Raw genomic sequence first — 115,343 nt, forward strand, 5'->3', positions numbered from 1 at the left:
GCGGCGTTGAGGCCGTAGAAAAACTCCAAAAATAAGGCACTTTTTGCTAAAATTCAGGCATCGTTTAAAGGATGCGACGCCATGCCAAACTTCAAGAAATACGACTACAGCCAGAGCGCCATGGTCGTCATCGATTTTGAGGAACAGTTGCAGCCGGGAACCTTCGAGTTCACGCTGCACAGGCTGATCGATGACCATATTGACCTGTCGGCATTCCACGAAAAGTACAAGAACGACGCTGGCGGCCGCTCGGCCTACGACCCAGCGATCCTCCTAAAGATCATTCTTTATGCCTACGCCAAAGGCATTACCTCCAGCCGTGAAATCCAGTGGCAGTGCGAACACAACATCATCTTCAAGGCCCTCTCCTGCGACTCGGTTCCCCACTTCACCAGTATCGCCAGCTTTGTCAGTAGCTACCCAGACGCCATTGAATCGGTATTTGAGCAAGTGCTTCTGGTCTGTGACCAACAGGGCTTGCTCGGCAATGAGTTGTTTGCCATTGATGGCTGCAAGATGTCCTCCAATGCCGCCAAAGAGCACTCCGGCACATTAGAAGAGTTGAGTCAGAAACGCGATAAAATCAAACGGAAGATCCGCTCGTGTCTCAAGGAGCACAGGAACCTTGACGGTCGCAAACCCACTGAGCGGGATCGCAAGCGTCAGTTGCAGAAGGCCTCGGATACCCTGAGTAAAGAATTTGATCGGATCGACCAGTTCCTAAAGACGGCAACCCCACGGATGGGGCAGGGTAAGCGACCCAAAGAGGTTAAAAGCAACATTACCGATAACGAGTCGGCGAAAATGACCACCAGCAAAGGCACCATCCAGGGTTATAACGGTGTCGCAACGGTGGATAAGAAACATCAGATTATCGTGGATGCCCAAGCCTTCGGTGAAGGCCAGGAGCACCATACGTTGAAGCCGGTGCTGACCAGTATCGAAAATCGTTACCGGAAAGTCGGCATTCACCCTGGCATTCTAAAGTCCGGCGTGATTGTTACAGCTGACACTGGTTTTTCCAACGGCGCCAATGACGCGTATCTAAAAGACGAAGGTATCAATGCCTACATTCCGGACAACCGGTTTCGGTCCAGGGACAAGATATTCGGTCATCAGAAAGAAAAGTATGGCAAGCGTCATCAAGATACCGTAAAAGGGATCAAGCCTGTCATTCCCTCCTCAGAGTTTACCTTTAACCTTAAAAGGAAGACGTGCAAGTGCCCTGAAGGAAAAAGGATGTGGCTCAAGCATGAGTACCGACAAGGGCCCGGTCGAATCCAGCTGCACTTCGAAGGAAAGCTAACCGACTGCCGCCGCTGTCCTCGCAAGAACGAATGCATGCGCAACCCATCCTCCGCCGATACCCGAGAGGGTCATGGTCGTCAGGTATCAAAAACCTTCTCAATACACGCCAATGCAACAGATTGGATGAAGTGTCGAGTGGATAGCAAGCAAGGCAAAGCGATTTACGGTCACCGCATGTCGGTGGTGGAGCCGGTATTCGGCAATATCGGTACCAATAAAGGTCTCAATCGATTCTCCTTGCGAGGAAAGCACAAGGTGCAAGGCCAATGGCAGTTGTACTGTTTAGTGCATAACATCGAGAAGTTAGCCAATTATGGCGCTGTGGCGTGATCCACAGGCTTATCCACACTCGGATGGACTCAACTGTCTATAATGGATGATTATGTTAACCGAATCTGGTTAAATGTTAGCCAGGCACAAATTGAGAAGAGGCGTAAGGGCGACGATTTTAGCGAATCGTTTTTCTACAGCCTCGTTAGCCACAGAAGGAGAGTCGAGAATGCTGGAAGTTCAAGAAGGTGGCGAGTCGGATCGGACCGACTGCGCTTGTTGTGGCAATCCGAGCCGATGCGTGAATGGTTATGTCTTCGACGATGGGGGCGCGATAGCAGCTTATTTTGTTCATTGGACGTAGGGGCACTCAATCACGATCCCAATTTTGACATCATCGTCGGCCGCTGGGGCGAGTGTTCCAATCCTAACGCAAAGTGCGGCGTCTCGATTCAGTACCGCCTGGGCTCGGAATTTATGATCATCGACGCAGACTCCCGTCCTTTTGCGACCGGCCAAACCCTCTTTGCTAACGCCCTTCCAAGAGCGGAAGTCGTAGGAACCGAACTTGCTTCGCAAGCCTTTTCCGTGTTGGATGCAGTTTGGCTTCAGGATTCAAGGCTTGAGGAGCTGCGCGTAGCGGCTAACCAAGCCAATCACGGCGAGCGCTGACGCGCCGCGTGTTGGCGGTGTTATGGCTTCTGGTCGTAATGCCCCCCAATGGCAAAAATATAGACATAGTGATCGTCAAACTTGTAAATCACACGATCCTTTTGGGAGATTCGCCGGGACCAGAAACCTGAAAGGCTATGCTTGAGTTGCTCGGGCTTTCCCATACCTGTCGCCGGGTCGGCGCGGAGCATCTCTGTTAGCAGCTTGCAAAGAGCTTTATGCAGCTTCTTGTCCTTTTCGCGGAGCTGCTCATAGGTAGCCCAGGTGCTGCCCTCAAAGACGAGTGATCTCATGGATTTCCTCTTCCTTGGGGGTATATCCTGTGCCCTGGGTGTGGGTGGCTGCAGACTCTGCCAACTGGCGCATCAGGCTGCTACTCTGGAGCACATACAAAGTTTCCTGCTCGCGCTCCCAGTCGTCGGCGCTCATTACCACGAACGCTTCGCCGGAGCGGCGAGTCACTTTCAGGGGGGTGTGGTTGCTAACTGCCTGTTCTACAAAGGCCTTTAGATTGTCTCTGAACCGGTTTACGCTGACAGAGTCCATTAGGCTTACCTCAGATGTACGGTGTTTCAGTACATTCTAGCTGGCGGGCCATAACAAATCAATAATGTTCGCCACAGCACGCTGTGGCCGGACAGGCCCTCCGTCGCAGGCTCCTCGAGGGCTGCCGCATATTGAGGGCGTTGAGTCTGTGGAAAAACTCGAGCGATTCGTTGGGAAGAAAAAATCTCGCACGGAGAGCGCCATGGAATGCCTTTCGAGATGCGAAGTACACCCAGAATTCAAGAAGAAGTATGATTTTCTGGATAAATCACAACCAGATATAAGAGGCCAGAGTTTTTCTGCAGCCTCGTTATGCGGCTTGACACCGTTGCGCAACGCGCTAAACTATACCCATGATCAAGTCTTTCAAGCACAAGGGACTAAAGCGCTTCTTCGAAAGCGGGAGCGTTCGGGGCATCCAGGCCAAGCATGAAAAGCGACTTCGCATGCAATTGGCAGCACTGGATACCGCTAAGGAAATCAATGACTTAGATATCCCTGGGTATAAGCTTCACCCTCTCAAGGGTGAAAGAAAGGGTATCTGGGCTGTTATCGTGAATGGGAACTGGAGGCTGACGTTTGAATTCTCCGACGGTAATGCCTATGTGCTCAATTATGAGGATTACCACTGATGAAGATGTATAACCCCCCTCATCCCGGCGAGTTCATCCTGGCTACTTATATGGAGCCTTTTGGCCTTAGCTGTCGCTACCTGGCAGGGCGGTTGGATGTGTCGCCTTCCACGTTGAACCGCCTGCTTAAACAGCAGAGCGGTATTAGCCCGGAGATGGCACTCCGTCTTTCCAAGGCATTGGGCCGGACGCCTGAAAGCTGGCTTGCGATGCAAGACATGTATGACCTTTGGGTAGCGGGCAAGAGCGTTAAGCTTGACAAGGTGCAAAGAATTGAACTGGATGCCGCATAACCAGGCCATTAAATACGCTCCCTGCGGTCGCCGGACCTCGTTTCACTCGGCCGTTTATGGCGAGCGTTAAGTTTCTATGAGTATACGAAAAGCAATTTACGTAACCGTAATAGCTTTGCTTCTGGGATTTGGGGCTGCATTATTAAACCAACATTCCCGCTGGCTCATTTTTTATGGTGCTTCTGCCGCTAAATTTGCAAATCGGCTTTTGCTTCAAGAGATCGGCAATACTCCTGAATGGGCCATCGATTGGGTTATAAACTCAGATCCTAAAGAGCAAATTGTCTTGTTCAGCGTTCATGATTCAGAGCTTACGTACGCTTACAGCCCAAATGAGCCGCCCTCAATAAACGGCTATTTTTGGCAACATTTGGTAGGACCTTGGTATGCAGGAAAAGTCAAAATTTAACCAAACGTGCCATTACACCGCCGCAAGCGGCGGTGGGACACGCTCGTAAACTCGCCTCCTTGTACGCGGCGTTGCAACGTCATTTCTTACGCTTAATATCGCGGTAGAAATTTTTCGTGTGAGCCCAGGGCCATCAACTCAAGGACAAGAGCGCCATTGTTGCGGCGCGAGATGGGTGACGTTGTGCAATCAGCGCCACGACGAAACTGGGCGGTATGTGCTTAAGAGTGTTCGTATTTCTCAATTGCCCAGCGGGACCCATCCATAGATACTCCCCTTGTTTTATATTTCATTTGTCCATTTTATGGGTTAGAATCGCCTACATATGATCAAATAAGACGTAATTTGAGCGTTATGGCGCATAAAGCATCTTAGTCGCTCAATTTCTCTCAGTGGTAGGAGAATAATAATGACGGCTCACTCCAAACGGCCTTTGTCGCTTAAGGCGCTTTGCCTCGGCGCCGTCATTATTGCGGCGTTTGTGGCCATTGCCTATGCGGCCGTGGTGGCCAGTACGTCCCGTGGGACGACGCTTTTTGTCGCCTATGCCCAGAACAGCAAGCCTGTTATCGAAGCGCTCCATCTGCTGGGCCGGCGCATCGAGGAGAAAACCGACGGCGAGGTGACCGTGCGCTTCTTCCCGGATAGCCAGTTGGGCGGTGAGCGTGAGCTGGTGGAACTGCTGCAGGTGGGCGCGGTGGACATTACCAAGGTCTCCGCCGGCCTGATGGAGAGCTTCTCGCCAATCTACGGCGTTTTCTCCATGCCCTTCCTGTTTGACGATACCGATCACTTCTATCGCGTGATGGATAGCGCCGCCCTCATGGCTCCCATTTATGACTCCACCCAGAAGAACGGCTTTGTGGGCATGGGTTACTACGATTCGGGCTCTCGGAGCTTTTATGTGAAAGATGACCCCATTCGCTCGGTGGAGGACCTGCAGGGCAAAAAGATTCGGGTCATGCAGAGTGAGGCGGCGATCGACATGATGCGGCTTCTGGGTGGTATTCCGGTGGCGATGGGCCAGGCGGAGGTGTACACCGCCATGCAGCAGGGCATTCTGGATGGGGCCGAAAACAACGAGTTCGCACTGACCATCGCCCGGCACGCCGAAATTGCCAAGCACTACAGCTATACCATGCATACCCGTATCCCGGACATTGTGTTGATCAGTAATAAAACCCTGGAGAAGCTGACCGACGAGCAGGTTGCCGCCGTTCGCGAGGCGGTGGCGGAGTCGATCGAGTTTCAAAAGCAGGCATGGAGCGAGGCGATCGAAGCGACCCGTCAGAAGGCCATTGACGAGTTCGGAGTCAACTTTTACACCGTTGATCGTAAGCCTTTCGTGGAGGCGGTTGAGCCCATTTATGAAGGTCTCAAACCCTACCCTAACCAACATCAACTCTACCTCGACATCCGGGCGATGGGCGATTGAGCCCTCGCTCCAGCCTCAGCCTATTGGGTTTATCGGTTAATGGATCGGAGCAACGTATGATTAAACGGGTTCGTAAGGTGCTGGACCGTACAGTCGTGGCGGTGTGCAGCATCTGGCTGCTGGCGATGGTGGCCATGACCTGCTGGCAGATTGTCAGCCGGTACCTATTGGGTGCGCCCAGCACCTATTCCGAAGAGTTTCTGCGTTTCTCTCTGGTGTGGGTTTCCATGCTGACAATGGCGTATGTGGCGGGCTTGCGCAAACATGTCCGGTTTACACTTTTCTCCGATAAGGCTTCCGAGCATTTACAGTGCTACTGGCAGGTGTTTATTGAGCTCGCTTTTTTGGCGTTTGCCGTTTTCGTTCTGATTCAGGGCGGCTTCAATGCCAGCAGCATTACCATGAACCAGATTTCACCGTCGCTGCGCTTGCCGATGGGGTATGTTTACTTCGCCCTCCCCGTGGCGGGTACCATTCTGGCGGTCTACAGCGTGTTGAACTGCATCGAGTTGCTGACCGGGGCCATTGATCCGGACGAGGAGAAAACGCAAAATGCTTGATGCCGCCTTTATTTTGATGGCGTCCTTCGCCCTGCTGCTCGTGCTGGGAATTCCCATCGGCATTTGTATTGCTGCCTCCTCGGTGATCACCATCGCCCTGGTTCTGCCGATGGATGTTGCCCTGTTTACCACCGCGCAAAAGATTTTTTCCAGTCTCGACAGCTTTTCTCTGCTGGCGGTGCCGTTTTTCATTCTCTCTGGTGTGATCATGAACTCCGGAGGCATAGCCGCCCGTCTGGTCAACTTTGCCAAGTTGTTCAGCGGGCGTATTCCCGGCTCGCTCTCGCACACCAATATTGCGGGCAACATGATGTTCGGCGCGATCTCGGGCTCCGCCATCGCGGCGTCCACCTCCATTGGTGGCGTGTTGGTGCCGATGAGTAAAAAGGAGGGCTACCGCAACTCTTTTGCCGCCGCTGTCAATATCGCCTCGGCGCCCACCGGTATGCTGATTCCGCCCACCACAGCCTTCATTCTGTACGCGCTGGCCAGCGGTGGCACGTCCATTGCCGCGTTGTTTGCGGGTGGGCTTGTAGCCGGGGTGTTGTGGGGGGCGGGCTGTATGCTCGTCACTTTTTTCATCGCTCGCCGCCACGGTTATCACTCCAAAATCCTCACGGAGAAGGGTACCGCCTGGAGGGTTACGTGGGAGGCGCTGCCGAGCCTGCTACTGATTATTGTCGTGGTGGTGGGCATCGTTGCCGGGGTGTTTACGGCGATTGAGGCTTCGGCCGTCGCGGTGGTTTACACCGCCTTTCTGACGATGGTGGTGTATCGCTCGGTGTCCTTTGGGGACCTGCGGGGTATTCTTATTCAATCGCTGGTGATGACCGGCATCATCATGTTCCTTCTCGGAACTTCTTCGGTGATGTCCTTCGCGATGGCGATTACGGGGCTGCCGGATGTGATCAGTAGTTTCATCCTCGGGGTGTCTGAAAACCCCGTGATGATCCTGCTGATCATCACGGTTTTTCTGTTGATCATCGGCACCTTTATGGATATTGGGCCGGCCATTCTGATTTTTACCCCGATTCTTCTGCCGATTGCGTTGAAAATCGGGGTGGACCCGGTGCATTTTGGCATCTTCATGGTCTACAACCTGAGCATGGGTACCATTACTCCGCCGGTTGGCAGTGGGCTTTACGTCGGGGCCAGTGTTGCCAACGAGAAAGTGGAGCGGATACTGCCCTCCCTGCTTCCCTTCTACGGGATCATTGTCCTGGTTTTGCTCCTGATTACGTTGGTGCCGGAGGTGACGCTGTTTCTGCCGAGAATGCTGGGGCTGTAGGGAGCTGCCGCTACAGCATCCGCACCTTGTACTTCCGGCCTTTGATTTTACCGCTGCCCAGGCGGCTCAGGGCCTTGTCGGCGTGCTCGAGCTCCAGCGTGACATAGGCGCTGAAATCCGCGATGTCGATCTTGCCCACGGCCTTGCCGGGAATACCGGCATCCCCGGTTAGGGCCCCAAGGACATCACCGGGTCGAATCTTGTCTTTACGGCCGCCGGCGATGACCAGGGTCTTCCAGCCGGGGAGCATGGAAAAGCCGGGGTCGACGTTGAGTTCGCTCGGGTGTTCCAGGGTAGGCGCCTGTTCCGCTTGCTCGCCTCCCATCTTCGCCAGTTTGTAGCGCTCTTTGTCTTCGAGTAGACTCACGGCCAACCCTTCTTTGCCGGCCCTGGCGGTCCGACCAATACGGTGAATGTATATCTCAGGGTCCCGCGGTAGATCGTAGTTCACCACCGCTGGCAGGTCTTCCACATCCAGCCCTCGGGCGGCCACATCGGTCGCGACCAGAATGCTGCAGCTCTGGTGTTTGAATTGGGTCAGCACCTGGTCGCGATCTCGTTGTTCGAGGTCCCCGTGCAGTGCCAGGGCGTTGAATCGGCGGCTATCCAGGTACTGCGCCACTTCTTGTGTTGTCTTTTTCATGTTGCAGAAGATGACGGCCGAAGGCACCCGGATATGCTGAAGCACCCGGATCAGCTCATCGAGCTTGGCCTCATGGCTGACGAGGAAGAACCGCTCGGTAATGGCACTCGCGGCTAACTGGGATTCCACGATCACCTCTTCCGGCTCGCGCTGAAATTGGCTGCTCAGGGCCTTGATGTTGTCGGGGTAGGTGGCCGAGAAGAGCAAGGTTTGCCGAGTGCCGGGAGTGTGGGAGATGATGGTCTCCATATCCTCCATAAAGCCCATTTCCAGCATACGATCCGCTTCGTCCAGGACCAGCATTTTAACGCCCGACAAGTCCAGGGTCTGCTTGCGCAAGTGATCATTAATCCGCCCCGGCGTGCCCACGACGATGTGGGCCCCGTGCTCAAGGGACCCGATCTGCGGTCCGATCGACTGGCCGCCGCTCAAGGTGACAACCTTGATATTCTCTTGGTAGCGTGCGAGACGACGGATTTCGGCGGCCACCTGGGAGGCGAGCTCGCGCGTCGGACAGAGAACCAGCCCCTGCACCCCAAAGTGACGTGGGTTCAGTTGCAGCAGCAGGGGGAGGGCAAATGCGGTGGTTTTGCCGCTGCCGGTTTTCGCCTGGGCGATCAGGTCCCGCCCCGCGATGGCCCGGGGCAGGGCCCTGGCTTGAATCGGGGTCATCGAGTGGTAGCCCAGGTCCCCAAGGTTGGCGAGTAGGGCGGCTGGGAGCGATAGATCGGCGAATGAGGGGTTGGTCACGGTTCTCTCGAGCGGTTGAGAATGAGGAGCGCAGTATACAGAGGTTGAACCCTGTGTGCTGGCGCGTGATACGGCGCCGACAACGGTTCGATAACCATTGAAGAAGCCGTCATTGGAGGGGCATTTGCGGGCCTATTTCGATATAGTGCGCCTAGCCACCCTGTGCGCACTTAAGGATTCCACACACCCAGTACTTGAAAGACATTATGAAGATACCGAAGAGATTACAACCCCTGGTCGATGATGGCATGGTCGACGAGGTGATCACCCAGCTGATGAGCGGCAAGGAGGCTCAGGTGTTTGTCGTGCGCTGCGGAGAGCACGTGCGCTGCGCCAAAGTGTTTAAAGAGGCGAAACAACGCAGCTTCAAGCAGGCCGTTCAGTATCAGGAGGGGCGTAAAGTGCGCAACAGCCGCCGGGCCCGGGCCATGTCCAAGAAGACACGCTATGGCCAAAAGGAGCAGGAACAAGCCTGGCTGAGTGCGGAAGTGGATGCGCTCTACCAGCTCTCGGCCGCGGGCGTGCGGGTGCCTCAACCCCACGGCTTTGTGGATGGCGTGCTCCTGATGGACCTGATACAGGACGCCGAGGGAGACGTGGCACCAAGGCTCGACGAGGTCGCCCTGACGCCTGAGCAGGCCCGGGCGTATTACGCCCAGGTGATCGCCGATGTGGTGCGCATGTTGTGTGCCGGCCTGATCCACGGGGATCTCTCGCCCTTCAACGTGCTTGTGGATGACCAGGGGCCGGTCATTATCGACCTGCCCCAAGCGGTCAACGCCGCCAGCAACAACAGCGCTCAAAGCATGCTCCAGCGGGATGTGGACAACATGCGTCGTTATTTTGGCCAGTATGCGCCCGAGCTACTCAAGGTCGATTACGGCAAGGAAATCTGGCACCTCTACGAAGAGGGGGAGCTGCATCCGGAAGCCCGCCTGACCGGCACGTTTGAGCCGGATATAACCGATGCCGACGTCTCTGACCTGATGGCGGTGATCGAGGCGACGAAGGAAGAAGAGGAAGAGCGCCTGGCGCGGGAGCGCGCCGACCGGGAAGAGGACTGACCCTCCCTCGGGTAGAGCCCGCTGCGGGCCGGTGGCGCGTGGCGGGTTATTCCACCTTAAACAGGATAGGACTATGGCTTTAAGGCCGACGATTTACAAGCTGCAGATTGCCGTCTCGGACCTGGATCGGCAGTACTACGACTCGCTCAACCTGACTCTGGCGCAACATCCCTCCGAAAAAATCGAACGCATGATGGCCCGGGTATTGGCGTATTGTCTGAACGCCGAAGAGGGGCTGGCCTTTTCAAAAGGGGGGCTGAGCACCCCCGATGAACCGGATCTCTGGACCCACGCCCTGGACGGCCAGCTGTCGCGCTGGATCGACGTGGGCGAGCCCGCCGTTGATCGTCTGAAGAAGGCCTGCCGGCTGACCTCCCAGGTGAGCGTGTACAGCTTCAATTCGAAGTCCGATGTCTGGTGGGCCCAGAGCCGAGAAAAGCTCGCCTCGCTGCCAGTGTCGGTCAATCAGTTTTCCTGGTCTGATATTCAGGCCGTCGCGGCCATGGTGGCCCGTGTGATGGAGATGTCGGTCACCATCAGCGGTGATTCGGTCCATGTTGCCACGGACAACGGTGAGTGTGAGCTTCTGGTACAGAAACTTCAGTAGCCGCCGGCCTCATCGCTTCAGGTCTGATGTCCAGATGAGGGGGCTGAATCAGAAGGCGTCGTCTCCTCATTTAACCAGGTGCCGCAGTATTTACAGTACTTTGCATCGTGCTCATGCTGACTTTTCCCGCAACCGGGGCAGGATTCGTCGGAGTAGCGTTCCTCTCGCAGAGAGCGAATGACTTCCGCAGAAAACACCCCGGCGGGTAGGGCGATAATGGAGTAGCCGGAGAGCATGATCATGACTGAGATAAACTGCCCCAGGGGCGTGACCGGGGCAATGTCGCCATAACCGACAGTGGTCAGGGTGACAATGCCCCAGTAAATGGATGTGGGAATGCTCGTAAAACCGGCTTCATGGGGTTCGATCAGGTAGAGTAAAGACGAGAAAATCGTCACCAGCATCAAAATCGTGAACAGGAACAGCAGGATCTGCCCACGGCTGCGTTTCAGTGCCTCCAGCAACAGGCGCCCCTGACCGACCAGCGCCATCATTTCCAGCACTCTGAACAGACGCAAGGTGCGCAGCAGGCGTATCACCACCAACGTTTGTGCTCCGGGTAGAATCAGCACGAGCCAGGTCGGCAGCACCGCCAATACGTCGATGACCCCATAAAAGCTTTTCAGGTAGAGCCAGGGCTTTTTTAGGCAGTAAATGCGCAGCGCCAGTTCCAGAGTGAACAGCAGGGTGATGACCCACTCGGTGTAGTAAAAAAAGGTACCAAAGCGCTCGTGGTAAGCCTGCACGCTGTCAAGCAATACGACGCCCACACTCAGAAAAATCAGTATCGCCAGCAGAATGTCGAACCCTTTGGCAACGGGGGTGTCAGACTCAAAGATGATCTGAAAAAGGCGGGTTTTAAGCCCGAGGTCAGCCGGCTTTAGTGACGACATGTTGTGGTTTCCCCTAGAGTCTGAATCATGGTGCTCAGGTGCTGGAGGGGAAGTTATAGAATGACCAATCAGAAAGCAACAATGAATGGCGCCCACGCTCACGCGCTTTAACCTGCCGCCGCTGCCTCCATGCTGTAGTGGTTCGATTCGCTTAGTGTTTTGATAAACCGAAAGAAACGCCGCTCATACCAGTGGCTGTCGTCGTTCTTGGCTTTGACAAATCCGGTATGCCCGCCGTGGCGGGCAATTTCCAGATAGATTCGCTCTGATGATTCGGCCAACTGGTAGGGCAGGTGGCGAGCTTCGATAAACGGATCGTCCAGAGCGCTGAGAATATACGTGGGAACGGGCGTATTCCCCAGGTGTGGTAGCGCCGCCGCGTGACGGCGATAGTCCACCGAGCTCGTGTAACCGTGCATGGGTGCAAACAGATGGTGTTCGATCTCGTCCACGGTTTGTGATTGCAGGACTTTCTCGGCGTCTACTTCTGGCCCGAAATCGATGAAGGCCCGCTTCTTTTCAAACTTGCCCAGTAGGGATTTCACGAACCGGCGTTGGTACAGGTTGTGATTCAGGGAGGCGCGCATGGAGGCGTGGAAAGAGTCCAGTTCCAGCGGGGGTGATATCAGAAAGGCTCCCTTTACCACCGGGTGGCAAGCGGCGCCCTCCCTTCCCAGATAGTTGGCGGTAATTGACCCGCCCAAGCTGAAACCCACCAGATAAATGGCATCGTATTCGGGGGCGTACGTATCGATCAGGTGGCTAAGGTCCCGGTAGTCGCAGCCGTTGTAAAACCACTTGGTGCGATTGACCTGTTTTCCGCACGAGCGCATGCTCCAGGTCATGGCGTCGTACCCTGCCTCAGAAACGCTCTTTGCAAACGTCAACAACGCCGCTTCTTTGCCATGGCTTTCGAGCCCGTGAGAAATAATAACCAGCGCTCTCTGGGTGCCTTTGTAAAAAAACAGTTCGAGGAAGTCGTCATCCGGCGTGTTCAGCGTAATCTCTCTGGGCCGGACGGCGGGGCGCTCCCGTATTAATCGGGGATAAAGCGTCTGCACGTGGCCGTTTCTGAACCACCAGGGGCATTGATAGTCGGACTGGATGATCGGCATTGAGCGGTCCTCTTTGCGAGTGTTATTCGGTGGCGTTCGTTGAAAAATGAGAGCGGCGCTGCGGACGGATTTTTTTCAGTGCCTGTTCCGCTCGGTCGATCCAGTAATACACCGCAACCGTCTGGGTATAACAGTGGGCGGGAATATAGGGTGCGAGCTCCCTGTGCAGCGCTGGCAGCTTTGACCAGTGCAGGCCGCACTTATGATGGTGCGCGGTGTGGTAACCGATATTGCCAGCGAGAATATTGAGCCATTTGGAATCCACCACGTTGCGACTGGCTGCCATGGGATCCTCCAGCGACAGCTCCAGGTGGTGGTAGTAGGTCGCTCGCATGGTCACAATCAACGAGGCCACCATGGGTAACCAGAAAACGAACAGGGCTGGCAAAGGTCGGTAAAGGGTGAGTGCTATCAGCAGCGCCAGGCTGACGGCCAGCTCGGCGCAATAGCGGCGCAGCAACTTCGGCTTGCGTAGCCCCTGGCGAATAGCGCGGGGGTAGGTGAGGAACAGGCCCTCGGCGATGTAACGCCACACGCTGATGGTGTGCCCTTCGGCCTGCCAGCGGGAGGTGTCTTGGTCTTGCTCCAGGTAGTGGCGGTGGTGTCCGTTGACGTGATGCAGCACCCACGTGGTTGCCAGCATGCCGGTCTGAAAGCCGTAGGGAATTTCCAGCAGCCGGTTTAGCCAACGGTTATGAAAGGTTCGGCAATGGTGATGGTGATGATTCCAGACGCAGACATTGGTTTTGGGAAAAATCCCGAGCACAAACCAAAGGCCGAGAATCGCGAGGCTGTCCACCGCGAGGTACACCCACACATCCAACATGAAATAGACGGTGATAATCGCAACGGGCCAACGGTCTTCCTTGAAGCGAAATGCGCTCACGCCTGCACCTCCGTCAAGGACGGAGCTGTGTGCTCAACGTTTGAATGAAAAATGGCGTTTTTAACGACAAAATGCGGAGGGGTCATGCATCGCTCCCTGATACCAGTGTCTTTAAAAGCTGTGCTTTTTTAAACGGCGGTGAATCCATCCACGTCGAGCTGATGCCCAACGTATTTCAATACCAAAGGGATGCTAGAACAGATCCAAAACCAATGCAAGCGCACCACTTTTTGTTAAAAATGACTCATGTGCCAAACAGGAAGTAGTTATGTGTCGGTTTTGGCCTGTTGTGAGCTGTCCGGTTCGAATTCCGGAGTGCGCGGATCCATATCGGCCAGGCCCAGTGTGGCTTCGGGAATGGTACTGACGAAAGCTTCCTGTTCTTCCGGAGAGCCGGGTACTCGCGCTGGTTTTCCTCCCACTATGAGGTAGGCCGTCAAAGCGCCCAAGACCAGCGTGCCCGTCAGGAACAGCCCACGAGGGCCCGTTAGCTCCATAATCAGTGCCGTGGCCACCGGCCCAATGCAGCTTCCGATGCCATAACTGAGCAGTAGAGTGGTACTCGCCGCGGTTATTTGTCGGCTGTCCATCAGGTCGTTGGTGATCGCCACCGCTATCGGGTATAACGCTGCGCCAATGCCCATGTAAACCCCGGTGAAGAGAATCAGTACCATCGGATGAAAAGGCCCGAGAAAGGCGGCGCCCAGGCTGGCGGCCCCTGCCACCAGCGCGGCAATCCGCATCACATCGTAGCGGTCAAACCGATCGCACAGCCGGCCCATGGGCCAGGCAAGAATCATGGCCGCGACAATGGCGGAAGCCATAAAATTCGAGACCTGTCCGACGTTCAAACCCAGGCGATCGGCCAGTACCGGCCCCATGTTGTAAAAGCCGCTGATAAGGGTACCCGCCACCACAGCGCCCGTGAGTCCGACCGGCGAAATCCGGAACAAACGTTTCAGAGACATGCGGTCGCTCGCCTCAATGGTGGGGGAGCTTTGCCGGGTGAGTGATAGGGGAATCAGCGCCATGACCACCAGAATGGCCGCGAGAGAGAAGGGGATGAAAGTGGCGGGGTCCGCCACGCGTATCAGTATCTGCCCGCCCGCCGTGGAGAGGAAGAACACCACCTGGTACACCGCGAACAGACTGGCGCGGTTCTGGTTGGTGGCCCGGCTGCTGAACCAGCTTTCCACGACGATCATAAGGCCGGCGACGGCAAAGCCGGCCAGTGCGCGCAGCAGGCCCCAGAGGACGGTGTTGACAGAGAATGCGTGAAGTAAAATAACGATAGCCAGCATAGCGGCGAACACCGCGAACGCCCGAATATGGCCCACGCGCTCGATAACTTTCACCGCGTACAGGGACCCGGCCACAAAGCCAAACGAGTAAAACACCAGAATCCAGCCGATCAGTGCCGGTGTGAACGCCTCAATGCTTAAACGCAGGCCAAGCAGCGTTGTCAGAAAGGCGTTGCCGCTGACCAGCAGAATAATACTCACGATAAGCGATGAAAGACTGAGCGCGGTTCTTGACATGCTTCCTCCCGCCAAAGACTTACAGTCGTAGAACCATAGCAACCCTGGCGCTACGACTCAAATTGAGAGTATGTGGTAGTCTGTTTGGCCGAAGTGTGCGTAAGCCACCTCTGAATTTCTGAAAAGGATGCCGTTATGAGCGCTGAGGCCGCGAAGAAGAGGGTGGGGTCCACGGTCCTCATTCCCGTTTTTATTCCTGCTGTTGTTGTCATCTTGCTGTTAGTCGTCGGCACTATCAGTAACCCTGAGCTGGCGGGTAATGCTTTTTCCTCCGTACTGACTTATATCACCGAAACCTTTGGTTGGTTCTACATGCTCTCGGTGGCATTTTTCCTGGTCTTTATCGTCGGCATTGCCATGACCAAATGGGGCAACATCAAGCTGGGGCCCGACCACGCCGATCCCCAATACAGCTTTCCCGCCTGGTTTGCCATGCTCTTCTCCGCCGGCTACGGCATTGCGCTGTTGTTTTTTGGGGTGGCTGAGCCGGTGCTGCATTACGCTTCGCCGCCGGCTGGCGCCGGGGGCACGGTGGATGCCGCCAAGCAGGCCATGCAGATCGCGTTTTTCCATTGGGGGTTTCATATCTGGGCCATTTACGGCCTGGTAGGGCTGGTGTTGGCCTACTTCGCGTTCCGGCATGGCCTGCCGCTGTCGATTCGCTCTGCGCTCTATCCGCTCATCGGGGATAAGATCTACGGCCCGGCGGGGCACGTGGTGGATGTGTTCGCCATTCTCGGCACCATGTTTGGGATCGCGACCACCTTAGGGTTGTCGGTGGCGCAGATTAACGCAGGCATCAATTATCTCTGGCCCTCGATCCCGGTGAACGTCACCGTCCAGATTATCGCAATTGCCGTGATTACCGGGCTGGCGATTTTCTCGGTAGTGGCGGGCATGGACAAAGGGGTTAAGCGTTTGTCCATTCTCAATATGGCGCTCGCCATATCCCTGATGCTTTTTGTTTTTATTGTCGGCCCGTCGGTACACATTCTGGAAAGCTTCCTGCAGAACACCGGTAGCTATCTGAACAACATCATTGAACGCACTTTCAACCTCCAGGCCTACTCCCGAAGTGATTGGATCGGGAACTGGACGCTGTTCATCTTCGGCTGGACGATCGCCTGGGCACCATTCGTTGGCTTGTTTATTGCGAAAATCAGCCGCGGCCGTACCATTCGCCAGTTCGTGGTGGGTGTCATGTTTGTTCCCTCTATCTTCACCTTCCTGTGGTTTTCGGTGTTTGGCACAACGGCGCTGCATGAAATCATGAATGAGGGTTACGTTACCTTGATTGGCGATGTGCAGGCGGACCACGCGATTGCCCTGTTTCAGCTGTACGAAATTTTACCACTAAGCTCGATCGTGTCGTTCATTACGGTGTTGTTGATCATTACGTTTTTTGTGACCTCTTCGGATTCCGGCTCCCTGGTCATTGATTCGCTGGCCTCGGGCGGCGCCACTCACACGCCCGCATGGCAGCGTGTGTTCTGGGCGTCCGCTGAGGGGCTGGTGGCCTCGGCGTTGCTGTTAGCCGGTGGCTTGAGCGCGCTGCAGACCATGACCATTGCCAGCGCCTTGCCGTTCTCCCTCATCATGATCATCTCCGCGGTGGGGATGTGGCGTGCGCTGGTCATCGAGGGGCACCACCACCGCAGTCTGCAGACCGAAGTGCAGCAGCGCCTCTCGGGCACTTCCGGTCGCGGCCTCTGGCGCCGGCGCCTGACCGGGCTGATCAATTTCCCCGATCGTTCGAAAGTCTGGGACTTCATGCTGAGCACCGTCAGTAAGGCCATGCACCGGGTTGAACGGGAGCTGAAAAAACAGGACTGGGAAGCGCAAGTGACCGTGGATGAGGAGCATGACCGAATCTACCTGGAAGTCATCAAGGAGGACCAGGTCGACTTCATTTACGAAATTCGCCTGCTGCACCATGCGCTGCCGGATTATGCTTACCCGGAAATTGCCCGAGGCGATGAGTCGGAGTCGCTATACTATCGAGCGGAAGTGTTTCTGCGTCGCGGTGGGCAGTCCTATGATATCTACGGGTTTGATCAGCAGGACATCATTACCGACATTCTCGATCAATTCGAAAAACACCTGCACTTTCTGCACATTTCCCCGGGCAGTTTGCCGTGGAAAATGGAAGCTCATGATGACATGCTGGCGACACCACCGGAGCCTCCGAAAGAAGAGCCCGGTGTCACGCCGCCTGAACACAATGGTAAAACCGGGGAGAAAGATCGGGAGGGGCAATGAACGGTTCGAGTGAACGTCGAGTGGGGCGCTTTTCATTCGGTTTTCTCCGTTGTTCACCGCTGATCATCAGCGGTTTGTTGAGCCCGTTGCTCTGTGCCGCGGATGATACCGAGGCGCTGCGGGAGCAGGTGCAGCGTCTGCAGGAGCGTGTCGAAGCACTGGAAGAAGAAACAGTCACTGCCGAGCGACGTGGTGACCTGGGCGCCTCCGTCAGTGAGGCCGATGTGACCGCAGCGGAAGAAACCGATGGCGTTCATGTCGGTGGCGCCGTGCGCTTCAACCTGGTTCACCGGGACTTTGTGCAAGCCTCGCAAGACAAGTACGGCGAAAGCGGCCTGGATGTCTTCCGCCTGAATGTGGATGGCGAGGTAGACAATATTCTGGTCTCTGCCGAGTACCGCTTCTATTCTTACATGCACACGCTGCACCACGGCTGGATCGGTTATGAGTTCGATGACCAGAGCCAGGTTCAGTTTGGCATTCACCGGGTGCCGTTCGGGCTCCTGCCGTACCCTGCCCACAACGCCTGGTTCGGTGTGCCCTATTACGTGGGTCTGGGCGATGACTACGACATGGGTCTGAAGTATGAGCGCACCGATGGAGCCTGGAACACACAGCTCGCCTTCTACAAGAATGAGGAACTGAACGATGCCACCGATCCCGAGCGCTATTCATTTGATCTGATTCGCGGTGGTGACCAGCAGAACGAAGAGGTGAACCAATTGAACGCCCGGGTGGCCTATACCTTCGGGCTGGGCACCAACTGCGAAACCGAAGTGGGGGCATCGGCGCAGGCGGGCGAGGTTTATAACACCACGACCGGTCGTCGCGGCGATCACTCGGCCGGTGCCGCCCACCTGGACAGTCGCTGCGGCCGCTGGAACCTGCAACTCAAAGGGGCGAGCTACGAGTACGACCCGGCCAACCCGCAAGGGGTAGACCCCCGCACCGTCCAGGTGGGCGCCTTTGCGGGTACCTACGACATTGCGGGCGAGGCGGACATCCTGGTCGCCAATCTCGCCTACAACCTGCCGTCCCCCTGGGAGAGCGTTGACTCCATTACCTGTTACAACGACTACTCCCGGCTGTACAAAGCGGATCGGGCGCTGGATTCGCGAATCAACACGCTGGGGTGTGCCATCGGCAGCGGCCCGCTGTTCACCTATGTGGACTATATAATGGCCAACAATATGCCGTACTTCGGCAGCGGGTCCCTCGCCGGCGGCGGTGAGGATGAATGGCACAGTCGCTTAAACATCAATATCGGCTTCTACTGGTGATTGCTATGTGGCAGAGAGTACTTGTCTTTATGGTCCTGGCTCTAGCCTGCGTCGGTGCGCAGGCAGATGACCGGGAACTGACCGTGGTCTCCTGGGACGGCGCTTACGTCAAAAGTCAGATTCTCGGCTTCATCCGGCCTTATGAAAACAAAACCGGTGTGCGCGTTAACGTGCTGCAATATTCCGGGGGGATCGATGAAATCCGCCGGCAGGTGCGCGCCTGGAACGTTCACTGGGATCTGGTGGACCTCGAACTTTTTGACGCGATCCGCGCCTGCGAAGAGGGGCTGCTGGTGCGCCTGAATCACGACTCCCTGCCGGCGGCGCCCGATGGCACACCCGCCAGTGAAGACTTTATCAACAGCAGCCTGATGCCCTGCGGCGTCGGTAATGTGGTGGGCTCCACTGTGATCAGCTATAGCCAGGCGCGCTGGGAGAAAGAGAAGCCCGACCGTCTTGAGGACTTCTTTGATCTTCAACAGTTTCCCGGTCCGCGTGGTCTGCGCCGCACCCCTCAGGGCAATCTCGAGTGGGCCCTGATCGCCGACGGCGTCGCGCCGGAGAAAGTCTACGAGGTGTTATCCACCGAGGCCGGGCTCGATCGTGCCTTCGAAGTGTTGAACCGGATCAAACCCCATATCGTCTGGTGGCGCACCGGTGAAGAAGCCATTCGGCTGTTGGAAACCGATCGTGTGGCGATGTCTTCCGTCTACAGTGGCCGGGTAGATGATGCCGTGGAGCGGGGCGAGCCTCTTGAGATTATTTGGGATCACCAGATCTGGTTTTATGACGTCTGGGGCATCCCCAAGCACGGGCGTAATGTCGAGTTGGCGAAAGACTTTCTTCGCTTTGCCACCTCCACCGAAAGCCTGGCGGCCCAGGCCAAGTACATTCCCTACGGGCCGGTTCGCCAATCCTCCATGGCACTGCTCGAGCCCGAGCGCCGCCAGCGGATGCCGACGTCCGAAGCGCATCTGAAAACCGCCGTCGAACTCAATGCGGCCTGGTGGTCGGAAAACCTGGACCGGATTGCACCACGCTTCGAGCGCTGGGTGGATCGGCCGGTCATGGTTCCGAAAACGCTACCGCGTTAAATCAAAAGTGAATAATAGCTATCGCTTGAAATAACTTTTAAGCGATAGTCTTTTTAGCATTGATCGCTTTCAGACCTTCCTTGTGTGGCATTTTCTTCGGAAGTGGCGCATTAATTTTCTTTAAAGGTGATTTTCCAAAAATTCCGTTGCTCTTTCTTTCTCCGTGTGATCCTCCCCTGAAATCGACCCGTATAGCGCTTACGTGGTTCAACGACTAAGACTAATCAGGAGCTCACACCATGAACATGTTATTGAGATCAATTGGTATATTGTGGCTAGCCGCCGGCCTGGCCGCTTGCGGTAGCGACAATGACGATAATCCACCCCCCACACCCGAACCCGAAGTCAATACGGTGGTTGATGTCGCCATCGATAATGGTAACTTCACCACGTTGGTGACGGCACTGGAAGCGACCGGTCTGGATGAAACCCTTGATGATCCAGACGGCACCTTTACTGTGTTTGCCCCCACCGACGATGCTTTCGCCCTGTTGGGAGAAGAAACCATTGCCGCGCTTCTGGAAGACACCGACACACTCTCCGATATTCTTCTCTATCATGTGGTTTCGGGAACAGAAATCGGTTCTGCTGCAGCGATTGATGCGGCCGGTACCACCATCGAAATGGCCAACGACGACGAAGCCGGTGTTTCGCTCTCTGGTGAGAATCTGTTGATCAACCTGTCCATGGTCACCATCACTGATGTTGAAGCGGATAACGGTGTGATCCATGTGATCGACGCCGTCATGATGCCGCCCGCGGAGCGGGGTGAACCGGATCAGACCATCGCGGAAATCGCGCAGGACACAGAGAGCCTGTCCACCCTGGTGACTGCGCTGGATACAGCGGATCTGGTGACAACCCTGGATAATTCCGAGGGCCGCTTCACCGTATTCGCACCGACCAATGCCGCGTTTGAAATGCTCGGAGCGGAAAACGTCCAAGCACTATTGAACGATCAGGAAGCGCTGCAAAGCGTTCTTCTTCAGCACGTGGTATCCGGCGCTGAAGTGAATTCTGTCAACGCTTACGCTGCCAATGGCACCAGCGTTACGACAGCCGCTGAAACGGACATCGAAGTCATGATTACCGAAGAGCGCGAGCTGACGGTTGGTGGTGCCACTGTGACCATGACCGATATCTACGCGACCAACGGTGTCATTCATGTGATCGACGCGGTGATTGTTGGCGACCTCTCTCTGCCCATGCCGTCCATTATGGATGTGGCACGGTCAAACGACGACTTTGAGACGCTCGTTACGTTGCTGGAAGCGACTGATCTGGATATGACCCTCGCGGATATGGAAAGCAACTTTACCGTGTTCGCACCGACCGACGCCGCGTTCGACGCCGTGGATCCAGATGTACTTGCCGCTCTGGAAAATGATTCGGACCTGCTTTCAGATGTCCTCCTCTATCACGTTATTCCGGGTGATCCGATCATGGCAAGCGCAGCCATCTCCGTCGCGCAGAGCGATATGTCCACGGTTGAAATGGCCAATGAAGATATGGCGGGCCTGTCTTACGTCGGTGAGCAGCTTTACATCAATACGTCCAGCGTGGTCACCGCCAACGTCGGCGCGGGCAACGGTGTAATCCATGCGATTGATCAAGTAATGATGCCCCCTGCGGTGACCAACAGCGAGTTGACCATCGCCGGCTTTGCAGCAGGCAATGAGAATTTCTCAACACTGGTTTCTTTGCTGCAACAGGAAAACCTGGTTGCCACCCTGGACGACGCTGAAGGCTCTTTCACCGTGTTTGCGCCGACCAATGCCGCTTTCGACAAGATTCCCGAGGAGGATTTGAGCGCGTTGCAGGCCAACAGCGAAGCGTTGACAGAAGTGTTGCTGTCGCACGTAGTCAGCGGCGCGGAAGTGGATTCGGTGACTGCGTTCACTCTTAACGGTACGGACGTTGAAACCGTCTCTGGAAACATGGTCGGTATCGACATTGTCGATGGCATGCTGCAAGTCGGGGGCGCTACCGTCACCATGTACGACGTGCAGACCACCAATGGCATCATTCACGTGATCGATACCGTCATCATGCCCTAGTGCTGGGTGATGCCCGTCCTAACGCGGGCATCGTGACGTGCTTGACCCCGGGCTCCCTGGAGCACCGGGGCCTTTTTATTTAAGGGGGCAGCCCCTATAATGTCGTACAAAATAAGAACCTTACTGTTTTTAATGATGTTGGGAGAATGAGTGAAATGAAAATTGCATTGATGAATGAGTTCAGCCAGGCCGGGAAGAACCCGATTGTGCTGGAACAGCTGAACGCCGTGGCGGAAGAGCAGGGCCACCAGGTTTTTAACGTCGGCATGAACGGCGACAACGACCATCGCCTGACCTACATCCACCTGGGCATCATGGCCGGCCTGCTGCTCAATTCCAAAGCCGTGGACTTTGTGATCAGCGGCTGCGGCACCGGCCAGGGCGCGCTGATGTCCCTGAACGCCCATCCCGGCGTGGTCTGCGGCTACTGCATTGACCCCTCCGATGCCTACCTGTTTGCCCAGATCAACAACGGCAACGCGCTGGCACTGCCGTTCGCCAAAGGCTTTGGCTGGGGCGCGGAGCTCAACTGCCGCTACATTTTCGAGAAGGCGTTTGCCGGTGAGAAAGGCCAGGGCTATCCCCCGGAGCGCAAGGCGAGCCAGGTGGAAAACGCCGGTATTCTGGATGGCGTGAAAAATGCCATGTGCAAAGACTATCTGGAAGGCCTCAAGGCCCTGGACCAGTCTCTGGTGAAAACCGCCGTGACCGGTGAACGCTTCCAGGCCGCTTTCTTTGAGTACGGTAAGGACAAGGCGCTCGAAGAGTACGTGCGCAGCGTTCTGGACAGCTGATAGCGCCGTCTTAGCGTTGAACCACGAGAAACCCCGCTCCGGCGGGGTTTTTTGTGCCCAGCTGTCATTGGGTTGTCACACAAGTGCGGTTGCATAGGCGCCATGCAAATACTCATGGCCTGGTTAACTTTGGGTGCGCAACTCGCGCGTTCCCTCCCCGACGCCGGTTGGCGCCCCGTGTGGTGGCGTTTGCCGTTGTTCACGCTCGCCTGGCTGGGGTTTGGCCTGCTGGCGCTCAGCCACGGCCTGGGCTTTCTCATTGACGACCTACTGTTTCGCGGCTATCGGCAGGTGGCGGTGCGCGCGCCGGTGTTTATTGTCGGGGTGCCCCGCAGCGGTACGACGCATCTGCAGAGGATGTTGGCGGAGGACCCGGCCTTCACCAGCCTGACGCTCTGGGAGTGCCTGTTGGCACCTTCCATTTCAGAGCGTTACGTCTGGTCTTTTATGGGTCGACTGGTTCGGCCTTTCAGGCGTCTTGGCCGTCGTTGGCGCTGGGCGGCCATGGACCGGGTGCATACCCTGGGCTGGCGCGAGCCGGAAGAAGATTTTCTCTTACTGCTCTGGCGCGGGGCCTGCTTCCTGCCTGCATTGATCTGTCCGAAAGCACAGGGCTACTGGCGCCTGGCCTTCTTTGACCAGTCCGTGGCCGAGGGTGAGCGCCGGGCGCTGACCGCCTATTACCACGCCTGCCTGCAGCGCCACCTGTACTTCCACGGTAGGCACAGGCGGGTGCTGAGTAAAAACCCCTCGTTTACGCCCTGGGTCGACAGCCTGCGCGAACGCTTCCCCGGTGCCCGTTTTATCGCCTGCGTGCGTCGGCCCGAGGAGGCGGTACCGTCTCAGTTGAGCGCGTTGCGACCGGCACTGAAGCTACTCGGCCACCGCCAGGTGGATCCGCAACTGAGCGAGCGCATGCTGAGTATTCTTCACAATTACTATCGCCGGGTGCGCGGCTGGCGCGCAGACGACGATGTTCTGTGTTTGCCGCTGCCGTACCTGGCCAAAATGCAGGCTCCGGACTGGCAGCGGCTCTACGCCTTCGCGGAGCAGCCTCTGCCGCCCGCCGACGCCCTGATGACCGTCAGCGGCGCCCGTCGGGACGCTCGACCCGGACACCGATACTCGCTGGAAGAGTACGGGTTGAGCCGGGCTCGTGTCAGGTACCTTTTTGCCGATGTCTGGCCGGACGCGGGGGCTTGCTCATGACTCAACAATCGCAGGCGCTTCTGGCGCCACTGACAGAGGGAGTGGAGGCGGGGTTGAGAGTCGCGGTCATTTCCGATGCCGCCCCGGGACGAAACGGCGTGGGCGCTTACTATCAGGACTTACTCGAGCAACTGGGCCCGCAGATGTCCGAGGTTCAGTTGTTCTCCCCGACGGTGGAAAATGGCCGCTGGCGAACCGGGCTGGCCCTGCCGCTGCCCGGAGACCGTACCCAGAAGCTCTGTGTTCCCAATCCCTGGGCGCTCAAGCGGGCGTTACGCCGGCTTCGACCCCAGGTGGTGGTGGTTGCAACCCCCGGCCCCTACGGCCTGCTGGGCGTGCGCCTGGCGCGGCGCGCGGGTATCCCGGTATTGGCCGGTTTTCATACCTCGTTTGAACAACTGACCCAGCTCTATTGGCAGGGCTCCTGGCGGGGCCGGTTGGTGCATTCGCTGTTCGAGCGCTCCCACCGCTACCTGTTTGCCGGGGCCCGCTCGGTGCTGGGCAACTCCCGGGATATGCTCGAGTTGGCCGAGCGCATGGGCGCGCCCGCCACCGGCCTGATCGGTACCCCCATTTCCGCCGAATTCGCCCTGACCGAGCGCCGCCCCTACGGCGGCGAGCTCGAGCGGGTGTTGTTCGCCGGGCGACTGGCGGCGGAGAAAAATCTCGAGGCGGTGGTGGACGCCGCCTCCGCCCACCCGTCGGTGCAGTTCAGTATTGCGGGCGACGGGCCGCTGAGGGCCCGGATGGCCGCCGCGGCCGAAGCCCTGCCGAACCTTAAGTTGCTGGGCTGGTTGGACCGCGCCGCCCTGAGGGCGGAGGTAGACCACCACGATCTATTGTTACTGCCGTCGCACTTCGAGTCTTTCGGTACCATCGCCCTGGAAGCCATGGCCCGGGAGCGGTTGGTGCTGGTCTCCTCCGGTTGTGGCATTGTGCAGTGGCCCAGCCTGCGATCGGGGCTGAGTATCATTCATCCGGAAGAAAGTGCCGCCTCGGCGTTGCAACGTCTGCGTGAGAAAACCGCGCCCCAGCGACGCGAGTTGGCCCAGACGGCGGCGGGGCTGGCGCTATCGCTGAATGAGCGCTGCCTGGCGCACTGGTGCGAACTGTTACGCCACACGGTCGACTCCCGCTCGCCTTTGCCCTCGACATCTCTGGACGGGGTGGGGTCGGCGTTGGAGCAGGCTTGATGATGCCAGCGCTGGTGTCGATTCACGATGTGATGCCGGAGACCCTTGAACGGGTGGAGCGACTGTTGGCACTCATGTCCGCTCCGGTACGTCGCGGGACAGTGTTGCTGGTGGTGCCCGGTCGCGACTGGCAGCCCGATCAGGTGGCACAGTTGGCGCGCTGGCAGGGTGAAGGCCTCGAGTTGGCCGGCCACGGCTGGACGCACCGCGCCGAGCGTATTCAGGGCTGGTACCACCGTTGTCACTCCCGCTGGGTCTCGCGCCACGCCGCGGAACATCTCAGCCAGCCCCGAGGCGCGTTGTGCGAACTGCTGGAGCGGAACTATCGCTGGTTTATTGGCCGCCAGCTTAGGCCACCCTCGCTCTACGTGCCTCCGGCCTGGGCGTTGGGGGCTCTGACCGCCGATGACCTGAAGGCTTCTCCCTTCTCCTATCTCGAAACCACTCGCGGTCTGTGGCATTTGCCCAGTGGCCGGCGACGCGCCTTGCCTCTGGTCGGATTCGAGGCCGATACCTCCGCCGGGGCGGTGCTGCTGCGAACCTGGAATCGGGTCAATGCGGCTTGGGCCAGCCCCAAGCGGCCGTTGCGCCTGGCCATTCACCCCTACGACGACGAGCTACTCCTGGCCGGGTCGCTGCGCGAGTGGTTGGCCCGGATAAGCGACCCGGTGGATTATTGGACGCTATTTGACGCGACATCAGCCCGTTTCACAGAGTCGTAACATTCCCCGCCTAAGCTGCGCGCCTGCATTGGCTCTCCGGTCTGCTCGACCGGGTGGCATGAATGAGGAGCAAGCTATGGGTCTGCGTTGTTTGACGCTTGTCGTGTCAGCCTGGCTGTCGCTATCTACCGCCTCGGCAGCGGTCTCTCCCTTTGCCCCGGGGCAATCGGGCCATCTGTTCACCCTGCACGGATCAAATACCGTCGGGGCCCGGTTGGCGCCGGAACTGGCTCGGGATTATCTCCTCGCCAAGGGGGCCGAGTCGGTCAGTATTCGGGCGGGCCAGAAGGAAAACGAATACCGGATTGAAGGCCGAGGGCCCGCCGGTCCCGTGTACATTGATGTGGCGGCCCACGGCTCGGGCACGGGTATGAGCGGGTTGGCCTCGGGCGAGGCTCAGGTCGCCATGGCGTCCCGGCCTATCAAAGCCTCGGAGGAAGCCCTGTTGGCCGACTACGGCCCCATGCGCACTTTCGAGGCGGAGCACGTTGTCGCGATTGACGGGCTGGCGGTGATTGTCCACCGCTCGAACCCGGTCGAGGCGCTGACGGTGGACCAGATCGCCCGGCTTTTCTCCGGTGAAGTGCGCAACTGGTCGCAGGTAGGAGGCCCCGATCGGGCGGTCAGCCTTTACGCCCGGGATAACAAGTCCGGTACCTGGGACAGTTTCAAAAGCATGGTATTGAACGGTCGCTTTGCCCTCAGCCGTGACGCCCGTCGGTTTGAATCCAATGACCGGTTGTCCGACTCGGTGGCGGCCGACCCGGGTGCGATCGGCTTTGTGGGGCTCGCGTCGGTGCGCCAGGCCAAGGCTTTGAGCGTTTCCCAGGATGGTACCCAACCATTGCGGCCCGAGCCCCTGTACGTGGCCACTGAAGATTACGCTCTGTCCCGGCGCCTGTTCATGTACACCCTGCCGGGGCGCACGCCGCCGCTGGTGCGCGAATATATTGAGTATGTCCACAGCCGTGCGGGTCAGGAACGGGTAGCTGAGGTCGGCTTTGTCTCCCAGAACCCCGTGAGCCTTAAGCCGGAGCTGACCGCCCAAGCCCCGGTGTCCTACAAAGCGTTGGTCGGACACGCCGAGCGGTTGTCGATCAACTTCCGCTTTGACGAGGGAAGTTCCCGCCTGGACAACAAAGCCCGATGGGATATCGAGCGGCTGGCCCGTTTTATGACGGCGCCGGAAAATCGGGAGCGGCAACTGCAGTTGATCGGTTTTGGCGACGCCGAGCAGACCGAGCACCGGGCGCTGGTGTTGTCTCAGATGCGGGCTCTTCGGGTTAAGGCGGCGTTGCGGGACCGGGGCATCGATGCCGCCTCGGTGGTTGGCTTTGGCAGTGACCTCCCCGTGGCGGCCAATAAGGAGGGTGTGCGCCTGAAAAACCAGCGTGTGGAGGTCTGGGTTTTTGACGGCAGTGCCTCACAACGTGTCAATGACGCCAAGGATGACATGGAGTTGCGCCGTGCGGCGGAGCGGGATTCCGTGTCCAGCCGGTTGTAACCCAATCGATAGGGGCGCTGGCTAACTGACTTTGTTCCTGCCGGATTGCTTGGAACGGTAGAGCAGCTCGTCCGCCTGCTCTACGGACGAGGCCAGGGCGTCGGCGGTCTCACAGACCGTGACACCGAAGCTGGCGGTGATCGGGTGCTCCTTTTCCTTGATAATAAACGGTTGGCGCGCCAACTGGTCGCGCACCTTTTCCGCCACCAGGCGGGCGTCGTTCAGATCGGTTTTAGGTAACAGCAGAAGAAACTCTTCGCCTCCGGTCCGACAGGCAATGTCCTGGCGACGCAGGGCCTTGCGGAAGTGCTCTGCCACCTGCTTGAGCACCAGGTCCCCGGTATGATGTCCGAATTGGTCGTTCAGTCGTTTGAAGTGATCAATGTCACACATCACCACGCCCATCGGCAAAAACTCCTCGGGTCGATGGGCCAGGTCCCGCCCCAGGTGGGAGTCAATAAAGCGCCGGTTCGGGAGCAGCGTCAAGGGGTCGGTGTTTGCCTGTTTCTCCCGGGTGGCCTGTAACACATCCATTTTTTGGTGGCTGCGTTCGCGGAAATAATCATTGATCCAGGAGACCATTACGACAATCACGACCGAGGCAAAGAACCGGCTGGTTTCCTCCGGGCGGTACTGCGCCGGAATCAGCCCGTCGACAAAGAGCATAATGGCAAGCAGCACCAGTATCAGGGTGTTGCCGATCGCGGCGTTGCGCACACCCAACAACCCGAACAGAATGGCGGGAAAGGGAAACACCCAGTAGAGCGCTGTGTTGGCGTAGCCGCCATGGAAGACCAGCGCCAACACAAACAGCGCGACCAGCAGAGCCTCTATCAGGCAGGCGCGCTCGATGTTTTTCGACCAGCGGTAATAGCCGACGGTGAGCAAAAACGCCGTGGAGGCGCTGAGCAGAATAAGAGCGAGACTGGTGTTTTTGAGCATCAGGTGGCGCAGCCCGTAAAACAGGATGATCGCTCCGGAGATGTAGCTGACGAACGACAGTATGTACTCGCGCCGGTCGTTATCGATTTTGTGTCCCTGACTGTCGCTTTCAAATAAGATCATGTCGCCAACTCGAAATATAGGAGCAACTGCGGAGCCCCGTTCGTGGAAGAGTCCTTGTTGTTCAACGACCACCTGGTCTTCTTTCTAATCCTAGCTCAGGTTGGTTTTTGTGCCACTATTTCGGTGTGCCTTGTTGTCCTTGTTCCCCGGGCGCTCGTGCTACAGTAGCGCCATTATTCGTTGGGAATGTCGTACTCCATGATTCAACCGGCCGACTGGGTAGCACTCGGGATCACACTCAAGCTGGCGGCCCTCACGACACTGATTCTGCTGCTGCTGGGCACCCCCCTGGCGTGGTGGCTGGCGCGCAGCCGCTGGCGCTTTCGTTTTCTGGTGGAAGCACTGGTGGCTCTGCCTCTGGTCCTGCCGCCCACGGTGCTCGGGTTCTACTTACTGCTGGCCCTGGGGCCTCGCGGGCCCCTGGGGGCGGCCTCCCAATGGCTCTGGGGCGAGCCGCTCGCCTTCAGTTTTACCGGCCTGGTTATCGGTTCTGTGGTCTACTCCCTGCCGTTTGTGGTCCAACCGCTGACCAGTGCATTCAACAGTCTGGGTTCTCGCCCTCTGGAAGTGGCGGCCACCCTGCGCGCCGGCACCTGGGACCGGTTTGTTTCGGTGGTGTTGCCCCTGGCGCGCCCGGGGTTTCTTACGGCGGCGGTGCTCGGGTTTGCCCATACGCTGGGAGAGTTCGGCGTGGTGCTGATGATTGGCGGCAACATTCCCGGTGAAACCCAAGTGCTGTCGATCGCCATCTACGACCATGTGGAGAGCCTCGACTACTCGCGTGCCCACTGGCTCTCCGGCGGACTGTTGTTGTTCTCCTTTGTGCTGTTGCTGGCCGTCTACGGCTTCAACCGCCGCCTGTCCCTGGTGAAACCATGATCGATCCGCTGAACCAAAGGGCGGAGAGGCTCACAGTGCAGTTCGAGATCCACCGTGGGGATTTCCGCCTGGCGGTGGATCTCGAGTTGCCGGGGCAGGGCGTCACCGGAGTGGTCGGTCCCTCCGGTTGCGGCAAAACCTCGCTGCTGCGGGCGGTAGCCGGGCTTGACCGGGTAGAAGGGGGGCGTCTGGTATTGGGGGACCAGATTTGGCAATCGCCCACCGGATTTCGCCCCACCCACAAGCGCCGCCTGGGCTATGTCTTTCAGGAAGCCAGCCTGTTCGAGCATCTGTCAGTGCGGGCCAACCTGGAATACGGCTGGCGTCGCATTCCGGCGCGTGAACGCCGCCTGTCACCCGAAACCCTGACGCAATGGCTAAACCTGGGCCCCCTGTTTTCCCGTCCGGTATCGGCCCTCTCTGGTGGGGAGCGCCAGCGACTGGCCATCGGCCGGGCCCTGGCCACCAGTCCGGACCTGTTATTGATGGACGAGCCCTTGGCCTCGCTCGACCCCGCCAGTAAGCAGGCCATTCTTCCCTACCTGGAAACTCTGCATGACAGCCTGTCGATCCCGGTGTTGTACGTCAGTCATGCCCCCGAGGAGGTGGCCCGGCTGGCGGACCATCTGGTGGTGATGGCGCCGGGCCGGGTTCTGGCCTCCGGGCCCCTCAATCAGATTCTCACACGTACGGACCTGCAGCTGGCCCAGGCCGATGACGCCGCTGCGGTGTTGACGGGAATCGTCGACGGCCACGACGACCATTACGCCCTGACCCGCGTGGCGTTGGATGGCGGTATGCTCACGCTCACACGCCAATCTCACCGGCCCGGGCAGCGTGTGCGTCTGCGGGTGGCGGCCCGGGACGTGAGCCTGACCCTGAGTCCGTCGACCGACACCAGCATTCTCAATTGCCTGCCAGTGGCGGTGACCGGCTTGACGCCCCACGATGCCTCGCGGATCACGGTCCAGTTGAATTGTGGCGAGCAACCGCTGCTGGCGAGGGTGACTCGCAAATCGGCGGACGAGCTGCGCCTGGTTGTCGGTACACGCTGCTACGCTCAGATCAAAACCGCCGCGCTGCTGTAACGGCCGGCGTGTCATTCGCGTGTCACATTGCACCAATAGCGTGCGCGGTGGTCGGAGTGCACGCGGCCGAGATCTTTCATGGTGCGAGCAGGAAATTTCGAGTCCGTCTGCTGGCAGGGTGCGGCGCCGACGAGCTACACTCAAAAGGTCGGGAAGCCTTGAATAACCTCCGGAGTCGTCGCGACTGGCATAGTCCTTGCGGCACGAGATTCCAGGTCTGCCGACAGACGTGCAATAAGACCGAGAGATACCAACCACAACGATAATGATCGGGACATCATGACGCTCCGATCCACTGACCGGGGACGCGCACGAGGCGGGGCCCCGGGATCGAAAGGACAACAGCAATTATGGCTAAAAACCTGTACATGTTGCCGGAGGGTTTGCCTAAACCCGAAGAAGACGGCGCTTGCGATCACCTCCAGGGGCTGGCCCTGCCCAGCCTGTCACTGTCCAGCACAACCGGCGAGCCGGTGGACCTCAGCACCATCAATGGGACGGCGGTGGTCTTCTTTTACCCGATGACCGGCAAGCCCGAACAGCCCCCCATGCGGGGCTGGAACAAGATCGCCGGTGCGCGCGGCTGCACCACGCAGTGTTGTGCGTTTCGTGATCGCTACCCCGAGTTCCAGCGCCTGGGGGTGGAAATTTACGGCGTCAGTGCCCAGCCACTCAATGATCAACAGGAGGCGGTCGAGCGCCTGCGCCTGCCCTATCCGCTACTGAATGATTCGGATCTGGCGTTGACCCGGGAGCTGGAGTTACCGACCTTTGACTATGATGGCGCCACGTATATTAAACGACTGACGTTGCTGGTTGAGGGCGGTGTCATTCGGCAGGTGTATTACCCCGTATTTCCGCCGCATTTGAACCCGACGGATATTCTGTCCCAGCTCAGGAGCTGAAGCGCAGATCGATCGCCAGGTCGGCGGCCAGACAGGGCCAGCGGCGCAACTCCTCGGACCAGCCCCGGTCGCGGTGTTGCGCGACGTAGTGCTGAAAGTTCTTGCCCTCGAAGGGATACTCGTTGAGCAATAACTCGGCCGAAAACAGCACGGCCTGGTCGAGCTCGTTGGCGAAAGGCTCGCCAATCAGTTCGTGGGCAATGACGTTGGCGCGGGTGACATCCATGGGAGCCAGGGGGATGCCGCAGTGGCCGATAAACCGGTCGTTGACTTCCTCCAGCAGCCGGTGGGCGAGATAGCTCTCGTCGAGCATGGCCACCAGCTGGCTATGGCTGCTGACCAGGTCGGGCGGTGAGAGGAAATAGTCGCAGGCGATGTTCAGCAGCGGCTCAACCCGGTCGTCGATCCCCGCTTCCCGGGTGATCGCATCAATGGCCAGAATAAAGGCCGGTACATGCTCAATGTAGCGCACCACAAAGTCCCGCAGGGCAGCAGTAGCCTGCTCACGCGGTAATTTGATGGCGCCGTGCAAGTGTCGGGCACGCTGATCCAGTATGCGATTGAGTTGTCCTGTCTCTAGATCCCGTTTTTTCGCTTTTTGAATCAGCGCTTCGATTTGATCGAGCGGTCTGAGACACATGGTGCTGGGGTGGCCCTCCCGGGGCCTGACGCGTTGTTTCTTCTATTTGCTCGCCGTGGGTGTTACCGGTTACGGTCCAAGTTAAATCTTTCTTACGGCGAGGTGGCTTTGTTGCAAGCGATGCCACTTACTAAACTTAATTCAAAAGCGCGCAAATACAAGGCAGTTTTAAGAGCGATTTATTCTAACTATTAGGGGGAAGCGCATTTTACATTACTTAAAAGCCAGCCACTGCTTCTTCCGGCTCAGTTGATAGTATACGAGCCCCAGTAACAAGCCGCGAGCGCCGTTAAAAGCGACGAACGCCACCCAGAGGCCCTGATTCCCCAAGGGTTGCAGCCACCACCACAGCGGTAGAAAGCAGCCACCAGCCGCGATCAGCACCGTGTACTGCATGGCCGCCGTCTGTCCACTGCCGAGAAAGATACCGTCCAACTGATAGCCCCAGACTCCGATCACCGGAATAACGCAGATCCAGACATAGTGCGCCCGAACGATCTCCAGCACTTCCGGCAGGCTGGTAAAGACCCCGGGCCACCAGGGCGCGCCCAGCACGAACAGGGCACTGATCATCAGGCTGCAGGCCAGAGCCCAGGCGCTGCTGCGACGGGTCGCCAGATAAAAGTCGCTGAGCCGACCGGCGCCGATGGCCCGGCCGGCCAGTGCTTCCGCCGCGTGGGCAAACCCGTCCAGGGCGTAGGAGGTCAGGAGCAGGAACTGAAGCAGAATGGCGTTGGCGGCCAGAACCTGATCGCCCATCCGGGCGCCTTGAGCGGCGAAAAACACGAACACCGACAGCAGGCAAAGTGTGCGCACAAACAGGTGGCGGTTCACCCGCATCAGCCGTCCGTAGGCCCGCCAGTGGGTCAGCTCGTTCAGGACCGGCCGGCGCTCCAATCCATTCAGGTGGCGAGCGGTCAGCCAGAGTCCCAGCGTCAGGCCGCCATACTCGGCCAGTACACTGGCCCAGGCCGCGCCCTCGCTGTTGAGTCCGAGCCCGAGAATCAGCAGCGCGTCCAGCAGAATATTCAGACCGTTGGTGGTGAACAGAATCGCCAGAGGGCGGCGAGTGTCCTGGCGACCGATGAACCACCCGACCAAGGCAAAATTCATCAGGCTGGCGGGCGCGCCCCACAGACGGATCCGGGCGTAGTCCAGCGCCAGTGTCTGAACCTCGGGGCTGGGCCCCATCCACTCAAGGGCGATGGGTAGCAGCCAGGGGCCGATAAGCATCAGCAGCAGGGCCAGGGCCAATGCCAGGGCGAGGCTCTGTACCAGCACCCGATGAAGTCCCTCTCGGTCATCGGCCCCCTCTGCCCGGGCGGCGACACTGGTGGTACCCATGCGCAGAAACCCGAAGGACCAGAACAACAGGCTGAGCAGGCTCGCCCCGACCGTCACCGCCCCCAGATACAGCGGGCTGGGCAGGTGCCCGAGAATGGCGGTGTCCACCGCGCCCAGCAGGGGGATCGACAGGTTGCTGAGCATCATGGGCCAGGCGAGTTGCCAGATGTCTCGATGGGTGGGCGCGCGGCGATTCATGGCGTCGGCTGTCCAGTTGTGGGTGGTGCGCGAAGCGGGGTGGCGTCAGGAGCTACGAAAGAGCCGAAGTTTACGCCCTTGCCCGCGGAGAATAAACGGGCCCTAAGGCCATAAAAGCATTGACTTTTTTGCCTCGCTATGGCCTCCTTGTCGTCGGTGGTTGCGACATTTCGCCGCAGTGCACTGGCCGTACCCCGCCATATCCGAACCCGTTGGTTTCCAACCGACAATGACAGACAACTCTGTTGCCGACCGTCCGCAGGATGGGAAGCTGCTACGTCCTGTGGATGGCGAGTGGGTAGTCGGGCGTGCCGTATCACCGAGCGATAAGAGTGCTGACGTGAACAGTGCCGGCGTTAAGATCCAGTAGTATTCAAGCAGTGTTGGAACGAACCAGTACCGAAATGAACAGTACCGAAACAAGTAGTCCCGAACTATAAACATAAGCTAGCTACACGGAGAATTTGGGCGATGTTGAAACGAGCGCATAGGCTGTTTGCCTGGCTGCTTGCCCCTGCCGTGCTGATGATCAGTTATCAGACCCTGGCAGAGAAGGCGGAGTCATTGAAGTTCAATATGACCGAGGGGGTGACGCCGGTCAGCCGCGAAATCCAGAGCCTCCATATGGAGATGTTCTGGTGGTGTGTGGCGATTGGTGTGGTGGTGTTCGGCATCATGTTCTACAGCATGATCATGCACCGCAAATCCCGTGGCGTAAAACCCGCCAATTTCCACGAGAGTACCGGTCTGGAAATTCTCTGGACAGCGATCCCGCTGGTGATTCTGGTCATCATGGCCATTCCCGCCACCAAAAGCCTGATCGAACTCTACGATTCCGAAGAAGCGGATATGACCGTATTGATTACCGGCTATCAGTGGCGCTGGGAATATGACTACGTCGAGAGTGACGTTAGCTTCTTCAGCAATCTCAGCACCCCCCGTGACGAAATTAACGGCTACGCCCCCAAGAATCCCAACTACCTGCTGGAAGTCGATGAGCCCCTGGTCGTCCCGGTCGGGCAGAAAATCCGTTTCCTGGTGACCGCATCGGATGTGATCCACTCCTGGTGGGTGCCGGATCTGGGTGTCAAGCGCGACGCGATCCCCGGCTTCATTAATGACGCCTGGGCGGTCATTGAAGAGCCCGGCATCTATCGAGGCCAGTGCGCTGAATTGTGCGGTAAGGACCACGGTTTTATGCCCATTGTCGTCGAAGCCAAGCCCCAGGCCGAATACGAGGCGTGGCTGGAAGAGAAGCGGGCCGAAGCTGAAGCGCTGGCCGCGCTCACGGAAAAGACCTTTACTTTTGACGAGCTCTACGAGCGGGGTGAAAAAGTCTACGGTCAGTGGTGTGCCGCCTGTCACCAGGCTGATGGTTCAGGTATTCCCGGGACCTTCCCGGCATTGCACGATGGCAGTAAAGCGGTCGGTCCGATCGAAGAGCATATCGACGTGGTCGTCAACGGGGTGCCCGGTACCGCGATGCAGGCGTTTGGCGAGCAGCTCAGCGAAGTGGATATTGCCGCCGTTGTGACTTACGAGCGCAACGCCTGGGGCAACAATATGGGCGACCAAGCCCAGCCCATTGATATTTATAACCACAAACAGGGCAACTAGGAGGTATCGCAATGGCTCACGGCCCCGCAAAAGGTATTACTCGCTGGTTGTATACCACCAACCACAAAGACATCGGCAGCATGTACCTCTGGTTCAGCTTCGCCATGTTCTTCCTGGGTGGCATTTTTGCCTTGGTGATCCGCGCCGAGCTGTTCCAGCCCGGCCTGCAGATCGTCGAGCCCAACTTCTTCAACCAGATGACCACCATGCACGGCTTGATCATGGTGTTCGGCGCGGTCATGCCGGCCTTCGTCGGCCTGGCCAACTGGATGATCCCGATGATGGTGGGCGCGCCCGATATGGCACTGCCGCGGATGAACAACTGGAGCTTCTGGATTCTGCCATTCGCATTCCTGATGCTGGTTTCCACCCTGTTCATGCAAGGCGGCGCTCCGAACTTTGGCTGGACCTTCTACGCCCCGCTGTCCACCACCTATGCACCACCTTCGGTGACCTTTTTCATCTTTGCCATTCATATCATGGGCGCAAGCTCCATCATGGGGGCGATCAATATCATCGCCACCATTTTGAACATGCGCGCCCCGGGCATGACCCTGATGAAAATGCCACTGTTCGTCTGGACCTGGCTGATCACGGCTTATCTGCTGATTGCGGTCATGCCGGTGCTCGCGGGCGTGGTCACCATGATGCTGATGGACATCCACTTTGGCACCAGTTTCTTTGATGCCGCCGGCGGCGGTGACCCGGTCCTGTTCCAGCACGTGTTCTGGTTCTTCGGGCACCCCGAGGTGTACATCATGATTCTGCCGGCCTTTGGCATTGTCAGTGCGATCATTCCCACCTTCGCGCGCAAGCCGCTGTTCGGCTACTCCTCAATGGTGTACGCCACCGCGTCCATCGCGTTTCTGAGCTTTATTGTTTGGGCGCACCACATGTTCACCGTGGGCATGCCCATTGCCGGTGAGCTGTTCTTCATGTACGCCACCATGCTGATCGCCGTGCCCACCGGGGTGAAAGTGTTCAACTGGGTTGCCACCATGTTCCGCGGTGCCATGACCTTTGAGACGCCCATGCTGTTTGCGGTGGCGTTCGTGATCCTGTTCACCATCGGCGGTTTTTCCGGCTTGATGCTGGCCATTGCTCCGGCCGATTTCCAGTACCACGACACCTATTTTGTGGTGGCGCACTTTCATTATGTACTGGTGCCCGGCGCCATCTTCTCCATTACGGCGGCGGTGTACTACTGGCTGCCCAAATGGTGTGGCCACATGTACAACGAAGCCATGGGCAAGGCGCACTTCTGGCTGGCCTTCATCGGGCTGAACCTGACCTTCTTTCCCATGCATTTTTCCGGTCTGGCGGGTATGCCGCGCCGGATTCCGGACTACCACATGATGTTCGCTGACTGGAACATGCTGTCCTCGGTCGGCGCCTTCCTGTTTGGCGGTGCCCAGGTGTTGTTCCTGTACATCGTGGTCTCCACCATTTTGAAAGGTAAGAAAGCAACGGCGGAAGTGTGGGACAACCCGGAAGGGTTGGAGTGGACGGTGCCCTCACCGGCGCCTTACCACACTTTCAGCACACCGCCGGAAGTGAAATAGGGCAATTGTGAGGTCGCTGCGATGATACGGCTGCTACCTGAAAATCCCGTGGCCGCGCTCAGCATCAAGCTGGGCGTCGGGGCGGTGGGGATGTTTGTCTTTGCGCTCTGGATCATGCCGCCGCTGTACAACGCGTTTTGTGAAATTACCGGGCTTAACGGCAAAACCGGAGACCGTTACGAGGCGACGAGCGCGGAAGTGGACACCAGCCGGACGATCAAGGTCCAGTTCGTGGCGACCAACAATGAGGGCATGCCCTGGAAGTTCGCACCTAAGGTTCGGACGGTCGAAGTGCACCCCGGTGAGCAGACCCGGATCGACTTTGAAGCGTTCAACCCGACCGATCGGAAAATGATCGGGCAGGCCATTCCGAGCCTGGTGCCTTTCAAGGCAAGCAGCTATTTTCACAAAACCGAGTGCTTCTGTTTCAACCAGCAGCATCTGGCGGCCGGGGAAGGCGCGGATCTACCCATGTTCTTTATCGTGGATCGAGACCTGCCCCAACAAATTCATACCATCACCCTGTCCTATACTTTGTTTGATGTCACGGACCGGTACGGGGATGGCGAAGACAACGTGGCGAGTGTGACACAATAACAACGAGTGCGGAGTAAACACTATGGCGACAAGTGAAGGAACTTATTACGTACCGGAGCAGAGCAAGCTGCCGCTCTGGGCCAGCTTCGGGTTGTTTCTGACCGTATTTGGCGCGGCCAACTGGATCAATGGCAACAGCTCCGGCCCCTACCTGTTCATGGCCGGTGGGCTGGTGTTTGCCGTCGTCCTGTGGAACTGGTTCGGCGCTGTCATCAACGAGAATATGGCGGGCCTGAACAGTGCTCAGCTCAAGCGCTCCTATGTGTGGGGCATGGGGTGGTTCATATTCAGCGAGGTCATGTTTTTCGCGGCCTTCTTTGGCGCCCTGTTTTATATCCGCAATATCGCCCTGCCGGAGTTGGGGGGTGCGATTGATGATACCGCCACCAACGAATTCCTGTGGAAAGGTTTCGAGGCCTCCTGGCCGTTGATGAACACCCCGGCGGAAGCGGTCAGTGGCGATGCGGCCACCGTGAAGGGCCCGGATCAAAGCATGAGTTTTTCCCAGGTGGGCTCCATCTGGAGCTGGTTGCCGTTCTGGAATACCGTGATTCTGCTCAGCTCCAGTGTCACTGTGCACTTCGCCCACAGTGCGATCAAAAATAATGCCCGCCGCGCGTTCAACGCCTGGCTCGGTGCCACCATCGTTCTGGCGATTGTATTCCTGTTTTTGCAGGTGGAAGAATACCTTCACGCCTACCACGAAATGGGCCTGACCCTGCAATCCGGCGTCTACGGCACCACCTTCTTCATGTTGACCGGCTTCCACGGTATGCACGTATTCCTGGGGACCTTCATGCTGACGGTGATGTGGCTGCGCTCTGTGCTGAAAGGACACTTCAAACCCGATGACAACTTTGGCTTTGAAGCGGCCAGTTGGTATTGGCACTTCGTCGATGTGGTGTGGGTCGGTCTGTTCTTCGCCGTTTACATCTTCGGGTAAACCGGCCGTGGGAGCGCGCGCTTAAACGCGCGCGTCCCAAGGTGCAGAGCTGGAAAGAATTCCGCTGTAAAAACCGTAGAAAACGCACAACATCATCAGTGTCGCCAGCACGATTCGAATACCCAGGGCGTAGAGGGTGCGTTTGGACTCGGGAATACCGGCGTCTTTCAACAAAAAGCGCAGGCCACTGGTCAGACTGGCCAGAACGCCCACGAAAAGAATCAGGATGATGATCTTCAGCCACATAACGGCTCCAGTTTTTACGCGTTGGATGTAACGGTGAACGCCAATAAAACGCCCGCTCGGAAACAGTTTACCATCGCCTTCCACCGAAAAGTCACGGTGCTATGCCTGCTGACCTTTCCCCTCCTGTTGTCGCTCGGTATCTGGCAACTTCAGCGGGCGGAGGAAAAACGCGAGCGTCAGGCCGAGCTGGAAGCGGTGCAGGCCATGCCGCCACAATCGCTTCCCGGCGCCGACCCGGCGCAACTGGCCGAACACCGGCGGCTGATCCTGACCGGGCGTTATTGGCAGGGGCGCAACTGGCTGCTGGACAATCGCCAACGCGACGCTCAGGTCGGTTTTGAGGTGGTGAGTCCTTTTGAATTGAGTGATGGAACGGTGCTGTTGGTCAACCGCGGTTGGGTGGCGGGCGAACCGGATCGCAGCGCATTGCCGAACCCGGGGGTACCGGAGGGAGAAGTGACACTGTTCGGTGACTGGTGGTCTCCGAGTGAACATCCACTGCTTGAGGGTGAGCCCGCCGGTGATGGCTGGCCCAAAGTCATTCTGGCCATCGCGCCACAGGTTATGGCGGACACACTGGGCGAACCCTTGTACGGACACTACGTCAAACTCGATGATGGCAGCCCCGGGGCGCTGACGACCGACTGGCAGCAATACGAAATCAGCGCCGCCAAGCACTTGGGCTACGCGGTGCAGTGGTTCGCCATGGCGCTGGCCGTGGTGTTGTGGTTTGTCCTGACGACGACAAAGCGCTGGCACCCGTGGCGCGGAAAAGACGACAACGACGGCGCCTGAAGCGGGCGCGAGCGCAACGAGAGAATTGCTATGAGTGACACCCCCCAGCCCGATGAGCGGGAACGACAGCTCCAACGCCGCGGCCGCATCATCGCCGCCACCCTGATGGCGGTGGTAGCACTGCCGATGGTGCTGGCCTATGTGCTGTACCAGACGGGTGTCGGTATTCCCGATGACCGGGTGAACAAGGGCGATCTGCTCGATCCACCCCAGCGCTTTTCCGAGTGGAAGCCGCGTACGCTCGATGGCGGGCCCTGGCAGCCGGACCCGGAACACAAACGCTGGCGTATTATTGTCCCCATTGCCAGTGACTGTTCCGGCCACTGTGAGGAGAACCTCTACGTGACCCGGCAGGTCCACATCCTCCTGGCCGAGGACGCCTACCGAGTCCAGCGCCTGATCATGCCGATGGATGGCCCCCTCGACGAGGAGATGCGAACCTTCCTGGAGGACGAACACCCCGGCACCGCATGGGTTCGCCCGGATCGAGCTGCGATGATGGCCTCGCTTGAGCAGACCAACCTGCCGCACGCGCCGCTGGAAACCGGGCGGTACTACCTGATGGACCAGGAAGGCTTTGTGATGATGAGCTACACCCCCGAGCACTCGGGCAAAGAACTCTTGAAAGATCTGAAGCGCCTGTTGCGCTACTCATACGAAGACTGACCGGTGCCAGGAGGCAAGCCCTTGTCCGCCATACGATCGCAGAGAAAGAACGGTTATCGCTGGGCGTTGTTCGCCACCGCCCTGTGCGTTGGCGTGGTGGTGCTGGGCGCGTTTACCCGGCTGGCCGATGCGGGGCTCGGCTGCCCCGATTGGCCGGGCTGCTACGGCCACCTGACATGGCCCAAGTCATCCGAGTCGGTCGCCCGGGCGGAAGCCCTGTTTCCCGAATCGCCAGTGGAGCACGATAAAACCTGGCCTGAAATGGTCCATCGTTACTTCGCGGGAACCCTCGGGCTGGTGATTCTCGGTCTGACCATCGCCATGTGGCGGTTCGCCCGGCGCGCGCCCGCCATGCAATATCCCCGGTGGCACGCGACCGGCTTGTTGGCGCTGGTCGTTGTCCAGGCGGCGTTTGGTATGTGGACGGTGACTCTCAAGCTTTGGCCGCAAGTGGTCACTGCCCACCTGCTGGGCGGGTTCGCGACGCTCAGCCTGCTCTGGCTGTTGGCGTTGCGCCTACGCAATCGCCCCTGGTGTGTGTCGGGGAACAGCCATCGGCGCTTGACGGGAATGCGGCCATTGATCTGGCTTGCCCTGGTGACGGTGGTCGGACAGATCGCGCTGGGCGGCTGGACCAGCTCCAATTACGCGGCGCTGGCCTGTACGGATTTTCCCACCTGTCACGGTCAGTGGTGGCCGGCAATGGACTTTGCGCGAGCCTTCAATTTTGCTCAGAGCGTGGGGCCCAACTATCTGGGTGGCTTGCTCGAAGGAGACGCCCGCACCGCGATTCATATGACCCACCGCATTGGCGCGATTGTGGTCACGCTGGTGCTGGCGCTGTTGTTGACGCGGCTGTGGCGCGTGGGTGTCCGCCCGGCGCGTCGGCTGTGCGGTGTGGTCGGTCTGTTGTTGGTGCTACAGATCACGCTGGGGGTGACCAATGTGTTGGCGTCGCTGCCGTTGGCCGTGGCGGTTGCTCACAACGCGGTGGGTGCGTTACTGTTACTGGCAATAGTGACCCTGGCTCACCGCAGTTACTCCGCGATCCGAATCTAGGGCGATAATAAATCCGAGGTACCCCTTCCATGGCGAAGACTCTAGAGAATACCCGAGCATCGGCCGGCCATATCAGCTGGCGGGACTACTACGAGCTGTGCAAGCCCAATGTGGTCATGCTGATGATCCTCACCTCGGTCATCGGGATGCTGCTGGCCGTGCCCGGCATGGTGCCGGTGGATGTCCTGTTGATCGGCAACCTCGGGATCGCCCTTTGCGCCGGCTCCGCGGCGGCGGTGAACCATCTGGTGGATCGCCATGTGGACCAGAAAATGGCTCGCACCTTTAACCGCCCCATTGCCAAGGGACGGGTTGAACCCATGCAGGCGGCCGTTTTTGCACTGATCATCGGTACTCTGGGGATGGCACTGCTGGTGTTGTTCATCAACACCCTGACGGCGGTTCTGACGTTGGTGTCCCTGTTGGGCTACGCCGTGGTTTACACCCTGTTCCTCAAGCGCGCCACGCCCCAGAACATCGTCATTGGCGGCATCGCCGGCGCCGCCCCGCCCCTGCTGGGCTGGACGGCCGTGACCGGTGAAATTCACGGTCACGCCCTGTTGCTGGTATTGATCATCTTCGCCTGGACGCCCCCGCACTTCTGGGCACTGGCCGTGCACCGCAAAGATGAATACGCCAAGGCGGACATTCCCATGCTGCCAGTGACCCACGGCGAGCAGTACACCAAGCTGCACATTCTGCTCTATACCGTCATTCTGGTGCTGGTCACCATGCTGCCCTATATCACCGGCATGCTGAACTGGCTTTACCTTCTGGGGGCACTGGTTCTCGGCGCGGGTTTCCTGTACTGGTCCCTGGCGCTGTTGTTGAGTAAGAACAAGCCCAACGTCGGCATGGACACTTTCAAGTACTCCATCGTCTACCTGATGGCATTGTTTGTGATCATGCTGCTTGATCACTACCTGTTGCCGGTGCCGACGAACTACCTGGCCGCCGGGGTGTGACGCCTATGGCACCCGAGGTCGATCGCAACGCCCAAAAACGTGGCATTCGCCGCACCGTCGCCACTCTGGTGACCATCGTGGCTGTGGTGATTGGCCTGCAGGTGTACAAAGTTACCCGCGAACCGCCCCTGGACCGGGAGGCGCTCCGAGAGCAGGGCACCGTGGTGTTTGACCAGCCCCGGCGCCTGACCGACTTCGAGTTAGTGAACCACCGGGGTGAGCCTTTTACCGATGAAAGCCTGGAGGGCGTCTGGACCCTGGCCTTTTTCGGCTTTACCCACTGCCCGGATATCTGTCCGGTGACCATGGCGGAGCTGTCCCGCATGATGGATGAGCTCAGCCCCGAGCGGGCCGCCGACACTCAGGTTTTACTGGTGACCCTGGACCCGGCGCGCGATACCCCAGAGGTATTGGCGGAATACGTTCCCTATTTCCACGAGGACTTCGTCGGCGTTACCGGGGATTTCCTGACCCTGAAGCGCTTCGCGAATGAGGCCAACGTGGCGTTCGCCAAGGTTACGCTGGAAAACGATTACACCATCGACCACGGTGGCCAGGTGGTCCTGTTCAACCCCCGGGGCGACTACCACGCCTTCTTCAAACCCCCCTTTGATCCGGCGAAAATGGCGGAACACTACCGCGTTATCTCCGACGCATTCCCCCACTAGAACCTCGCCCCAGCTTCGTCACCATTATCTCTCCCAGGCGTCTCGCCGTCTTAGCGGCGGCCGAATATGTCTACGGCGGCCTGGTTCTATAGCTCTGTCCGTTTTCCGGGTTGGCACGAAAAACATCCAAATCCGCCTGCTTTAAAGATGTTTCACATAAGAAATTGTTTGCACCAATAAAACATTTGAGCTATAACTGACTTATGGCCGAGTGGACCCTCCGTCGCCTCGCGCCGACCAATAACGATATAAAGCCAAAGCCAGAGGAGAGCCATAATGATAGAGCTGAAACAGCCCCGGTTTCCCAAGACCAACACTCTGCGGGCCACCTTTGTGTCCACCGCCGCCTTGTTGGCGGTGGGGGCCTTGCCTCCCGCTATCGCCCAAGAGGCCGGTTCCCAACAGGAGGCGCTGGAAGAAATCGTCGTCACCGGTCTTCGGGCTAGTTTGGAGTCTGCGCAAACCATCAAGCGCGACTCGGCGGTGATTGTTGACTCCATCGTCGCTACCGACATCGGTAAACTGCCGGACGTGAATGTGGCCGAGGCCCTGCAACGGATTTCCGGCGTTCAGATTTCCCGCAACCGAGGGGAGGGTAGCGATATTGCCATTCGCGGTCTGACCCAGGTACGCACGGAACTCAATGGCCGGGACATCTTCTCAACCACCGACGGCCGGGCGCTGAGCTTTGAAGACGTACCCTCCGAGCTGCTCGCCGGCATTGATGTCTATAAAAACCCGGCCGCCAATCAGATTGAGGGTGGCATCGGCGGTATTGTCAATCTTCGCACCCGCATGCCATTTGATGCCGATGGCCGCTTGATCAGCGCCGCGGTAAGCGGTACCCACTATGACGTTCGTGACGACGAGGGCTACGGCGTTTCCGGCCTTTACTCTGATCGCTGGGACACCAGCGCGGGTGAATTCGGCTTCCTGGTGAACCTCTCTTACAACGAAGCGGTGTTCCGGGAAGACAAAGTTACGGTCGAGCCGTTTTTTACGAGAGAGGGCCTGACCGGATACGAGGGACAGGAGCTGCAAATTGCGTCCGGCGGTGGCATCTCCTCCTGGAATGGCGATCGTGAGCGCACGGGTGCGGCGATGGCGTTTCAGTGGCGGCCTTCGGATGATTTTGAGTACTACGCCACCTATCTGACCTCCCAATACGAATTCTACGATCCGCAAACCGGTATTTTTGCCTACGGCGCGGGTGAAAACGATGCCTTGAGCCCGGTTGAGGGCAGCTTCAGTTTCGACAGTCAGGGCAATATGCTGACCGGCGGCTTTGAAAGTCCTCCGTTCCAGAGCTTTACCCGAGACGCCATTCGCGACTCCGAGACCACAGACTACGCTACCGGCTTTATCTGGCACGTTCGTGAAGACATCAAGTGGACCGGGGACTTGCAATACATCGATTCGGAAACCTCCTACCGCGACGTCACCGGATTCGGCTCCCTTGAGAGCGGGTCCCGCTTTTTTATGGACCTGACAGGCGACGAACCGGCATTTCGGGTTGAGCCCGATGGTTTTATGGAAGACCCGACGAATTACTTCTATCAGGCCATGATGAGCCGTAGCGCCGACAATACCGGTGACGAGACAGCAGTGCGGACCGACCTGGAATGGAATTTTGATGAAGGAGGTCTGATGCGCACCTTTACCACGGGTGTGCGTTACACCACGAAAGACATTGAAACCCGGGATTCGGGTTTTAACTGGTCCGGTATATCGGGGTCGGTCGGCTACGAAGCCGAGCCTGAATACAACGTGCTGGACCCCCATCAAAGTGACTTCTGGCGCGGTGACGGTGCCCTGCGCAATTTCGGGCCTCACTATGTGGTATCCCCCGAACTGATGAGTGATCACGCTCGGGCGTTGGAAGTGCTGGGGGGCATGAGTCCTGGCGCGGAAGGTCCTTTCGGCTTCGCCGAACAGAATCAGATCAACATTCAAGGCGAGGAAACCAGTGCCTTCTACGCCATGTTGGATTTTGGCATGGACAGCTCGCCTTTGCCGTTTGACGGCAACGTCGGTGTGCGTGTGGTCGAAACAGAGGTGGAGACCGATGGGGTCCGAACTTTAACCTATCGGACTGAAGATGACCTCTTTGTTGATGTTCAGGATCAGTCTCCGATCACGGTGAATCAAAGCTACACTGAAGTGTTGCCCAGTCTGAATATTCGCTTTTTCCTGAAAGATAATCTGTACTGGCGCATAGCCGCCTCTAAAGGCCTGTCCCGCCCATCGTTTTCGGACTTGTCCGGAAATTTCACACTGAGTGAGGATTATCTGGACCACGACGGTAATCCCAGCACGGCACCAGTGCTTCAGGACACCACGGGTTCGGGCGGTAACCCGGGGCTAAAACCGCTGACGGTGAATCAATTGGACTCCGCGTTGGAGTGGTACTACAACGACGCCAGCATGGCCTATGCCACTCTGTTCTATAAAGACGTGAAAGATTTCGTTCAAAACGGCGTTTACGATGCTCAGTTTGAGGTGCCCGGAAAAGGTGTACAGACCTTTGAAGTCTCCGCGCCCGTCAACGGTGAGGACGGCACCATCCAGGGTTACGAAATTGGCTGGCAGACCTTTTTCGACTTCCTGCCCCAGCCTTTCGACGGTTTTGGCGTGCAAGCCAATTACACTTATGTTGACAGTGAAGCACCCAGCCCCTCGGCTCTGGACAGTGAAGGCAACCCCTTGTTGGTACCGTTGGAAGGTCTGTCGGAAGACAGCTACAACCTGGTGCTGATGTACGAACAGACCAACTGGTCCGTTCGTCTGGCCTATAATTGGCGCAGCGAATGGGTGATCACCACCGCGGGTAACGGCACCGGTAACCTGCCCATTTACAACGACGAGTACGGGCAGATGGACGCGTCCATCAGTTATGACATCAACGATACTTTCAGCCTGTCGTTCGATGTGGTGAACCTGCTGGATGAAAACAACTTCACCTACCAGGCATTCCCCAACAGGCCGCGCGATTTCACCCTCAACGACCGCCGCATAGGGCTGCGTTTGAGAGCCAACTTTTAAGGAATCTCCGATCCCCGACCAGGTCGATCGCGATGTTTTGGGCTGCTTCGGCAGCCCTTTTTTTGACCATTGACGAGCCCGAGGATACCCATGAATTCAGATGATCTGTTTGTGCGCCGCATCGCCATTGTCGGCGGTGGCACGGCGGGTTGGATGGTGGCGGCCGCTCTGGGCAAGTTGCTGCAGTATCACCCTTGTGAGGTGGTGTTGATCGAGTCCCCGGAGATTGGCACCGTCGGTGTGGGTGAGGCCACTATTCCCCCCATTCAATTGTTCAATCGTCTTTTGCAGATTGATGAGCACGAGTTCCTGCGTGAAACCCGGGGGACCTACAAACTCGGCATTGAATTTGTCGACTGGTTTCAGAAAGGTCACACGTATTTTCACCCCTTCGGCCGCTACGGGGCGGACCTCGAAAACGTGCCCTTTCATCAGTACTGGCGCAAGCTTGCACAACGGGGCGAGGGTGGCGCGCTGAGTGAGTACAGCCTGCCCACCGTAGCCGCTTATCGCGGTCGATTCGCGCCCCCCGATGCCAACCCCCGTTCGGTACTGTCGAATATCGCTTACGCCTATCACCTGGATGCGACCCGTTATGCTGCGTATTTGAGAAGTTATGCCGAAGCGCGAGGCGTTCAACGTTGGCAAAGAACCGTCAAAGGTGCCACCTTACGCCCGGATGACGGCTTTATCGACGCTGTGGTCTTCGATGACGGCAGTCAGTTGGAGGCGGATTTCTTTATCGACTGTTCCGGTTTCAAAGGTCTGCTTATCGAGGAGGCGCTGCACACCGGTTACGAAGACTGGCGCCACTGGTTGCCCTGTGATCGCGCGGTAGCGGTGCCCTGCGAAGCGAACGAAGCGCCCCGGCCCTACACGCGTTCGACGGCTTTGGAGGCGGGTTGGCAGTGGCGGATACCGCTGCAGCATCGCTTGGGCAACGGCTATGTTTACTGCAGTGATTTCCTGAGCGACGATGAAGCCCAAGCCACATTACTGGACCGGCTCGACGGCAAACCGCTGGCCGACCCCAAAGCCTTGCGCTTTACCACCGGCAAGCGCAAGCGCGCCTGGAACAAGAACTGTCTGGCCGTGGGCTTGGCCGCCGGCTTTATGGAGCCGCTGGAGTCCACCAGTATCCATATGATTCAAAGCGCCATTGCTAAGTTAATGACCGTATTCCCCGACCGGGCCTTCGACCCGGTGGACATTGCCGAGTACAACCGCTTGACCGACACCGAGTTCGAGCGCATCCGGGACTTTCTCATTCTTCATTACAAGGCGACGCAACGGGATGACGCTCCGCTTTGGCGCTATACCCGGGAGATGTCGATCCCCGATAGCCTTCAGCACAAACTTGATTTGTATCAAAGCCGAGGGCGGGTGTTTCGCTATGACGAAGAGTTATTCGCCGATACCAGTTGGGTCGCGGTTTTTGAAGGGCAGGGGGTGATACCGAAACGGTACGATCCGCTGGTGGACACCTACGAACTGGACCGCCTGCGCGCGGTCGCCGCTAAAATGCGGCAAACGATCGCGGCGGGCGCGGAGAGTATGCTCACCCATGATGAGTACATTGCCCGCTATTGTGCGAGCTCGAGATAGTCACCGATACGGGCAGTGCCATACTTGCCCCAGGCTGGTATGGATATGCGCTGGACTCGGCAGGTGGTCACTAAGTGCCGGTACAGACAGCATAGCGCCATGTTTTTACAAATAAAGATCATTTTACATGTAAATTGAAACTGTGTTATACAGAGAGTCATAATAACCAGCGGCTCTGATTGAGTATTTTCCGTCCTGCTTGCCCTGAGCGGCGCTGCGGCGGGCCACAGACAATCAATAAGAGCCGAAAGGAGAGCCCATGAATAATAATGCTCAGGCTGAGACTCGGCCCCCCGCGCCGGCTGCAACCGGCATGGCGCTTTGGCTGCCCCTGTTTCTGATTATCAGCCTCTTTTTTATGTGGGGGGTCGCCAACAACCTGAATGACATTCTGATCACGCAGTTCAAAAAGGCATTCGTACTCAGCGACTTTGCTTCCGGCTGGGTCCAGTCCGCGTTCTACTTTGGGTATTTCGCCCTCGCCATTCCGGCCTCGCTGGCCATGAAACGTTTCGGCTATAAGGCGGCGGTGATTGCGGGCCTGCTGCTCTACGGCCTGGGAGCCGCCCTGTTTTATCCTGCAGCCCAGGCTCAGGAGTACGGCTATTTTCTGTTCGCCCTGTTTGTGATCGCCTGCGGTCTCGCGTTCCTCGAAACCTCGGCCAACCCGATGATTGTCGCGATGGGCGACCCGGAAACCGCCGAACGACGGCTTAACTTTGCCCAGTCCTTCAATTCTCTGGGAACTATCTCCGGTGTGTTGATCGGGCGCGAATTCATCCTGTCCGGTGTCGAGCACAGCCCGGAAGCCCTCGCCGCGATGACGGCCACTCAGCGTACCGCCTTCCACACGGCGGAAGTGCAGGCGGTGGCAGGGCCCTACCTGGCCATTGCTGCGGTGGTGCTGCTCTGGGCTCTGGCGGTCTGGTGCGTGCGCTTTCCGGCGGTGGCCCGAGGCGATGAAGGCGGTGACCGGGCGTTCCGCCTGTCGGATTTCAAAGCGCTACTTCAGCGGCGCTACTACCTCTTTGGGGTGGCCACCCAGTTCTTTTACGTCGGCGCTCAGGTTTGCATCTGGAGCTACATGATTCGCTACGGCCAGAGCGCCTTGCCCGAGGCGGGTGAGAAAACCCTGGCGGACTATCTGGCCGCGTCCCTGCTTGCCTTCATGATCGGTCGCTTTGTCGCGACCGCGTTGATGGGGCGCATTGCGCCCGCGCGCTTGATGTTGATCTATGCCCTGGCCAATGTCGTGCTCTGCGCCGTGGCAATACTGGTCCCGACTCATATCGGGCTCTTGGCCATGGCCAGCACCAGCTTTTTCATGTCCCTGATGTTTCCCACGATTTTCGCCCTGAGCCTGCGCGGGCTAGGGCCGCTGGCTAAAGCCGGCTCCGCGCTATTGATTATGGCCATCATCGGGGGTGCGATCGTCACGGCGTTGATGGGATTGGTCTCGGACCTGACCGCAATCCACTGGGCGGTGAGCGTGCCGCTGTTGTGTTTCCTTGTCGTCGCGGCGTTTGCCCGGCGCACGCTCAAGGGGGCCGCATGAGCGACGTGGGAATCATTGATGCCCACCAGCACCTCTGGCAACTGGGGCGGCCCGAATGTCGTTGGCCCACGCCGGCGCTGAAGCCGCTTTACCGGGATTTTACCCCGGAGGATTTCTGGGCTGAGGCTTCACCGTGTGGGGTGGTGGGGTCGGTTCTGGTCCAGTCCCAGCCACACCCGGACGACACCCGTTATCTGCTGACACTGGCGGAGCACGACCCGCGCATTCTGGGGGTCGTCGGTTGGGTGGACCTCAGTGCCCCCGCGGCGGCTCAGGCGGTGCATGAATTGGCGGACGAGCCGTGGCTCTGCGGCATTCGGCCCATGCTTCAGGACCTGGACGAGGCGGACTGGATCTTGCGCCGGGCACGACCCGAGGCCCTGGAGGCCATGGCGGAGCGCCAATTGGTGTTTGACGCTCTGGTGACGCCGATCCATTTGCCGGTCATCGACGAACTGGCGCGGCGTCATCCCAGCCTGAGGATTGTGGTGGATCACGGGGGTAAACCCGCCATCGGCCGGGGCGAAACGGGTTCGTGGGAGCGAGGCCTGGCCGTATTGGCGCGGCGCCCCAATGTCCTTTGCAAGCTGTCCGGACTTGCCACCGAGATGGCGCCGGAGCAGCCGGTTGAGGCGATGGATGCCTATATCGACCGAATCCTGGATCTCTTCGGAGCGGAGCGCGTGCTCTGGGGCAGTGACTGGCCGGTACTGACGCTGACCACTCGTTATTCGGACTGGCTCGAGCGTGCGCGCGAGCGGATACGGTGGCGAGCTCCGGCGTTGGAAGCCGCCCTATTTCGCAACAATGCCCTTGAAATCTATCGGTTAAACCGGTCCATCGGTTGACCCTGCAGGGCGTCGCTACGCTCGCGGCGGTGCACTCGGTTGGGTTTTTCGGTGAGTGCGAGAGCGCTCATCGCCATCGGCAATGGGAAGCAACATCATGAAAGAAAAGATACCGAGCCGCAGTGACACGGCGGGCGCTGAGGAGCGCAAATACAAGGCGCCGGCGCTAGAGAAGGGGTTGGACGTGCTCGAACTGCTGGCCCGCAGCCCGGAGCCCATGACCACCTCCCAGATCGCGAGTGAACTCGGGCGCTCCGTGAGTGAGCTGTTCCGCATGGTACTGGCGCTGGAGTTTCGCGGGTACATTGTTCCGGCCGAGGGCGCAAAGGATGGCTACACCCTCAGTAACAAGCTTTTCGCCTTGGGAATTGCTCGAGGGCCCACCAAAACCCTGATCGAACTGGCGTTGCCGGTCATGTCTGCGCTGGCGCGGGATATCAGTCAGTCCTGTCATATTGCCATGGCCTCGGGGGATCAGATTGTCGTGGTGGGGCGGATTGAAAATCCCGGGGACCTCGGCTTTTCAGTGCGCGTTGGTTACCGTCGGCCTCTGGTAAAAGCCGCTTCCGGCGTCATTCTCTACGGCTTTCAGGAACCTGATACCCAGGCGGTAATGCGCGGACAACTGGAAGAGGTCGACAAGGATGATATGGACGCGTTCGGCGAACGGACGGCCCAAGCCAAGGGCCAGGGTTATGTCCGCTCTCCCAGCGACTTCAGCGATGGGGTGACCGACCTGTCGGCCCCACTCATGGGGCGCCGCGGTGCCGTCGCGGCGCTGACGGTGCCTTTCGTTCGCTATCAGCCCGAGCGCTGCACCGTGGAGGAGGCAATCGAGCGCCTGTGTGCGGCGGCAGCGCAATTGTCGGAAATGCTGAAGCAGCACAGCCTGTAGCCGGCTTTCGAGAGAAACCGGTTGACAAATTGTCTGATTTTATTTTTACTTATGATGTATTTTTTAATTATAAAAACTTCCAGGCTTATCGTTCTGACAAGCTCGAATACCCGAGAACTCAGCCGACTGTCCCTGGGAGCAAGGCTGGATTCCGGTAAGCGAGAGAGAGAATCCGCACACTGATACAGAAGGGCTAACGTGAGATCAACCCGCTCCCTGCAACGCCGCCCCCTGGGCGAGACCTCCCTGGAGCTGCCTATGCTCGGCTTTGGGGCGGCCCCCGTGGGCAACCTTTACCGGCCCCTGTCCGATGAGGCGGCCCGGGCCACCCTGGTTCAAGCCCGGGCCGAGGGCATTGGCTACTTCGATACCGCGCCTCACTACGGTTTCGGGTTGAGTGAGCGACGCCTGGGGGCGGCGCTGGGGCGGGAGTCCCTCACCATCTCCACCAAGATCGGGCGGCGACTGGAGCCCATCGCTCCCGAGGCACGTCGGGCGGTTCGGTTTGGTTTCGCCGGGGCGCCGGACCTGACCCCGGTGTTTGATTACAGCTACGAGGGCGTGTTGAGCCAGCTGGAAGCCAGCCGCGAGCGACTGGGCCGCCGGCCACACATCGTCTACGCCCACGATCTGGGCGCTCTGACCCACGGGGATGACGATGGTTTTTATTGGGAACAATTCTGCCAGGGTGGCTATCGCGCCCTGCAGGAATGGAAACAACAGGGCCTGATCCATGCCATTGGCCTGGGCGTGAACGAAATTGCGGTGTGCGAGCGGGCCCTGGCGGAGCTGGATATCGACGTACTGCTGCTCGCGGGGCGTTACACCCTATTGGAGCAGGCCGCTCTGGAGCGGCTGTTGCCCGCCTGCGAGGTCAATGGCGTCTCGGTGGTGATTGGGGGTGCGTTCAACTCGGGCATTCTCGCCACCGGTGTTCAGGGCGAGGGGCCGTTTCACTACAACTACGAGCCCGCTCCGGTCAATGTCATTGAGCGGGTGGCCGCGCTGGAAACCGTGTGTGCTGATTTTGATGTGCCCCTGCCTGCGGCCGCCCTGCAGTTTCCCTCCGCGCACCCGGCGGTGGTGTCGGTGATTGCGGGCTGTGCCACTGCGGAAGAAGTCCATCAGGCCAAGGTCTGGATGGACCATCCCATACCATCGGCGTTTTGGGACGCCCTGAAAGAACAACAACTGCTGGTGGGCAATGCGCCTGTGCCGGCCGAGGGAGATCCAGTGTCATGAACGACAAGGCCACCGCCAATAAGGCATTGATTCTGCTCCACCCGAGCGACAACGTTCTGGTCGCCACCCGCAGCCTGTCCGCGGGCACGACTGTTACCTTGGGTGAGCGCTCGCTGGTGTTGCCCGAACCCTTGGCGGTCGGGCACAAGATGGCCCGCTGGGACATGACCACCGGGGAGAAAATCGTCAAGTACGGCGCACCCATCGGCTCCCTGCTGGCGCCGGTTGCCGCGGGCGCCTGGGTGCATATGCACAATATGACCAGTGACTATCTGGCCAGCCATACCCGGCGCCGGGAAGGTCGCGCCGCAACCTCATCCGCCTCATCCACGCCCACTACCGCATCACAGGAGTCGCCATCGTGAGCCCTACCCAGCAGCAGGCACCGCTTCAAGGCTATCTTCGTCAGGACGGGCGCAAGGGCATCCGCAATGTGGTGCTGGTCGCCTATCTGGTGGAATGTGCCCATCACGTCAGCCGAAAAATCGTTCAGCACTTTGATGATCTGGACGTTCACCTGATTGGTTTTCCCGGTTGCTTTCCCAACGATTATGCCAGCGACATGATGAAGGCCCTGTGCACGCACCCGAACGTGGGTGGGGTCCTGCTGGTCTCGCTCGGCTGTGAGAGCATGGACCGGGACGAACTGCGCGAGCAGATTGCCGACAGCGGCCGCCCCGTGGACCTGCTGGTGATCCAGGAAAACGGTGGTACCGCCTCCACCGTGGCCCGGGGTATCCAGAGCGTCGGTGCCATGCGCGATCAAATGGCGCAACAGACCCCCGTGCCCATGGCCATGAGTGAGCTGGTGGTGGGCACCATCTGCGGCGGCAGCGACGGCACCAGCGGCATTACCGCGAACCCCGCAGTGGGCCGCTGCTTTGATCATCTGGTGGAAGACGGTGCCGCCTGCATGTTTGAAGAAACCGGTGAGCTGATCGGCTGTGAAAACATCATGGCGGAGCGGGCCGTGACCCCGGAGCTGGGGCAACAGATTCAGGACTGCGTGGCCAAGGCCGAGCGGTACTACCGGACCATGGGCTTTGGCAGCTTTGCCCCGGGCAACGCTGACGGCGGCCTGACCACGCTGGAAGAAAAGTCCATGGGCGCCTATTCCAAGTCCGGGGCCTCGCCCATCAGTGGGCTGATCAAACCCGGCGATACCCCTCCCACCGGCGGACTGTATCTGCTGGACGTGGTACCCGATGGCGAGCCCCGTTTCGGGTTCCCCAATATTGCCGACAACGCCGAAATCGTCGAGATGATCGCCAGCGGTTGTCACCTCACGCTCTTTACCACGGGCCGCGGCTCCGTGGTGGGCTCGGCGATTTCACCGGTCATCAAAGTCTGCGCCAACCCGGAAACCTACGAAAAGCTCTCCGGGGATATGGACATCAACGCGGGCCGCATCCTCGGCGGGGAAGCCAGCCTCGATGAGGTGGGAGAGGAGATTTACCGCCGGGTTCTGGCGGTGGCCTCGGGCGAGCGCAGCCTGTCCGAAGAGCTCGGGCACCAGGAGTTCATCCTGACCTACAAATCTTTCGAACCGATTGGACCGGCGTGCCTGCCGGTCAGGCAGGTGTAAGCATGGGACGACTCGAGGGAAAAGTCGCGGTTCTTACCGCCGCCGCGCAGGGTATCGGCCGGGCCACGGCCGAACGGTTTGCCCGGGAAGGGGCGCGGGTGATTGCCACGGATATTAATGCCGAAGCACTGGCGCAGCTCGACCTGGGGACCCAGGTACTGGATGTGACGGATACCACAGCGGTCAACGCCCTGGCGCAAGCGCTGGGCCCGATTGATATCCTGTTCAACTGCGCGGGTTATGTTCACTCCGGCACCATTCTCGATTGTGACGAATCGGAATGGGAGCGCTCGTTCGACATCAATGTCTCCTCCATGCATCGCATGATCCGCGCGTTTTTACCGGGTATGCTGGACAGCGGCGGTGGCTCCATTATCAACATGTCCTCGGTGGCCAGTTCCATCAAGGGCGCGCCCAACCGCTACGCCTACGGCATGACCAAGGCAGCGGTGATTGGGCTTACCAAGGCGGTGGCGGCGGACTTTATGACTCAAGGGGTAAGGGCCAATGCCATCTGCCCGGGCACCGTACAGACACCCTCGCTCGAGCAACGGTTGGCCGCCACCGGCGACTACGACGCTGCCTACGAGGCGTTTGTTGCCCGACAGCCGATGGGCCGGATGGGCCGCCCCGAGGAAATCGCCCAACTGGCGGTGTATCTGGCGTCGGACGAGAGTGCGTTTACGACGGGAACGATCAACATCATCGACGGCGGTTGGAGCAATTGACCGTCGGTTGAACCCTCACTATTCACAACACTAAGGTTTTGCCATGAAATTGCTGCGTTACGGTGAGCCGGGCCAGGAGCGTCCGGGTCTTCTGGATAAAGACGGAACACTGCGCGATCTGTCCTCCCTGGTCGATGATATCGCCGGGGCCGCTCTCGGCGATGCGGAGCTGACGCGGATTCGGGACTGCAACCCGCAAGATTTGCCCGCCGTGCCGGGCAACCCCCGTCTGGGGCCCTGTGTCGGCCGCGTAGGCAAGTTTATTTGTATCGGCTTGAACTACGTGGACCACTGTGAAGAAACCGGCCAGGCGGTGCCGCCCGAGCCGGTGATTTTCATGAAGGCAACCAGTGCCATCTGTGGTCCGGATGACGGCATTCTCACTCCGCGGGGCTCGGAAAAGCTGGACTGGGAAGTGGAACTGGGCGTGGTCATCGGCCGTGAAGCCAAATACGTCTCAGAGCAGGAGGCCGAGGACTATATCGCCGGTTACTGCGTGGTTCACGACGTCTCCGAGCGGGAGTTCCAGCTCGAGCGCGGCGGCCAGTGGGATAAGGGCAAAGGTTGCGACACCTTCGGCCCCATCGGCCCCTGGCTGGTGACCCGGGACGAAGTGCCCAATCCGCTGGAGTTGGGCATCTGGCTGGAAGTGAACGACAAACGCTATCAGGACTCCAGCACGAGCAACATGGTATTCAACCCGCGCCAACTGGTGGCTTATCTCAGTCAGTTCATGAGCCTGCAGCCAGGTGATATTATCTCCACCGGCACACCGCCGGGTGTGGGCCTGGCGCTGAAGCCGCCGGTGTACCTCAAGCCCGGCGATCGGGTGCGCCTGGGCGTCGACGGCCTGGGTGAGCAGAACCAGACAGTGCTGCCGCCCTCGCGCTGAGAGCGGCTCTCAAAACAACAATCGTTGCATATAGGATTCCCCATGAGAATAAAAACCGGCCTTTTGACCCTTGGACTGTGCAGTGCCCTTATGGCCTGCACGACGCCCGAGCCCGAGCAAAGCCACGCCGACCCCCTGCCGCCGGCGCTGGACCCTGCGCCATTGGAAGAGGAGTGGGCCATCGAGTGGTGGATGCCACGGCACCAGGAAAAGTTGGCCTTGGCTCGGGAAAAGGATCCGGAATTGGTTTTTATCGGGGACTCCATCACCCAAGGCTGGGAGCAGTCCGGCGCCGAGGCATTTGAAGAGGCTTTTGGCGAGTGGCGCACTCTGAATCTGGGCTTCAGCGGTGACCGGACGGAAAATGTTCTGTGGCGCCTTGAGCACGGGGCGGTGAACGAGATCGATCCCGAGCTGATTGTGATGATGATCGGCACCAACAACACCGGCCACCGGATGGACCCACCCTCGGAAGTGGCCGCGGGCGTGACCGAAATTGTGGATCAACTGCAGACGCGACTGCCCGAGACCAACATTCTGCTGCTGGCCATCTTCCCCCGCAGCGCCACGCCGGACGATCCCATGCGCGTTACCAATGACGCCATCAATGACCGTATTCAGGGGCTGGCCGCGCGCGAGGGGGGTTACTGGGCCAACGTCAACGATATCTTCCTGGATGAGCAGGGTCACCTGCCCAAGGCCATCATGCCCGATCTGCTTCATCCCGAAGAAAAGGGCTACGAGCGGCTCGCCGCCGAACTCAAGCCCATGGTCGAATCGTTGATGACCAAGGGCGAGCTGCCGGCAAGCCGTCGTTGATGCCTCAGGCGGCCTGGGCCGTACCGGGCCGTTCTTCTTCCTCGGGCGCGGGGACCGTGTGCCACTGCACTTGATCACTGTAGTGCAACAGGTGAATCTCGCCCTGATAGTCTTCCATCAATGCGGTACAGCTCTCAATCCAGTCGCCGGTATTGGCGTAGTGCATTCCGTCCTGCTCCAGCAGGGCGGCGGCATGAATGTGGCCGCAAATCACGCCATCGTAGCCGCGACGTCGTGCCTCTTCCATGACTTCGGTCTGATAAGTGTCAATCGCGTCCCGAGCGCCTTTGATGTTGCTCTTGATCAAACCGGCCAGCGAGAAGTAGGGCCGCCCGCCCCAGCGGCGTAAGCGGTTGGACCAGCGGTTGATGAACAGCAGCAGGCCGTAGGCCATATCGCCACACACCCGCGTGATCCAGGTCAGGTTGATGTAGGCATCCATGGCATCGCCGTGCATGATCAGCCAGCGGCGCCCGTCCGCGCTGCGGTACTCGTGCTCCTTGGCAATTTCGATGGGCCCGAACAGGTCGCCATCAAAGCGGCGCATGGGTTCATCGTGGTTGCCCGGTACGTAGATCACCCGTACGCCCTTACCGGCCAGCTCGTACAGCTTGAGCATTACCTGGTAGTGTTCGGCCGGCCAACAGAAGCGTTTTTTCAACGCCCAGAAGTCGATCACATCGCCGACCAGGTACAGCGTTTCACACTGGATGTCGTCGAGAAAGCGCAACAGGTACTGGGCCTGGCAATCCCGGTTACCCAGGTGCAGGTCGGAAATCCAGATGGTGCGACTGTTGATCAGGGGGGAAGGGGCGCGAACAGCGGCCTTGGCGGGCTGAAGCGCGGGCGAGGAAGCGTCGGTCATGGTCGTGTCCCGTCTGCCTGTGATGCCGCCCAGTCTGGCGGCGGGGCATGACGAAACGACAACAAAGCCGTGAAGTTTTGATGACAGACGTCGACCTGAAAACCGTTGGTTCCCCGTCAGTTCTTAGGCGTGTGGTCCTGGGTCAGCCATTCGAGCACCGCGTAGCGGCTTTCGAGCATGTCTTTGTAGACCTTCATGACCTGAGGGTTGGGCTTGGCTTGGCTTTCCAGGCGGCCCAGGCGGTCGGTGAGGAAGGCGATATCCTGATGTACCTTGGCGGCGATGGCGTCACCTCTTACCGATTCGCTGCCAATCACAACGTTTGGGCTGGCCATAAGCAGATTCCTTTTGCGCGTGTTTAGAACAACGCCCCAAGTATTGCACAAAATTCGGTCAAATAAAGCAGATTTACAAAAATATTGTTGTTCTGGGTGACTCAACCGTCGGCGCGCTTGAGCAGGGAAAGCGCAAAAAGGGCGGTGGCACAGAGCACAATCGAGGGCCCCGCGGGGCTATCCCAGACAAAGGAGGCGCCCAAGCCCCCGGCCACCGACAGCGCTCCGAGCAGACTCGCCACCAATGCCATGGCCTCCGGGGAGCGGGTCAGGCGGCGACTGGTCGCCGCCGGGATGATCAACAGGGCAGTGATCAACAGTACTCCCACCACCTTCATGGCGATGGCGATCACCAGGGCCATCAGCAACATCAGTGCGGTGCGCACGGCCGTGACCGGCACGCCCTCCACATGGGCCAGGTCCTCGTGCACGGTAATCGCCAGTAGTGGCCGCCAGAGCAACAGCAGCAGGGCCGACACGAGCACCGAGATCACCCAGACGGTAACCACATCCACGGCGCTGGCGGACAGAATATCGCCGAACAGATAACCCAACAGGTCAATCCGGCTGTTGGTAAACAGGCTCACCATCACCAGGCCCAGGGCGAGGGTGGAGTGGGACAGAATACCGAGCAGGGTGTCGGTGGCGAGCAGGCGGTTGTGCTGCAGGGCGACCAAAATCAGGGCCAGAAGCAGACAGCCGACGGCCACTGCCAGGTTCAGGTTGACGTTCAGCAGCAAGCCGAAAGTCACACCCAGCAACGCCGAATGCGCCAGTGTGTCGCCGAAGTAAGCCATGCGTCGCCAGACCACAAGGGCCCCCAGGGGACCGGCTACCAGGGCCACGCCCAGGCCGGAGAGCAGTGCGTATAGGAGAAAATCAGGCATGATCGTGCGTGTTATCCAGGTCGACAATATTGCCGTGGTCGTCGTGTTTGTGGTCGTGGTGGTGGGTATAAGGCGCCACCAGTGGCTTGGCCTTCTCACCAAACAGCGCCTGATAGGCCGGGTCCGAGGTCACCTGGTCCGGATGGCCGTGGCAGCACACGTGCTGGTTCAGGCAGATGACGGTATCAGTCGTGGCCATGACCAGGTGCAGGTCGTGGGAGACCAACAGCACGCCGCACTCGCGCTGGCGGCGAATGTCGTTGATCAGTTGGTACAGGGCTTCCTGACCGGTGACATCCACGCCCTGGACCGGCTCATCGAGCACCAGCAGGTTCGGGTCCCGCAGCAGGGCCCGGGCGAGCAATACCCGCTGGGTTTCACCGCCGGAGAGGTTGCTCATGGTCGCGCCGAGCAGCTCTTCGATACCCGTCAGCGTCACCACCTCCCGCAGAGGCAGGCGGGGCTTGCCGCCCAAGGTCAGAAAGCGCTTTACGGTCAACGGCAGACTCGGATCGATATGGAGCTTTTGGGGCATATAGCCAATGCGTAGCCCCGGCCGACGCTCGAGGACGCCCGCATCCGGGCGGATCAGCCCGAGCACACAGCGCACCAGTGTGGTTTTGCCAGCGCCATTGGGGCCGATCAGAGTGACGATCTTGCCCGGCTCCAGCGTCAAGTCGGCGCCGTGGAGAATCGTGCGTCCGCCACGTTGTACGGCGATACCGCGCGCGCTCAGCAGGGCTTCAGGCATCGGACTGGCTCCGGCAGTCCGGGCACAGCCCGGTCACTTCCAGCGAGTGGCTCTCGAGCCGGAATCCGGCCTCGCGGGCGTTGTCCATAATCGTCTCGTTCAATTGCGCGCTCTCGATCTCTACCGCGACCCCGCAGGCCCGGCAGAGTAAAAAGTGGCTCGGGTGACGGTGCTCGGGGCTGGGGCAGCCGACATAGGCGTTCAGGCCGTTGATCCGGTGAATCAGGCCCTGTTCCAGCAAAAAATCCAATGCCCGATAGACCGTTGGGGGGGCCACCCGACGCGTGGAGGCCGTGGCCAGTTGATCCATCAGTTGGTAGGCGCCCAGCGGTTTGTGGCTCTGCCACACCAGCTCCAATACCTGTTCGCGCAACGGCGTCAGGCGGGCGCCGCGCTCGTTACAGAGCGTCCGGGCCGAATCCAGCGCACCACGCACGCAGAGCCGGTGGTTGTGATGGCGGAACGCAAGAGGGGTGTGAGTCATAGCAGGGCCTCGGTTCGGGCTTTTCTTCCCAAAGATGTTACACTATAACCCTTTCTGTCTACAGGTGCGAGTTCCCCTATGCGTTCCAGCATTGTTCGCCGGCTTCCTTTGGCTCGGCTCGGCTTTGGGTTATTGTTGACTGGGCTGAGTCTGTTCGCGAGCACGGCTCGCGCCGAGGTTGAGGTCGTAACCAGTATCAAACCGCTGGCGTTGATTGCCCGAGCGGTGGTAGGTGAGGGCGGTCAGGTCAGCCACCTGCTGCCGCCCAATGCCTCCCCTCACGATTATCCGCTCAAGGTTTCCGACATGCAGCGGCTCACCGGGGCGGACCTGGTGGTCTGGGTCGGTGAGGACCTGGAAACCTTTCTGCGCCGGCCCCTGGCTCGGCTCAAGCCTGAGCAGCGCCTTACGCTGGCGGAGCTGGGCGGCATTCACTGGCCCGAGGAGAGTCACAGCGAGCACGGCCACGATGAACATCATCACGGCCCGCGGGACCCTCACCTTTGGCTGAACCCACAGAACGGATCCGCTGCCGCGTTGGCACTGGCGGAGCGGCTCGCGAGCCTGGACCCTGCGGGGGCGGACGGGTATCGAAGCCGGGCTCGTGCCCTGACGCAGAGCCTGACTGAGCTGGATAAAGCACTGGAGAATCGTCTGGCGCCGGTGCGTGAGGTGCCCTTTGCGGTGTACCACGCCGGGTATCAGCACTTTGTCGAGCATTACCAACTCAATCAGCGGGCGGCCGTGACCCTCTCGCCCGAGCGTCGCCCGGGTGCGCGCCATCTCTACGAGCTGCGTGAGACGCTACAGGACACCGCCTGTCTGTTTACCGAGCCCTATTACGATATGAGTTCGGCGCGCCGTCTGGCGGATGAGCTGGGGTTGCGGTTGGCCGAGCTGGATTTGCTGGGCGCGCGGGAGGAGGTTGCGAGTTATCCGCAACTGCTGGAGCGCTTGGGCGAGGATGTGGCCCGTTGCCTGGAGAGCGAGGGGCGCTGAGCGGCAGACAAAAAAATCCCCGCCGGGCCATTGGCCGGGCAGGGAGATAAGCGAGGAGAGTCGTCGGTCAAAGGTGAGTCGGGCGCCGGGCCCGGCTCACCGGTATACAAAGGGCCCGCCAAAGCGGACCAAGCGAGGATCGTTAAAAGTTTGCCTGCAACTGGCGGCTGAGCTTCTCGTCCAACCGTTCGTTCAGTTTTGCTTCTATTTCTTCATTCAGCGCCTGAGAGTGTTGCTCCAGGTCGTTTTCAGTCACGATGTCGCGTTGTTCTTTTGCATTTTCCGGAAGCTCCCACTGCAGGGCTACGCCCGCTTCAGCGGTAGCAATGGCCATGCTCGGTTGGGCGCCAGTGGCAACGCCGTCAGCCGCCGCGTTCGCGGCAAATACAAAAGTTGCGATGATCAAGCCAAGTTTCTTCATGGTTTCGCCCTCCATGGGTTTCCCCAGTGGGGAGCCATTCGTCTTGGTGTCGAATAGCTCCGTAAGTGTGTACTAGAGTGGTGTGCTCTCTATGTGTTACCTATAGTAACACAGTCGTTACTATAGTCCAGTGGTATTTCATGCTGATGATAAAAATGTGAGGTTTTTGTTAAGCAATTCGCATACTTAGGCGAATTAGTGGAAGTAAACCCTAAAAAATAGAGGGGTAACACGCCAGTAACAGGTTTTTGGTTATAACCTGCGGCTGAACCGCTTCGCGGTTTTGGGTTATGCTTGCCCTCCAATCCATTCGGATTCGACCGCAATTGTGTGAACAGGCCTTGACCCTATGACCCAGACAGCTCCCCTGGTGCTGGTGGACGGTTCTTCCTACCTCTACCGCGCTTACCACGCCCTGCCGCCCCTCAATACCGCCAAAGGTGAGCCCACGGGCGCCGTGAAAGGGGTCATCAGTATGCTTCGGCGGCTGCTCAAGGATTTTCCCGACAGCCCGGTCGCCGTCATTTTCGATGCCAAGGGGCGAACCTTTCGGGACGACCTTTACGCCGAATACAAATCCCAGCGCCCGCCCATGCCCGATGATCTCCGCCCGCAGGTGCAGCCAATCAAGGACATCGTAGAAGCCATGGGACTGCCGCTGTTGGTGATAGAAGGCGTCGAGGCCGATGACGTGATTGGCACTCTGGCGGAGCAGGCCACCGAACAGAAACGGGACCTGATTGTCTCCACCGGCGATAAGGACATGGCCCAGTTGGTGAACGCTCACATCTCCCTGGTCAACACCATGAACGGCACCCACCTGGACGAGGCGGGCGTGCGGGAGAAGTACGGTTTTGAGCCACCGTTGATGATCGACTACCTGGCGCTGATGGGCGACAAATCCGACAATATTCCCGGTGTGCCGGGGGTCGGGGGAAAAACCGCGCGGGCCCTTATTGAAGGTCTGGGGGATCTTGATTCTATTTATGCCAACCTGGAAGCGGTCCGCGAGCTGGGCTTCCGGGGCGCCAAGAAAATGCCCGAGAAGCTCGAGGAGCACAAAGAGCAGGCCTACCTGTCCCGTGAGCTGGCGACCATCAAGACCGATGTGGCGCTGGATCTCAAGCCGGGTGATATTCACCGGGGCGAACCGGACAACGTCCGCCTCAAACAACTCTTCACCGAACTGGAATTCAGAACCTGGGTGACGGAGCTCGACGAAGTCGACGAGAAGGTAGCGCCTGCTGCCAGCACCGAACCAGAGGTCGAGGTGGACTACGAGATCGTTACCGAGCAAGCATCATTTGACCAGTGGTTGAGCGCGTTGAAAAAGGCGGAGCTGTTCGCCTTTGACACCGAAACCACGAGCCTGCACGCTATGGAGGCGCGAATTGTCGGGGTCTCCTTTGCGGTGGAGCCGGGCAAGGCCGCCTATGTGCCACTGGCCCATGACTACATGGGAGCGCCCGAGCAGCTGGACCGGGACAAGGTGCTGAATGCCCTTAAGCCACTGCTGGAAGATCCCAAAAAGGCCAAAGTGGGGCAGAACCTCAAATACGATCGCAATGTCCTGCGCAATCATGATATCGACCTGCAGGGTATCGCCTTTGACACCATGCTCGAATCCTATGTGCTGAACTCCACCGCCAGTCGGCACGACATGGACAGCCTCGCGCAGAAGTACCTGGATTACCGTTGTACCTCATTTGAGGATATTGCCGGCAAGGGCGCCAAACAGCTGACCTTTAACCAGATCAAGATTGAGGACGCCGCGCCCTACGCAGCGGAGGATGCCGATGTCACGCTTCGGCTGCACCGCAAGCTCTGGCCCCAGCTGTCTGACATCAAGCCCTTGAAGCGAGTCTTTACTGACCTGGAAATACCGCTCGTTCCGGTGCTTGCCAACATTGAACGCAACGGCGCGCTGGTGGATGCCAAACGTCTGGGGGAGCACAGTCAGGAGCTGGGCAAACGGCTGGCGGAACTGGAACAGGAGGCTCATGAGATCGCGGGCCGCGCCTTTAACCTGGGTTCCACCAAACAACTGGGGGAAATTCTGTTCGAAGAACAGAAGTTACCCGTGCTCAAGAAGACCCCCAAAGGTAAACCTTCCACCGCGGAGGAAGTGCTCCAGGAGCTGGCGCTGGACTATCCGCTGCCCAAGCTGTTGATGGAATACCGGGGCCTGAGCAAGCTCAAGAGCACCTACACCGACAAGCTGCCGCTGATGATCAACAAGGCCACGGGCCGGATTCATACCTCCTATCACCAGGCCGTGACCGCCACCGGCCGCCTGTCCTCCTCGGACCCCAACCTGCAGAACATCCCCATCCGCACCGAGGAGGGCCGGCGCATTCGGCAGGCGTTTGTCGCCCCCAAAGGTTACAAGGTGCTGGCGGCCGATTACTCCCAGATCGAGCTGCGTATCATGGCGCACCTGTCCGAAGACAAGGGCTTGCTGAACGCCTTCGAAAAAGAGCTGGATGTGCACAAGGCCACCGCTGCCGAAGTGTTCGGCACCGACCTTGAGAAGGTGACCACCGAAATGCGCCGTCGCGCCAAAGCCATCAACTTTGGCCTGATTTACGGCATGTCGGCCTTTGGTTTGGCCAAACAGCTGCACATCGGTCGGCAGGAAGCGCAGCAATACATTGATCTTTATTTCGAACGCTATCCCGGCGTTCAGCGCTACATGGACCACACCCGTGCCCAGGCTCACGAGCAGGGCTTTGTCGAAACCATCATGGGGCGGCGGCTCTACCTGCCGGAGATCAATGCCCGCAACGGCAGCCTGCGTCAGGCCGCGGAGCGCACCGCCATCAATGCGCCCATGCAGGGCACGGCGGCGGACATCATCAAAACCGCCATGATCGATGTGGACCAGTGGCTTATAAAGAAGAAGCTTGATGCCCGCATCATGATGCAGGTACACGATGAACTGGTGTTGGAAGTGGCGGAGAAGCAGCTGGATGAAGTGCGCAAGGGGGTTGTCGAACGCATGTCTGCGGCGGCCAAGCTTCGAGTACCCCTGCAGGTAGATGCGGGCGTGGGCGAGAACTGGGACGAGGCCCATTGAGGGCCAGTCGTCGGTGGTGCCTTTCTTTGGCTCACTTTTTTGCCAATTTTTTTACGAGGGCGTGAACTTTTGCCAGTGGGGTGAGTCGGATCATATACGAACAGTGTTTTTCATGTGCAACTCCCCTAACTTGGCTTAATGCCATTCAGCTTACCGAATGACTCAGCTACCCCGGCCACTGGTCGGGTTTTTTTTGCCTTGCCGATAGGCGCGCGGCTGGGGTGGTCGCGAATCGTAGTAACGAATGAGCTTTGGAGGGGCAAAAAAACCGGTGGTCAGGGGGCGACCACCGGGGGCAATGACTGACACCCTTGGGGTAGTGTCAGTTAAGCGGAGGAAAGACTGATTGATCACGTCTTATACGCTCTGACGCTGCCCCCGGGGCTTAGTTCCCGCCCGTTCCCGGTTTTTACGCGGTTCTTTGGTTTAGTTTTGTAAAGTCAGCCATTCGGTGAGCTTGGCTTTGAGTGCTTCCACGCCATCGCGCTTGAGAGAGGAAAAGCACTGGGCGGTGACCAGATCTTGCACCCCCGCCTCCTTCATCTGCTTGTTCACGGCAAACAGGGTGTTCTGTGCCGGGCCGCGTTTGAGCTTGTCCGCCTTGGTCAAGAGAATGTGGACCGGCATATCAATCTCGACGGCCCAGTTGATCATCATGGTGTCGAACTCCTGCATGGGATGGCGGATGTCCATCAGCAGAATCAGCCCGCGCAGACACTCGCGCTTTTGCAGATACTCGGAAAGGTTCGCCTGCCACTGCTCCTTCATGCTGCGTGCCACCTTGGCGTAACCGTAGCCGGGCAGATCGACCAGCTTCTGCTCCTCCCCCACCCGAAAGAAATTGATCAGTTGGGTCCGCCCCGGCGTCTTACTGGTACGGGCCAGTTTGGAGTTCTGCGTCAGGGCGTTGATCGCGCTGGATTTGCCCGCATTCGAACGGCCGGCGAAGGCCACTTCCGCGCCGGATTCGGGCGGACATTCTCGAATGCTGGGAGCGCTCTGCTCGAAAGTCGCCCCGTGGAAGTTGATTTCTGTGGTCATAAAACCCTGCAAAAGCCTGTGTTATCCCATATAATGCGCGGTGCCCGTGGGGCCCGGCGGTCGATAAACCGCCCCCAGGTCCGGCGGGGCAGCCGATTGTAGCCCGTGGGCGCTCAAATGTCGCCCGATGACTGCGGAGCGGGCGCGACAATAAACGAATTGACAGGTTAGCCAATGAAATATTCAGTGAAGCATTTGCTCCTCGCACTGGGTGCTCTGATTGTAATGCCGGGCGTGAACGCCGATGGCGATCCCGAAGCCGGTGCCGAAAAAGTCGCCGTCTGTGCCGCCTGTCACGGCCAGGACGGCAACAGCCCGGCGCCCGACTTCCCCAAGCTGGCGGATCTGGGCGAACCCTACCTTTATAAGCAACTGAAGGACATTCAGGCCTGGGACAAGGCTCAGGGCGAGGCCAAGGCCACCACCGGCCGCGCCGTGCCGCAAATGACGGGCCAGCTCATCGGCAAGAGCGACCAGGACCTGCAGGACATCGCCGCGTTTTACGCCAGCCAGAGCATGCAGTTGAGCGGTGCCGAGGAAATGACCGTACAGATCTATACCGGCGAGCAGGTGAATGCGCTGGAGCTGGGTGAGCGCATCTACCGCGCTGGCAATCCGGAAACCGGTGTACCGGCCTGCGTCGGTTGTCACTTGCCGACGGGCCTGGGGAACGAGCCGGCCGCTTTCCCGCGCCTGGGTGGTCAGTACCCGAAATACATCGAAACGCAGCTGCGCGCCTTCCGCGCTGGCGAGCGGACGAATGACGGGGATCAGATGATGATGCGGATGACCGCCAAAAATCTGAGCGATGCCGAAATCAAGGCGGTGGCCAATTATATTGGCGGTCTCAACGCCGGGAACTAATTGGCTCGCGAGCGGCCATAAGGTCCGAGCGGGCCGCCACGGCGGCGGATGATTTAGGGCCTGATCACAGTACGCTACGCCAATAGCGAGTATGATCAGGCCTCTGATAACGACCAATAAATGGAGCGAATTATGCGCATTGTGTTAGGTGTTCTGGCGATGATCCTGTCGCTGTCTGCGGTGGCTCAGGCCCCGGAAGGCGGCACCAATTACCAGGAAGGCGAGCACTTCGTCGCCCTGGCGGACCCGGTTCCCACCAGTACCTCCGAAGACAAGATTGAAGTGGTGGAGGTGTTTGCCTATACCTGTGGCCACTGTTACAACTTTGAACCCCTGATCCGCGCCTGGAAAAAAGAGCAGAAAGACGACGTCGTGGTTGTCCAGACGCCGGCCATGTGGAATGCCACCATGGAGGCTTATGCTCGCGGCTTTTACACCGCCCAGGCCCTTGACCTGCTCGATGAAGTGCATATGGCGGTGTTCACTGCCGTGCACCAGGAAGGCAAGCGTTTCAATAACGCCGAACAGTGGGCCGACTTCCTCGCCACCTACGGTGCCGACAAGGAAACCGTCCTCAAGACTTTCAACTCCTTTGGGGTGACCAGTCAGGTGAAGCAGGCGGACGCCCGCGTGCGCGGCTACAAGATCACCGGCACCCCGGAGATGGTCGTGGACGGTAAATACCGGGTCAGCTCCCGGATGACCGGCAGCCACAGCGAGATGCTGCGGGTCGTGGATTACCTGGTGGAACAGATTCGCGCCGGCGAGCTCTGATACCCCCGCACGACCGTTGCCCTTCAGGCATCCCCCAACGCCCGCTTTCAAGCGGGCGTTGTCGTTTCCGCCGACAGAAAAGGGCGAGACCAGCTATACTGTCTGGGCCGCTTTCTGATTGACGGAAACCCTTCTATGACTCTTCGAGCCGCGGATGACAGCGATGTGTGGCGTGAAAAATACCTGAGTGCCCTGGATGCGCACGAAACCCTGGAGCGTGAATCGGAGGACCGTTACCAACGGCTTCGCCGGGCGCTGGTGGAACTCAGCATTGTGGCGGACGGCCAGGATCGGGAGCTGGACGAGGTGCTCGACGAGCTTCGCCGAGCGCTTCGCGGAGACCAGGGGCTGGATCGTTTACCGGAAATCACCGAGCAACTGGACCAGTGTGTGCGCAGTTTTGAGCAGCGGCGCGAGCAGGCCGACGGCGAGATCCTGACGGCGCTTTCGGCCCTGGTGAAACAGCTTCAGACCCTGGGACCGCCGAGGGAGCTCAAGCGCGAGATCAATCATTACCTCAACCGCCTGCCCATGCGCAGCCAGAAGTTCGCGCTGTTCCCCGCACTTCTCCAGCAACTGGCGACTCTCCAGCAACAGGTGATCGAGCAGACCCGCGACGCCAAGCCGGGGCTTCTGGGTCGCCTGCGGGGTGAGCGCGGTGCTGAGGGCGCCGTGCCCGAAGGTCTGCAGGCCGAGCTGCATATGGTCCTGGAAGGCCTGATGAACGCAGTCAACACCGAGTACTCCGGTGCGGAAACGCTGGAGGGCCTGATGGTTCGCCTCAAACAGGGCGTCAGCCTGAATGACTTGCCGGGTTTCCTCGAAGAAGTGCGGGATCTGATCATGCACTCCTGGTTGGCGGCCAATCAGGTGTTTGCCGGCTACCTGAATTCCGTCAATCACGAACTGCAGGAAATCGCCCAGATTATCGGCGGCGCTGCTTCTCATGAGGCGGTACGTCGGGACGCGGGACAGAACCTGTGTGAAGCCATGGCCGAGCGCTGTGAATCGCTGGCCGGCAGTGTCGAGTCCGCTGGGGATCTGGCGCAGCTGAAAACCCTGGTGGCGAGTCAGCTCGGGCATATTCGCGAAAGCCTCCATCAGTTTCAGCAAAAAGAAAACGAGTCGGCGCCACTTACGAACCAGCTCGAACAGCTGTCCAGCCGCGTCAAGGAAATGGAACGCGAAGCGGAAGAGAACCGGGTAACGTTGCGCCGGCATCAGCACAAGGCCACCCATGACCCCCTGACCCAGTTGCCCAACCGTGAAGCCTATGAGGAGCGTTTGGCGCACGAGGTTCAGCGTTGGCAGCGATACGGCCACCCGCTGACCCTGGCCGTGTGCGACGTGGACCACTTCAAACGTATTAACGACCAATTCGGCCACCAGGCCGGCGACCGGGTGCTGAAAGTGATTGCCAGGGCCATCGGCCGACGTTTGCGAGAGGTGGACTTTTTCGGCCGCTACGGGGGCGAGGAGTTTGTGATTCTGCTGCCCGAAACGCGGGACGAAGAGGCGCTGTCGGTGCTGGACGATGTCCGGGCGGCGCTGGCGGAAGCGGCCTTCCACTACAAGAAGGAACCGCTCACCATCACCATTTCCTTCGGAATTACCCAGTTCCGGGAAGGCGACTCGCCCGGTAGTGCGTTCGGCCGGGCGGACCAGGCCCTCTACGCCGCCAAGGCGGCGGGTCGCAATCGGTGTCAAATCGGCTAGAATGGAGGATCAGGCGCCACGCCTGCAATGATCAACGAGGATGCCATGACCCTGCGAGCGCTGTTTATTCTGTTAGGCCTCGGCCTGTTTGCCAGCCCGAGTCATGCCGGCGCTGTGCAGGTGGACGTGCTGACGGCGTCCGGTCAGCCCCTGTCGGACGCCGTGGTATCGCTGCAGGGAGAAGGTGGCGCTGGGGCACCCCCGGCGGCGACCGAGGCGATCATGGACCAGCGGGATCGCCAGTTTGATCCGCGGGTTCTGGCCGTGCGCACCGGCACCCTGGTTCGCTTTCCCAACAGTGATGACATCCGTCATCATGTCTATTCGTTCTCACCCGCCAAACGCTTCGAGCTTCGCCTGTATCACGGCACCACGGCCGAACCCGTGCGGTTCGACCAGGCAGGGAAAGTTGCTCTCGGTTGTAACATCCACGACGGCATGCTCGGTTTCATCTATGTCTTGAACGCTCAGTGGTTCGGCGTCTCGGGCGCCGAGGGTCAAGTCACTCTGACCGGCATTCCGGCCGGGGACTACCAGTTGCAGGTGCAGCACCCCCGTTTGCCCGAACCGCTCGAACAGAGGGTCACAGTGTCGTCGGGCGGCTTCCAGCAACAGGTGGTACTGGAGGGCTTGTTGCCGGCTCCGGGCCAAGAGGAACCGGAATCCGAGCTCGAACGGTTGTTCGATCGGTAATGGGGGCAGGACGCTGAGATGATTCGTACCAGTTACCTTTTTAAAGTGCTGCTGTTGCTCCTGGGGCTGGTGTTGTTGGTGGAACTTGCGTCCTATTCCGCCACCCGCCTGGTGGTGCGCGAAACCATCACCGACAACGCGCGCCGGGAGCTCGAACGGGGCGGTCAGGTGTTCGCTGAACTGATCGAAGCTCGAGCGGAACAGTTGTCCCTGTCGGCCCAGGTATTGACCGACGACTTTGGCTTCAAGGAGGCGGTGGCCCTGGCCGACGCGCCCACCTTGCGCTCGGCCCTGAACAACCACGCTGCCCGGATCAATGCCGATATCGCCCTGGTGGCCGATCAGTCCGGGCAATTGGTGGCCAGCACCCAACCCCTGTCCGAGCAGAGCTGGAGCTACCTGGCTACCCATATTGGTGTGGGGGAAAGCCGTACCCAGCACCGCTCGTTGATGATCAACGGCCGACCCTATCAATTTGTCATGTCCGCCGTGCGCGCACCCTTGCCCGTGGGTGTCGCGGGGCTGGGCTTTGAAATCGACAACCGCCTGACCGAAAATCTAAAGCGTCTGACCGGTCTGGAGGTGTCGTTTATCAGCCTTCAGCAGGAGCAGGGGCCTCAGTATCTGAGCGGTACCTTGGCGCCGAGTCAGCGGGAGGCGTTGCTGAGCCGGCTGTCGGCCTCGGTACCGGAGCCCGAAACGGTAGTGGTGACCGAGCAGAATATGACCCTGCTGCTGCCGGTCTCCCAGCAGCCAACACCGCTGGCGGCCGTGCTCCAGGTGCCCATGGAGCAGGTGCTCGCGCCCTTTAGCCGCCTCAACGGCCAGCTCCTTTGGGTGGCGCTCGGCTTTTCGGTACTGGCGGCCCTGTTGGCGGTCTTGTTGGCGCGGGGGGTCACGCGTCCGGTCAGCGCCCTGGCCAATGTCGCCCGGCGTATCGCCAGCGGCTACTACGATACCCCAGTGGCGGTGCACTCCCGGGACGAGCTCGGGGAGCTGGCCGAGGGCTTTACCAAAATGCAGACCGCGATTGCCGAACGGGAACAAAAGATTCTTTATCAGGCCCAGCACGACCAGATGACCGGGCTGATCAATCGCACTCAGCTGTTCCCGGAGATCGAGAGCGCCATCGAGCGCGCGCTCTGGTCGGAGGGCTCCTTCGCCCTGGTGGTGCTCGACCTGGACAACTTCAGTCGGGTGAACGACGCCCTGAGCCCCGAGATGGGCGACCGGGTGCTGGCGGAAGTAGGGCGGCGCCTGGAAGCCGGAGTGTCACCGGACGACCGGGTCGCGCGCCTGGGCAGTGATGAGTTCGCCATCCTCCTCTGGCAGGTGGACCGGGAAGAGGCGCTGGCCCGGGCCGAGGCGCTGGTGGCCCAGTTTCGCCAGGATATTCAATTGGATGACTTGCAGTTGAGTATGGACCTCAATCTGGGCGTGGTGCTCTACCCCGAGGATGGCGACCAGCCCGAATCTCTGCTGCGGCGGGCCAACCTGGCGTTGAACCAGGGGCGCCAGGACCGGCGCCGGGTTACGCTCTACCAGGAAGGATGGGACGAGCGCCATCTGAGACGGCTGGCCTTGTTTGGCGAATTCAAACAGGCCCTGGCCGAATCACAATTGAGTGTGTTCTATCAGCCCAAACTTTGGCTCGACGGCAGTGGCAAAGTGGGGGCCGAAGCACTGGTGCGCTGGAAGCACCCGAGCATGGGAATGATCAACCCGGAAGAGTTTGTGTCGGTGGCTGAAAGCACCGGCCAGATCGGGCTGCTGACGCGCTGGGTGCTGCGCGAGGCGGTGACACAGGCGGCGCAGTGGAGCGCACAGGGCCACCTTTCGGTAAACCTGTCGGCGCTGGATCTGCTCGATGATGATCTGCCGGGCTATGTTCAAAGTCTGCTCACTGAAAAAGAACTCCCCGCCAAGCGGCTTTGTCTGGAAATTACCGAAAGCGCCATCATGCGCGAAGCGGAAAAAAGCCTGAACAATCTCGAGCGGCTTCGTGCGCTGGGGGTCAGCCTGTCCATTGATGATTTCGGCACGGGCTACTCCTCCCTGTCGCAATTGAAGAAACTGCCGGTGGAAGAACTCAAAATCGACAAATCGTTTATCCTGAAGCTCGATCAGAACGAGGACGATCAGTTGATTGTCCGCTCCACCATCGAGCTCGGTCACACTCTGGGGCTGCAGGTGACGGCGGAAGGCGTTGAGAGCGCCGCCATCGAAAAGAAGCTGCTCGAGTGGGGCTGTGATCGGGTTCAGGGGTTTTATTACAGTAAACCGTTGCCGCTGCCGGAGTTTCTGGCGTGGCTGGCGGGTAATGCCGAGCGGTTGGAGAAGAAGGCATGACGGTATTCCGGTGGACGCCCTCCCTCCTGGGGGTGTTGTTGTGCGTTCTCAGTGGGTCGGTCCTCGCCCAAAGCGAAGGCAGTCGGCTGTTGGCCACGGGCGCGGCAGCCAGCCTCGAGGGTGCTTCGGGCGGAGGCATCGTGCCCATGGCTGTGCTATCGGGCTACGGCACTCGCGAAGAACAGGGCGGCACCCTGTTTGGCAGCCTCGTACAAACCGACGATTATGCCCTGTCGGTCATCGGCGGGAGCTGGAGCTGGCATAACCGACTGGAAGTCTCCCTCGCCCGCCAGCGCTTATCCCATCAACCCTTGAGCGAGCGACTCGGGGTGGCGCCCTCCAGTATTGAGCAGCGCATTTTCGGGGCCAAGGTCCGGCTGGTGGGCGACTTGATCTACACCCCCTGGCCCCAGGTCAGCCTGGGTGTGCAACACAAGCAGAACGAAGACTTTTTTGTGCCCGCCGCCGCCGGTGCCCGCGACGACAGCGGCACCGACGTTTACCTCAGCGCCACCAAACTGGTCCTGGCGGGCCTGGCCGGGCGCAACCTGCTGCTGAACGCCACGGCCCGGTCCACCAAAGCCAACCAGTTAGGGCTGGTCGGGTTCGGCGGGGACCTGAACAATGAAGCCGAGTGGATGGCGGAAGTCTCCGCCGGTGTGTTCCTCAATCGTCACTGGCTGGTTGGGGCCGAGTACCGGCAAAAGCCCGACAACCTGTCCTTTATTCTCGAAGACGACTGGCGCACGGCGTTTGTGGGCTGGTTCCCGAACAAGCAGGTTTCCCTGGTGGCGGCCTGGGTGGATCTGGGGGAAGTGGCCACCTTCCCGGACCAGACCGGGTGGTATCTGTCACTTGAGGGGAGTTTCTGATGAGCCGAGGTATAAAAGCCCTTATAAGAATCCCCGCGAAAGTGGTGTTCGTTGGTGGGCTGTTTGTGCTGAGCGCCTGCGGTCACTTGGGGCCCCAGAAAAATCTTTACCAGGCGCTCGGGGGCGCCAAGGGCGTAGACGCCATTGTCTATGAGCTGATCGTGCGAATCGCCGACGACGAACGGGTAGTGGATCGTTTCCATAACGTGGATATCAGCCGCTTCAAAGCCGGGCTGGAAACCTACATCTGCAGCGTCGCGAATGGACCCTGCGACTACACAGGCGACTCCATGCAGGTGGTTCACGCCGGGCACCAGTACACCGATACCGAGTTCAACACCATCGTCCAGTTGCTGATCGAGGCCATGGAAGCCGAGGGTGTGCCCACCGTGACCCAGAACCGGCTTCTGGCCCGCCTGGCGCCGGACTACGAGGCCATCGTGTATCAGTAACGGCGGACTGCGGCGCCAAGGATTGCCAAGAATTCCATACATGTTATAACGTAACGGAATTGTTACAGGGAGCACACTTATGGCACAGGCCGTTCCAACCAATCTGATCACCGGTTTTCTCGGGGTCGGCAAGACCACAGCGATTCGGCATCTGTTGGCGCACAAGCCCGCCGGTGAAACCTGGGCGGTGTTGGTCAACGAATTCGGGGAAATCGGTATCGATGGCGCTCTGCTGCGCGAGGGTGGCGCCCGGGTAAAAGAGGTGCCCGGCGGCTGTATTTGCTGTGTGGCCGGGCTGCCGATGACCGTGGCGCTGAATCAATTGCTCGGCAAAGAGCGGCCCGACCGCCTGCTGATCGAGCCCACCGGGCTTGGTCACCCGGCCCAGATCCTGGGCACGCTGACCGGCCCCTTCTACCAGCAGGTGCTTGAGCTGAAGGCCGCCGTGACATTGGTGGACCCGCGCAAACTCGCCGACCCCCGCTATACCGACAACGCCAACTTTCTCGATCAACTGGCCGTGGCCGATGTGCTTGTCGCCAACAAAGCCGACCTGTGTGCCCCCGAGGACTGGGAGCGTTGGGAAGCCACGGCCCGGGCGTTCGATCCGCCCAAAGCGCGGGTGGAAACGGTCAGCCAGGGAGCGATCGAGCCGCACTGGTTGGATGAACCCCACCGGGAGCGGCCCCTGCAACATCCCCACGCCCATCGGGAGGAGCGGTTGCGCGCCCCGCAGGGGCCGGTCGAAGAGGTGCTGTCCCTGCCGGAAGGCGAATCATTGCTGCGCCGGGAGAACCGGGGTCAGGGCCACTACAGTTGTGGCTGGGTTATGACGCCCGATTGGGCGTTCAGCTTTCGCGACCTGTTTTGCTGGTTAAACGGTCTGTCGGTGATCCGCCTCAAGGCAGTGATGATTACCGACGAGGGGGTATTCAGCTTTAACGGCCAGGATGGTGTCATCAGCGTGACCGAACTGGATGAAACCCCGGACAGCCGAATTGAACTGATTGACGTCGAACCGGTGGATGCCGAGGCGCTACAACTCCAGTTGGAGGCACTCCGGGTGGCGGCCTGAGCCGCCGTTATTCCCGGTACTCGACGATTTTGTCGGCCGCCATGGAGTAGGAGGACAGTGCCGTGTCATTCTCGACCGTCTCAAGACGCAAGGTGCCCGTTACCCAGAAAGGCGTGTACAGGTTATCGAGCTGAAGGCCCTCGGGGTAGCGCACGAAAATAATCTGGTTGGGCGGTGGCGGTGGCACATGAATGCAGGCGCCGTAGTAGGGCACCAGGAAAAACTCGCTGATGTTCATGGCGTCGTCAAACTCCAGGGGCACGACGAAGCCGGGCAGGCGTATTTGGGTATTGTCGAACTCCGGGCGCGTTCGGGTGGAAACCAGCGCGTCTTCCCAGGTACGTTTGCCTTTGCCCTCCGGCGCCATGGCCTGGGCGATGGCATTTTCCACATCGCTGCTCAGTTGGCGGTTTTCCGGGCGCAGGCTGTTGTTGGCGGGGTCTTCTATGACACCCTCGCCCCCGGTGTCACCGTGGTCGGGCGTGGGCATGGTCTCCAGCAGTCGAAGGTCCTCCTCGGGCATGAGGTCGGTCCACTCGATGGTTTTTGGGGAATCTGCCGCGACCGAAGCGGTCCATAGGACTCCCAAGATAAGCAGCGGCTGGTACCAGCGCATACGTTCTGACTCCAAGACTGAAATTAAGGATTATGACTACAGACCACTTGCAGGACCCTTCGACTCCCGCGATTGTACTCAAAGATGTCCGGTTTTCCTGGGCGCAGGATCAATCGCCCCTGTTCACGATTCCCGATTGGGGGCTGAACCGCGGTGAACGCCTGTTTCTGTACGGCCCCTCCGGGTCGGGCAAGACCAGCCTTTTGAACCTGCTGGCGGGTATCATTCTGCCACAGAACGGGCGGGTCGAGCTGTTGGGCCAGTCCATGAATGCGCTGTCCGGCCGCGCCCGTGACCGCTTTCGGGCACGCCACATCGGCGTAGTGTTCCAGCAGTTCAACCTGATTCCTTACCTCAGCGTGCTGGATAACGTCGGCCTGGCGGCGCACTTCGCCCGGGATACCGACCGGGTTCGTGAGCGCTCCCTTGAGCTTCTGCGCCGGCTTGACCTGCCGGAAGCCCATGATCACCGGCCCGCGAGCCACTTGAGCGTGGGGCAGCAGCAGCGGGTCGCGGTGGCCCGCGCATTGATTTCGCGCCCGGAAATCGTGTTGGCCGACGAGCCCACCTCCGCGCTGGACAGCGATAGCCGGGCGGCCTTCATGGCCCTACTGCTCGAACAGGTCGAGGCGGTGGGCAGCACGCTGGTGTTCGTCAGCCACGATCGGTCGCTGGCCAGCGACTTTGACATTCACAGGGACCTGCGCGAGCTGTCCCGCCCCTTCGATTCTGCGGAGAGCCGATAACAATGTTGCTCAAACTCGCCCGTCGCAGCCTCTGGAGCCGTCGAACCACCGCGCTATTGACCATTCTCTCTCTGAGCATCGGTGTTGCCCTGTTGATTGGCATTCATCATTTGAGGGAACAGGCTCGGAGCAGCTTTCAGCAGACCCTCTCGGGCACGGATCTCATTGTCGGTCCCCGCGGCGGGCAGATGAATCTGTTGCTTTACTCCCTATTTCAGATGGGCCAACCCTCCAGCACCCTGTCGGCCAGTCAGTATGAACGACTGGCGGAACACCCCATGGTGGAGTGGGCCGTGCCGATTGCCCTGGGAGACTCGGTGCAGGGGTTTCCGGTCATTGGCACCCACTGGTCGTATTTTGAACACTATCGGTACGGGGACGGCCAGCCATTGACGCTGGCCCAAGGTCGCCGGTTTGCCGCTATGAGCGACCACGAAGTCGTATTGGGGGCGACCGTGGCGGAACGGCTGGGTTACTCGCGCGGGGATTCACTGGTCATTGCCCACGGTAGCGGGGACGTCAGCTTTACTCACCACGAAGGCCACCCGATGACCGTCGTGGGTATTCTGGCACCGACCGGTACCCCCGTGGACCGGCGGGTACACGCCACACTGTTGGCAATTGAGGCGCTTCATAGCGATGAAACTGAGTCGCACGCCGGTCATGCTGGCGACCACGACCACGACCACGACCACGACCACGACCACGACCACGGAGCGTCGCCACAACACGACCAAGGGCATCAGGCGCACGAGTCGGAACACGAGCATCATGATCATGCCAAACACGCTGAGGCAGAGGTGGTGCCCGGTGATGTCAACGCGGTGTTGCTCGGCCTCAAGGCCCGGCCCATGGTCTTTGCCTTGCAGCGGGAGCTCAACACCAACGCCGACTCCCCCATGACCGCCATTATTCCCGGCGTGGTCCTGACTCAGCTCTGGCAGAGCCTGGGGGTGGCAGAGGACCTGTTGTACCTGATCAGCTTTCTGGTGCTGTTGGCCACCCTGGCCGGGATGATGACCATGCTGCTGGCCTCCATGGGGGAACGCCGGCGTGAGTTGGCGATTTTACGCGCGGTAGGCGCCGGGGGCGGCACGCTCTTTTGCCTGATTGAACTGGAGGTCGCCCTGATTACGGTGGTCAGCCTGGTGGCCGGCGTCGCCCTGGTCGTGCTGGGGCTGGCCGTGGCGCAGCCCTGGCTTGCCGCCGAATTCGGACTGTTTATCGCCATTAATCCAATCAGCACACAGACGGCGTACCTTATGGTGGGCATACTGGCCCTGGCGTTGTTGATGGGGCTGGTGCCCGGTCTGGCCGCGTATCGGCGCACCGTCGCTGAGGGATTGAACTCGGGCGTTTAGCCCCCGACAATTGGGTAAAAATTGTCCCAAGCACGCTGAAAAGTACGCTATTGTTATGGAATCTCTGGCCAATTCCCCGCGAAGGGCTCAGAGGCATTTGCGAGGGCCGGAGACTGAGCCCTCCCGTCGGACACGAAAGGGAGAACCTGTATGTTTTTGCTGTCGATTATTCTGCTGTTGGTCGTCATCTCCGTGGTGATTTACCGGCGCATTCCGCTACCGCTGGGCTCCGCCGTCGTGGCGCTGGCGTGGTTCCTGTTGGGCTTCCTTTCGCCGGCGCTCTGGTCACTCTGGCTGGTGATTCCCCTGGCCGCGGTTCTCCTCATTCTCAACGTCCCGGCGCTGCGCCGACCGGTCCTGTCAAAGCCGGTTTATCAGGTGCTCGGTAAAGCCATGCCCAGCATGAGCGTGACCGAGCGCGAGGCGCTGGAAGCTGGCACAACGTGGTGGGAAAAAGACCTGTTCAGCGGTCGCCCCGACTGGCACGAGTTTGCCCAGATCGGCCTGCCGCAATTGAGCGATGAAGAGCAGAGCTTCCTCGATAACGAGGTCACCGAGCTCTGTGCCATGCTCAACGAATACGAGATTCATCATCACCTGAAGGATCTGCCGCCCGAAGCCTGGCAGTTCCTGAAAGACAAGGGTTTTCTGGGCCTGATCATTCCCAAGGAATTCGGCGGCCGGGACTTCAGCCCCTACGCCCAGAGCCGGATCATGAGCAAAATCGCCAGCCGCTCCGGTACCGCCGCGGTGACGGCCATGGTGCCCAACTCGCTCGGTCCGGGTGAGCTGCTGATGAAGTACGGCACTGACGAACAGAAACAGCGCTGGCTCCCCGGCCTGGCGGATGGCAGCGAGATTCCCTGCTTTGGCCTGACCGGCCCGGAAGCCGGTTCCGACGCTGGCTCCATCCCCGACACCGGCATCGTCTGTAAGGGCGAGTTTGAGGGCAAAGAAGTGGTCGGCCTGAGGCTGAACTTCAGCAAGCGCTGGATCACCCTCGCGCCGGTGGCCACGGTGGTCGGCTTGGCCTTCAAACTGCACGACCCTGAGGGTCTGCTGGGCGACAAGAACAAGAGCGACTACGGCATCACCTGCGCCTTGCTGCCCGCCAGCCATCCCGGAATAGAAATCGGCAAGCGCCACCATCCGGGCTCGCCTTTCATGAACGGTCCGGTCAAAGGCAAAGACGTCTTCATTCCGGTGGACTGGATCATCGGTGGCGCCCCCATGGCCGGGCGAGGCTGGCGCATGTTGATCGAATGCCTGGGCGCGGGCCGGGGTATCTCCCTGCCGGCCCTGGCCACTGCCAGCGGCGAAATGCTCTACCGCACCGTCGGGGCCTACGCCCGTATTCGCCGCCAGTTCAATACCGAAGTCGGCAAGTTTGAGGGCGTTCAGGAAGCGACGGCAGACATCGCCTGCTGCGCCTACACCATGGAAGCCTTCCGGCAGATGGTCACCAAAGGCCTGGAGACCGGCGCGCCCTCGGTCATGACTGCCATGGCCAAGTATCACGCCACGGAAATGATGCGTCGGGTTGTCAATCACAGTATGGACGTGGTGGGTGGTCGAGCCATTCAGCACGGCCCACGCAATTTCCTGGCGCTGCCCTACCAGAGCGTTCCGGTGGCCATTACCGTGGAGGGGGCCAACATTCTGACCCGCTCGCTGATGATCTTCGGCCAGGGCGCCATGCGCTGCCACCCCTATCTGTTCGAAGAGCTGCAGGCCATCCAGGCTGAGGACCAGGAAAAAGGGCTGAAAGATTTCGACAAGCTGTTCATTCGCCATTTGGGGCATCTGTTCAGCAATGTGGCGCGCGTCAAAGTCATGGGCATTACCCGGGCGCGCTTCAGCGGTGTGCCGGAGAACGCGGACGACTTCAGTCGCCGCTGGTATCAGCGGATCAACCTGCTGAGCTCGACGCTGGCCGTGACCTCGGATCTGGCGTTGGGTATTCTCGGCGGCGACCTGAAGCGACGCGAGCTGCTCTCCGCCCGGTTGGGCGACGTTCACAGCCAACTGTTTATCGCCTGCTCCATTCTGAAGTACCACTCGGCCCACGCCCGCACCGACGAGGAAGACGCGCACGCCGACTACGCCCTACGCTATGCGCTTTATACCGCGCAAGAGGCGTTGTACGACTTCTACCGAAACTTCCCCATGGGCTGGCTGGCCTGTGCCGTGAAGTGGATCGCCTTCCCGCTCGGGCGGATTCTCTCCAAGCCGGACGACCACGCCATCCGCAAACTGGGCGGCCTGATCATGGAAGACAACCCGGTGCGCAAGGCCTTCCGTCCCTTCGTGTATGAAAACGACAATCCGGAAGACACCATCGGCCGGGTGGAGACCACCTACCAGATGTTGCTCTCTGTGGAGCCGGCCTGGAGTACGTTCGTGAAGGCCCAGGCAAAAGGAGAAGTCACGGGAGAAACCCTGGAGGATCGTTTGAAAGATGCGGCGGCCAAGGGCCTGATCCGAGAGGAGGAAGTGCCTAAGCTGAAAGAGTACGATGCCCGCCGCTACGACTGCATCCTCACCGATGCCTTCGACAAGCTCTAAGCTGACGACGGCACCGCGCTACGTTGCTGGTTCATAAGATCAGACCAGACGTAGCGCGGGTAAGCCAAAGGCGCACCCGCGAACCCATGGAGACTCGATAGGCTCCAAAACGCAAAAAAGCCCACGTCGAAACGTGGGCTTTTCAATATGGCGTGCCCGGGAGGGTAAAAAATGGAGATAACGTCCAACCTGAATCCGATCAGACAGAATGCCCATTGACCAGTGACTGATCAATGACCCTCCGGACCATGCCATTCACCTTTTGCTGCAGCTCCAGTAAGACCTGTCTCAAAAAAGCCTGCGTGATATCGGCTCCCTCCGCGATATCTGGGCGCCCAAGCAACAACAGTATTTTCCGGACCAGATAGAACACCCACCGCGAGACGGTTTCGCTGACGCTGATACCTTTCTCCAGCATAAAGGCGATACTGTCCAAAATGGTAAGTTGGGTCGAACCGGCCAGTGACAGAAGGCGGGCCGCGCCGGCCATGCATCGCTCGAGAACATAGACCATTGCCTTGCCCAACCACTCCAGGCTGTCGGCGGTCACACCGACGAAGGTCTTGTCCAGCAGCCAACGCTCCACGGCGGCATCTGATCCGGCATTACTTTGGGGCTCCGTGAGAGTCTGCCAGCTTTTATCACCGATGCTATCGGCGTAGAGCCCGATGCTGTGGTCGTTTGAGGAGGGCAAGGCTCCGATGGCCGGGAGTCGGTACGTACGACCCTGAAACGGGGCGTGAATAAAAGGCCAGATGGGCACGTGAGGCACAATATCCGAACGTCGGTGAACACGATAGAAGTTCGTCGAGCCCAGCGTTCGGGTATGCACGCTCACAAATCCATGCAGGCCCACCCTGGGGGCGCCGAAGGTGTAGAGACACGGTTTGGTGTTGTAGGCCAACTCGATCCACTCGGCACACAAGCTGGCCACCGCGCCCCCCAGGCTGTGTCCGATACAGTGGATTTTTGTGCCGGAAAGCTGTCGCATGAGCGCGATAAGCTGGGGCCGAAGGGACTTGAAGGTTTCACTGAACCCGGTGTGAACCGGCTGATTGTTGCTGGAGCGGGACAAGGTGGCGTTGAGATTCGTCAGCCAATCGGCCAGAAAATCGGTTCCTCTGAAGACAATAAAGGAGTGCCCCTCAAATTGTTTCCGGCCCATCAAACAGAGGCCGAACGCGGTTCGGCATTTCAGGAATCCGGGGCCGCCGGTTTTTGCGGCAATAGGGCTGTTTCCCAGGATCTCAAAAGTGTTTCCGTACCTCAACTTGACCGCTTTGACGGCGTCGCTTTGCGACGGTGTGCTGGTCAGAAGGTATATCGCCTCTGCAAGGTCTACGGCTTGGTTCGGTTTGATGGAATGGTTCGACATGGATAAACTCCCTTTTCGCTAAATGTGCGTTTTGAATATTGACGCAGTTAACTTTCCCAAATGTGGCTCTTCGACGCATCGGGCTCTACATCCCATTCGCAGAGGCTAAAAACGATGCCGCCGCTGACCTCAATATATTTCTCCTCGCTGTGTAAATCACACCTTACAACCAGCGGATCCCCTTTAGACTCGGCGTTTAGCGTCGGATCTCGTTTGACACCACCCCAGATCCTGATCTCTTCGTCCTTGTAGTGGGCGTGTATTTGTTGTGGCGCCATAAACTCCATCGGCAGGAATTTCGCGACTGTCCGTTCAGTCATCGCCGGGAAGTAAAAGCGACCTTGCGCATCCGTGACAGTTTCGTCTTTCTGTTCAGTTTGCCACTTGGCGGTGCGCACCAAACGGACGTGGGGCGCGGGCTTTCCATCGACCGTCAGCACGCCGGACATTTCTGAAAACAGGCAGACTTTTCCCACATCGGAAAGGCTCATAGCAAAGACTCCCGCGCTGATGAGCGCCATAAATACAAAAAGGAGAGGTTTCAGCATGCCGAAAAGCCAGGAAGTGGCAAGTTGGCACGAGGACAGGGATGGGTGGGGTGGTTCATATCGCTCCTTGGGATAATGGCTTCCGAAAGCTAAACGCTAGCAGGCGCTGCGGGCGCTTGCAACGCTTGATGGGCCATTTTGTGATTGTGTTCAAGGAGCTTTCTACGGCGTCGGCAGCGGGGAGCTGATGGCCGGACACCAATCGGCCGGGAGCCAATTGGGACGCCATTTGGCGCCCGCAGGGCAAGTGGCAGGGAAGACACTTGTCTATCCGAGGGTGCAATAAAAAAGCCCGTGCAAAGCACAGGCCTCATCAATGTGGCGCACCCGGCAGGATTTGAACCTGCGACCAACGGCTTCGGAAACCGCTACTCTATCCAACTGAGCTACGGGTGCGTCTCGTCAAGAGGGCGCGATTTTACAGAGTCTGACCCCTTTCGTCTATCCGTCAGGCGGCATCAGAGGCTTTCTCTGCCCCAAGCTCCCGCAAATCCAACGTTTTGCTGAGCGTAACCGTTCCCAGGCTCTCGCTCATGGTGCCGAAAGGGAAGTCCTTGATCATGCGCTCCAAGCGCGGCAGGCAGCGATGCAGGTTGGTGTAATGCCGGAAGCGGGAGAACCAACTGGCATTGGGAATGCGGGGTTGCTCCGGGTCAATCTCCCAGGGGTGCAGGTAAAAAATCTGCGGCTTGCGGCCACTGTCGCTCGCTTTCTGAAACAGCCAGCGTGACAGCGCATAAGGGTACTGGCGAAAGTAACCACCGCCGGCGGCCGGCACGGCCTGGCCCATCACTTTGGCGGTGGTCAGGGGGAATTCGGTCAGCTCGGCGCCGCTGCGGGTAATAATCCGGTAGGGCTCTTCGGGGCTGCCCGGAATACCGTAGTTGTCATGCCGGGTGGGGAAAATACTGGAATCCCAGGTGAAACCCAGCTCCGCCAGAATATCCAGGGCCCAGAGAGACTGGCGGGTAATGGAGTAACTGGCCGCGCGATAGCCGTTCACGGCAGTACCGGTAATATCTTCCAGAATCTGTTTGGAGCGGCGGGTCTCCTCCCGAAATACCTCGGGCGTCTGCTTGTAGATCAACTGATGGCTATAGCCGTGAGAGGCAATCTCGTGGCCCTCGGCCTGAATCCGCTTCACCAATTCCGGATGGCGCTCGGCCACCCAGCCCAAAATGAAAAAGGTGATCTTGATGCCCGCCTCGTCGAACAGCTTCAGCAACCGATCGGTATTGGCCTCCACCCGGGACGGCCACTGCTCCCAGTCCTCGGGTTTAACCACACCGAAGAACGCCGCGACCTGATAGTAGTCCTCGACATCGACGGTCATTGCATGAGTGACGGTCATAGGGCTAAACCTTGTAATAATCCCGATACCAACGCACGAAATTCTCGATACCGGTTTCCACGGGAGTGGCGGGCTTGTAATTCACATCCTCAATCAGCGCGTCCACATCGGCATAGGTATCCGGCACATCCCCGAGCTGCAGCGGCAGCAGATTCTTCTCCGCCTTCTTGCCCAGGCAGTCTTCCAGCACTTCAATGTAGCGCAACAACTCCACCGGGTTATTGCTGCCGATGTTGTAAATCCGGTACGGGGCCTTGGATGTGGCCGGGTCGGGCGCGTCACTGTTCCAGTCGGAATTCGCCGGCGCCACATGATCCAGCGTACGGATGACGCCCTCGACGATGTCATCAATGTAGGTGAAGTCCCGGCGGTGGTGGCCGTAGTTGAACACGTCGATGGGCTCGCCCGCGAGAATCTTCCGAGTGAAAATGAACAGCGCCATATCCGGTCGGCCCCAGGGGCCGTAAACGGTAAAGAAGCGCAGGCCGGTGGTGGGCAGGCCAAACAGGTGGCTGTAGGTGTGTGCCATCAGCTCGTTGGACTTTTTACTCGCCGCGTACAGGCTCACCGGGTGGTCCACATTGTTGTGAACCGAAAACGGCATGGCGGTATTGGCGCCATACACGGAGCTGCTCGAGGCGTACACCAGGTGCTCACACCCGAAGTGACGACAGGCTTCGAGGATGTTGATAAAGCCGGTGATGTTGCTGTCGATGTAAGCCTGCGGGTTGATCAGCGAATAGCGTACACCCGCCTGGGCAGCCAGGTTCACGACCCGGTCCGGCTTGTGCTCCTTGAACACCTTGTCGATGGCTGCTTTGTCTTCCAGATTCGCCCGGATGTCGGTAAAGCCGGCGTGCGCCGTGGCGCGGGCCAGACGGTCCTTTTTGATCTGGACGTCGTAGTAATCGTTGAGGTTGTCGATTCCCACCACTTCATCGCCGCGCTCGAGCAGGCGCAGTGCCAGGTGGTTGCCAATAAAGCCGGCGGTGCCGGTGACCAGTACTTTCATGAGCTTTCCCGTATTGTGTTCAGGCCGCGCCCTCAGAGGCGGGCGTCAACTCTGTCTTTCGGCAGAATGTGCTTCACGTCGTAGAGCACGTGATTGCCCCGACCCAGGGCGCGAATGGCGTCGACGCCCATTTCCTTGAATTCCCGGTGGCCGACGCAGAGTACGATGGCGTCGTAGTGGCCGGCCTTGGGTTCGGAAATGAGTTTCAGGCCGTATTCCTCCTCGGCTTCCTCGGCGTCCACCCAGGGGTCGTACACATCCACGTTGGAGTGGTACTCCTGAAACTCCCCGATGATGTCCACGACGCGAGTGTTGCGCAGGTCCGGGCAGTTTTCCTTGAACGCCAGGCCCATGATCAGCACATTGGCATCCACCAGGTGGAGTTTGCGTTTGGTCATCAACTTGACCACTGAGGCGGCGATAAAATGCCCCATGCCGTCGTTGATGCGCCGCCCGGAGAGGATCACTTCCGGGTTGTAGCCGACCTGTTGCGCTTTGTGGGTCAGGTAGTAGGGGTCCACACTGATGCAGTGCCCGCCCACAAGGCCCGGGCGGAAGGGCAGGAAGTTCCACTTGGTGCCGGCCGCCTCCAACACTTCCAGGGTGTCGATGCCCAGGCGGCTGAAAATCAGGGACAATTCGTTCACCAGAGCGATGTTGATGTCGCGCTGGGTGTTCTCAATCACCTTGGCTGCCTCGGCCACCTTGATGCTGCTGGCCTTGTGGGTGCCCACGGTCACGATGCGTCGGTACAGCGAATCCACATAGTCCGCGACCTCCGGCGTCGAGCCTGAAGTCACCTTCACGATGTTGTGAACCCGGTGCTCCTTGTCGCCCGGGTTGATCCGCTCCGGGCTGTAGCCGGCGAAGAAGTCTTTGTTGAAGGTCAGGCCCGAGCCCTTCTCAATCAGGGGAACGCAGACCTCTTCGGTGCAGCCGGGGTAGACCGTGGATTCGAAAATCACAATGCTGTTCTTCCCGATGACGCGTCCAAGCAGCGCCGAGGCCTTCTCAAGCGGCGTCAGATCGGGTTGTTTACCGTCGTTGATGGGGGTGGGGACCGTGACGATGTACACATCCAGATGGCGGATGTCGTTCTCATCGGAGGAAAAGCTCAACCGTTCGGAAGCTTTCAGCTCCTCGGTGCTGACTTCCCGGGTATGGTCCCGCCCGGCCCGAAGCTCACTGATTCGTTTGGGGTTGATATCAAAACCGACGGTCTGGATCTGCTTGCCGAACTCTGCCGCGAGGGGCAGGCCGACATAACCCAAACCGATCACACAGAGAGAGGGGTCACTGGCGAACATAACGCTGTTTATCCTTGGGGTGTCCGGTAAATCCTGGAAGTGCACATTGGCGCAAAGAGATGCGCGCTATTTAGCCCGTAAGTTACCACATTTTCATGACAGGGCGCGACGAGGCTCGAGGGAGTTTTTGCATGTCGAAAATCTTGTCACATCTACGGTCAAAAAGGCTGGCCCAGTGGTCGAGAAGTATGCCGAAAAACCGCTATAATGCGGGGCCTCGAGAACACATCACACCCTCAAAAGGACCCGGGTTTTGTCATATATACGGCTCAACAAACATTATATCCACTTACCCTACTTATTCCTTGGAGTCATTGAGCTGGGTCTGTTGGTCGCCGCCGCCTGGGCCGGTGAACGTTGGCACCAGTCATTAACGGAGCCCGCCGCGCCTTTTTGGGGCGCCCCGGATTCCTGGTGGCCCAGTGCCATATTCGCGGTGGTGCTCAGCTGCTGCACCCTTTCCATGGGCGTTTACATTGCACTGGTCCGGGAGGGGTACTCCAGCATGTTGTTGCGCACCCTGGTCAGCTTTTTCCTTCTGGGCAGTGCGGCCCTGTTCATCCTGAATATGCTCAGCGCCGGTGGCCTGATGCCGCAGGGAGTGATTTTCTGGGGGGTTCTGTTCGCCACCGCGCTGGTGCTGGTGGCGCGGGCGGTTTTTCTGAAATTGGTCGACACCGCCGAACTCAAGCGCCGGGTGGTGATATTTGGGGCGGGCGCCCGGGCGCAGAAACTGCTTGAGAACCTGGAACCGGAGCGGGACGTCATTGGCGTGCAGGTGGTGGGCTGTATTCCCAGCGGCAGCGAGACCGTCGAGGTGGATGAAGCGTTGCTGTTGCCACCCCCGAGAGATTGGGTCCGGTTCGTCAAAGCGCAACAAATTTCCGAGATTGTTGTCTCCCCGGATGAGCGTCGTCAGCGCGATGGCGGAGTTTTCCCCCTGAACGAGCTGATTGACTGTAAGCTGGTGGGGGTGCCGACCAGCGAGGGCCTGGCCTTTTGTGAGCGCGAGCTGGGGAAAATCGACATCAGTATTCTGCAGCCAAGCTGGATGCTGTTTTCCGACGGTTTCAAATACTCCAAACGTCGCTCCATTGCCAAGCGGTTGTTTGATGTTGGACTGGCGTCCCTGTTTGTCCTGATACTTTGGCCGTTCATGATTCTTACGGCCCTGGCGGTGATGCTCGAAAGCGGGCGTCCGGTCCTTTACTTCCAGGAGAGAGTCGGTCTAAATGGCCGAACCTTCCGCATCTACAAGTTTCGAAGTATGCGTCAGGACGCGGAAAAAGGCGGCAAGGCCGTCTGGGCCCAGAAGAACGACAACCGGGTGACCAAGGTAGGGGCGTTTATCCGCAACACCCGCCTGGATGAGCTTCCCCAGCTGTACAACGTGCTCAAAGGGGATATGAGCTTTGTCGGTCCGCGCCCGGAGCGGCCGGAGTTCGTCAGGGACCTCTCGGAGCAGATTCCCTTTTACGACACCCGGCACAAGGTGAAGCCCGGCCTGATGGGCTGGGCGCAGTTGAAATACCCTTATGGCGCGTCGGTAGAAGACGCTCGCAACAAGTTGCAGTACGATCTGTACTACACGAAGAATCATAGCTTCCTGATGGATATGCTGATCATGATTCAAACCGTCGAAATTGTGCTGTTGGGTAAGGGTGTGCATTAGAGCCCGATCCTGTCTGTAGCAGGGTTGCACTCACCCGGCCCGGCGGCGAACCGATAACTGAAGGAGATTAGGCGTGATGAAATTGAACGTTTTTCGGGCAAGCTTCGGCTTCTGGGCTTTATTGGTCGTTTTATTGTCCGCCTGCTCCACCGGGCCGATTACCCAGCCGCCCGCGACGAAAGAGGTGCTCGCCGAGTATCACATCGGTGTTGGCGACTCTTTGCGGATCAACGTCTGGCGCAACGCGGAAATCTCCAGCGACGTGCCAGTGCGCCCTGATGGCATGATCTCTTTGCCCCTGGTGGGCGATATAGAAGCGGCCGGACGGACCACCGAGGAGCTGGGGGCAGCCTTGACCACCGCCTTGACTGATTATGTCCGCAACCCCCAGGTTACGGTGATCGTCACCAACCCTGCCAGCTCTGACTATCAGCGTCGGGTGCGCATTACGGGAGCGGTTCAGAACCCACAATCGCTGCCTTACCGCGATGGGATGACCGTGCTGGACTTGGTGCTCATGGCGGGCGGCCCCAACGAGTTCGCCTCACCCAACAAGGCCAAGCTCTACCGCCGGGTGGAAGGCGAGGTCAAAGTCTATCCCATCCACCTGGAAGATCTGATTGAAAAGGGGAAGGTTCAGACCAACTACTCCCTGCAGCCCTCGGATATCGTGACCGTCCCTGAACGGGCGTTTTAAGGCCGGAACCCTTTATGGATAAATCGTTTATTATCGACCTGCTCAAATCGCTTAAATTTGAGGCCATCCGCTTTCGGGTGTGGGTCGTGCTTCTCTTTATTGTGGTGGCCTTTGTGCCGCTGGTGGTGGGGTATTTGTGGCCCAATACGTACACCACCGACGCGGTGCTCTACGCCGATGAGACCAACATTATTGAGCCGTTGCTCAAAGGCAGGGCTTCTGTTACCGGCGTTGACCGGGCCAAACAGGCGCAGGAATCCCTTTACACTCGCCGGGTGCTGGAAAAAGCCGCCGAGGAGGCCGGGCTGATTGACGCCCGGACGCCGGAAGACCGAAAAGCGGCGGTCGTTCGTCAGTTGCGTAACGGCGTAACGGTGAGAACCGAGGGAACCAACAATTTCCGGGTTCTGTATAGCGCAAACAGCCCGGATAAGGCGTTCACCGTTCTCAATAGCGTAGTGAACGTCTTTATTCAGGACACGGCCCGGCGCAAGCGGGAAGAAAGCGTGGGTGCCTTCAACTTCATCGACGCTCAGGTAGAGTCCTACCGCAAGCAGCTTGAGTTGGCGGAAGAAAAACTCAAGAATTTTCGCGCCCAGAATACCGATGGCACTGAAGCTCAGGTGAGTGGCCGAATCAGCCAGTTGAGAAACGATATCGAAATGCTCAAGCTGGAGATCCAGGAGTCCGAGTCAAGAATTGCCTCCACAAAGGAGCAGTTGAGCCAGGAAAGTCAGTATCAGGTCGCGAGAGGAGAAGTGGACCGCCTGCGCGACCGTCGTCGTGAACTACGCCGGCAGCTGGACCAACTGTTGCTCAGCTACCAGGAGGAATACCCCGATGTGGTTTCATTGCGACAGCAGATCCAGGATATCGACGAAGAAATTGCTCAGATCGAGTTTTCCGGTGAGTCCTATGGCAGCGCTCAAACCACGGAAAACCCCTTATACGAGGAGTTGCGCAAGCAGCTGTCGGTAGCGGAGGTCAACCTGACGGCGCAAAAGCGGCGCATGGAGTCTCTGCAAAAGCTGCTGGAACAGGAATATGCCCGGGCCGAACGCGTGGCGGCGAACCAGGCACAACTGTCGGAACTGACCCGTGACCTGGATGTGACCCGCAAGGTCTATAATGAAATGCTCGAACGGAAGGAGTCCGCGCGCATGTCGATGACGCTGGATATTGAAGGGCAGGGCGTGAATTATCGGATTCAGGATCCGGCGACTTTCCCTCTGGAGCCCTCTGGTCTGCGGTATGTGCATTTTGCGATCGCCGGCCCCTTTCTTGGGCTTCTGGCGCCGCTGGGCTTGCTGTTCCTCTATGTCTTTCTCGACCCGCACTTCCGCTCGGCTAACGCGGTACAGCAGCAGTTGCCCGAAGGGGTAGAGCTTATGGGGGTCATTCCTCATTACCACACGCCGTTGACCACCCGGCTTTTACGCAAAGATATGATTGTGCTTGTCGGACTCAGCGTTCTGGCCATGGGCGCCTACGTGGCGTTATCCATCGTCTGGTATGGTGTCAAAAACTGATCGAGGTGGTGAAATGAATGACGAACGCCGATCGTCTGGGCCACCCAAAGACAAGAAGTCGGAGCTCAACCTTCGAACATTTATCGAGAGGCTCGAAACCGTGAAAGAAGAGCGCCCCCAAGACCCCTTGATCAAGAGTGCCGTCTCCGAGCACCGCAAGCGCGAACAGATCAAGAGCATGGCCACCCCGGTCATCTGGACGCAGGAAGAGCTGTACGAGAAGAAGGTCATCTTTACCGGCATGCGTGAGCGGGAACTGCTCAACGCCTTCCGGGAAGTGCGCATCCGCTTGCTCCAGAAAAGCAAAACCGACAATGTGGTGGCGATGGTCTCTTCGCTGGCCGAAGGCGGGGGTGGCACCTTTACGGCCTTCAACCTGGCGGCCACCTTCGCGCTCGACCGCCACAAGACCGCCCTCTACGTGGACTGTAATCCCTACAACTCCTCGGCAGAGAAGTTCACCGTCGCGCCGGTGGAAGCGGGGCTGACCCAGTATTTGCATGACTACACCGTTCCGTTGAAGCACATCATCTATCCCTCCGGGGTAGAGCGTTTGCGGGTAATTCCGTCTGGCGCGGGCAGTGATTCCGCCGCCGAGTTTTTCAACTCCAAGCGGATGGAAGTCCTGATTTCCGAGATCAAGACCCGCTACCCCGATCGCTTTATCGTGCTGGACGCGCCCTCGGTGGAGTCCACCACGGAGGCGCGCATCCTGTCGCAATACTGCGACCACGCGCTTCTGGTGGTACCTTTTGGTAAAAGTACCCAGTCCGACATTCTCGCCGGCATTGAGTCCGTTGGGCGGGACAAGTTCGCTGGGCTGATTTTCAACCACTGACCTCTCGGCAGAGGCTGCGCACGGATAAGGAAAATGCCATGAGAACATTGAACGGCTTTCTCACTAAGCGTCTTGTCTCGAGCTGGCCGGCGCCCGCCCTGTTGCTGGTGGTGCCTTTGCTGGCGCCCTCCACGGTGCTCGCGGAAGGCGAGTGGCGTGCAAGCGTGGGCCTTCGCACGGAATACACCGATAACGCCAATAAGTCCGAGGAAGATCCCCTTTCGGAGCGCCAGGATGAGGCCGAATTAAGTGTGGGGGGCAACTATGCCAACCGCTGGATTTCCTTCGAGGCGGGCTATGAGGCCAGTGAGCGCCGGTTCAATGAAGGGTCTCAGGAGGACAGAAGCCTGCTCCGGGGCGATAGTGAGCTTGTAGTGGGCCAGCCGACCGACCCCATGGACCTGGTGATCACCCACAGCCGACGAACTGTGCTCAATGCGCCGGACGAGGTTGACCTGTTGAAAAACAACGATGAGAGAACCATCCTCTCCGCCATGCCCAGTGCCCGCTGGCGGCCAACGGGGGCCGATCTCCTGATGGTGAGAGGGCAATTTTCGGAAGTCGATTACCGGTTTCGACCCGAACGTAACTCGGAGCGCCAGGGGGCGAGTCTGGTTTGGCAGAGAGAAGTGTCCGAGGTGGATTCACTGTCTCTCACGGGCCAGCACACAGAGGTTTCTTTCGACGCCGCTCCTTTGGCGGATTATGAATACCGTGCGGCCAACCTTTCGTACCAGGTTTCTTTGCGTCAGCTTCAATACCAGATCCAGGTTGGCTATAACGAAAGCAGCCCCAAGGTTGGAGACGGGCTATCCAGCCCCAGCTATCTGGTAGACGTAACGTTCGGCGAAGGCGGCAATCGCTGGGGCTTCAATGCCAGCCAGTTTATTACCGACAACTCCTCCGGCAGTGGCAATCAGGGTGATTTGGGCGACTTTACGCCCGGTGATTCCTCTTCCGGGGAGCTGGATCAGCTTGAGCGCACTCGCGCCGAGTTGCGCTGGATGAATCAGACGCTTTGCGCGCGCTGTAACCTCACCGCCTCTCTTTACTGGCAAAGTGATGATTACCGCGTTGAGAATGAAGATCAGGACGAACTCGGTGTTCGACTCTCGGCTCGTTATGAGGTAAGCCAGCAGTCCTCTCTGGATATCTCCTGGCAACGTCGGGACCGGCAGTTTGAAAGCGCGGCGGAACGCTCCGATTTCCAGCAAGATCGCTTGCGTGCCCGCTACGAATACCAATTCGTGAATGGTGTCGGTCTGAATGTATTCATGGCCCGTAATGATCGTCAGTCCGACGACAATAACCGGGAGTACGACGAGACCTCGGGCGGCTTGGGCTTGAGTTACACTTTTTGATCAAAATGTCCAAAAAATGAGCACTTAATCAAGTAACGTCTCCTATAAGTTGGGATTGGGTGCACATTTTTCAATTTTCTTCCCTCCCCTGATCCACATAGTTCATCTCTTCCTGTACCCTTCAAAGCCGTTTCCGTCACCATGGGGAAAAGGCATATAACTCTTTAATCTAGCGCCATCTCCACATTACAAAAGTACTCGTCACATAATGTGCGTTATAGCGCAAAGAATATAAAAAAAGAGCCCTTTAGTAATGATTTTGAATATTCCCGGTGGTAAAAAGTGCGTAAGGATTTTCGACGGTAGGGAGTGGTAAACCACTTTTTCTATGGCCTTGGGGGCCGGGAACCGAACTCATGTCTTGTTTCATTGCGAATGCTTCATTGCTGGTGGCGGTGCGTCGCCTTTCTGTCTCTACTGTCGTGGCGCTGACCCTCTTGCTGGCCGCTTGTGGCGGCGGCGGTGGCTCAGAGAGTTCGCGTCTCGACAATAAAAGCCCGTATACGGAGAAGCCGTCGAGCGGAAACAGTACGGATGGGGGCACCTCGGGCGAGGGGGCCGGCGATGATGAGGCCGAACAGGACTCCGGTGCTGAAACCCCCGACTCAAATGCCGGTAACGATACTCCGGACACAGACCGCCCCGGTACAGAAACGCCCGATGAGAGCCCCGGCACCGACTCCGGGGAGAACGTGACCGGTGACAGCGGTGAAGACACCCCAAATCCTGACACATCTGAGCCCGATGCGGGCGATGACGCCGTCGTTGATGGCGGCGATGCCGAACCCGACACCGGCACGGACGAGCCTGATGCCGGTGAGGATTCCGGCTTGATAGAAGAGGTTGTATCGGAAGTCGACGGTGACGTACTTCTGCAGTGGTACCGTCCTCGATTTCGGGAAAACGGTGACCCCTTGGGTGATGATGAAATCGATGGTTACGAGTTGCGCTATCGCCAGTTGGGAGAAGAAGACTTTCAAACGGTGATTATTGAGGACGGTTGGGACGAAGAATATGAGCTTGGAAAGCTGGTAGGCAGCTATCAATTCTCGATTGCCGCTTATGATAACAATGGCCTCTACAGTGAATTTGTGAGCCTTTCCCCTGTGACTGGTTTGCTTGGTTCCCTCTAAAAACCGTCATTTCATGCCGGAGAGTGCACAGCTTCCGCTCTCCGGCCTCTCTGTCAAATTAACCGGCATGTTTTAACCACCGCGCCGGCGGCGTATACTTCAGCCAGATCCTCCCAATAAGGTCAATCAGCTGAAGGGACCGCCATGCAGACTCAGCTCCCCCGTTTAATCCTCACCCTCCTGATCGTGACCACCGCATTGGTCGGTTGCAGCCGGGAAGACAGCACACAACAGGCGCAGGACTACCTCAACCGAGCGGAAGCCTACCGTGATCAGGGTCAGTACCGCGCGGCCATGATCGAAATCACCAACGCCATGAACAGCGCGCCCAACGAGGTGCGTTATCCCATCGCGCTGGCGGAAGTGTACAACGCTCTCGGTGCCGGTCGACGAGCTTCCGAGTTGCTTGAAGAATACATTGACGAACACCCGGGAGCGGTTGCACTACCCCTGGCGGAAGCCTACCTGATGCAAGGGAAGTTCCTCTCGGCCCAAGAGACCCTCCAGAACTTTACCCCATCCTCGGCCGACGAATCCCGAGAGCTCGCCCTCTACCAAGCGGACATTCAACGAATACAGGGTAACCTAGAGGCCAGTGAACAGGCTTACCAGGCGTTGTTGGAAGAGTACCCGGAGGATATGGAGATCAAGCTGAGGCTGGTTGAAAATCACATCTTTCGCGGCCAGAGCGAGGCGGCGCAAGAGATTCTGACGCGTTTGCGTCAACAGCATCCCGAGGAGCCGGAGCCTCTGCATCTGAGCGCTATCGTCGCGCTCCAGACCAATGACCTCGCACGGGCTGAGCGGCTCCTGACGGACGCCCTGATCTATATGCCCGATGCCGATATCATGTTGCCGGATCGTGCAGCAGTGCTCCAGCTCTTGGCGGAGACACTGACTGCTCAGGGCCGCACCGCCGAAGCGTTGGTGTACCAGAAAGCGTTGGCTGAGGAGTCGCCCGAGTCAGTTGCCGCCCAGCAGCGGCTTCAGGAAGCGGTGGTGGCGGCGGAAGCCGGTGATTACGACAAGGCCGAGACCATACTCAAAGAGCTGTTGGAAGAGAATCCCGACAGCCAGTCCGCCGCGCTAATGCTCGGCATGGTGAGCCTGAGCCAGGGCGATTTCGACTCGGCCGAGCCGCTGCTGAGTCGCAGTGTCGACGTAGAAACAGCGAACACAGACGTTATCCGTGCCACGGTCATGGCTCAGGCGGAAACCGGTAATGCGGAGCAGGCTCTCCAAACCCTGCAGCGCTCGCTCAAGGCCCGGCCGGACAACGCGGTTCTGTTGTCGTTGTACGGGGTGCTGGCACTGAACACGCCCGAGCTGCAGCAGGAAGGGTACCTCAGCATTCAGAAGGCCCTGGCGCAGGACCCCCATCGCGGCGGGTTGCGCCTGGCACTGGCCCGCTACCATTTCCAGCGCGGTGAAGTCGAACAGGGCATGGCCCAGCTCAGGACAGCCTTCAACTATCAGCCGGCGGATTGGGCTGTCACCAACGTTTATATGAATCAGTTGTTGGCACGGGGCCAACTTGATGAAGTCGCAGAGGCGGTCGCCAAATTGAAGGAGGCCGCACCCAAAGCTCCCGAGACCGCCCTGTTCGAAGCGCAGTACCGCTTTCGTGATGGCAACCAACAAAATGCCATCCGCCAGATGGAAACTCTCCTGGCTACCGAGCCTGACTATGCCCGCGGCCATGGGGTATTGGCTCAGATGTACCACGAAAATGGCCAGTCAGCGAAAGCCCTGGCTTCGGTTGAGCGGGTGGTAGAGCTTGAGCCCCAGAATGACCAGGCTTTGAGGGCAGGCGTCGAAATCATTTCCAGTGGTAATCTGTCCCGGTCGCCTCAGGACTGGCTGGCCAGTGTGGCGAGCGCCACCCCTGCCGCGCGGCCCAATGCGACGGCCCTAAGAGCCATGCTCTACCGGGATGCCGGAAACCTGGAGCAGGCCAGCGAGTTGATGAGCGGCTATCGAGGTGAAGAGACCGACTACACCCGACAAGTTACCTCCCTGGTATATCGCGATCGGGCTCGCCAACTGGCGGGAGCCGGTGAATTCGATCGGGCTCGAGAGCTTTTAGGTGGGGCGCTTGAGGATTTCCCCACAAGCCTGACGCTGAACCTTGATTTAGTGCGGCTGGACCTTGCTCAGGGCCGCCTGGAGCAGGCCCGCGTCCTGCTGGACGACCTGCAAGAGCGTCACCCGGGAAATGCCGAAGTCGCCGTCATGAGTGCCCGAGTGACTCAAGCGGAAGAGGGCGCTGCGGCTGCCTACCGTGAACTGCGAGCCGCCTGGAACGAACAACCCGATAGTGAAATGGCGGGATTATTGCTCGCCTTGGCGCGGGAGCAGGCGCCCCAGGCCGTCCCCGAAATTCTACAGCAATGGGAGCGTGCGGCGCCCGAGAATCGTGGCCGCCTCCTCTTTATGGCGGAAGAGTACCAGCGCCAGGGTGATGAGGCAGCGGCCATTACCGCCTACGAGCGGCTTCTGGCAAACAACCCCAACGATGCCATCGCGCTGAACAACCTCGCCTGGATGTTGAAAGAGCGGGATCTTGATCGAGCACTGACGTTGGCTGAAAAAGCGGCTGAGCTGCAGCCCAATTCCGCCCCTATTCTGGATACTTACGGTTGGCTGCTGCACCTGAACGGCGATCGCTCTGCCGCTCTGCGTCAGTTGGAGCGTGCTGTGGAGCTGGCCCCAAACGTGCCCGATATCCAGGACAACCTGAATACCGTTCGAAACGCCAAGTAATGCCATAGGCCGGCGGAATGACCCGCCGGCTCCTTTCTCTTTTTCTTTCCCCGCTCACTCAGCCTGACGTCCCTCCGGAATACCTTTGAAATCTCGTCGGAAAAGCTTACATGAAACCCATTCATAGCTAGTCCGGAAAGCTATAACTCATTGAATATTAAGGGGAAACATCAGTTGGTCCGTCTGTTGCATATGGTAGGCCAAGGCTAGATACGTAACTTTGGCCTAAACGCGAGACTTACGAATCATCGTTTCCTCAAAGGACGGACATCATGAAAACTTTTGCGAAATCATTGCTTGCGGGTGGCATGCTGCTGGCCGCTGGCGCGGTTAACGCCGCCACTATCAACATCGGCATCAGCTACGATGCGAGCGCCGAATCTAACTTCCAGTCTCTGCTGAAGACGCCTTATGTAACTGAAGACTTCAACAACCTCGGCGTACAGGGCACTGGCGCTGCCAGCTACGCAGGTGGTGGCCAAGCTGGCCAGCAACTGTCTTGGGTAGATTCCAGCCCGACTTTCAATACCAACGTGGGTACCTTCACGCTGGTTGATGCCGGTCAGACTTTCACCCATGCGGACTTGGCTGCCGACGACGGCGATAACCTGAAGATCGAAAGTGACGCCACTGGCGAGTTCTCTCGTGACGTGTTGGGCGCCGACGGCGAACGCGACTTCTGGTTGGACAGTAACGATGCCAAGAAAGTCACTTGGGACTTCACCTCTGGTGGTGTGGTTGGTACCAACTACGACGCGTTCGGCTTCTATGTAGCGGACCCGTCTGACGTTGCTGCTCAGCTGACTCTGCACTTCTCAGATGGCACCTACTCTGATGCGTTGACCATTCCATTCGCACAAGCGAACGGTTCTGTTGGTTATGTAACGGTTAAGAGTGACATGTCTATCGTCGGTGGTACATTGACCTTCGATAACAGTGCCAGCAACGATGGTTGGGGCATTGACGACGTCACCGTAGGCAAGCTGCCAGAGCCGGGTACCCTTCTGCTGATGGGTCTGGGTCTGCTGGGCTTGGGCGCTGCACGTCGCAGAGCTGCCAAGTAAACGCTGAGTTCCAGTGTTTGAAAAAAGGGCCGGCATTCGCCGGCCCTTTTTTTGGCGGGGTGTTTTCATCGTCGTGAGCTAGTAAGCCGCGGGCGCATAACGTATCATCAAAAATAATGATTCATTAACGCATTAGTGGCCTGTCCCCGAATGGATATCGAGTCATCCCCCAACAAACGCATGATGACAACACAGCGGTACTTTCCGACGCTGATCGCTGGCCTGTGGATTATCTTCTTCAGCACAACCTTTTCCGACCTGTGGCAGCGCTGGGTTCAGTGGGATGGTGCGCTGGCCCACGGCATCCCGGTTATTGCCCTTTTTCTTGCCCTTCTGTGGAAAACTGGCCGGTGGCAGCGGCAGCACTGGTTTAAGCCAGCTCTGGAAGCGAGCCTTGCCGCTACCGCCCTTCTTGGCACATCGCTGCTTTGGTTCTTGGCCTACGCCGTCAACATTCAAATTATTGAACAGCTGCTTTTATTGCCAGCGTTGATATTTACTTACGCCTTGTTGTACGGCTGGAAAACCGTCTTCCATCATCGAATACTGCTCTTATTCCCGATTTTTGCCATTCCTATCTGGGGCAGTGTCAATGGCTTGCTGCTTAACGGCGCTAGCTTGGTTGTGGGGGAGCTCGTTCGGTTGTTCGAAATGCCAGCGCTGATTCAGGGCAATAGCATTTATATTCCTTATGGCCATATCCTGATTGCCGATGGATGTTCGGGGTTGCGCTATTTCGTCATTGCCTTGACCTTGGCCTATCTGATCGGGTACCTGAATGGCTATCGGGAGCCGAAGCTGCTTTTAACGATGGCGATTGCCGCAACTCTGGGGCTGATTACCAACTGGATCCGCATTTTCGTCTTGATCGTCATCGGTTATCACACGCGCATGGAAAGTAGCTTGATGACGGATCATGAGCTCTTCGGGTGGGTACTTTTCGGGGCTATATGTTTACCTGCTATCTACCTGGCACCGGTACACCGCTACGACAACGCAAGGCCCCTGGCAGGGAAAAGCTCCGGAGCGCTCTCTTTGGCACCCACTTTTGCGGCTATCGGGGCCATGGCGCTTGGCCCCCTGTTCGGGCTCTTCCTGAACTGGTCGTTCGGAGCCGTTGCCGCTCAAGACTCAAGCGCGCCGCCTTCTACTCCCCAAGCCGTTATGCCGGTGGCGGTGGCTGCTCCCAAAGGGGGTGAAACACAGATCGAGCGATTGAGGGAGAGTGTTTTTGTCCGCAAAGATGTTTACCACCGAAACTATCTCGACGAAAAGTTGGTTCCTTACCTGCCGCGCCTCTTCAATCACGAGGTGTGGTTGAAAGTCACAGACGAGGTTCAGACGATTGGCGGTCATTCCGTTAGTTATCAAATCCTGTCGGAAAAGGCGGGCAACAAGCAGGTGGCTCAACTGCAGTGGTTCAGTGTCGGTGGCCACCTCACAGCCAGCCGAGTGGAAGCCAAGTTACTGCAGATTCCGGCAACCCTGCGAAGACAAAACACTTTCTCTATTATTACCCTACAAGTTCGCTGCCGCTCCTCCGATTGTGAACGCGCTCAAAAATTGCTGATCCAACAGGCTGAGCGTGAACTAAACTCTTAGAAATATGGGCACAGTATGCTGCATAAAGTTATGCGAAAAATCCGCCGCTGGAGTGGCCGGTTCAGGAAACGTGACCGAATATTTCTGCTGAGCCACATGCGAGCGAACACCAGCCTGTTTGGCCACCTTCTTGGTAGCAACCCTGGCATAGAAGGGTACTACGAGCTTCACGAAAGCTATCAGCAACCACGCGATCTGGACCATACAAAGAAGAAGTATTATCGTTCACATTGCCCAAAGGCGGGGGCGACCTACCTTTTCGATAAACTTTTGCACAGCCACCACACGTTGAACGCGAACCTGGTAGGCCCTGAAGACAAACTGGTTGTAATGATCCGGGAGCCTGGGCCCACGGTCAGGAGCATACTTAAGATCTTCGCCGATAAGCCCGATAGCCAGTGGGCCAATCAACAGGATGCGGAAAGCTACTACGTTGAGCGCCTGGAGGAACTCGCTCGCCTTTCCGATACTTTCAAAGGCAGGTACTTCTTCCTGAAATCTGAGGACTTGATCGTCGACACGGATCGCACGCTCCTGGCGTTATCCCGCTTCCTTGAGTTGGATACGCCAATCAGTGAGCGCTACGAGACATTTTCAAAAACCGGACGACGTGGCTTTGGAGACAGCTCCAATAACATCGGTTCCGGGAAAATTGTCAAAGAAAAAAATAATGATAGCCAGCGTGTGGAGGTAAGCTCAAGGTGCCATGACGCCTACAAAACCACACTCGAGCTCTTGGTTCGTAATGCCTATAACGCCTGACTTACTCAGTGGGCGTGACAACACTTTCAATGATCGCTACAGTCCGATCAATGTGGTGTTGTTTAACTCCCTCATGTAGCGGCAGCGTCAAGAAACGCTGGGCGAAGGAAGCCGCGTTGGTTTTCCCCCCCGCCTTTCGCAGGCGATCGGTGAGCACTCCGTCTACACGATCAATGGTGTCGCCGTAGAGTTTGGTCGACCCCAGCCCTTCCTCATTCAGCTTCTGGATCAACGTATCCCGCGTTTTCTGGCTCTCGACCAACAGAGGGTAGCGAAGCAGGCGCTCATTGCTGGCGTCAATCAAAGACGAAAGGGCGTTGATCGTCGATAAGCGGGTTCGATAACGCTTCTCTGCCACGCGCTCGTGAGACCAGTAGGTCTGAATGTTGGCGGTCAGGAGCTTGCTTTGTCCCGCAGGCAAGGCCCGAATGGCTAAATGTTCGTGATAGCGGGTTTCTCCCAGTTTGAATAAGGGGTTTCGGGCAAGCGCTTGATAGAGCGAGGGACGAAGCAGTGCGTTGTAAGCGGCACATTTACCATAGTAAAGGCAGCGTTTGGTGAAAGAGCTGGCCCGCCGGGCGGTCTCAAGCGGAGGGGAGGTGTTCGATACCATCAGTCCACCCCCCAGGAGGTTGACGGGTTTGCCGCGTCCAAAAGAAAACGTCTGGTAGTCTGAAGTGGTACGTTGCGCGCCAGGTCTGTTGGGGAACCATTGCGCGTTGTCTTCAATGATGGCCGTGAGCTTCGGGTTGACAATCCGGCGAATGGAATCGATGGATTCGGGGAGCCCCAAAAAATTGACGGCTATGATCGCTAGTGTGTTGTTGGAGAGTGCATTTTTTAGTGCTTTTTGATCGTAGTGACAGCTGTTCTGCGCCAGATCACAAATGACCGGCGTAAACCCGGCGTAAAAAGCCGCCGACACCAGATCGGGACAACAATAGGCCGGAATGATTACCTCGGGGGCAGGCACCGCCTGCCGACGGTGCCTGATATCCAGCAGCGCCAACGCCAGCGCTGACGTACCGGAATCCACCCAACTCAGCACTTTACCGGGAAACAGCGACTGGGCTGCACGCCGTTCCAGGGCCGGCCCGCCCTCCACTGAGAGCGCAATGCGGTTGCCCGTCGGAGGCAGAACGCCCCGGATCAGCGAGCGGACGGGGTCCACTTGGTCATCCTTTGGCCGGAGAGAAACTTGATGGACGACTCAAAAATCGCGACGTTCACCTGAACAAAGAAGTAAATGATCTTGATCAGGGAGGTGCTTCTCAGGTTTGGCAAGAAGTGGGCGGCGATCGCGATGCCATAGAACCCCAGTTGGACCCAAAGGGCCAAGGCATAAATGGCACCTTCGGTTGAAAGCGCTGCACTTGTCAAAAAAGTGCCAAGTAAGAACCAGGGCACCAACCAACGCATAATCTTGTGAGAAAACGTCTGGAACGCGAAACCACCGAGGGTAAACGGATTCAGCACTTCGGTATGGCGCGACAGGCCCACCATGCCGCGCAAAACTGTGCGGACCTTGCGCTGATACTCCTTTTGGGCGTCCTTCAGGTCTTTGTAGTAACCCAGCACATCGGAAGCGGTAACCGCCCGCTTGCCGGCCTTTGCGGTGTTAAGCGCAGTGTTGAAGTCACTGGGAGAGTGGATGTCCCAATCTTTACAAATGCTCTTGCGTGCGGCAAAGAACGAACCGCTTAAGCCAACCAGGCCGTAAAGGCGGGATTCAAGTCGGCGCAGCCACATTTCGTACTTCACATAGGCGCCTTCGCCGGCGACCTTACCATCCTGGCTGACGAAACGATCCTCACTGGATACCGCTCCAACGTCATCATCCTGAAAGTAACGCTCAAGCTTCATCAACGCATCATCGGGGATTTCCGTCGCGACATCGGAGAAGACCAGGATGTCGCCACTGGCAGATTCAATCGCCTCGCGTTGTGCGTTCTCTTTGCCCAGTCGCTCCGTGGCCCGTACAAGCTTCACGCCTTGGTCGGCGTATTCTTGCACAATGCGGTCCGTGCCGTCTTCAGAGCAGTCTGAAGCGACCACCAGCTCTAGCTTGTCGGCGGGGTACTTGAGGGCGAGCGTATTGAGGATCTTCTCCCGGATACGGCTCTCTTCGTTATAAGCCGTCACAATGACCGTCAGTTTATGGCTGGGCTCATCGCCATCAATGTCGAGTTTTTTGCCAAAAAATACATTGGCCAGACTGAGCAGTAGCGGGTAAATGAAGTAGCTAAAAACGGCTCCAAAAGCCAACAGCCAGAACCAGAACTCCAGCATGATTGCGTCTCCTTGATGGGCGGCAAGCGCCAAGTCACAATGTGGTATATTAACTGACGCTGCTAGGGACGTAAACGAGGCAACCAATGGCACCCGCCGATAAGAATTTGAGAGTGCTCCACGTCATTTCTGGGGATCTCTGGGCTGGCGCGGAAGTGCAGGCCTACACGCTGCTGAGCCAGATCCACTCGCGCTGTCATCTGAAAGTCATATTGATGAATGCCGGACGCCTTCACGAGGAGTGCCGGGCATTGGGCATAGATGTAGACGTTTTCAATGAGAACCAGTTCAACGGCGTTCAGTTGGTGTGGCGTCTTTATCAGACCATTCGTGCCTTTCGTCCTGACATCATTCACACTCACCGCCAGAAGGAAAACATCCTCGGAACCCTGGCGGGGCGGCTCGCAGGGTATAAAAGGAGTGTTCGAACCAGCCATGGGGCGCCCGAGTTCGAATCTAAAGGGCTTCGCAAGCTCAGGGTAAAGCTTGACCAGTGGATCGGTCGCCATTGGCAGTCGACCGTAATCGCGGTATCCGATGACCTGGCAAAGCAGCTCGAAAGTATCTACCCGCGGCGCCATATCACGGTCATTCACAACGGCATTGATGAGTCCCGGCTGGCCGAGCAGGCCGGACCTTCACCGTTTGAGCCAGGTTTCATTCATGTCGGTATTATCGGCCGGCTCGAGCCGGTAAAGCGGGTAGACCTGTTTCTGGAAGCGATTCCTTTAATCCTCAACAAAGCCAAAGAAACTGATTTCTGGTTCCATGTCATTGGCGACGGCAAGCGGCGAGCCGAACTGGAGGCAAAAGCTCAGGCCCTCGGCATCAGTGAACGGGTAACGTTTCACGGTCATCGCAGCGATATTCCCAGTTGCCTGGTCGGGCTCGACGTGTTGGTTATGTGCTCGGACCACGAGGGAACCCCGATGGTGGCACTGGAGTCACTGGCTCTGGGGACCGCAGTGGTGGCTCACAATGTGGGAGGCTTAACGGAAATGCTGGCCAGCCAACCGAACCTGTTGGTCGATGACCATAGCGCCGAGGGCTATGCTAACGCGACCGCGGCCGTGGTTCCTCGCCTTGACAGGCTGTGCGTGGCGCTTGAAAAGCGTTATACGGCGCGTCAGAATGCTCAGGCAACGCTGGCGTTATACCAACGCCTTTTGGACTGAACGCACTCATTCATAAGAGACTCTTCAAGGAAACCAAAGCATGACGGCACAGCTCGACGAGGAGACTCCCGTCGTTTCAGTGGTGATTCCCACCAACAACCGAAAAGACTGGGTGACTGAAGCGTTGGAGTCGGTCTTTAATCAGTCGTATACCAACTTTGAAGTCATCGTGGTGGACGACGGCTCGGAAGACGGAACCTCAGAGTACCTACGGGAACGATTTGGTGATCGTATTCGCCTGTTCAGAACAGAAGGAACCAATTGCCCGACGGCCAAAAACCACGGTGCCTCGCACGCTCGTGGCAAGTACTTGGCATTTCTGGATGACGACGACCGCTGGTACCCCGAGAAGCTGGCTAAGCAGGTTGCCTTTATGGAGGCAGCCAGCGCAGATGTGGCCATGGTGGGAAGCGCCTGTGATCATATGGATAAAGACGGGAACCCCTATTGGGAACCATCCTATCCGGAAGAGGAGCTGACCTACGAGAGCGCGTGTGTCAAACCCAAGTTGCCGGGGGCAAGTTCAGGTTGCTTGATTCGTACCGCCGTGTTCAAGGAGCTGGGCGGTTTCGACGTGGAGCTCACGCGCAACCAGGACCGCGAGCTGTGGATTCGGCTGACCCGCAAATATCGCGTCCCGATGCTGCAAGAGGTGTTATCCACAGTACGCATTCATGGCACTCAGCGGCGAGGGGTAAACACTGACACGATCCAAAGATGCCGCCTTGAAATCAACCGTCGTATTCCGGAGCGAGCTATTCGTCGCAAAGCGGACGGTTGGACATACTTCCACCTCTTTAACCTGAACTGGAAGCAGAAAAAACTAAAGGCTTTCGGCTTCCTGGTTCGCTCCTTCATGGCTTGGCCCGGACCGCTTCCGGTGCGTGAGAACCGGGTGAAAATGGCGCTTAGGCGAATTTTGGGGCGCGGGTAAGGCGCGTCCTTAATCCTTGGGTTCCAGTATGTCGTAACCATGGTGGCGCAGGCAGTCGCCCGCCACTTGGTTAACGGTGCGAACCTGTTCGGGACTCAGCCGGTCAATACTGACCTTGTTCAGATCTCTCACCGAATCGTTACGCTCGTGAATTTTAAAGGAGTCAGAATAAGCCGCTTCGGGGAAGGGCGGCAGCCCCAAAAACTCGGCGAGTCGGTTCAAGGTCGCTTTCGGATCAGCCGCCAGATCCTCATACTTCACCCAGGTGAAGTGCTTCAGGTGCTTGGCGTCGTCCTGAAGCACCTCGTTGCTTCGAGCCCATTGCCGGGCTGACCGGTCAATCGGCCATCCATCCTTAATGTGCTTGGGGTCACCCTTTCGGCTGATGCCTTCTGCCACGGCGTAACCGTTGCGCACCAAGCCAATAAAGTGGGCGTTTTCAAAATGCTTTTGAAACCACCTCGTGCGGGCGGCATTGGGGGGTGACTTTTCGAGCAGCACCTTCTTGGAGAGGTCCAGCCGCATCCCCCATTCTTTTTTCAACCTAAGTACGTCGGGTCCATCATCGTTCTCGGTCAAGCGGAACATATCCTCGCGATCGACCCACATTCTGGGCAAACCAATGTCGAAGTCCTTTACAAACTGGTCAGTAATAAAGTGCCCTTCGGTGGGAATGCCGGATATGTCCGGATGCCGAGACATGAGCTCAGACAGTAGCGTCGTGCCCGAGTTATAGCAGCCCACAATAAAAACCCACTTCTCGGGTTTCGGAACGGGAGTGAGTGCAATTCGGCACTCCCTCCAAATGCTACCCAAACTCTCTCTCAAAACCGAGCGAAACCGCGTGCCCTTCATAAACTGTGTCTCCGTAGGTGTGGCTAGGCCGGACTCGGCGGCTGATACCCAAAGTGTTGAATGATAAATGACTCGCGCTGATTGACCAGGGCAATCGTTTCGTCGTCGTAATAATGGTCGGCAGCTTTGCGTGTGGAGGTATTGGTTTTCTGGGTTTTACCCTGTTGGATAAACCGTTTGTGCTCCTCCGTCAGTGGGATATCCGCCAGCTCCAGCGCCTCAATCAGCTCGTCTTCCAGGGCCTCGTTTCGGACAATGGCGTTGGTGATGGCATTTTCTTCCCAGGCCGATTCGAGGTGGTCGGCTCGCGTTAGGGCAGGTGACCGGTAGAGCTCCTCCCGAAGCCGCGTAAATAATTTGAAAAAGCGGTAGGTCAAAACCCCGCTGTGATGAGATAGCGGACTGAACCCGTAGCCCTCTCCTATGTCGTAGCGACGGGCCGGGTCCATGATGAGCTTGAGCCAGGCCCTGAAACAGGCTGGGTCGCTACTGTCGCTATACGCCTCTCGCCAGGCGTTAACGGGCTTGCGTGCATCTGATACTATCTGTGTCAGGTACTCCGAGGGGGTAAGCCAGGTCTTGCCCATCTCCTTGTTGAGCTGGCGCCAGTAATAGGACCAGCCAAAGCGACGGGTCGCCTGGTGGTAGGCGCTGCCATTACCGTCGCAGCCAAAGCCCCAGAGGGAGACGTACCAGTCCCAGGGATTGCGGATGGACCCCAGGATAAAGCGATCGTACAGCTCGGGGGGAACCGCATTGTGTTTGCCCTCCTGGCGACCATCCAGAATGGTTCTCAAGCAGCGTCCGATGTGTGAACCGGCGGTCTTGTGAAGCTCAACAAAGACCAAAGGGTCAGAGATAAACATGAGCGGGTGGCATCCTTGATTGAGAGTAGAGTTGGCGTTGAATTTTCGTTAGTATACCCACCTTTGGAAGGGAGTCGAGTGTGATGTCCACGCTGCGAAAACTATACAGGCGCACGCTCTCAAATGAAAGTCGGTACTGGCTCTACAAGCTGCGGCATCCAAGGCAGTTTGAACACCTCAAAACCCGCGTCAACGAGCACCCGAAGGGCAACTTCTCCCTGAGAGGTTTCGCCGAGCGCGAGGCTATTTTTGTCCACATCACCAAGTCCGCAGGTACCTCGGTGGCGCTCAGCCTGTTTGGCGAACTCCCCTACCATTACACGGCGTGGCACTACCGCGTTATTTTCGGCCGGAAGGACTTCGAGCGGTTCTTCAAGTTTACCTTCGTGCGCAACCCGTGGGACCGTCTCTATTCCGCCTACCAGTACCTGAAAAACGGCGGTTGGGACGAAAAGGACAAGGCGTGGGCCCAGACCCATTGGTCCCACATTCAAAGCTTCGATCAGTTTGTGCTGGAGTGGTTGACGCCAGAGCGGCTGAGCAGCCACCTTCACCTGCGCCCGCAGAGCTACTTCCTAAAGGACAGCCGGGGCCAGTTGCTGATTGATTATCTTGGCTACTTCGAGCACATTGCTGAGGACTTTGCGGTCATCGCTCAGCGAGTAAACCCCTCGGCTACCCTGGCTCATACCAACGCTTCCAAGCGGGGAGATTACCGCGAGGTATACAGCCCGGAGACGATCCAGAAAGTCGGTGACCTGTATAGGGAAGATGTCGAGAGCTTCGGCTATGGCTTCGATAGCCTCAATCGACAGGAGGTGATTAATGGCAAACTGGTGGCGGCCCGTGGCTAAAAACCCTTTCGACAAGCCTGGCCTGCTACTGGTCGCCAACTGGGACTCTGACGTGGGCTACGCCTGGTGGTTGATGGAGAGCTATTGGGCAGCTCTGGCCGAGGACTACCAGGGGCAGATGACCAGCATCCTGGCGTACCCCAGTATCAGCAAGCTGCCTGACGTTATTGAAAAGGCGCCCATTTCCCCAATGGTTGTGGACTTCTCCCGCTTCAGCCCGGGGTTACTGAGGACGCAGCTCCGCTTTCTACGTCGGCATCGAGTTAAGGTGATGTACCTCTCCGACAGGGCCCCCCGGCATTGGTTTTACCTCCTCTATCGGCTGGCCGGCGTGCGTCGTATACTGGTTCACGATCATACGCCGGGCCTGAGAACCCGCCCCCAAGGCATAAAGCGATTGCTCAAGAAGCTGATGAACCGCATTCCCGCCTATACCGCCGATGCATGCATTGGTGCGACAGAGTACATCCGGGAACGCTTCGTTCGGGTTGGCTGTGTTCCCGAGCATAAATGCTTTGCGGCGGATAACGGTATCCCCCTGGAGCTGCCGGAGCTCCAAAACACCCATGAGCGTTTCGGCATCCCCAGTGACAGGAAAATCATCGTCACAGCGGCCAGAGCGAACCGCTACAAGGGCGCGGTGTTCGCGCTTGAGGCGTTGGCTCACATGAAGCGGTCGCAGTCGGCTGTGGGTTGGCACTACCTTTATCTTGGCGATGGTCCAGACCGAGACATGCTCCTGCAAACTGCGCGGAAGATGGGGCTAGAGAACGATGTAAGCTTTCCCGGAAGAGTCTCCGGCGTAACGGCCTTGTTGCCTCAAGCGGCCCTGGCACTCCATCCCTCAAGAGGAGAGGTGGGCTACTCTTTGTCCATTCTCGAATACATGCTCTGCGGGCTGCCGGTGGTTGTTCCCGATAACCCCTCCGTATGCGGTGCCACCGAAGATGGCAAAACCGGCGTCATTTATAGGGAAGGCGACGTTGAGGCGGCGGCGGAAGCTTTGGCAGGCCTTTTAAACAACGACGATGCCCGGAAGCGGATGGGGGAAGAAGCCCGCAAAACCGTCGAGACCCGCTTCTCCCTGACACAGACCCATCATAAACTGCTCGACATATTTCATCGAACGGTCCCAAAGGTGAACCGCCATGGCTCCGCCTAGAACTGGTAAAAAGCAAGCCGCTAAGCATATAGCTATCTACTCGGCAGGGTCAATTATAAGACAGTTGGCTGGCTTCATAATGTTGCCGGTTTATACATCCTATTTGACACCAGAAGACTACGGCGTGGTTGGCTTATTAATAGTGATGTTGGGCTTGTTCGAGTTACTGCTTGGCGCTAGGCTTACTCAAGCTGTGCCCAAATATTACTATGACACAGATGATCAAGTTGAGAAAAAAAGAATAATAACAACCGCGCTTTTCTTGACTTTAGCTATTAGCACAGTTTCCGCTTTGGTGGTGGCGGTTTTTGGTAGCGATATATCCAGTGTTATTTTCGGGACAGATAGATACGAAAGCCATGTTGAATTATATGGCCTCCTGCTTTTTACGGTCGCAATAGAATCATACGGCATTTGCTTTATAAGGTTGCAAGAGAGGCCATTCCTCTTCATAGCAAACTCGATTGGAAAGCTAGTTGTTCAGCTATCATTAAACATCTACTTTGTAGTGGTGTTAGAACTTGGTGCCATGGGGGTGGTGATATCTACAGTAATAGCCTCCAGTATATTTGGAATTGCGTTGCTGGTGTACATGGTGGCATACAATGGTTTTGGGTTTAAGCGCAATCTGTGTAAGAAATTTGTCGTGTTTTGTTGGCCTCTATGGTTGGCAGGTATCGCGGGACTATATATAGGATCTTCAAGTAGGTACTACCTCCGCATTTTGTCTGACTTGGGCCAAGTTGGTCTACTTGAGCTCGCCACGAAGTTCGGTGCGATACTCGGTGTATTAATCTGGAACCCCTTCTCCCAGTGGTGGCAAACAGAGAAATTTAAGCTTTATCGAACAAAAAACAACGGAAGAGATGTCTACCCCGTAGTGTTTGATGCGTTAGCTTGCGTTATGGTCCTGGCAGGATTTTGTATAGCCACTTTCAGCGAACCTTTAATACAGCTAATGTCTTCCAAAGAGTTTCATGAGGCGGCAAACGCTGTCCCTATGGCTCTTTATTCAGTAATGATGGGAGAAATGGCGTTATTCTTCTTCTTTAGTTTTATGGTAACGGAGAAAACCATAATTATAACATATATCAGATATGCTTCGGCAGTTGTGATGACATTGTTCTTCTTTTTATTGATACCAATAAGTGGATTTGTGGGGGCGGCTACGGCTCTATTCCTGACCAACACATTTGTATTCTTCTGCTCCTTTATTATAGCTAAAAGGGTTTGTGATTTAGGTATAAAGATAAGAGGTTACGTCTTTCTGTTAAGTATTTCGCTAGTATTGCTATATGCCGAAAGCGTTGTATCAAATTTAGGAAGTGGAATTTTTTACGCTCTTATTGTTAAGTCTATAATGAGTCTAATCTTAGGTGTTTGTATTTGTGGTTACATATATAAAAATCCAGAGCTAATGAAGATATTCTGGTCTGCAAGAACATTCATTATTCATTGGTTTAAAAATAGAGCTAGTAAAAATGTATAGGAAAAAGATTCTAATTATTATTCCGACGTTTCCTTACCCTGCGAGAAGAAACGGCGTCTCTATTAGATACTTTCCGATTATTGAACATCTTGGGAGGACGAACGATGTACATGTTGTATGTATCTGCAACAAGGCGTTTGATGAAATTTATATAAAAGAGCTTAAGAAGCATGTAAGTGATGTTTCAGTCTATGTTAGGGAAAAAGTGAACCCGAACATCGTTTCAAAGATGAAAAATAGAATTGCATCACTCGTTCCTGGCCGAAAGCCTTATTCGTTTAGATGCTACGACAATGAAAGAATAAAGGACTTTATTAGTAAGCGATGTGAGGGAATAGAGTTTGATTCTACCGTCTGTGTAACAACACAGTACTTCGACATCACAAAGCGTTCTGTAAACTCAAAAAAGTACTTTATTGACGGGATAGATTCGAGTTACCTGCATTATAAACGCAGGAGTGGGAAATCCATTCTTGAAAATATTGACACAAAGGCATTGGCGAGTTGGGAATCAAAATGTCTTCGTGTTGCCGAAGGTGCTTCATATGTCTCTCCGGTGGATAGAGATCAAATGCAGAGTATTGCTGGATCTAAGGCGAGCATAAAACTGATACCTAATGGCCTATATTTTGAAGACTATAAAGATGAGTCTATCGTAAATGATAAGTTTACATTAGGTTTTTTGGGGAACATGCAATATGATTCGAATATTCGAGCGGCGTTAGATTTGTATCATATTTTTTTGATTTTAAGGGAAAGGGGATTCAATTTAAAACTAAAAATAATAGGAAGGAGGCCGGTAGAAAATATCCGAAAGCTTGCCGAAGACAATGATGTAGAAGTGACTGGGAGTGTCAGTTCGATTTGGCCGCACATAAATGGTGTTGATGTTTTTGTTTTCCCTATGACAATTGGGAGCGGCCAGCAAAACAAATTACTTGAGGCGATGTATGCCTCCAAGCCGGTAGTGACAACATCGTTAGGTAATAGTGGAATAGGGGGGGAGTCCTTTAAGGATTTGGTGGTTGCAGACTCGGAAGAAGACATGGTTTCCGCTATAGCGAAAATATATAGCGATAACAATCTCATAAAAAAACTGCAAACTAACTCCAAAATTTTCGTTGAAGGCATGTACTCTTGGGAGCGTATTTTGAAAGAGCTAGATAGGTTTTGGCTTAGTTGCGACTAGGGGTGTAAGCGGTTATATGGCCATCGACATTCATCGTTAAGAAGGTTTTCGGAAATTGCTCAATTTTTCGAGATTTGATTATAGGCTATAAGTAAGTTGTCGCGCATTTTATCGATAGTATAATTCTCTTCCACGTCCCTTCGGGCGCGTTGCTTTAATTTTCGTAGTTTGTCAGAGCCGTTGGCAACTGCTTCGATAGTAGCTTCTATTGACTCCCAGTCTTCTGAAGTAAAAAGGAAACCAGTTTTGTTGTGTTCTATACACTCAGGAATTCCTCCGGATATTGAAGCGGAAACTAATGTTCCGCAGGCCTGAGCCTCCTGAATAACGATACCTTGTGTTTCCGCCCATTGCCCATTTTTGTGAATGCTAGGGAGTATGAATAGATCTGCGGAATACAATTCATTTAAAAGATTATCGCCGGTTAACTGGCCCAAAAAGAACACGTTTTCCTGCAGGTTGAGCGTAGACACTATATCTTCTAGATGGTCTTTATACAGCCCTAGTCCAATTATTCGGTAAGATATTTGATATCCCTTACTCAATAAGCGTGGGATGGCCCGTAAAACGAACTCATGACCTTTAAATTTATCGACTCTTCCGATAGTCAGTAGGTTTAGGCTTGTGCTCGGCTTAGGTTTTCTGTTGGGTTTAAAAGGGAATTCGTTAATGCAAATTCCTTGAGGGACGATTTTAGTTTTAAATTTTACTGCTGAAAGTGATCGTATTTGCTTTTCAGCGAAAGAAGTATTAACTAAAACCAAACTTACGTATGAGAGAAGAAGGTCTCTCTCTTGACTTTTAATATCCTTTATGCCAAAGGGCGGCAGTCCGTGGAAAGTTAGGACGATAGGCGCTCGGAAGGAGAGTAGCAGAGGAAGGCAGAAAACCGCCGCTTTTTCGGAGTGGCAATGAATTACATCTGGTGCTTCTATTCTAAGATGTTTTATCAAAACAAGCCCTTTGACGAACATTCGTGGAGTTAAGCTGCATGCCCACAAATTTTTTAAAAAAAACCACAACCTTTTTTTAAAGGATAGGGCGAGCAAAAAATATATGCTCTTAACGTATCCGCATACGTAAGAGTCGGCGGCAGTATAAACTCTTTGTATGTTAAGAGAGTCGATCCGTTCATTATATTCTGCTTCTCCTTTTTCTAAAGACAAAATATCCAAGTTTTCTACGTCGTTCTCTACGGCTTTTATATAGTTAATTAACCACGTTTGAATGGTTGTTGGAAACTTCGCGCAAACACATAAAATTTTCATCAAAAAGGCCTTTAATAGAAAAAGTTTTGGTGGTCTAATACAATAAATTTGCACTCTCAAGGAGTTTTGTATCTACATAGTTTCTGCACCGAAGGCGTCGAAGAGATTTACAATACTGCTATATTGACATAGAAGGTATTATTAATATGGATAACCTTATATTTCTGCATATCCCAAAAACAGGTGGAAGTACTTTCCACACTATGCTGAACAAACGGTACCCAGCAAAGAGTATACACAACGTGTTCGCTAGTAAGCTAGAATCTCGGGACGTTTTAGCTTTGAAAAACATGAATAATTCGAAGAAATCTAAAATCAAGCTTTTAAAGGGTCATATGCCTTTTGGCCTGCATGAGTTATTGAACTCCCCGTTTTCTTATATAACCTTTCTAAGAGACCCGGTTGAGAGAGTAATATCACAGTATTACTACATCAAGAAAAATTCACACAACCCGAATCACAAAAAAGTTCATCAAGGTGGGATGACTTTGAGAGACTTTGTAGAGAGTGGCGTAGTTATTGGCATGAACAGCGGCCAGTGCCGATTTTTAACGGGTGCAGTCGATAGAGTACCTTATATGAAAGAAGATGATGTTTTATTTTATCAGGCTAAGGAGAACATCGATAAACACTTTTCATGGGTTGGTGTGACGGAAAGGTTTGACGAATCTGTGTTGCTGCTATCAAAGTTGATGCATTGGTCAAAAAGGCCTTATTACTTTAAACAAAATATCTCAAAATTACGCGGTAGTAATGAAAACATTTCACAAGAAGATTTGAATGTTATACGAGCCTATAATAAAGCGGATATCAACTTGTATAAGTATGCCAACGAAAGATTAGACTCACAAATAAAGCTTTTCCCGAAATTTTATGATGATTTGAACGCCTTGACTGAAGTAAATATTGCTCTCTCCAGTAGATGGGGTTGGTTGCCAGCCTGGGCTCAAAGTTGGTTTATTTGATTGCACTACCCATATAATTAATTGTTCTTATAGACGCTTCCCGTTAGAGAACAGCTTCTTAATTTTAATTCTTGGCGCTTATTTATAGCCCACAATGTGCTAAGGTGACGGGGTCGACGATTTATACGATGTGGTCTTTTTGGAATAACCTCCAATAAGCATGAATATGTTTTTTAGCTATTATTTAGAGTGTGGTTAAAATTTATGGTGATCAAGCTGAAGATAATCATCGCATTTCTTTTACTACCTATTTTTTCGGTAGCGCAAGAAGATTTGCTATTTAAGGCGGAGTTTAGTGCTAAAGATATTTCGGGAGACCCAAAGCCCGTTTGGAGCTGGGATGTTGCCAAGGGCGCTACGAGCGGGATGATGTATGGCTCTGATGACATTTATAATATCGTTGAGGGCGAAAAGTTTATGTCTAATAGAGCAGCGTTAAGGATGAATTTTTCTGGAAGAAATGATTTCTGCAATACTTGCGGTGGAGATGATGCAGAGGTGCATAGCGTTTCAGGCGGCCAAGCGTGTTTCAACGCCAAAGAAGGACCATACGAAAAATACGTGTTCAACAAATCGAATGCATTTAGCCGGTGGGCAGTTGAAAACTATGATAAGAACTTTGTTTCTGGTGAAGTTTGTATAGACGTTACTGGTGCTATTGACGCAGCTATAAACGGACAGGAGTCCAAAGTAGCTGTTGGAGATGTCGTTCATTTGCCTAAAGTTTGTGGTGTCAATGGCGAAATTGGTGGAGATGTAAGTAGGAAATCTGATTGTAACAAGGCAATAAATTATTTAGATAGTGTTTCTTCTGCGGATGTGGGGTATGGGGAAGTAATTTCTAGAAGGTTCTATTTGTATATACCGAGCGAAACTGAATTACCAAATACAACATTTAAGCTAGCTTATTCTGCGTGGCAAAGAAGTGGCGGCGCTGTAAGAAACTCAAAGCTAAAAATATCTGTTCAGAGAGGAGGAACTCTAGAACTAAATATGCCAAACGATGAGAACTATGCTAGATCTTTAACTGGAGATATAGAGTTTCATATAGTTAGAGATCAATGGATGTATTTTGAAGAGGTGTTTGTCAGGGAGTCTGAAGAAGGAGCTAAAGACGCAAGATATCAATTATATGCCGGCATTCAGAGCAAACTAGGGCAGTCGGTAAAACCTATTGTTGAAGCCTCGGGATTTGAGTTAGGTGAGCTTAGAAGGATGTCTATAGGTGGAAACTGGCAGCATACTAATGACGTATCTGGTTATGTGTATTTTGACAATATTATGATTGCAAAGAGGAAGATTGGCCCAGTGTATCGGCCTGAGCTCTGATGTAGACTGGAAGCTTTGAGCCAAAATTCTTCTCTTGTCGATATTCCAATTATATCTTTGCTTTAAAGACAGAAAGTGTTCTGGCTCCGCAGTACAAGATATGCAAAAAAAGGATGGAAGGGAGGTGTTTTAGTTTAACCTTTTTGAATCTTTTGAATATAGCTATAAAGTGGGCAGTTAGGGTCACAGTAAATAGTGCTGCAAAGATTTTTATATTGATTAAAATATAGCTGAACGAAAGCGTTAACATCAAAGTATTAACGACAGAGAAGACTGCAACCTTTGAGCGTATGAATCTGGATAGCGAAGTCACGTCGCCTATTCCGTGCCACTGCTCTCTTAGAAAGAATGATTTTAAGTTTTGAGGGTTTCCTTCGTGGTGAGTAAATAGTTTGTTATCAATGTTGACGCTTAACCCCTTCTTTCTGGCTCTTCGGCAGAGATCAACGTCTTCTCCTGTCTCAAGATTTTCGTCAAACCCTCTTAATAGAGAAAGCGCGCGTTTTGTTGTGATTATATTTCCGCCATTGATATATGTCGTTTCCTCTTCGAAATAATCGAACCAGCACAGTTCTACCCAGGAAGGGTTCTTGGACAACTTATATCTACAGCCAGTCAACTGCATGGGATTGTTGCGTATTTCTGATAGTCTACTGGATAGCCTTTGTGCCCACTCCTTTGTGATTAATACGTCTGCATCAATAAATGCTATTATCTCGCCGCTGGTCTTTTTCCACCCAATGTTTCTGGCGGACGAGATAGTAACTCTTTGCTTAAGATCTTCGACGCGTAAGCTATCGTATTGAGTCTCCTTGAGGATTTTTAAGGTATTGTCGGTACTTCCGTTGTTTACCACAACAATTTCGAAGGGAAACACTCCTTTACAGCAGCTGTAAATACTACCTACCGAGCTCTTTATGTAGTCTTTTTCATTATAGGCAGGAATAACAAATGAAACCATCATAATCATTTTCCCGAGATTTGGCCGGCTATTGAATTGGTGTTGTCGTTGAGCAAAAATGCGTTTTGAAGTGCAACATATAAAGCCAATCCTATCCACAAAAATGGATAATAAGTTACTGTTACAAACTGGCCAGCTATTACGAAACCCAAAATTCCAACCCTTAGTCCTGATTCTATTGCTTTGTAGACTGGCAGATCATCGGGCGGGCAAGTTCCAGTTCTCCTAAAGCGCAATAGCAGCATGAGAAAGATTCCTAGTCCAATAAAACCACAGTCCGTACCTACCTGTATGAAAATGTTGTGAGGCAACTCTGCGTTCTCGTACAACATGTCTACTCTATAATGACTCTCGTAGTAAGGGATAAAATTAAAAAAACCTATCCCGAGGACAGGATGCTGCTTCATTATCTCCCAACCGTTCTTCCAGTAAAGCAGCCTCTGCTCCGAAGTTCGGTCGTCTCCGATCGCGCTGAATCTTTCTACCTGTTCGTCGGGAAGGATAAGGTATAGAGAGAAAAAGCAAATAAATGCGAAAAGCATTGTTTTAGGCTTGAAGATCTTTTTTCTAAACATGATCGCTAGCTGGACGGCTAATGCTAGTTGCGCGCCACGAGAGCTCGCGCCGAGAATTGTCATCACCGGAGTAATAAATCCAAGCAGTAAAATGACCTTTTCCCAGCGACTTACTCTATCTTTGAGGGTAGAGTAGAGATAAAACGCTAGAGGGAAAAGCACAAGCATCTGTATGCTCAGCTCACCTGAATTCCCAAAGAATCCCCTGGGCCCTGTGATTCCCCACTTAGTAAATGAAAACCCTCTTAAAGTCCATGACTGAGCACCGTGAAGGGATAGTTTTAGGCTGGCTAGGAAAAAAATTAGAAGAAATATGTAAAACCTTTCTTTTGTTGTCACTATGTTGATTATAAGAAAGTAAATAACATACCAGGTATAAAAATAATCTATATTGTTCCAAGAGATGTCTGGATAAATTGCTGTTGCGCTCGATAGTAGTATCGCCGCAAAAAACAGTGTAATCCATTTGTTGGCGGTATCTGAGACCCATCTCTTTTTGGGGTCTATCAGAATTCCGGCAGCTGAAAGAAGAAGAAAAATTGTTGTCCAAGGGATAATGTCGATAGCAGGATAAATGGACTGTGGTCTTACATATTCAAAAAATAGGTATCCACTGATCATCCAGAATGCGAAGCCCTCCCTCCAAAACTGCTGCCACAAATTCTTGGGACGAAACGCATAGAGCTCATCTAGTGCCGGCATGTCAATTTTTCATTCTATCAAGGATCGATTTTGTTGATTGGACGACCATGTTCTCACATTTTTGGAAATATTTTTGATTGGTGTTGAACGGATCATGTAGATATGGACTTTGTGGACGGGTCCATAGGCAAGCCAATGTTACTGGGATTGCCTTTCCAGCTATGCCTGCTAGCTCCTTGGCGTGGTATGGCTCCATCCCAACCAGCAAATCGCCTTTATGCGGCAGGTAGCTGCTTATGTTTCTCGTCACATGAGCACCTAAATCCAGTCCTATACTTTCCGCGTATAATATGGCTCTAGGATCGGCTGAATCACCCCCCCTGCAATGCAGGCCATATGATTCGGTTTGCACACCTATGTTATTTGCGAAGGCTTCAGCTACTGGGCTTCTGCAAATGTTACCAGAACATATAAAAACCAACCGCTTTATGTTCTTGAAGTCTATGTCTTTATATTCTTTGTAGAGCCCTAGGAAATTAAAAATACGGTACTTAACGTACCTCAAGAGTCCGAGTCTTGAACCAAAATGATTCTTTATCAAGTTAAGATCTCTGCTAAGCACGAGCAATTTCCTGTGATTTGTTCAATAACGATTTATAGAGATCCTTGTATTTTTTTAATAGTGTGAGCAAGGAAAACGTGTCTGCAGCATGAGCTTTTCCATTATTGGAAATGTTCTTCTTTAGTGTCGGATTCTGAACAATGAGGCCAACCGCTTTTGATAGCGCCTCGGCCGACATTGAATCCACCAGAATGCCATTGTCTTCATCTGATAGAATTTCTTCAGGACCCCCGCACCGTGTTGCCACCACAGCAAGTCCGGTTGCCATAGCTTCGATAGTGGCAATGGAAAACCCTTCGGATGCGGAAGACAGCGCGAACATATCCATTTGTCCCAGAAACTCGGCGGTGTTGGGATGAAAACCAATAAAGTGGACGCGCGACTCCAGCCCTTGTCGCTTCAGCTGTGCTTCTAATTCGCTCATAAGTTGCGGCTTTTGATGTCCCGCGATCACAAAGTGAATATGCGGGAATTTTTGTTCCAAAATTTTTGCCGCATCAATCAGGATATGATAAGCCTTAGCCGGGCGGACATTCCCGACGCATCCAATCAGGAAAGCCTCGTCTTCCAGCGCCAATTGATCACGTATTTCGCGACTGTCATTCTTGCCGTAGCGCTCCACATCGACGCCGTTGTAGATGACTTCAATTTGGTCTTTTTTAAAGAGCTTGCGTTCAGCGATGTAGTTGGCGAGCTGTTGGCTGACAGCCACGAGCCGGTCTACCCCACAGCGCATGATCCGG

Annotated in this window: 106 protein-coding genes and 1 tRNA gene (1 of these 107 running past the window's edge); 73 read left to right on the forward strand and 34 right to left on the reverse strand. The window is 57.1% G+C overall.

The annotated features are described in order from the left end of the window. Positions 1–81: 81 nt before the first annotated feature. Both G547_RS0100005 and G547_RS0100010 read left to right on the forward strand, forming a co-directional pair. The gene (locus G547_RS0100005; RefSeq protein ID WP_027328092.1) at positions 82–1,638 is read left to right on the forward strand and encodes an IS1182 family transposase; all 1,557 of its coding nucleotides are present in this window, start codon (positions 82–84) and stop codon (positions 1,636–1,638) included. A 237-nt stretch (positions 1,639–1,875) separates the two neighbouring features. After that, positions 1,876–2,250, forward strand: a complete 375-nt coding sequence (locus tag G547_RS0100010) for a hypothetical protein (RefSeq protein ID WP_157209730.1) — start codon at positions 1,876–1,878, stop codon at positions 2,248–2,250. Positions 2,251–2,270: 20 nt separating this feature from the next. Here G547_RS0100010 and G547_RS0100015 read toward each other — a convergent pair whose 3' ends face one another. Both G547_RS0100015 and G547_RS0100020 read right to left on the reverse strand, forming a co-directional pair. Next, positions 2,271–2,543 carry a Txe/YoeB family addiction module toxin gene (locus G547_RS0100015; protein WP_027328094.1) on the reverse strand — a complete coding sequence of 91 codons (273 nt, stop codon included), beginning with the start codon at positions 2,541–2,543 and terminating at the stop codon, positions 2,271–2,273. Continuing rightward, positions 2,524–2,796 carry a type II toxin-antitoxin system Phd/YefM family antitoxin gene (locus G547_RS0100020; RefSeq protein ID WP_027328095.1) on the reverse strand — a complete coding sequence of 91 codons (273 nt, stop codon included), beginning with the start codon at positions 2,794–2,796 and terminating at the stop codon, positions 2,524–2,526. The genes G547_RS0100015 and G547_RS0100020 overlap by 20 nt, the downstream gene beginning before the upstream one ends. A gap of 353 nt (positions 2,797–3,149) precedes the next feature. On the opposite strand from G547_RS0100020, the gene G547_RS0100025 reads away from it, so the two are divergent. The 6 genes from G547_RS0100025 to G547_RS0100045 all read left to right on the forward strand — a co-directional run bounded on the left by G547_RS0100025 (position 3,150) and on the right by G547_RS0100045 (position 7,413). After that, a complete protein-coding gene (locus tag G547_RS0100025) occupies positions 3,150–3,428 on the forward strand; it encodes a type II toxin-antitoxin system RelE/ParE family toxin (RefSeq protein ID WP_027328096.1) in 279 nt (92 codons plus the stop codon). Continuing rightward, positions 3,428–3,721, forward strand: coding sequence for a HigA family addiction module antitoxin (locus tag G547_RS0100030; protein ID WP_027328097.1), 294 nt, complete (start codon positions 3,428–3,430; stop codon positions 3,719–3,721). Before G547_RS0100025 ends, G547_RS0100030 begins: the two co-directional genes overlap by 1 nt. A 76-nt stretch (positions 3,722–3,797) precedes the next feature. Then, positions 3,798–4,130 carry a hypothetical protein gene (locus G547_RS23260; RefSeq protein ID WP_157209731.1) on the forward strand — a complete coding sequence of 111 codons (333 nt, stop codon included), beginning with the start codon at positions 3,798–3,800 and terminating at the stop codon, positions 4,128–4,130. A gap of 409 nt (positions 4,131–4,539) precedes the next feature. Next, the gene (locus tag G547_RS0100035; protein WP_084645473.1) at positions 4,540–5,565 is read left to right on the forward strand and encodes a TRAP transporter substrate-binding protein; all 1,026 of its coding nucleotides are present in this window, start codon (positions 4,540–4,542) and stop codon (positions 5,563–5,565) included. Between the two features lie 56 nt (positions 5,566–5,621). Continuing rightward, a complete protein-coding gene (locus G547_RS19295) occupies positions 5,622–6,125 on the forward strand; it encodes a TRAP transporter small permease (protein WP_084645475.1) in 504 nt (167 codons plus the stop codon). Continuing rightward, the gene (locus G547_RS0100045) at positions 6,118–7,413 is read left to right on the forward strand and encodes a TRAP transporter large permease (RefSeq protein WP_027328099.1); all 1,296 of its coding nucleotides are present in this window, start codon (positions 6,118–6,120) and stop codon (positions 7,411–7,413) included. Before G547_RS19295 ends, G547_RS0100045 begins: the two co-directional genes overlap by 8 nt. 10 nt (positions 7,414–7,423) lie before the next feature. On the opposite strand, the gene dbpA is transcribed toward G547_RS0100045, so the two are convergent. Further along, complete coding sequence (gene dbpA / locus G547_RS0100050; RefSeq protein ID WP_027328100.1) at positions 7,424–8,806, reverse strand: ATP-dependent RNA helicase DbpA; 1,383 nt, start codon at positions 8,804–8,806, stop codon at positions 7,424–7,426. A gap of 206 nt (positions 8,807–9,012) precedes the next feature. Here dbpA and G547_RS0100055 point away from each other — a divergent pair, with 206 nt between their 5' ends. Both G547_RS0100055 and G547_RS0100060 read left to right on the forward strand, forming a co-directional pair. After that, positions 9,013–9,870: a PA4780 family RIO1-like protein kinase gene (locus G547_RS0100055; protein WP_027328101.1), complete on the forward strand. Its 858-nt coding sequence runs from the start codon at positions 9,013–9,015 to the stop codon at positions 9,868–9,870. A gap of 73 nt (positions 9,871–9,943) precedes the next feature. Then, positions 9,944–10,477, forward strand: a complete 534-nt coding sequence (locus tag G547_RS0100060) for a YaeQ family protein (protein ID WP_027328102.1) — start codon at positions 9,944–9,946, stop codon at positions 10,475–10,477. A gap of 17 nt (positions 10,478–10,494) precedes the next feature. On the opposite strand, the gene G547_RS19300 is transcribed toward G547_RS0100060, so the two are convergent. From G547_RS19300 to G547_RS0100085, 4 genes are all read right to left on the reverse strand, one after another. Then, positions 10,495–11,370 (reverse strand): ion transporter, encoded by an 876-nt coding sequence (locus G547_RS19300; protein WP_051234488.1) that lies wholly within the window; start codon positions 11,368–11,370, stop codon positions 10,495–10,497. A 107-nt stretch (positions 11,371–11,477) separates the two neighbouring features. Continuing rightward, complete coding sequence (locus G547_RS0100070; RefSeq protein WP_027328103.1) at positions 11,478–12,485, reverse strand: YheT family hydrolase; 1,008 nt, start codon at positions 12,483–12,485, stop codon at positions 11,478–11,480. 22 nt (positions 12,486–12,507) lie between these two features. Beyond that, positions 12,508–13,371 (reverse strand): fatty acid desaturase, encoded by an 864-nt coding sequence (locus G547_RS0100075; protein WP_027328104.1) that lies wholly within the window; start codon positions 13,369–13,371, stop codon positions 12,508–12,510. A 266-nt stretch (positions 13,372–13,637) separates the two neighbouring features. After that, positions 13,638–14,909: an MFS transporter gene (locus G547_RS0100085; protein ID WP_027328106.1), complete on the reverse strand. Its 1,272-nt coding sequence runs from the start codon at positions 14,907–14,909 to the stop codon at positions 13,638–13,640. Positions 14,910–15,044: 135 nt separating this feature from the next. On the opposite strand from G547_RS0100085, the gene G547_RS19305 reads away from it, so the two are divergent. The 9 genes from G547_RS19305 to G547_RS19330 all read left to right on the forward strand — a co-directional run bounded on the left by G547_RS19305 (position 15,045) and on the right by G547_RS19330 (position 27,021). Further along, positions 15,045–17,168, forward strand: a complete 2,124-nt coding sequence (locus G547_RS19305) for a BCCT family transporter (RefSeq protein WP_051234489.1) — start codon at positions 15,045–15,047, stop codon at positions 17,166–17,168. Then, positions 17,165–18,448, forward strand: coding sequence for a coiled-coil domain-containing protein (locus tag G547_RS0100095; RefSeq protein ID WP_051234490.1), 1,284 nt, complete (start codon positions 17,165–17,167; stop codon positions 18,446–18,448). Before G547_RS19305 ends, G547_RS0100095 begins: the two co-directional genes overlap by 4 nt. Positions 18,449–18,453: 5 nt before the next feature. After that, positions 18,454–19,542, forward strand: coding sequence for an ABC transporter substrate-binding protein (locus G547_RS19310; RefSeq protein ID WP_036186317.1), 1,089 nt, complete (start codon positions 18,454–18,456; stop codon positions 19,540–19,542). Between the two features lie 239 nt (positions 19,543–19,781). Next, positions 19,782–21,599: a fasciclin domain-containing protein gene (locus G547_RS0100105; protein ID WP_027328108.1), complete on the forward strand. Its 1,818-nt coding sequence runs from the start codon at positions 19,782–19,784 to the stop codon at positions 21,597–21,599. A gap of 155 nt (positions 21,600–21,754) precedes the next feature. After that, positions 21,755–22,393: an RpiB/LacA/LacB family sugar-phosphate isomerase gene (locus G547_RS0100110; RefSeq protein WP_027328109.1), complete on the forward strand. Its 639-nt coding sequence runs from the start codon at positions 21,755–21,757 to the stop codon at positions 22,391–22,393. Between the two features lie 114 nt (positions 22,394–22,507). After that, positions 22,508–23,602 (forward strand): sulfotransferase, encoded by a 1,095-nt coding sequence (locus tag G547_RS19315; RefSeq protein WP_051234492.1) that lies wholly within the window; start codon positions 22,508–22,510, stop codon positions 23,600–23,602. Then, positions 23,599–24,795, forward strand: a complete 1,197-nt coding sequence (locus G547_RS19320; RefSeq protein WP_051234493.1) for a glycosyltransferase — start codon at positions 23,599–23,601, stop codon at positions 24,793–24,795. The genes G547_RS19315 and G547_RS19320 overlap by 4 nt, the downstream gene beginning before the upstream one ends. Next, positions 24,795–25,517, forward strand: a complete 723-nt coding sequence (locus G547_RS19325; RefSeq protein ID WP_051234494.1) for a polysaccharide deacetylase family protein — start codon at positions 24,795–24,797, stop codon at positions 25,515–25,517. Before G547_RS19320 ends, G547_RS19325 begins: the two co-directional genes overlap by 1 nt. 76 nt (positions 25,518–25,593) lie before the next feature. Beyond that, positions 25,594–27,021, forward strand: coding sequence for a substrate-binding domain-containing protein (locus G547_RS19330; RefSeq protein WP_084645482.1), 1,428 nt, complete (start codon positions 25,594–25,596; stop codon positions 27,019–27,021). A 21-nt stretch (positions 27,022–27,042) separates the two neighbouring features. Here the strand turns inward: G547_RS19330 and G547_RS0100135 are convergent, their stop codons facing one another. Continuing rightward, entirely contained in the window at positions 27,043–28,086 is a 1,044-nt protein-coding gene (locus tag G547_RS0100135; RefSeq protein ID WP_027328110.1) for a GGDEF domain-containing protein, read from the reverse strand. Positions 28,087–28,284: 198 nt separating this feature from the next. Here G547_RS0100135 and modB point away from each other — a divergent pair, with 198 nt between their 5' ends. The 3 genes from modB (at position 28,285) to G547_RS0100150 (ending at position 30,958) form a co-directional block, all read left to right on the forward strand. Further along, positions 28,285–28,965 carry a molybdate ABC transporter permease subunit gene (modB, locus tag G547_RS0100140; RefSeq protein ID WP_027328111.1) on the forward strand — a complete coding sequence of 227 codons (681 nt, stop codon included), beginning with the start codon at positions 28,285–28,287 and terminating at the stop codon, positions 28,963–28,965. Continuing rightward, on the forward strand, positions 28,962–30,053 hold the full coding sequence (gene modC / locus G547_RS0100145) for a molybdenum ABC transporter ATP-binding protein (protein ID WP_051234495.1): 1,092 nt from the start codon (positions 28,962–28,964) through the stop codon (positions 30,051–30,053). The genes modB and modC overlap by 4 nt, the downstream gene beginning before the upstream one ends. Before the next feature lie 350 nt (positions 30,054–30,403). Next, positions 30,404–30,958, forward strand: a complete 555-nt coding sequence (locus G547_RS0100150) for a peroxiredoxin (RefSeq protein ID WP_027328113.1) — start codon at positions 30,404–30,406, stop codon at positions 30,956–30,958. Here the strand turns inward: G547_RS0100150 and G547_RS0100155 are convergent. Further along, on the reverse strand, positions 30,948–31,598 hold the full coding sequence (locus G547_RS0100155) for a hypothetical protein (protein ID WP_027328114.1): 651 nt from the start codon (positions 31,596–31,598) through the stop codon (positions 30,948–30,950). The two genes, G547_RS0100150 and G547_RS0100155, sit on opposite strands and share 11 nt — an antisense overlap. A gap of 213 nt (positions 31,599–31,811) precedes the next feature. Then, positions 31,812–33,140, reverse strand: a complete 1,329-nt coding sequence (locus tag G547_RS0100160; RefSeq protein WP_027328115.1) for an MATE family efflux transporter — start codon at positions 33,138–33,140, stop codon at positions 31,812–31,814. A gap of 471 nt (positions 33,141–33,611) precedes the next feature. Here G547_RS0100160 and coxB point away from each other — a divergent pair, with 471 nt between their 5' ends. Genes coxB through G547_RS0100180 form a run of 4 tightly spaced genes read left to right on the forward strand, consistent with a single transcriptional unit; the run spans position 33,612 to position 37,859 of the window. Further along, positions 33,612–34,757 (forward strand): cytochrome c oxidase subunit II, encoded by a 1,146-nt coding sequence (coxB, locus tag G547_RS0100165; protein WP_027328116.1) that lies wholly within the window; start codon positions 33,612–33,614, stop codon positions 34,755–34,757. Positions 34,758–34,768: 11 nt separating this feature from the next. Beyond that, the gene (gene ctaD / locus G547_RS0100170; RefSeq protein WP_027328117.1) at positions 34,769–36,319 is read left to right on the forward strand and encodes a cytochrome c oxidase subunit I; all 1,551 of its coding nucleotides are present in this window, start codon (positions 34,769–34,771) and stop codon (positions 36,317–36,319) included. Between the two features lie 21 nt (positions 36,320–36,340). Then, complete coding sequence (locus G547_RS0100175; protein ID WP_027328118.1) at positions 36,341–36,916, forward strand: cytochrome c oxidase assembly protein; 576 nt, start codon at positions 36,341–36,343, stop codon at positions 36,914–36,916. Between the two features lie 22 nt (positions 36,917–36,938). Next, a complete protein-coding gene (locus G547_RS0100180) occupies positions 36,939–37,859 on the forward strand; it encodes a cytochrome c oxidase subunit 3 (RefSeq protein ID WP_027328119.1) in 921 nt (306 codons plus the stop codon). A gap of 21 nt (positions 37,860–37,880) precedes the next feature. On the opposite strand, the gene G547_RS0100185 is transcribed toward G547_RS0100180, so the two are convergent. After that, complete coding sequence (locus tag G547_RS0100185; protein ID WP_027328120.1) at positions 37,881–38,105, reverse strand: DUF2909 domain-containing protein; 225 nt, start codon at positions 38,103–38,105, stop codon at positions 37,881–37,883. 33 nt (positions 38,106–38,138) lie between these two features. On the opposite strand from G547_RS0100185, the gene G547_RS19335 reads away from it, so the two are divergent. The 16 genes from G547_RS19335 (at position 38,139) to G547_RS0100265 (ending at position 55,469) form a co-directional block, all read left to right on the forward strand. Continuing rightward, positions 38,139–38,900: an SURF1 family protein gene (locus G547_RS19335; protein ID WP_051234496.1), complete on the forward strand. Its 762-nt coding sequence runs from the start codon at positions 38,139–38,141 to the stop codon at positions 38,898–38,900. A 30-nt stretch (positions 38,901–38,930) separates the two neighbouring features. Next, complete coding sequence (locus G547_RS19340) at positions 38,931–39,566, forward strand: hypothetical protein (protein ID WP_051234497.1); 636 nt, start codon at positions 38,931–38,933, stop codon at positions 39,564–39,566. 21 nt (positions 39,567–39,587) lie between these two features. Then, positions 39,588–40,625, forward strand: coding sequence for a COX15/CtaA family protein (locus G547_RS0100200; RefSeq protein ID WP_245573284.1), 1,038 nt, complete (start codon positions 39,588–39,590; stop codon positions 40,623–40,625). Between the two features lie 29 nt (positions 40,626–40,654). After that, positions 40,655–41,590 carry a heme o synthase gene (gene cyoE / locus G547_RS0100205; RefSeq protein WP_027328122.1) on the forward strand — a complete coding sequence of 312 codons (936 nt, stop codon included), beginning with the start codon at positions 40,655–40,657 and terminating at the stop codon, positions 41,588–41,590. 5 nt (positions 41,591–41,595) lie between these two features. Beyond that, positions 41,596–42,258: an SCO family protein gene (locus tag G547_RS0100210; RefSeq protein WP_027328123.1), complete on the forward strand. Its 663-nt coding sequence runs from the start codon at positions 41,596–41,598 to the stop codon at positions 42,256–42,258. 276 nt (positions 42,259–42,534) lie between these two features. Then, on the forward strand, positions 42,535–45,300 hold the full coding sequence (locus G547_RS19345) for a TonB-dependent receptor (protein ID WP_051234498.1): 2,766 nt from the start codon (positions 42,535–42,537) through the stop codon (positions 45,298–45,300). Between the two features lie 90 nt (positions 45,301–45,390). Then, on the forward strand, positions 45,391–46,905 hold the full coding sequence (locus G547_RS0100220) for a tryptophan halogenase family protein (RefSeq protein ID WP_027328124.1): 1,515 nt from the start codon (positions 45,391–45,393) through the stop codon (positions 46,903–46,905). Positions 46,906–47,164: 259 nt separating this feature from the next. Next, a complete protein-coding gene (gene fucP / locus G547_RS0100225) occupies positions 47,165–48,460 on the forward strand; it encodes an L-fucose:H+ symporter permease (RefSeq protein WP_027328125.1) in 1,296 nt (431 codons plus the stop codon). Then, the gene (locus G547_RS19350; protein ID WP_036186319.1) at positions 48,457–49,308 is read left to right on the forward strand and encodes an amidohydrolase family protein; all 852 of its coding nucleotides are present in this window, start codon (positions 48,457–48,459) and stop codon (positions 49,306–49,308) included. Before fucP ends, G547_RS19350 begins: the two co-directional genes overlap by 4 nt. 97 nt (positions 49,309–49,405) lie before the next feature. Beyond that, positions 49,406–50,203 carry an IclR family transcriptional regulator gene (locus G547_RS0100235; RefSeq protein ID WP_027328126.1) on the forward strand — a complete coding sequence of 266 codons (798 nt, stop codon included), beginning with the start codon at positions 49,406–49,408 and terminating at the stop codon, positions 50,201–50,203. A gap of 198 nt (positions 50,204–50,401) precedes the next feature. Continuing rightward, positions 50,402–51,445 (forward strand): aldo/keto reductase, encoded by a 1,044-nt coding sequence (locus G547_RS0100240; RefSeq protein ID WP_027328127.1) that lies wholly within the window; start codon positions 50,402–50,404, stop codon positions 51,443–51,445. Next, positions 51,442–51,810 carry a UxaA family hydrolase gene (locus G547_RS19355; RefSeq protein ID WP_084645486.1) on the forward strand — a complete coding sequence of 123 codons (369 nt, stop codon included), beginning with the start codon at positions 51,442–51,444 and terminating at the stop codon, positions 51,808–51,810. The genes G547_RS0100240 and G547_RS19355 overlap by 4 nt, the downstream gene beginning before the upstream one ends. Beyond that, positions 51,807–53,030, forward strand: coding sequence for a UxaA family hydrolase (locus tag G547_RS0100250; RefSeq protein ID WP_036186322.1), 1,224 nt, complete (start codon positions 51,807–51,809; stop codon positions 53,028–53,030). The genes G547_RS19355 and G547_RS0100250 overlap by 4 nt, the downstream gene beginning before the upstream one ends. Positions 53,031–53,032: 2 nt before the next feature. Further along, complete coding sequence (locus G547_RS0100255) at positions 53,033–53,758, forward strand: SDR family oxidoreductase (RefSeq protein ID WP_027328129.1); 726 nt, start codon at positions 53,033–53,035, stop codon at positions 53,756–53,758. 43 nt (positions 53,759–53,801) lie between these two features. Beyond that, a complete protein-coding gene (locus G547_RS0100260) occupies positions 53,802–54,650 on the forward strand; it encodes a fumarylacetoacetate hydrolase family protein (RefSeq protein ID WP_027328130.1) in 849 nt (282 codons plus the stop codon). Between the two features lie 42 nt (positions 54,651–54,692). After that, positions 54,693–55,469 (forward strand): GDSL-type esterase/lipase family protein, encoded by a 777-nt coding sequence (locus G547_RS0100265; protein WP_027328131.1) that lies wholly within the window; start codon positions 54,693–54,695, stop codon positions 55,467–55,469. A 4-nt stretch (positions 55,470–55,473) separates the two neighbouring features. Here the strand turns inward: G547_RS0100265 and G547_RS0100270 are convergent, their stop codons facing one another. The 5 genes from G547_RS0100270 to G547_RS0100290 all read right to left on the reverse strand — a co-directional run bounded on the left by G547_RS0100270 (position 55,474) and on the right by G547_RS0100290 (position 58,791). Continuing rightward, positions 55,474–56,334, reverse strand: coding sequence for a UDP-2,3-diacylglucosamine diphosphatase (locus tag G547_RS0100270; protein WP_027328132.1), 861 nt, complete (start codon positions 56,332–56,334; stop codon positions 55,474–55,476). 116 nt (positions 56,335–56,450) lie between these two features. After that, a complete protein-coding gene (locus G547_RS0100275; RefSeq protein ID WP_027328133.1) occupies positions 56,451–56,669 on the reverse strand; it encodes a hypothetical protein in 219 nt (72 codons plus the stop codon). A 101-nt stretch (positions 56,670–56,770) separates the two neighbouring features. Next, a complete protein-coding gene (gene znuB / locus G547_RS0100280; protein WP_027328134.1) occupies positions 56,771–57,556 on the reverse strand; it encodes a zinc ABC transporter permease subunit ZnuB in 786 nt (261 codons plus the stop codon). Next, positions 57,549–58,307 (reverse strand): zinc ABC transporter ATP-binding protein ZnuC, encoded by a 759-nt coding sequence (gene znuC / locus G547_RS0100285; RefSeq protein WP_027328135.1) that lies wholly within the window; start codon positions 58,305–58,307, stop codon positions 57,549–57,551. Before znuC ends, znuB begins: the two co-directional genes overlap by 8 nt. Then, complete coding sequence (locus G547_RS0100290; protein ID WP_027328136.1) at positions 58,300–58,791, reverse strand: Fur family transcriptional regulator; 492 nt, start codon at positions 58,789–58,791, stop codon at positions 58,300–58,302. The genes znuC and G547_RS0100290 overlap by 8 nt, the downstream gene beginning before the upstream one ends. Before the next feature lie 78 nt (positions 58,792–58,869). Here G547_RS0100290 and G547_RS0100295 point away from each other — a divergent pair, with 78 nt between their 5' ends. Further along, the gene (locus tag G547_RS0100295) at positions 58,870–59,790 is read left to right on the forward strand and encodes a zinc ABC transporter substrate-binding protein (protein WP_051234501.1); all 921 of its coding nucleotides are present in this window, start codon (positions 58,870–58,872) and stop codon (positions 59,788–59,790) included. A 142-nt stretch (positions 59,791–59,932) separates the two neighbouring features. Here G547_RS0100295 and G547_RS0100300 read toward each other — a convergent pair whose 3' ends face one another. Further along, a complete protein-coding gene (locus G547_RS0100300; RefSeq protein ID WP_027328138.1) occupies positions 59,933–60,226 on the reverse strand; it encodes a hypothetical protein in 294 nt (97 codons plus the stop codon). 334 nt (positions 60,227–60,560) lie between these two features. On the opposite strand from G547_RS0100300, the gene polA reads away from it, so the two are divergent. Continuing rightward, positions 60,561–63,287, forward strand: coding sequence for a DNA polymerase I (gene polA / locus G547_RS0100305; RefSeq protein ID WP_027328139.1), 2,727 nt, complete (start codon positions 60,561–60,563; stop codon positions 63,285–63,287). Positions 63,288–63,713: 426 nt separating this feature from the next. On the opposite strand, the gene yihA is transcribed toward polA, so the two are convergent. Next, positions 63,714–64,328, reverse strand: coding sequence for a ribosome biogenesis GTP-binding protein YihA/YsxC (yihA, locus tag G547_RS0100310; RefSeq protein WP_027328140.1), 615 nt, complete (start codon positions 64,326–64,328; stop codon positions 63,714–63,716). A 174-nt stretch (positions 64,329–64,502) separates the two neighbouring features. Here yihA and G547_RS0100315 point away from each other — a divergent pair, with 174 nt between their 5' ends. The 8 genes from G547_RS0100315 (at position 64,503) to G547_RS0100350 (ending at position 73,123) form a co-directional block, all read left to right on the forward strand. Further along, positions 64,503–65,192, forward strand: a complete 690-nt coding sequence (locus G547_RS0100315; protein ID WP_027328141.1) for a c-type cytochrome — start codon at positions 64,503–64,505, stop codon at positions 65,190–65,192. Between the two features lie 132 nt (positions 65,193–65,324). Beyond that, entirely contained in the window at positions 65,325–65,966 is a 642-nt protein-coding gene (locus tag G547_RS0100320) for a thiol:disulfide interchange protein DsbA/DsbL (protein WP_036186325.1), read from the forward strand. A 135-nt stretch (positions 65,967–66,101) separates the two neighbouring features. Next, positions 66,102–67,682 carry a GGDEF domain-containing protein gene (locus G547_RS0100325; RefSeq protein WP_027328143.1) on the forward strand — a complete coding sequence of 527 codons (1,581 nt, stop codon included), beginning with the start codon at positions 66,102–66,104 and terminating at the stop codon, positions 67,680–67,682. Positions 67,683–67,709: 27 nt separating this feature from the next. Then, positions 67,710–68,375 carry a methylamine utilization protein gene (locus G547_RS0100330; protein ID WP_157209732.1) on the forward strand — a complete coding sequence of 222 codons (666 nt, stop codon included), beginning with the start codon at positions 67,710–67,712 and terminating at the stop codon, positions 68,373–68,375. Between the two features lie 18 nt (positions 68,376–68,393). Next, on the forward strand, positions 68,394–70,724 hold the full coding sequence (locus G547_RS19360; protein ID WP_051234502.1) for a putative bifunctional diguanylate cyclase/phosphodiesterase: 2,331 nt from the start codon (positions 68,394–68,396) through the stop codon (positions 70,722–70,724). Further along, positions 70,721–71,596: a DUF3034 family protein gene (locus G547_RS0100340; RefSeq protein WP_027328145.1), complete on the forward strand. Its 876-nt coding sequence runs from the start codon at positions 70,721–70,723 to the stop codon at positions 71,594–71,596. Before G547_RS19360 ends, G547_RS0100340 begins: the two co-directional genes overlap by 4 nt. Next, positions 71,596–72,048 carry a group I truncated hemoglobin gene (locus tag G547_RS0100345; protein WP_084645488.1) on the forward strand — a complete coding sequence of 151 codons (453 nt, stop codon included), beginning with the start codon at positions 71,596–71,598 and terminating at the stop codon, positions 72,046–72,048. The genes G547_RS0100340 and G547_RS0100345 overlap by 1 nt, the downstream gene beginning before the upstream one ends. A gap of 79 nt (positions 72,049–72,127) precedes the next feature. Then, complete coding sequence (locus G547_RS0100350) at positions 72,128–73,123, forward strand: CobW family GTP-binding protein (protein ID WP_027328147.1); 996 nt, start codon at positions 72,128–72,130, stop codon at positions 73,121–73,123. Positions 73,124–73,130: 7 nt separating this feature from the next. Here G547_RS0100350 and G547_RS0100355 read toward each other — a convergent pair whose 3' ends face one another. Next, the gene (locus G547_RS0100355) at positions 73,131–73,739 is read right to left on the reverse strand and encodes a DUF3299 domain-containing protein (protein WP_027328148.1); all 609 of its coding nucleotides are present in this window, start codon (positions 73,737–73,739) and stop codon (positions 73,131–73,133) included. A gap of 32 nt (positions 73,740–73,771) precedes the next feature. Here G547_RS0100355 and G547_RS19365 point away from each other — a divergent pair, with 32 nt between their 5' ends. The 3 genes from G547_RS19365 to G547_RS0100370 all read left to right on the forward strand — a co-directional run bounded on the left by G547_RS19365 (position 73,772) and on the right by G547_RS0100370 (position 78,411). After that, positions 73,772–74,485, forward strand: coding sequence for an ABC transporter ATP-binding protein (locus G547_RS19365; RefSeq protein ID WP_036186328.1), 714 nt, complete (start codon positions 73,772–73,774; stop codon positions 74,483–74,485). A gap of 2 nt (positions 74,486–74,487) precedes the next feature. Continuing rightward, complete coding sequence (locus tag G547_RS0100365; RefSeq protein WP_051234504.1) at positions 74,488–75,846, forward strand: ABC transporter permease; 1,359 nt, start codon at positions 74,488–74,490, stop codon at positions 75,844–75,846. Positions 75,847–75,996: 150 nt separating this feature from the next. Beyond that, positions 75,997–78,411, forward strand: a complete 2,415-nt coding sequence (locus G547_RS0100370; protein WP_027328150.1) for an acyl-CoA dehydrogenase — start codon at positions 75,997–75,999, stop codon at positions 78,409–78,411. A gap of 199 nt (positions 78,412–78,610) precedes the next feature. Here the strand turns inward: G547_RS0100370 and G547_RS0100375 are convergent, their stop codons facing one another. The 6 genes from G547_RS0100375 to tviB all read right to left on the reverse strand — a co-directional run bounded on the left by G547_RS0100375 (position 78,611) and on the right by tviB (position 84,004). Further along, positions 78,611–79,786: a lipase family protein gene (locus G547_RS0100375; protein WP_027328151.1), complete on the reverse strand. Its 1,176-nt coding sequence runs from the start codon at positions 79,784–79,786 to the stop codon at positions 78,611–78,613. A gap of 47 nt (positions 79,787–79,833) precedes the next feature. Further along, positions 79,834–80,334: a DUF6795 domain-containing protein gene (locus tag G547_RS0100380; protein ID WP_027328152.1), complete on the reverse strand. Its 501-nt coding sequence runs from the start codon at positions 80,332–80,334 to the stop codon at positions 79,834–79,836. A gap of 319 nt (positions 80,335–80,653) precedes the next feature. Beyond that, positions 80,654–80,730 (reverse strand) — tRNA-Arg (locus tag G547_RS0100385). A gap of 52 nt (positions 80,731–80,782) precedes the next feature. After that, positions 80,783–81,685: an XrtA system polysaccharide deacetylase gene (locus G547_RS0100390; protein ID WP_036186332.1), complete on the reverse strand. Its 903-nt coding sequence runs from the start codon at positions 81,683–81,685 to the stop codon at positions 80,783–80,785. 4 nt (positions 81,686–81,689) lie between these two features. After that, positions 81,690–82,697 (reverse strand): NAD-dependent epimerase, encoded by a 1,008-nt coding sequence (locus tag G547_RS0100395; RefSeq protein ID WP_027328154.1) that lies wholly within the window; start codon positions 82,695–82,697, stop codon positions 81,690–81,692. Positions 82,698–82,729: 32 nt separating this feature from the next. Further along, positions 82,730–84,004, reverse strand: a complete 1,275-nt coding sequence (gene tviB, locus G547_RS0100400) for a Vi polysaccharide biosynthesis UDP-N-acetylglucosamine C-6 dehydrogenase TviB (protein ID WP_027328155.1) — start codon at positions 84,002–84,004, stop codon at positions 82,730–82,732. Between the two features lie 253 nt (positions 84,005–84,257). Between tviB and G547_RS0100405 the strand changes: the two genes are divergently transcribed. The 10 genes from G547_RS0100405 (at position 84,258) to G547_RS19370 (ending at position 97,425) form a co-directional block, all read left to right on the forward strand. Next, entirely contained in the window at positions 84,258–85,676 is a 1,419-nt protein-coding gene (locus G547_RS0100405) for a TIGR03013 family XrtA/PEP-CTERM system glycosyltransferase (protein ID WP_027328156.1), read from the forward strand. A gap of 76 nt (positions 85,677–85,752) precedes the next feature. Continuing rightward, entirely contained in the window at positions 85,753–86,373 is a 621-nt protein-coding gene (locus tag G547_RS0100410; RefSeq protein WP_084645490.1) for an XrtA/PEP-CTERM system exopolysaccharide export protein, read from the forward strand. 14 nt (positions 86,374–86,387) lie between these two features. Then, entirely contained in the window at positions 86,388–87,902 is a 1,515-nt protein-coding gene (locus G547_RS0100415) for an XrtA system polysaccharide chain length determinant (RefSeq protein ID WP_027328158.1), read from the forward strand. A 13-nt stretch (positions 87,903–87,915) separates the two neighbouring features. Next, a complete protein-coding gene (locus G547_RS0100420; RefSeq protein ID WP_051234505.1) occupies positions 87,916–88,740 on the forward strand; it encodes a tyrosine-protein kinase family protein in 825 nt (274 codons plus the stop codon). A 38-nt stretch (positions 88,741–88,778) separates the two neighbouring features. Beyond that, positions 88,779–90,101: a TonB-dependent receptor gene (locus G547_RS0100425; protein ID WP_027328160.1), complete on the forward strand. Its 1,323-nt coding sequence runs from the start codon at positions 88,779–88,781 to the stop codon at positions 90,099–90,101. Between the two features lie 356 nt (positions 90,102–90,457). Continuing rightward, positions 90,458–91,234 (forward strand): hypothetical protein, encoded by a 777-nt coding sequence (locus G547_RS0100430; RefSeq protein ID WP_027328161.1) that lies wholly within the window; start codon positions 90,458–90,460, stop codon positions 91,232–91,234. Positions 91,235–91,378: 144 nt separating this feature from the next. Then, a complete protein-coding gene (locus tag G547_RS0100435; protein ID WP_027328162.1) occupies positions 91,379–93,997 on the forward strand; it encodes a tetratricopeptide repeat protein in 2,619 nt (872 codons plus the stop codon). A 272-nt stretch (positions 93,998–94,269) separates the two neighbouring features. Continuing rightward, a complete protein-coding gene (locus G547_RS0100440; RefSeq protein ID WP_027328163.1) occupies positions 94,270–95,061 on the forward strand; it encodes a PEP-CTERM sorting domain-containing protein in 792 nt (263 codons plus the stop codon). A gap of 150 nt (positions 95,062–95,211) precedes the next feature. Continuing rightward, entirely contained in the window at positions 95,212–96,663 is a 1,452-nt protein-coding gene (locus tag G547_RS0100445) for an exosortase/archaeosortase family protein (protein WP_027328164.1), read from the forward strand. A gap of 15 nt (positions 96,664–96,678) precedes the next feature. Next, positions 96,679–97,425, forward strand: coding sequence for a sulfotransferase family protein (locus G547_RS19370; protein WP_157209733.1), 747 nt, complete (start codon positions 96,679–96,681; stop codon positions 97,423–97,425). A gap of 1 nt (position 97,426) precedes the next feature. Here the strand turns inward: G547_RS19370 and G547_RS0100455 are convergent, their stop codons facing one another. Both G547_RS0100455 and G547_RS0100460 read right to left on the reverse strand, forming a co-directional pair. Next, a complete protein-coding gene (locus tag G547_RS0100455; RefSeq protein WP_027328165.1) occupies positions 97,427–98,596 on the reverse strand; it encodes a DegT/DnrJ/EryC1/StrS family aminotransferase in 1,170 nt (389 codons plus the stop codon). After that, positions 98,575–99,714 carry a glycosyltransferase family 2 protein gene (locus tag G547_RS0100460; RefSeq protein ID WP_027328166.1) on the reverse strand — a complete coding sequence of 380 codons (1,140 nt, stop codon included), beginning with the start codon at positions 99,712–99,714 and terminating at the stop codon, positions 98,575–98,577. The genes G547_RS0100455 and G547_RS0100460 overlap by 22 nt, the downstream gene beginning before the upstream one ends. Before the next feature lie 86 nt (positions 99,715–99,800). Here G547_RS0100460 and G547_RS0100465 point away from each other — a divergent pair, with 86 nt between their 5' ends. Next, positions 99,801–100,889 (forward strand): glycosyltransferase, encoded by a 1,089-nt coding sequence (locus G547_RS0100465; protein WP_027328167.1) that lies wholly within the window; start codon positions 99,801–99,803, stop codon positions 100,887–100,889. 40 nt (positions 100,890–100,929) lie between these two features. Further along, positions 100,930–101,823 (forward strand): glycosyltransferase family 2 protein, encoded by an 894-nt coding sequence (locus G547_RS0100470; protein ID WP_027328168.1) that lies wholly within the window; start codon positions 100,930–100,932, stop codon positions 101,821–101,823. Positions 101,824–101,832: 9 nt separating this feature from the next. Here G547_RS0100470 and G547_RS0100475 read toward each other — a convergent pair whose 3' ends face one another. Then, the gene (locus tag G547_RS0100475; protein ID WP_169449412.1) at positions 101,833–102,567 is read right to left on the reverse strand and encodes a sulfotransferase family protein; all 735 of its coding nucleotides are present in this window, start codon (positions 102,565–102,567) and stop codon (positions 101,833–101,835) included. 134 nt (positions 102,568–102,701) lie between these two features. Next, positions 102,702–103,544: a hypothetical protein gene (locus G547_RS0100480; protein WP_027328170.1), complete on the reverse strand. Its 843-nt coding sequence runs from the start codon at positions 103,542–103,544 to the stop codon at positions 102,702–102,704. 83 nt (positions 103,545–103,627) lie between these two features. On the opposite strand from G547_RS0100480, the gene G547_RS19375 reads away from it, so the two are divergent. Genes G547_RS19375 through G547_RS0100500 form a run of 4 tightly spaced genes read left to right on the forward strand, consistent with a single transcriptional unit; the run spans position 103,628 to position 108,238 of the window. Beyond that, a complete protein-coding gene (locus tag G547_RS19375; RefSeq protein WP_051234507.1) occupies positions 103,628–104,398 on the forward strand; it encodes a sulfotransferase family 2 domain-containing protein in 771 nt (256 codons plus the stop codon). Then, positions 104,370–105,560, forward strand: coding sequence for a glycosyltransferase family 4 protein (locus tag G547_RS0100490; protein WP_027328171.1), 1,191 nt, complete (start codon positions 104,370–104,372; stop codon positions 105,558–105,560). The genes G547_RS19375 and G547_RS0100490 overlap by 29 nt, the downstream gene beginning before the upstream one ends. Next, positions 105,547–107,049 (forward strand): lipopolysaccharide biosynthesis protein, encoded by a 1,503-nt coding sequence (locus G547_RS0100495; RefSeq protein ID WP_027328172.1) that lies wholly within the window; start codon positions 105,547–105,549, stop codon positions 107,047–107,049. The genes G547_RS0100490 and G547_RS0100495 overlap by 14 nt, the downstream gene beginning before the upstream one ends. Continuing rightward, positions 107,042–108,238, forward strand: a complete 1,197-nt coding sequence (locus tag G547_RS0100500) for a glycosyltransferase (protein WP_027328173.1) — start codon at positions 107,042–107,044, stop codon at positions 108,236–108,238. The genes G547_RS0100495 and G547_RS0100500 overlap by 8 nt, the downstream gene beginning before the upstream one ends. 59 nt (positions 108,239–108,297) lie before the next feature. Here the strand turns inward: G547_RS0100500 and G547_RS0100505 are convergent, their stop codons facing one another. Beyond that, positions 108,298–109,506 carry a glycosyltransferase family 4 protein gene (locus tag G547_RS0100505; RefSeq protein ID WP_027328174.1) on the reverse strand — a complete coding sequence of 403 codons (1,209 nt, stop codon included), beginning with the start codon at positions 109,504–109,506 and terminating at the stop codon, positions 108,298–108,300. Between the two features lie 146 nt (positions 109,507–109,652). On the opposite strand from G547_RS0100505, the gene G547_RS19380 reads away from it, so the two are divergent. Then, on the forward strand, positions 109,653–110,471 hold the full coding sequence (locus tag G547_RS19380) for a sulfotransferase family 2 domain-containing protein (protein ID WP_051234508.1): 819 nt from the start codon (positions 109,653–109,655) through the stop codon (positions 110,469–110,471). A gap of 204 nt (positions 110,472–110,675) precedes the next feature. Further along, positions 110,676–111,800: a hypothetical protein gene (locus G547_RS0100515; protein WP_027328175.1), complete on the forward strand. Its 1,125-nt coding sequence runs from the start codon at positions 110,676–110,678 to the stop codon at positions 111,798–111,800. A gap of 49 nt (positions 111,801–111,849) precedes the next feature. On the opposite strand, the gene G547_RS0100520 is transcribed toward G547_RS0100515, so the two are convergent. The 4 genes in view from G547_RS0100520 to G547_RS0100535 are tightly spaced (at most 2 nt apart) and all read right to left on the reverse strand, a layout consistent with a single transcriptional unit that may run on beyond the window. Next, positions 111,850–112,764, reverse strand: coding sequence for a glycosyltransferase family 2 protein (locus G547_RS0100520; protein WP_036186345.1), 915 nt, complete (start codon positions 112,762–112,764; stop codon positions 111,850–111,852). Between the two features lie 2 nt (positions 112,765–112,766). Continuing rightward, a complete protein-coding gene (locus G547_RS0100525) occupies positions 112,767–114,038 on the reverse strand; it encodes an O-antigen ligase family protein (RefSeq protein ID WP_027328177.1) in 1,272 nt (423 codons plus the stop codon). 1 nt (position 114,039) lies between these two features. Then, positions 114,040–114,600 (reverse strand): arsenate-mycothiol transferase ArsC, encoded by a 561-nt coding sequence (locus G547_RS22375; protein ID WP_051234509.1) that lies wholly within the window; start codon positions 114,598–114,600, stop codon positions 114,040–114,042. Beyond that, positions 114,593–115,343 carry the 3' portion of a glycosyltransferase gene (locus G547_RS0100535; protein WP_027328178.1) on the reverse strand. It continues 392 nt past the right edge of the window, so 751 of the gene's 1,143 nt are visible here — the last part of the coding sequence; its start codon lies off the right edge, out of view; the stop codon is at positions 114,593–114,595. Before G547_RS0100535 ends, G547_RS22375 begins: the two co-directional genes overlap by 8 nt.

The sequence above is a fragment of the Marinimicrobium agarilyticum DSM 16975 genome, from assembly GCF_000423345.1.
Classification (GTDB): Bacteria; Pseudomonadota; Gammaproteobacteria; order Pseudomonadales; family Cellvibrionaceae; genus Marinimicrobium; species Marinimicrobium agarilyticum.

Bases quoted from the DNA above. Each gene is read 5' to 3' on its own strand.
- G547_RS0100015 (WP_027328094.1), bottom strand. From the start codon at position 2,543: ATGAGATCACTCGTCTTTGAGGGCAGCACCTGGGCTACCTATGAGCAG.
- G547_RS0100490 (WP_027328171.1), top strand. From the start codon at position 104,370: ATGGCAAACTGGTGGCGGCCCGTGGCTAAAAACCCTTTCGACAAGCCT.
- G547_RS0100260 (WP_027328130.1), top strand. From the start codon at position 53,802: ATGAAATTGCTGCGTTACGGTGAGCCGGGCCAGGAGCGTCCGGGTCTT.
- G547_RS0100275 (WP_027328133.1), bottom strand. From the start codon at position 56,669: ATGGCCAGCCCAAACGTTGTGATTGGCAGCGAATCGGTAAGAGGTGAC.
- G547_RS19355 (WP_084645486.1), top strand. From the start codon at position 51,442: ATGAACGACAAGGCCACCGCCAATAAGGCATTGATTCTGCTCCACCCG.
- G547_RS19350 (WP_036186319.1), top strand. From the start codon at position 48,457: ATGAGCGACGTGGGAATCATTGATGCCCACCAGCACCTCTGGCAACTG.
- G547_RS0100390 (WP_036186332.1), bottom strand. From the start codon at position 81,685: ATGACCGTCACTCATGCAATGACCGTCGATGTCGAGGACTACTATCAG.
- G547_RS19365 (WP_036186328.1), top strand. From the start codon at position 73,772: ATGACTACAGACCACTTGCAGGACCCTTCGACTCCCGCGATTGTACTC.
- G547_RS19375 (WP_051234507.1), top strand. From the start codon at position 103,628: ATGTCCACGCTGCGAAAACTATACAGGCGCACGCTCTCAAATGAAAGT.
- G547_RS0100415 (WP_027328158.1), top strand. From the start codon at position 86,388: ATGGATAAATCGTTTATTATCGACCTGCTCAAATCGCTTAAATTTGAG.
- G547_RS0100160 (WP_027328115.1), bottom strand. From the start codon at position 33,140: ATGAATCGCCGCGCGCCCACCCATCGAGACATCTGGCAACTCGCCTGG.
- G547_RS0100480 (WP_027328170.1), bottom strand. From the start codon at position 103,544: ATGTTTATCTCTGACCCTTTGGTCTTTGTTGAGCTTCACAAGACCGCC.
- G547_RS19295 (WP_084645475.1), top strand. From the start codon at position 5,622: ATGATTAAACGGGTTCGTAAGGTGCTGGACCGTACAGTCGTGGCGGTG.
- fucP (WP_027328125.1), top strand. From the start codon at position 47,165: ATGAATAATAATGCTCAGGCTGAGACTCGGCCCCCCGCGCCGGCTGCA.
- G547_RS0100070 (WP_027328103.1), bottom strand. From the start codon at position 12,485: ATGCCGATCATCCAGTCCGACTATCAATGCCCCTGGTGGTTCAGAAAC.
- G547_RS0100185 (WP_027328120.1), bottom strand. From the start codon at position 38,105: ATGTGGCTGAAGATCATCATCCTGATTCTTTTCGTGGGCGTTCTGGCC.
- G547_RS0100005 (WP_027328092.1), top strand. From the start codon at position 82: ATGCCAAACTTCAAGAAATACGACTACAGCCAGAGCGCCATGGTCGTC.
- znuB (WP_027328134.1), bottom strand. From the start codon at position 57,556: ATGCCTGATTTTCTCCTATACGCACTGCTCTCCGGCCTGGGCGTGGCC.
- G547_RS0100345 (WP_084645488.1), top strand. From the start codon at position 71,596: ATGAGCCGAGGTATAAAAGCCCTTATAAGAATCCCCGCGAAAGTGGTG.
- G547_RS19330 (WP_084645482.1), top strand. From the start codon at position 25,594: ATGGGTCTGCGTTGTTTGACGCTTGTCGTGTCAGCCTGGCTGTCGCTA.
- modC (WP_051234495.1), top strand. From the start codon at position 28,962: ATGATCGATCCGCTGAACCAAAGGGCGGAGAGGCTCACAGTGCAGTTC.
- G547_RS0100220 (WP_027328124.1), top strand. From the start codon at position 45,391: ATGAATTCAGATGATCTGTTTGTGCGCCGCATCGCCATTGTCGGCGGT.
- ctaD (WP_027328117.1), top strand. From the start codon at position 34,769: ATGGCTCACGGCCCCGCAAAAGGTATTACTCGCTGGTTGTATACCACC.
- G547_RS0100110 (WP_027328109.1), top strand. From the start codon at position 21,755: ATGAAAATTGCATTGATGAATGAGTTCAGCCAGGCCGGGAAGAACCCG.
- G547_RS0100135 (WP_027328110.1), bottom strand. From the start codon at position 28,086: ATGATCTTATTTGAAAGCGACAGTCAGGGACACAAAATCGATAACGAC.
- G547_RS0100505 (WP_027328174.1), bottom strand. From the start codon at position 109,506: ATGAAAATTTTATGTGTTTGCGCGAAGTTTCCAACAACCATTCAAACG.
- znuC (WP_027328135.1), bottom strand. From the start codon at position 58,307: ATGCCTGAAGCCCTGCTGAGCGCGCGCGGTATCGCCGTACAACGTGGC.
- G547_RS19340 (WP_051234497.1), top strand. From the start codon at position 38,931: ATGAGTGACACCCCCCAGCCCGATGAGCGGGAACGACAGCTCCAACGC.
- G547_RS23260 (WP_157209731.1), top strand. From the start codon at position 3,798: ATGAGTATACGAAAAGCAATTTACGTAACCGTAATAGCTTTGCTTCTG.
- G547_RS0100210 (WP_027328123.1), top strand. From the start codon at position 41,596: ATGGCACCCGAGGTCGATCGCAACGCCCAAAAACGTGGCATTCGCCGC.
- G547_RS0100055 (WP_027328101.1), top strand. From the start codon at position 9,013: ATGAAGATACCGAAGAGATTACAACCCCTGGTCGATGATGGCATGGTC.
- G547_RS19345 (WP_051234498.1), top strand. From the start codon at position 42,535: ATGATAGAGCTGAAACAGCCCCGGTTTCCCAAGACCAACACTCTGCGG.
- G547_RS0100460 (WP_027328166.1), bottom strand. From the start codon at position 99,714: ATGCTGGAGTTCTGGTTCTGGCTGTTGGCTTTTGGAGCCGTTTTTAGC.
- G547_RS0100020 (WP_027328095.1), bottom strand. From the start codon at position 2,796: ATGGACTCTGTCAGCGTAAACCGGTTCAGAGACAATCTAAAGGCCTTT.
- G547_RS0100495 (WP_027328172.1), top strand. From the start codon at position 105,547: ATGGCTCCGCCTAGAACTGGTAAAAAGCAAGCCGCTAAGCATATAGCT.
- G547_RS0100470 (WP_027328168.1), top strand. From the start codon at position 100,930: ATGACGGCACAGCTCGACGAGGAGACTCCCGTCGTTTCAGTGGTGATT.
- G547_RS0100290 (WP_027328136.1), bottom strand. From the start codon at position 58,791: ATGACTCACACCCCTCTTGCGTTCCGCCATCACAACCACCGGCTCTGC.
- G547_RS0100350 (WP_027328147.1), top strand. From the start codon at position 72,128: ATGGCACAGGCCGTTCCAACCAATCTGATCACCGGTTTTCTCGGGGTC.
- G547_RS0100030 (WP_027328097.1), top strand. From the start codon at position 3,428: ATGAAGATGTATAACCCCCCTCATCCCGGCGAGTTCATCCTGGCTACT.
- G547_RS0100025 (WP_027328096.1), top strand. From the start codon at position 3,150: ATGATCAAGTCTTTCAAGCACAAGGGACTAAAGCGCTTCTTCGAAAGC.
- G547_RS0100355 (WP_027328148.1), bottom strand. From the start codon at position 73,739: ATGCGCTGGTACCAGCCGCTGCTTATCTTGGGAGTCCTATGGACCGCT.
- G547_RS0100085 (WP_027328106.1), bottom strand. From the start codon at position 14,909: ATGTCAAGAACCGCGCTCAGTCTTTCATCGCTTATCGTGAGTATTATT.
- coxB (WP_027328116.1), top strand. From the start codon at position 33,612: ATGTTGAAACGAGCGCATAGGCTGTTTGCCTGGCTGCTTGCCCCTGCC.
- G547_RS0100095 (WP_051234490.1), top strand. From the start codon at position 17,165: ATGAACGGTTCGAGTGAACGTCGAGTGGGGCGCTTTTCATTCGGTTTT.
- G547_RS0100105 (WP_027328108.1), top strand. From the start codon at position 19,782: ATGAACATGTTATTGAGATCAATTGGTATATTGTGGCTAGCCGCCGGC.
- G547_RS19315 (WP_051234492.1), top strand. From the start codon at position 22,508: ATGGCCTGGTTAACTTTGGGTGCGCAACTCGCGCGTTCCCTCCCCGAC.
- G547_RS0100375 (WP_027328151.1), bottom strand. From the start codon at position 79,786: ATGTCGAACCATTCCATCAAACCGAACCAAGCCGTAGACCTTGCAGAG.
- G547_RS0100060 (WP_027328102.1), top strand. From the start codon at position 9,944: ATGGCTTTAAGGCCGACGATTTACAAGCTGCAGATTGCCGTCTCGGAC.
- yihA (WP_027328140.1), bottom strand. From the start codon at position 64,328: ATGACCACAGAAATCAACTTCCACGGGGCGACTTTCGAGCAGAGCGCT.
- G547_RS0100520 (WP_036186345.1), bottom strand. From the start codon at position 112,764: ATGATGGTTTCATTTGTTATTCCTGCCTATAATGAAAAAGACTACATA.
- G547_RS0100320 (WP_036186325.1), top strand. From the start codon at position 65,325: ATGCGCATTGTGTTAGGTGTTCTGGCGATGATCCTGTCGCTGTCTGCG.
- G547_RS0100445 (WP_027328164.1), top strand. From the start codon at position 95,212: ATGGATATCGAGTCATCCCCCAACAAACGCATGATGACAACACAGCGG.
- G547_RS0100425 (WP_027328160.1), top strand. From the start codon at position 88,779: ATGAGAACATTGAACGGCTTTCTCACTAAGCGTCTTGTCTCGAGCTGG.
- G547_RS0100325 (WP_027328143.1), top strand. From the start codon at position 66,102: ATGACTCTTCGAGCCGCGGATGACAGCGATGTGTGGCGTGAAAAATAC.
- G547_RS0100380 (WP_027328152.1), bottom strand. From the start codon at position 80,334: ATGCTGAAACCTCTCCTTTTTGTATTTATGGCGCTCATCAGCGCGGGA.
- G547_RS19300 (WP_051234488.1), bottom strand. From the start codon at position 11,370: ATGTCGTCACTAAAGCCGGCTGACCTCGGGCTTAAAACCCGCCTTTTT.
- G547_RS0100500 (WP_027328173.1), top strand. From the start codon at position 107,042: ATGTATAGGAAAAAGATTCTAATTATTATTCCGACGTTTCCTTACCCT.
- G547_RS0100300 (WP_027328138.1), bottom strand. From the start codon at position 60,226: ATGGAGGGCGAAACCATGAAGAAACTTGGCTTGATCATCGCAACTTTT.
- G547_RS0100330 (WP_157209732.1), top strand. From the start codon at position 67,710: ATGATCAACGAGGATGCCATGACCCTGCGAGCGCTGTTTATTCTGTTA.
- G547_RS0100045 (WP_027328099.1), top strand. From the start codon at position 6,118: ATGCTTGATGCCGCCTTTATTTTGATGGCGTCCTTCGCCCTGCTGCTC.
- G547_RS0100410 (WP_084645490.1), top strand. From the start codon at position 85,753: ATGAAATTGAACGTTTTTCGGGCAAGCTTCGGCTTCTGGGCTTTATTG.
- G547_RS0100370 (WP_027328150.1), top strand. From the start codon at position 75,997: ATGTTTTTGCTGTCGATTATTCTGCTGTTGGTCGTCATCTCCGTGGTG.
- G547_RS0100265 (WP_027328131.1), top strand. From the start codon at position 54,693: ATGAGAATAAAAACCGGCCTTTTGACCCTTGGACTGTGCAGTGCCCTT.
- G547_RS19320 (WP_051234493.1), top strand. From the start codon at position 23,599: ATGACTCAACAATCGCAGGCGCTTCTGGCGCCACTGACAGAGGGAGTG.
- cyoE (WP_027328122.1), top strand. From the start codon at position 40,655: ATGGCGAAGACTCTAGAGAATACCCGAGCATCGGCCGGCCATATCAGC.
- modB (WP_027328111.1), top strand. From the start codon at position 28,285: ATGATTCAACCGGCCGACTGGGTAGCACTCGGGATCACACTCAAGCTG.
- G547_RS0100155 (WP_027328114.1), bottom strand. From the start codon at position 31,598: ATGTGTCTCAGACCGCTCGATCAAATCGAAGCGCTGATTCAAAAAGCG.
- G547_RS0100440 (WP_027328163.1), top strand. From the start codon at position 94,270: ATGAAAACTTTTGCGAAATCATTGCTTGCGGGTGGCATGCTGCTGGCC.
- G547_RS0100420 (WP_051234505.1), top strand. From the start codon at position 87,916: ATGAATGACGAACGCCGATCGTCTGGGCCACCCAAAGACAAGAAGTCG.
- G547_RS0100010 (WP_157209730.1), top strand. From the start codon at position 1,876: ATGCGTGAATGGTTATGTCTTCGACGATGGGGGCGCGATAGCAGCTTA.
- G547_RS0100255 (WP_027328129.1), top strand. From the start codon at position 53,033: ATGGGACGACTCGAGGGAAAAGTCGCGGTTCTTACCGCCGCCGCGCAG.
- G547_RS19370 (WP_157209733.1), top strand. From the start codon at position 96,679: ATGCTGCATAAAGTTATGCGAAAAATCCGCCGCTGGAGTGGCCGGTTC.
- G547_RS19305 (WP_051234489.1), top strand. From the start codon at position 15,045: ATGAGCGCTGAGGCCGCGAAGAAGAGGGTGGGGTCCACGGTCCTCATT.
- G547_RS0100180 (WP_027328119.1), top strand. From the start codon at position 36,939: ATGGCGACAAGTGAAGGAACTTATTACGTACCGGAGCAGAGCAAGCTG.
- G547_RS0100340 (WP_027328145.1), top strand. From the start codon at position 70,721: ATGACGGTATTCCGGTGGACGCCCTCCCTCCTGGGGGTGTTGTTGTGC.
- G547_RS0100395 (WP_027328154.1), bottom strand. From the start codon at position 82,697: ATGAAAGTACTGGTCACCGGCACCGCCGGCTTTATTGGCAACCACCTG.
- G547_RS0100430 (WP_027328161.1), top strand. From the start codon at position 90,458: ATGTCTTGTTTCATTGCGAATGCTTCATTGCTGGTGGCGGTGCGTCGC.
- polA (WP_027328139.1), top strand. From the start codon at position 60,561: ATGACCCAGACAGCTCCCCTGGTGCTGGTGGACGGTTCTTCCTACCTC.
- G547_RS0100150 (WP_027328113.1), top strand. From the start codon at position 30,404: ATGGCTAAAAACCTGTACATGTTGCCGGAGGGTTTGCCTAAACCCGAA.
- G547_RS0100515 (WP_027328175.1), top strand. From the start codon at position 110,676: ATGGTGATCAAGCTGAAGATAATCATCGCATTTCTTTTACTACCTATT.
- G547_RS19360 (WP_051234502.1), top strand. From the start codon at position 68,394: ATGATTCGTACCAGTTACCTTTTTAAAGTGCTGCTGTTGCTCCTGGGG.
- G547_RS0100365 (WP_051234504.1), top strand. From the start codon at position 74,488: ATGTTGCTCAAACTCGCCCGTCGCAGCCTCTGGAGCCGTCGAACCACC.
- G547_RS19380 (WP_051234508.1), top strand. From the start codon at position 109,653: ATGGATAACCTTATATTTCTGCATATCCCAAAAACAGGTGGAAGTACT.
- G547_RS0100175 (WP_027328118.1), top strand. From the start codon at position 36,341: ATGATACGGCTGCTACCTGAAAATCCCGTGGCCGCGCTCAGCATCAAG.
- G547_RS0100235 (WP_027328126.1), top strand. From the start codon at position 49,406: ATGAAAGAAAAGATACCGAGCCGCAGTGACACGGCGGGCGCTGAGGAG.
- G547_RS19325 (WP_051234494.1), top strand. From the start codon at position 24,795: ATGATGCCAGCGCTGGTGTCGATTCACGATGTGATGCCGGAGACCCTT.
- G547_RS0100435 (WP_027328162.1), top strand. From the start codon at position 91,379: ATGCAGACTCAGCTCCCCCGTTTAATCCTCACCCTCCTGATCGTGACC.
- G547_RS0100035 (WP_084645473.1), top strand. From the start codon at position 4,540: ATGACGGCTCACTCCAAACGGCCTTTGTCGCTTAAGGCGCTTTGCCTC.
- G547_RS19310 (WP_036186317.1), top strand. From the start codon at position 18,454: ATGTGGCAGAGAGTACTTGTCTTTATGGTCCTGGCTCTAGCCTGCGTC.
- tviB (WP_027328155.1), bottom strand. From the start codon at position 84,004: ATGTTCGCCAGTGACCCCTCTCTCTGTGTGATCGGTTTGGGTTATGTC.
- G547_RS0100295 (WP_051234501.1), top strand. From the start codon at position 58,870: ATGCGTTCCAGCATTGTTCGCCGGCTTCCTTTGGCTCGGCTCGGCTTT.
- G547_RS0100270 (WP_027328132.1), bottom strand. From the start codon at position 56,334: ATGACCGACGCTTCCTCGCCCGCGCTTCAGCCCGCCAAGGCCGCTGTT.
- G547_RS0100315 (WP_027328141.1), top strand. From the start codon at position 64,503: ATGAAATATTCAGTGAAGCATTTGCTCCTCGCACTGGGTGCTCTGATT.
- G547_RS0100465 (WP_027328167.1), top strand. From the start codon at position 99,801: ATGGCACCCGCCGATAAGAATTTGAGAGTGCTCCACGTCATTTCTGGG.
- G547_RS0100525 (WP_027328177.1), bottom strand. From the start codon at position 114,038: ATGCCGGCACTAGATGAGCTCTATGCGTTTCGTCCCAAGAATTTGTGG.